The organism is Pseudoduganella flava (assembly GCF_007830495.1).
GTDB lineage: Bacteria > Pseudomonadota > Gammaproteobacteria > Burkholderiales > Burkholderiaceae_D > Rugamonas > Rugamonas flava.
Genome location: NZ_VLKW01000001.1, coordinates 1 through 112,774, shown reverse-complemented (window position 1 = coordinate 112,774; position 112,774 = coordinate 1). Strand labels below are relative to the sequence as shown.

111 protein-coding genes and 1 riboswitch (1 of these 112 cut by a window edge) are annotated in these 112,774 nt (G+C 65.5%); of the genes, 40 read left to right on the top strand and 71 right to left on the bottom strand.

Going from position 1 to position 112,774, the window contains the following annotated elements; genetic code table 11:
* The 6 genes from IP92_RS00550 to thiC form a co-directional block, all read right to left on the bottom strand.
* Positions 1–619, bottom strand: the 5' portion of a protein-coding gene (locus IP92_RS00550) for an ANTAR domain-containing response regulator (RefSeq protein ID WP_145872585.1). Its footprint begins 11 nt before the window's first position; 619 of the gene's 630 nt are visible here — the first part of the coding sequence; it begins with the start codon at positions 617–619; its stop codon lies off the left edge, out of view.
* A 119-nt stretch (positions 620–738) separates the two neighbouring features.
* Positions 739–1,362: a thiamine phosphate synthase gene (gene thiE / locus IP92_RS00545; protein ID WP_145872584.1), complete on the bottom strand. Its 624-nt coding sequence runs from the start codon at positions 1,360–1,362 to the stop codon at positions 739–741.
* A 2-nt stretch (positions 1,363–1,364) separates the two neighbouring features.
* Positions 1,365–2,183: a bifunctional hydroxymethylpyrimidine kinase/phosphomethylpyrimidine kinase gene (thiD, locus tag IP92_RS00540; RefSeq protein ID WP_145872583.1), complete on the bottom strand. Its 819-nt coding sequence runs from the start codon at positions 2,181–2,183 to the stop codon at positions 1,365–1,367.
* On the bottom strand, positions 2,180–2,971 hold the full coding sequence (locus tag IP92_RS00535) for a thiazole synthase (protein ID WP_145872582.1): 792 nt from the start codon (positions 2,969–2,971) through the stop codon (positions 2,180–2,182). The genes thiD and IP92_RS00535 overlap by 4 nt, the downstream gene beginning before the upstream one ends.
* Before the next feature lie 13 nt (positions 2,972–2,984).
* Positions 2,985–3,185, bottom strand: a complete 201-nt coding sequence (thiS, locus tag IP92_RS00530) for a sulfur carrier protein ThiS (RefSeq protein ID WP_145872581.1) — start codon at positions 3,183–3,185, stop codon at positions 2,985–2,987.
* Between the two features lie 236 nt (positions 3,186–3,421).
* Positions 3,422–5,302 (bottom strand): phosphomethylpyrimidine synthase ThiC, encoded by a 1,881-nt coding sequence (gene thiC, locus IP92_RS00525; RefSeq protein ID WP_145872580.1) that lies wholly within the window; start codon positions 5,300–5,302, stop codon positions 3,422–3,424.
* A 64-nt stretch (positions 5,303–5,366) separates the two neighbouring features.
* Positions 5,367–5,473, bottom strand: a riboswitch (TPP riboswitch).
* A gap of 101 nt (positions 5,474–5,574) precedes the next feature.
* Here thiC and IP92_RS00520 point away from each other — a divergent pair.
* A complete protein-coding gene (locus IP92_RS00520) occupies positions 5,575–6,234 on the top strand; it encodes a hypothetical protein (protein ID WP_145872579.1) in 660 nt (219 codons plus the stop codon).
* A gap of 36 nt (positions 6,235–6,270) precedes the next feature.
* Here IP92_RS00520 and IP92_RS00515 read toward each other — a convergent pair whose 3' ends face one another.
* Complete coding sequence (locus tag IP92_RS00515; protein WP_145872578.1) at positions 6,271–6,831, bottom strand: hypothetical protein; 561 nt, start codon at positions 6,829–6,831, stop codon at positions 6,271–6,273.
* Positions 6,832–6,841: 10 nt separating this feature from the next.
* A complete protein-coding gene (locus tag IP92_RS00510) occupies positions 6,842–7,663 on the bottom strand; it encodes a hypothetical protein (RefSeq protein WP_145872577.1) in 822 nt (273 codons plus the stop codon).
* Between the two features lie 200 nt (positions 7,664–7,863).
* Between IP92_RS00510 and IP92_RS00505 the strand changes: the two genes are divergently transcribed.
* The 3 genes from IP92_RS00505 (at position 7,864) to IP92_RS00495 (ending at position 12,195) form a co-directional block, all read left to right on the top strand.
* The gene (locus tag IP92_RS00505) at positions 7,864–10,665 is read left to right on the top strand and encodes a valine--tRNA ligase (protein ID WP_145872576.1); all 2,802 of its coding nucleotides are present in this window, start codon (positions 7,864–7,866) and stop codon (positions 10,663–10,665) included.
* A gap of 98 nt (positions 10,666–10,763) precedes the next feature.
* Positions 10,764–11,201 (top strand): DUF2147 domain-containing protein, encoded by a 438-nt coding sequence (locus IP92_RS00500; protein ID WP_145872575.1) that lies wholly within the window; start codon positions 10,764–10,766, stop codon positions 11,199–11,201.
* 562 nt (positions 11,202–11,763) lie between these two features.
* Positions 11,764–12,195, top strand: coding sequence for a hypothetical protein (locus IP92_RS00495; RefSeq protein WP_145872574.1), 432 nt, complete (start codon positions 11,764–11,766; stop codon positions 12,193–12,195).
* Positions 12,196–12,221: 26 nt separating this feature from the next.
* Here the strand turns inward: IP92_RS00495 and IP92_RS00490 are convergent, their stop codons facing one another.
* The 8 genes from IP92_RS00490 to dusB form a co-directional block, all read right to left on the bottom strand.
* Positions 12,222–12,983 carry a glutaminyl-peptide cyclotransferase gene (locus IP92_RS00490; RefSeq protein ID WP_145872573.1) on the bottom strand — a complete coding sequence of 254 codons (762 nt, stop codon included), beginning with the start codon at positions 12,981–12,983 and terminating at the stop codon, positions 12,222–12,224.
* Between the two features lie 28 nt (positions 12,984–13,011).
* Positions 13,012–13,464 (bottom strand): YaiI/YqxD family protein, encoded by a 453-nt coding sequence (locus IP92_RS00485; protein WP_145872572.1) that lies wholly within the window; start codon positions 13,462–13,464, stop codon positions 13,012–13,014.
* Complete coding sequence (gene ruvB, locus IP92_RS00480) at positions 13,464–14,513, bottom strand: Holliday junction branch migration DNA helicase RuvB (protein WP_145872571.1); 1,050 nt, start codon at positions 14,511–14,513, stop codon at positions 13,464–13,466. The genes IP92_RS00485 and ruvB overlap by 1 nt, the downstream gene beginning before the upstream one ends.
* A 3-nt stretch (positions 14,514–14,516) precedes the next feature.
* On the bottom strand, positions 14,517–15,098 hold the full coding sequence (gene ruvA / locus IP92_RS00475) for a Holliday junction branch migration protein RuvA (RefSeq protein ID WP_145872570.1): 582 nt from the start codon (positions 15,096–15,098) through the stop codon (positions 14,517–14,519).
* A gap of 33 nt (positions 15,099–15,131) precedes the next feature.
* Positions 15,132–15,662: a crossover junction endodeoxyribonuclease RuvC gene (ruvC, locus tag IP92_RS00470; protein WP_145872569.1), complete on the bottom strand. Its 531-nt coding sequence runs from the start codon at positions 15,660–15,662 to the stop codon at positions 15,132–15,134.
* A gap of 191 nt (positions 15,663–15,853) precedes the next feature.
* Positions 15,854–17,440 (bottom strand): bifunctional phosphoribosylaminoimidazolecarboxamide formyltransferase/IMP cyclohydrolase, encoded by a 1,587-nt coding sequence (purH, locus tag IP92_RS00465; protein WP_145872568.1) that lies wholly within the window; start codon positions 17,438–17,440, stop codon positions 15,854–15,856.
* A gap of 95 nt (positions 17,441–17,535) precedes the next feature.
* Complete coding sequence (locus IP92_RS00460; RefSeq protein ID WP_145872567.1) at positions 17,536–17,769, bottom strand: helix-turn-helix domain-containing protein; 234 nt, start codon at positions 17,767–17,769, stop codon at positions 17,536–17,538.
* A gap of 40 nt (positions 17,770–17,809) precedes the next feature.
* Positions 17,810–18,826 carry a tRNA dihydrouridine synthase DusB gene (gene dusB, locus IP92_RS00455; RefSeq protein ID WP_145872566.1) on the bottom strand — a complete coding sequence of 339 codons (1,017 nt, stop codon included), beginning with the start codon at positions 18,824–18,826 and terminating at the stop codon, positions 17,810–17,812.
* A 278-nt stretch (positions 18,827–19,104) separates the two neighbouring features.
* Here dusB and IP92_RS00450 point away from each other — a divergent pair, with 278 nt between their 5' ends.
* Positions 19,105–21,465 carry a glycoside hydrolase family 31 protein gene (locus IP92_RS00450; protein ID WP_145872565.1) on the top strand — a complete coding sequence of 787 codons (2,361 nt, stop codon included), beginning with the start codon at positions 19,105–19,107 and terminating at the stop codon, positions 21,463–21,465.
* Between the two features lie 33 nt (positions 21,466–21,498).
* Here the strand turns inward: IP92_RS00450 and IP92_RS00445 are convergent, their stop codons facing one another.
* Genes IP92_RS00445 through tyrS form a run of 4 tightly spaced genes read right to left on the bottom strand, consistent with a single transcriptional unit; the run spans position 21,499 to position 24,526 of the window.
* Complete coding sequence (locus IP92_RS00445; protein WP_145872564.1) at positions 21,499–22,140, bottom strand: histidine phosphatase family protein; 642 nt, start codon at positions 22,138–22,140, stop codon at positions 21,499–21,501.
* 3 nt (positions 22,141–22,143) lie between these two features.
* A complete protein-coding gene (locus tag IP92_RS00440) occupies positions 22,144–22,776 on the bottom strand; it encodes a YbhB/YbcL family Raf kinase inhibitor-like protein (protein ID WP_145872563.1) in 633 nt (210 codons plus the stop codon).
* Between the two features lie 23 nt (positions 22,777–22,799).
* A complete protein-coding gene (gene dtd, locus IP92_RS00435; RefSeq protein WP_145872562.1) occupies positions 22,800–23,249 on the bottom strand; it encodes a D-aminoacyl-tRNA deacylase in 450 nt (149 codons plus the stop codon).
* Positions 23,246–24,526 carry a tyrosine--tRNA ligase gene (gene tyrS, locus IP92_RS00430; protein WP_145872561.1) on the bottom strand — a complete coding sequence of 427 codons (1,281 nt, stop codon included), beginning with the start codon at positions 24,524–24,526 and terminating at the stop codon, positions 23,246–23,248. Before tyrS ends, dtd begins: the two co-directional genes overlap by 4 nt.
* A gap of 156 nt (positions 24,527–24,682) precedes the next feature.
* Here tyrS and IP92_RS00425 point away from each other — a divergent pair, with 156 nt between their 5' ends.
* Positions 24,683–26,068 carry a M23 family metallopeptidase gene (locus tag IP92_RS00425; RefSeq protein WP_145872560.1) on the top strand — a complete coding sequence of 462 codons (1,386 nt, stop codon included), beginning with the start codon at positions 24,683–24,685 and terminating at the stop codon, positions 26,066–26,068.
* Positions 26,069–26,240: 172 nt separating this feature from the next.
* Positions 26,241–27,338 (top strand): anhydro-N-acetylmuramic acid kinase, encoded by a 1,098-nt coding sequence (locus IP92_RS00420; protein ID WP_145872559.1) that lies wholly within the window; start codon positions 26,241–26,243, stop codon positions 27,336–27,338.
* A gap of 14 nt (positions 27,339–27,352) precedes the next feature.
* Here the strand turns inward: IP92_RS00420 and IP92_RS00415 are convergent, their stop codons facing one another.
* Positions 27,353–27,559, bottom strand: coding sequence for a DUF4287 domain-containing protein (locus IP92_RS00415; RefSeq protein WP_145872558.1), 207 nt, complete (start codon positions 27,557–27,559; stop codon positions 27,353–27,355).
* A 164-nt stretch (positions 27,560–27,723) separates the two neighbouring features.
* Here IP92_RS00415 and IP92_RS00410 point away from each other — a divergent pair, with 164 nt between their 5' ends.
* A complete protein-coding gene (locus IP92_RS00410; protein WP_145872557.1) occupies positions 27,724–28,134 on the top strand; it encodes a DUF2061 domain-containing protein in 411 nt (136 codons plus the stop codon).
* A gap of 28 nt (positions 28,135–28,162) precedes the next feature.
* On the opposite strand, the gene IP92_RS00405 is transcribed toward IP92_RS00410, so the two are convergent.
* The 6 genes from IP92_RS00405 to rplM form a co-directional block, all read right to left on the bottom strand.
* Positions 28,163–28,948: a PEP-CTERM sorting domain-containing protein gene (locus IP92_RS00405; protein ID WP_145872556.1), complete on the bottom strand. Its 786-nt coding sequence runs from the start codon at positions 28,946–28,948 to the stop codon at positions 28,163–28,165.
* Positions 28,949–28,976: 28 nt separating this feature from the next.
* Positions 28,977–29,810 carry a PEP-CTERM sorting domain-containing protein gene (locus tag IP92_RS30075; protein WP_199271801.1) on the bottom strand — a complete coding sequence of 278 codons (834 nt, stop codon included), beginning with the start codon at positions 29,808–29,810 and terminating at the stop codon, positions 28,977–28,979.
* A gap of 223 nt (positions 29,811–30,033) precedes the next feature.
* Complete coding sequence (gene erpA, locus IP92_RS00395; RefSeq protein WP_145872555.1) at positions 30,034–30,396, bottom strand: iron-sulfur cluster insertion protein ErpA; 363 nt, start codon at positions 30,394–30,396, stop codon at positions 30,034–30,036.
* A gap of 129 nt (positions 30,397–30,525) precedes the next feature.
* Positions 30,526–31,563: an N-acetyl-gamma-glutamyl-phosphate reductase gene (gene argC / locus IP92_RS00390; protein WP_145872554.1), complete on the bottom strand. Its 1,038-nt coding sequence runs from the start codon at positions 31,561–31,563 to the stop codon at positions 30,526–30,528.
* Between the two features lie 148 nt (positions 31,564–31,711).
* Positions 31,712–32,104 (bottom strand): 30S ribosomal protein S9, encoded by a 393-nt coding sequence (gene rpsI, locus IP92_RS00385; protein ID WP_107140763.1) that lies wholly within the window; start codon positions 32,102–32,104, stop codon positions 31,712–31,714.
* A 9-nt stretch (positions 32,105–32,113) separates the two neighbouring features.
* Complete coding sequence (rplM, locus tag IP92_RS00380) at positions 32,114–32,542, bottom strand: 50S ribosomal protein L13 (protein WP_107140762.1); 429 nt, start codon at positions 32,540–32,542, stop codon at positions 32,114–32,116.
* A 236-nt stretch (positions 32,543–32,778) separates the two neighbouring features.
* On the opposite strand from rplM, the gene IP92_RS00375 reads away from it, so the two are divergent.
* Genes IP92_RS00375 through IP92_RS00355 form a run of 5 tightly spaced genes read left to right on the top strand, consistent with a single transcriptional unit; the run spans position 32,779 to position 37,227 of the window.
* Complete coding sequence (locus IP92_RS00375) at positions 32,779–34,197, top strand: alpha/beta fold hydrolase (protein WP_145872553.1); 1,419 nt, start codon at positions 32,779–32,781, stop codon at positions 34,195–34,197.
* A 17-nt stretch (positions 34,198–34,214) separates the two neighbouring features.
* Positions 34,215–34,949 carry an ABC transporter ATP-binding protein gene (locus IP92_RS00370; RefSeq protein ID WP_145872552.1) on the top strand — a complete coding sequence of 245 codons (735 nt, stop codon included), beginning with the start codon at positions 34,215–34,217 and terminating at the stop codon, positions 34,947–34,949.
* On the top strand, positions 34,946–36,130 hold the full coding sequence (locus tag IP92_RS00365) for an ABC transporter permease (protein ID WP_145872551.1): 1,185 nt from the start codon (positions 34,946–34,948) through the stop codon (positions 36,128–36,130). Before IP92_RS00370 ends, IP92_RS00365 begins: the two co-directional genes overlap by 4 nt.
* A gap of 54 nt (positions 36,131–36,184) precedes the next feature.
* Positions 36,185–36,607, top strand: coding sequence for an OsmC family protein (locus tag IP92_RS00360; protein ID WP_145872550.1), 423 nt, complete (start codon positions 36,185–36,187; stop codon positions 36,605–36,607).
* On the top strand, positions 36,604–37,227 hold the full coding sequence (locus tag IP92_RS00355) for a hypothetical protein (RefSeq protein ID WP_145872549.1): 624 nt from the start codon (positions 36,604–36,606) through the stop codon (positions 37,225–37,227). The genes IP92_RS00360 and IP92_RS00355 overlap by 4 nt, the downstream gene beginning before the upstream one ends.
* Positions 37,228–37,231: 4 nt before the next feature.
* Here the strand turns inward: IP92_RS00355 and ypfJ are convergent, their stop codons facing one another.
* From ypfJ to IP92_RS00340, 3 genes are all read right to left on the bottom strand, one after another.
* Complete coding sequence (ypfJ, locus tag IP92_RS00350) at positions 37,232–38,098, bottom strand: KPN_02809 family neutral zinc metallopeptidase (RefSeq protein WP_145872548.1); 867 nt, start codon at positions 38,096–38,098, stop codon at positions 37,232–37,234.
* 79 nt (positions 38,099–38,177) lie between these two features.
* A complete protein-coding gene (gene coq7, locus IP92_RS00345; protein WP_145872547.1) occupies positions 38,178–38,825 on the bottom strand; it encodes a 2-polyprenyl-3-methyl-6-methoxy-1,4-benzoquinone monooxygenase in 648 nt (215 codons plus the stop codon).
* Positions 38,826–38,919: 94 nt separating this feature from the next.
* Positions 38,920–39,366, bottom strand: a complete 447-nt coding sequence (locus tag IP92_RS00340) for a hypothetical protein (protein WP_145872546.1) — start codon at positions 39,364–39,366, stop codon at positions 38,920–38,922.
* Positions 39,367–39,622: 256 nt separating this feature from the next.
* On the opposite strand from IP92_RS00340, the gene IP92_RS00335 reads away from it, so the two are divergent.
* The 4 genes from IP92_RS00335 (at position 39,623) to IP92_RS00320 (ending at position 45,168) form a co-directional block, all read left to right on the top strand.
* Positions 39,623–40,513 carry an ABC transporter ATP-binding protein gene (locus IP92_RS00335; protein WP_145872545.1) on the top strand — a complete coding sequence of 297 codons (891 nt, stop codon included), beginning with the start codon at positions 39,623–39,625 and terminating at the stop codon, positions 40,511–40,513.
* Positions 40,514–44,104 (top strand): ABC transporter permease/M1 family aminopeptidase, encoded by a 3,591-nt coding sequence (locus tag IP92_RS00330; protein WP_307724830.1) that lies wholly within the window; start codon positions 40,514–40,516, stop codon positions 44,102–44,104. It abuts the gene before it with no gap.
* A 96-nt stretch (positions 44,105–44,200) separates the two neighbouring features.
* A complete protein-coding gene (locus tag IP92_RS00325) occupies positions 44,201–44,704 on the top strand; it encodes a hypothetical protein (RefSeq protein ID WP_145872544.1) in 504 nt (167 codons plus the stop codon).
* 26 nt (positions 44,705–44,730) lie between these two features.
* Positions 44,731–45,168: a DUF3597 domain-containing protein gene (locus tag IP92_RS00320; RefSeq protein WP_145872543.1), complete on the top strand. Its 438-nt coding sequence runs from the start codon at positions 44,731–44,733 to the stop codon at positions 45,166–45,168.
* A gap of 217 nt (positions 45,169–45,385) precedes the next feature.
* Here IP92_RS00320 and IP92_RS00315 read toward each other — a convergent pair whose 3' ends face one another.
* From IP92_RS00315 to IP92_RS00295, 5 genes are all read right to left on the bottom strand, one after another.
* Entirely contained in the window at positions 45,386–46,978 is a 1,593-nt protein-coding gene (locus tag IP92_RS00315) for a methyl-accepting chemotaxis protein (RefSeq protein ID WP_145872542.1), read from the bottom strand.
* 277 nt (positions 46,979–47,255) lie between these two features.
* Positions 47,256–49,937, bottom strand: coding sequence for a DNA topoisomerase III (locus IP92_RS00310; RefSeq protein ID WP_145872541.1), 2,682 nt, complete (start codon positions 49,935–49,937; stop codon positions 47,256–47,258).
* A gap of 338 nt (positions 49,938–50,275) precedes the next feature.
* Positions 50,276–50,740, bottom strand: coding sequence for a Smg family protein (locus IP92_RS00305; RefSeq protein WP_145872540.1), 465 nt, complete (start codon positions 50,738–50,740; stop codon positions 50,276–50,278).
* 54 nt (positions 50,741–50,794) lie between these two features.
* Complete coding sequence (gene dprA / locus IP92_RS00300) at positions 50,795–51,907, bottom strand: DNA-processing protein DprA (RefSeq protein ID WP_145872539.1); 1,113 nt, start codon at positions 51,905–51,907, stop codon at positions 50,795–50,797.
* An 8-nt stretch (positions 51,908–51,915) separates the two neighbouring features.
* Complete coding sequence (locus IP92_RS00295) at positions 51,916–53,058, bottom strand: LysM peptidoglycan-binding domain-containing protein (protein WP_145872538.1); 1,143 nt, start codon at positions 53,056–53,058, stop codon at positions 51,916–51,918.
* A gap of 256 nt (positions 53,059–53,314) precedes the next feature.
* On the opposite strand from IP92_RS00295, the gene def reads away from it, so the two are divergent.
* The 4 genes from def (at position 53,315) to IP92_RS00275 (ending at position 56,620) form a co-directional block, all read left to right on the top strand.
* Complete coding sequence (gene def, locus IP92_RS00290) at positions 53,315–53,854, top strand: peptide deformylase (protein ID WP_145872537.1); 540 nt, start codon at positions 53,315–53,317, stop codon at positions 53,852–53,854.
* Positions 53,855–53,857: 3 nt separating this feature from the next.
* The gene (gene fmt, locus IP92_RS00285; RefSeq protein WP_145872536.1) at positions 53,858–54,814 is read left to right on the top strand and encodes a methionyl-tRNA formyltransferase; all 957 of its coding nucleotides are present in this window, start codon (positions 53,858–53,860) and stop codon (positions 54,812–54,814) included.
* A 118-nt stretch (positions 54,815–54,932) separates the two neighbouring features.
* Positions 54,933–55,829, top strand: coding sequence for a LysR family transcriptional regulator (locus tag IP92_RS00280; RefSeq protein ID WP_145872535.1), 897 nt, complete (start codon positions 54,933–54,935; stop codon positions 55,827–55,829).
* 191 nt (positions 55,830–56,020) lie between these two features.
* Complete coding sequence (locus IP92_RS00275; protein WP_145872534.1) at positions 56,021–56,620, top strand: PEP-CTERM sorting domain-containing protein; 600 nt, start codon at positions 56,021–56,023, stop codon at positions 56,618–56,620.
* Positions 56,621–56,628: 8 nt separating this feature from the next.
* Here the strand turns inward: IP92_RS00275 and IP92_RS00270 are convergent, their stop codons facing one another.
* Entirely contained in the window at positions 56,629–57,030 is a 402-nt protein-coding gene (locus IP92_RS00270; protein WP_145872533.1) for a tautomerase family protein, read from the bottom strand.
* Between the two features lie 216 nt (positions 57,031–57,246).
* On the opposite strand from IP92_RS00270, the gene metH reads away from it, so the two are divergent.
* Positions 57,247–61,017 (top strand): methionine synthase, encoded by a 3,771-nt coding sequence (gene metH, locus IP92_RS00265; protein WP_145872532.1) that lies wholly within the window; start codon positions 57,247–57,249, stop codon positions 61,015–61,017.
* A 62-nt stretch (positions 61,018–61,079) separates the two neighbouring features.
* Positions 61,080–61,472 carry an SPW repeat protein gene (locus tag IP92_RS00260; RefSeq protein ID WP_145872531.1) on the top strand — a complete coding sequence of 131 codons (393 nt, stop codon included), beginning with the start codon at positions 61,080–61,082 and terminating at the stop codon, positions 61,470–61,472.
* 66 nt (positions 61,473–61,538) lie between these two features.
* Here IP92_RS00260 and IP92_RS00255 read toward each other — a convergent pair whose 3' ends face one another.
* From IP92_RS00255 to rsmB, 8 genes are all read right to left on the bottom strand, one after another.
* Entirely contained in the window at positions 61,539–62,807 is a 1,269-nt protein-coding gene (locus IP92_RS00255) for an EAL and HDOD domain-containing protein (RefSeq protein WP_145872530.1), read from the bottom strand.
* 23 nt (positions 62,808–62,830) lie between these two features.
* The gene (locus IP92_RS00250) at positions 62,831–63,637 is read right to left on the bottom strand and encodes a class II glutamine amidotransferase (protein WP_145872529.1); all 807 of its coding nucleotides are present in this window, start codon (positions 63,635–63,637) and stop codon (positions 62,831–62,833) included.
* Between the two features lie 106 nt (positions 63,638–63,743).
* The gene (locus IP92_RS00245; protein ID WP_145872528.1) at positions 63,744–64,001 is read right to left on the bottom strand and encodes a BTH_I0359 family protein; all 258 of its coding nucleotides are present in this window, start codon (positions 63,999–64,001) and stop codon (positions 63,744–63,746) included.
* Positions 64,002–64,144: 143 nt separating this feature from the next.
* Positions 64,145–64,489, bottom strand: a complete 345-nt coding sequence (locus tag IP92_RS00240) for a GTPase (RefSeq protein WP_229418551.1) — start codon at positions 64,487–64,489, stop codon at positions 64,145–64,147.
* 43 nt (positions 64,490–64,532) lie between these two features.
* Positions 64,533–65,255, bottom strand: coding sequence for a response regulator (locus tag IP92_RS00235; RefSeq protein WP_145872527.1), 723 nt, complete (start codon positions 65,253–65,255; stop codon positions 64,533–64,535).
* A 96-nt stretch (positions 65,256–65,351) separates the two neighbouring features.
* Entirely contained in the window at positions 65,352–67,643 is a 2,292-nt protein-coding gene (locus IP92_RS00230) for a sensor histidine kinase (protein WP_145872526.1), read from the bottom strand.
* The gene (locus tag IP92_RS00225; protein ID WP_229418550.1) at positions 67,644–68,222 is read right to left on the bottom strand and encodes a DUF4390 domain-containing protein; all 579 of its coding nucleotides are present in this window, start codon (positions 68,220–68,222) and stop codon (positions 67,644–67,646) included.
* Positions 68,223–68,283: 61 nt separating this feature from the next.
* Complete coding sequence (gene rsmB / locus IP92_RS00220; protein WP_229418614.1) at positions 68,284–69,633, bottom strand: 16S rRNA (cytosine(967)-C(5))-methyltransferase RsmB; 1,350 nt, start codon at positions 69,631–69,633, stop codon at positions 68,284–68,286.
* 533 nt (positions 69,634–70,166) lie between these two features.
* On the opposite strand from rsmB, the gene argS reads away from it, so the two are divergent.
* From argS to IP92_RS00185, 7 genes are read left to right on the top strand one after another with little or no spacing between them, the layout of a single operon-like run.
* Positions 70,167–71,879 carry an arginine--tRNA ligase gene (gene argS / locus IP92_RS00215; protein ID WP_145872524.1) on the top strand — a complete coding sequence of 571 codons (1,713 nt, stop codon included), beginning with the start codon at positions 70,167–70,169 and terminating at the stop codon, positions 71,877–71,879.
* Between the two features lie 28 nt (positions 71,880–71,907).
* Positions 71,908–72,585, top strand: coding sequence for an SPOR domain-containing protein (locus IP92_RS00210; protein WP_145872523.1), 678 nt, complete (start codon positions 71,908–71,910; stop codon positions 72,583–72,585).
* Between the two features lie 16 nt (positions 72,586–72,601).
* On the top strand, positions 72,602–73,270 hold the full coding sequence (locus IP92_RS00205) for a thiol:disulfide interchange protein DsbA/DsbL (protein ID WP_307724828.1): 669 nt from the start codon (positions 72,602–72,604) through the stop codon (positions 73,268–73,270).
* Positions 73,270–74,043, top strand: a complete 774-nt coding sequence (locus IP92_RS00200) for an SDR family oxidoreductase (protein ID WP_145872522.1) — start codon at positions 73,270–73,272, stop codon at positions 74,041–74,043. The genes IP92_RS00205 and IP92_RS00200 overlap by 1 nt, the downstream gene beginning before the upstream one ends.
* Positions 74,040–74,837, top strand: a complete 798-nt coding sequence (locus IP92_RS00195; RefSeq protein ID WP_145872521.1) for a biotin--[acetyl-CoA-carboxylase] ligase — start codon at positions 74,040–74,042, stop codon at positions 74,835–74,837. The genes IP92_RS00200 and IP92_RS00195 overlap by 4 nt, the downstream gene beginning before the upstream one ends.
* Positions 74,834–75,613, top strand: coding sequence for a type III pantothenate kinase (locus IP92_RS00190; RefSeq protein WP_229418549.1), 780 nt, complete (start codon positions 74,834–74,836; stop codon positions 75,611–75,613). Before IP92_RS00195 ends, IP92_RS00190 begins: the two co-directional genes overlap by 4 nt.
* A complete protein-coding gene (locus IP92_RS00185; protein WP_145872520.1) occupies positions 75,607–76,290 on the top strand; it encodes an SPOR domain-containing protein in 684 nt (227 codons plus the stop codon). The genes IP92_RS00190 and IP92_RS00185 overlap by 7 nt, the downstream gene beginning before the upstream one ends.
* Positions 76,291–76,546: 256 nt before the next feature.
* Here IP92_RS00185 and IP92_RS00180 read toward each other — a convergent pair whose 3' ends face one another.
* The 6 genes from IP92_RS00180 to IP92_RS00155 form a co-directional block, all read right to left on the bottom strand.
* Complete coding sequence (locus IP92_RS00180) at positions 76,547–77,596, bottom strand: septal ring lytic transglycosylase RlpA family protein (RefSeq protein WP_145872519.1); 1,050 nt, start codon at positions 77,594–77,596, stop codon at positions 76,547–76,549.
* A complete protein-coding gene (gene rodA / locus IP92_RS00175; protein ID WP_145872518.1) occupies positions 77,596–78,714 on the bottom strand; it encodes a rod shape-determining protein RodA in 1,119 nt (372 codons plus the stop codon). The genes IP92_RS00180 and rodA overlap by 1 nt, the downstream gene beginning before the upstream one ends.
* A gap of 7 nt (positions 78,715–78,721) precedes the next feature.
* Positions 78,722–80,941 (bottom strand): penicillin-binding protein 2, encoded by a 2,220-nt coding sequence (gene mrdA / locus IP92_RS00170; RefSeq protein WP_145872517.1) that lies wholly within the window; start codon positions 80,939–80,941, stop codon positions 78,722–78,724.
* Between the two features lie 10 nt (positions 80,942–80,951).
* Entirely contained in the window at positions 80,952–81,464 is a 513-nt protein-coding gene (gene mreD, locus IP92_RS00165; protein ID WP_145872516.1) for a rod shape-determining protein MreD, read from the bottom strand.
* Positions 81,461–82,564 carry a rod shape-determining protein MreC gene (gene mreC / locus IP92_RS00160; protein ID WP_145872515.1) on the bottom strand — a complete coding sequence of 368 codons (1,104 nt, stop codon included), beginning with the start codon at positions 82,562–82,564 and terminating at the stop codon, positions 81,461–81,463. The genes mreD and mreC overlap by 4 nt, the downstream gene beginning before the upstream one ends.
* A gap of 66 nt (positions 82,565–82,630) precedes the next feature.
* Positions 82,631–83,674, bottom strand: a complete 1,044-nt coding sequence (locus tag IP92_RS00155) for a rod shape-determining protein (protein WP_050409489.1) — start codon at positions 83,672–83,674, stop codon at positions 82,631–82,633.
* Between the two features lie 285 nt (positions 83,675–83,959).
* Here IP92_RS00155 and gatC point away from each other — a divergent pair, with 285 nt between their 5' ends.
* The 4 genes from gatC to IP92_RS00135 all read left to right on the top strand — a co-directional run bounded on the left by gatC (position 83,960) and on the right by IP92_RS00135 (position 88,434).
* Complete coding sequence (gene gatC, locus IP92_RS00150; RefSeq protein WP_145872514.1) at positions 83,960–84,259, top strand: Asp-tRNA(Asn)/Glu-tRNA(Gln) amidotransferase subunit GatC; 300 nt, start codon at positions 83,960–83,962, stop codon at positions 84,257–84,259.
* Between the two features lie 43 nt (positions 84,260–84,302).
* Complete coding sequence (gatA, locus tag IP92_RS00145) at positions 84,303–85,787, top strand: Asp-tRNA(Asn)/Glu-tRNA(Gln) amidotransferase subunit GatA (RefSeq protein ID WP_145873245.1); 1,485 nt, start codon at positions 84,303–84,305, stop codon at positions 85,785–85,787.
* Positions 85,788–85,809: 22 nt separating this feature from the next.
* Positions 85,810–87,270, top strand: a complete 1,461-nt coding sequence (gatB, locus tag IP92_RS00140) for an Asp-tRNA(Asn)/Glu-tRNA(Gln) amidotransferase subunit GatB (protein WP_145872513.1) — start codon at positions 85,810–85,812, stop codon at positions 87,268–87,270.
* Between the two features lie 135 nt (positions 87,271–87,405).
* Positions 87,406–88,434, top strand: coding sequence for a DUF1176 domain-containing protein (locus IP92_RS00135; RefSeq protein ID WP_145872512.1), 1,029 nt, complete (start codon positions 87,406–87,408; stop codon positions 88,432–88,434).
* A 31-nt stretch (positions 88,435–88,465) separates the two neighbouring features.
* Here the strand turns inward: IP92_RS00135 and IP92_RS00130 are convergent, their stop codons facing one another.
* From IP92_RS00130 to pyrE, 8 genes are all read right to left on the bottom strand, one after another.
* Entirely contained in the window at positions 88,466–88,987 is a 522-nt protein-coding gene (locus IP92_RS00130; protein ID WP_145872511.1) for a pyridoxamine 5'-phosphate oxidase family protein, read from the bottom strand.
* Positions 88,988–89,059: 72 nt separating this feature from the next.
* Positions 89,060–89,941 carry an alpha/beta fold hydrolase gene (locus tag IP92_RS00125; protein WP_229418548.1) on the bottom strand — a complete coding sequence of 294 codons (882 nt, stop codon included), beginning with the start codon at positions 89,939–89,941 and terminating at the stop codon, positions 89,060–89,062.
* Complete coding sequence (locus IP92_RS00120) at positions 89,938–91,395, bottom strand: radical SAM protein (protein WP_145872510.1); 1,458 nt, start codon at positions 91,393–91,395, stop codon at positions 89,938–89,940. The genes IP92_RS00125 and IP92_RS00120 overlap by 4 nt, the downstream gene beginning before the upstream one ends.
* On the bottom strand, positions 91,392–92,174 hold the full coding sequence (locus IP92_RS00115; RefSeq protein WP_145872509.1) for an SEL1-like repeat protein: 783 nt from the start codon (positions 92,172–92,174) through the stop codon (positions 91,392–91,394). Before IP92_RS00115 ends, IP92_RS00120 begins: the two co-directional genes overlap by 4 nt.
* Positions 92,171–92,923, bottom strand: coding sequence for a prolipoprotein diacylglyceryl transferase family protein (locus IP92_RS00110; RefSeq protein ID WP_145872508.1), 753 nt, complete (start codon positions 92,921–92,923; stop codon positions 92,171–92,173). Before IP92_RS00110 ends, IP92_RS00115 begins: the two co-directional genes overlap by 4 nt.
* The gene (locus tag IP92_RS00105; RefSeq protein ID WP_145872507.1) at positions 92,920–93,141 is read right to left on the bottom strand and encodes a hypothetical protein; all 222 of its coding nucleotides are present in this window, start codon (positions 93,139–93,141) and stop codon (positions 92,920–92,922) included. The genes IP92_RS00110 and IP92_RS00105 overlap by 4 nt, the downstream gene beginning before the upstream one ends.
* Positions 93,141–93,506, bottom strand: coding sequence for a hypothetical protein (locus IP92_RS00100; RefSeq protein ID WP_145872506.1), 366 nt, complete (start codon positions 93,504–93,506; stop codon positions 93,141–93,143). The genes IP92_RS00105 and IP92_RS00100 overlap by 1 nt, the downstream gene beginning before the upstream one ends.
* A 39-nt stretch (positions 93,507–93,545) precedes the next feature.
* Positions 93,546–94,205: an orotate phosphoribosyltransferase gene (gene pyrE, locus IP92_RS00095; RefSeq protein WP_145872505.1), complete on the bottom strand. Its 660-nt coding sequence runs from the start codon at positions 94,203–94,205 to the stop codon at positions 93,546–93,548.
* Positions 94,206–94,243: 38 nt separating this feature from the next.
* Here pyrE and IP92_RS00090 point away from each other — a divergent pair, with 38 nt between their 5' ends.
* Positions 94,244–95,014 (top strand): exodeoxyribonuclease III, encoded by a 771-nt coding sequence (locus IP92_RS00090; protein ID WP_145872504.1) that lies wholly within the window; start codon positions 94,244–94,246, stop codon positions 95,012–95,014.
* A gap of 156 nt (positions 95,015–95,170) precedes the next feature.
* Complete coding sequence (locus IP92_RS00085) at positions 95,171–97,951, top strand: Ig-like domain-containing protein (protein ID WP_145872503.1); 2,781 nt, start codon at positions 95,171–95,173, stop codon at positions 97,949–97,951.
* Between the two features lies 1 nt (position 97,952).
* Here the strand turns inward: IP92_RS00085 and IP92_RS00080 are convergent, their stop codons facing one another.
* The 12 genes from IP92_RS00080 to IP92_RS00025 form a co-directional block, all read right to left on the bottom strand.
* A complete protein-coding gene (locus IP92_RS00080; RefSeq protein ID WP_229418547.1) occupies positions 97,953–98,861 on the bottom strand; it encodes a pseudouridine synthase in 909 nt (302 codons plus the stop codon).
* Complete coding sequence (locus tag IP92_RS00075) at positions 98,861–99,748, bottom strand: M48 family metallopeptidase (protein ID WP_145872502.1); 888 nt, start codon at positions 99,746–99,748, stop codon at positions 98,861–98,863. Before IP92_RS00075 ends, IP92_RS00080 begins: the two co-directional genes overlap by 1 nt.
* 74 nt (positions 99,749–99,822) lie before the next feature.
* Positions 99,823–100,458: a methionine biosynthesis protein MetW gene (gene metW / locus IP92_RS00070; RefSeq protein ID WP_145872501.1), complete on the bottom strand. Its 636-nt coding sequence runs from the start codon at positions 100,456–100,458 to the stop codon at positions 99,823–99,825.
* The gene (gene metX / locus IP92_RS00065; RefSeq protein WP_229418613.1) at positions 100,455–101,576 is read right to left on the bottom strand and encodes a homoserine O-succinyltransferase MetX; all 1,122 of its coding nucleotides are present in this window, start codon (positions 101,574–101,576) and stop codon (positions 100,455–100,457) included. Before metX ends, metW begins: the two co-directional genes overlap by 4 nt.
* A gap of 134 nt (positions 101,577–101,710) precedes the next feature.
* A complete protein-coding gene (gene ptsP / locus IP92_RS00060; protein WP_145872499.1) occupies positions 101,711–103,459 on the bottom strand; it encodes a phosphoenolpyruvate--protein phosphotransferase in 1,749 nt (582 codons plus the stop codon).
* A 24-nt stretch (positions 103,460–103,483) separates the two neighbouring features.
* On the bottom strand, positions 103,484–103,753 hold the full coding sequence (locus tag IP92_RS00055) for an HPr family phosphocarrier protein (protein WP_145872498.1): 270 nt from the start codon (positions 103,751–103,753) through the stop codon (positions 103,484–103,486).
* A 103-nt stretch (positions 103,754–103,856) separates the two neighbouring features.
* Positions 103,857–104,258 carry a PTS sugar transporter subunit IIA gene (locus tag IP92_RS00050; protein ID WP_145872497.1) on the bottom strand — a complete coding sequence of 134 codons (402 nt, stop codon included), beginning with the start codon at positions 104,256–104,258 and terminating at the stop codon, positions 103,857–103,859.
* A 12-nt stretch (positions 104,259–104,270) separates the two neighbouring features.
* Positions 104,271–105,221: a glutathione synthase gene (gshB, locus tag IP92_RS00045; RefSeq protein WP_145872496.1), complete on the bottom strand. Its 951-nt coding sequence runs from the start codon at positions 105,219–105,221 to the stop codon at positions 104,271–104,273.
* 87 nt (positions 105,222–105,308) lie between these two features.
* Positions 105,309–106,607, bottom strand: a complete 1,299-nt coding sequence (gshA, locus tag IP92_RS00040; RefSeq protein WP_145872495.1) for a glutamate--cysteine ligase — start codon at positions 106,605–106,607, stop codon at positions 105,309–105,311.
* Between the two features lie 151 nt (positions 106,608–106,758).
* Positions 106,759–108,309: an ammonium transporter gene (locus IP92_RS00035; protein WP_145872494.1), complete on the bottom strand. Its 1,551-nt coding sequence runs from the start codon at positions 108,307–108,309 to the stop codon at positions 106,759–106,761.
* 10 nt (positions 108,310–108,319) lie between these two features.
* Positions 108,320–108,658, bottom strand: coding sequence for a P-II family nitrogen regulator (locus IP92_RS00030; RefSeq protein WP_130186246.1), 339 nt, complete (start codon positions 108,656–108,658; stop codon positions 108,320–108,322).
* A 17-nt stretch (positions 108,659–108,675) separates the two neighbouring features.
* Positions 108,676–109,434 carry a TorF family putative porin gene (locus IP92_RS00025; RefSeq protein ID WP_145872493.1) on the bottom strand — a complete coding sequence of 253 codons (759 nt, stop codon included), beginning with the start codon at positions 109,432–109,434 and terminating at the stop codon, positions 108,676–108,678.
* Between the two features lie 200 nt (positions 109,435–109,634).
* Between IP92_RS00025 and IP92_RS00020 the strand changes: the two genes are divergently transcribed.
* The 4 genes from IP92_RS00020 to IP92_RS00005 all read left to right on the top strand — a co-directional run bounded on the left by IP92_RS00020 (position 109,635) and on the right by IP92_RS00005 (position 112,465).
* Positions 109,635–109,889: an accessory factor UbiK family protein gene (locus tag IP92_RS00020; protein ID WP_145872492.1), complete on the top strand. Its 255-nt coding sequence runs from the start codon at positions 109,635–109,637 to the stop codon at positions 109,887–109,889.
* 84 nt (positions 109,890–109,973) lie between these two features.
* Positions 109,974–111,485, top strand: a complete 1,512-nt coding sequence (locus tag IP92_RS00015) for a YifB family Mg chelatase-like AAA ATPase (RefSeq protein ID WP_145872491.1) — start codon at positions 109,974–109,976, stop codon at positions 111,483–111,485.
* A 39-nt stretch (positions 111,486–111,524) separates the two neighbouring features.
* The gene (locus tag IP92_RS00010) at positions 111,525–112,037 is read left to right on the top strand and encodes a hypothetical protein (RefSeq protein ID WP_145872490.1); all 513 of its coding nucleotides are present in this window, start codon (positions 111,525–111,527) and stop codon (positions 112,035–112,037) included.
* A 77-nt stretch (positions 112,038–112,114) separates the two neighbouring features.
* On the top strand, positions 112,115–112,465 hold the full coding sequence (locus IP92_RS00005) for a DUF1840 domain-containing protein (RefSeq protein ID WP_145872489.1): 351 nt from the start codon (positions 112,115–112,117) through the stop codon (positions 112,463–112,465).
* A 39-nt stretch (positions 112,466–112,504) separates the two neighbouring features.
* Here the strand turns inward: IP92_RS00005 and IP92_RS30325 are convergent.
* Positions 112,505–112,774: hypothetical protein (locus tag IP92_RS30325; protein ID WP_206752511.1), on the bottom strand; the 270-nt coding region annotated here is incomplete at its 5' end.

Here is a 112,774-nt window from a genome sequence, read left to right as displayed (position 1 = left end):
ACCGTGCATTAAAAGCCGCATGCAGGCCGTTCAATATTTCTTCGGCAGCAAGCAACTGGTCGGCCACCTCGTTGACCTTGCGGCGGCTGGAACGGGCGTGGTCGCGCAGCACTTCAAAGGCCGTGTTGCGGTCCGTCTGGAATTTGCACATCAACAGGCCCACGGCCAGGCTCGTCTCACGGCCCGCCTGCAGCGCCGCGTTCAGGTTCAGTTCCGTGCGGCGCAGCTGGCGGATCTCGTCCGCGCGCGCCAGCCCCGCTTCGAACGCCGGCATCAGCTGCTTCTCGTCGACCGGCTTGACGAGGAAGCCGACGGCACCGTGCGCGGCGGCCTGCTTGCCCGCGTCCGCGTCGCCGCGGCCGGACAGGAACATGAACGGCACCGACGTCTCGCGGTTCAGCTGCTTGGCCAGCTCCAGGCCCGACATGCCGGGCATGTGGATGTCGAGCAGCGCCATGTCCGGTTCGCGCTCGGCGACCAGCCGCAACGCCTGGTCGGCCGAATGCGCCTGCACCGTGTCGTAGCCGGCGCTACGCAGGATCACGCTGAGGAATTCGGCCAGCAACTGGTCGTCGTCGACGATCAGGATCAGGCGTTTCGCGGCGGCTTGTGGACTCATGACAGGTATCGGCTCGTTGGTCGTGAAACGATTATACGGACCTTTAACAGGCCGGCAAGGGCGATTCACGGTTACACAACAGCAGCGATGGTTGGGTACCACAGCCCCCGCGATGGCACTCAGCCGTGGCCGAACAGGCGGACGAATTCACGCGCCGCCGCGGCCGCGCCGGCGGGGTCCGCGGCGCCGTAGACGCTGCTGATCGCGGCCACCATGTCCGCCCCTTGCGCCACCAGCGGCGCGGCGTTCGCCGGCGTCATGCCGCCGATGACGATACGCGGCAGCGCCACTTGCGCGCGCGCCTCCGCCAGGATCGCCGGCTGCGTCGTCACTTCGTAGCGTTTTACGCGGGACGGATAAAAACCGCCGAACGCCACGTAGCTCGCGCCCGCACGTGCGGCGTCGATCGCCAGCTCCAGCTGGCCGTAGCACGATGCGCCGACGATGCGGCCCGGTCCGACCTGCGCGCGCGCCTCGGCCACCGATGCGTCGGTGCCGCCGACGTGCACGCCGTCCGCGCCGATGTCGCAGGCCAGCTGCACGTGATCATTGACGATGAAGGGCACGCCGTGGCGCCGGCACAGCGCCAGCAGCGCCTCGGCCTGTTCGCGCCGCTGCGCGTCGCCGGCCGTCTTGTGCCGGTATTGCAGCAGGCGCGCCCCCGCGTCGAGTGCCGCGTCGGTGTAGGCCAGCAGCGCCGCAGTGTCGTCCCAGTCCGGCGTGACGAGATAAAGTCCTTGCATGATCAGTCTCCTTTGCTGCGCTGGCGCAGCGGTATGCGCTGGCCGGGCGCGATCGCATACGCGCCCTCCAGCGTGCGATGGGTGTAGGCCTGCGCGCGGGCCAGCGCTTGAGCGATGGGGCACTGCTGCGCCAGCAGCGCGGCCAGCGCCGCCGCCAGCGTGCAGCCGCTGCCATGGAACTCGCCCGGCAGGCGTGGCCACTGCCACTGCTGGCGGCGGTCCGGCCCGAGCCAGCGGTTGACCACTTCGTCGCCCTTGCCGTGGCCGCCCGTGACCAGCACGTGCGCGCAGCCGAGCGCCCGCAGCACGTGGGCATGCGCCAGCTCCGCGTCCGCATCCGCCGGTGCTGTGATGTGCGGGTGCACCTGCGCCAGCGCGGCCGCCTCGGGGCCGTTCGGCGTGACGACGGTGGCCAGCGCCAGCAGAGGCGCCAGCGCGGCGATCGCGTCGCCGCGCGCAAGGCTGTCGCCATGGCCGCTTGCCAGCACGGGGTCCAGCACGACGGGCAGCGCGGGATCCTGAGCCCGCAGGTGGGCGATCACGTGCGCGATCGCCTGTGCATTCGCGGCGCTGCCGGGGATGCCGATCTTCACCGCGCCGATGCGGCAGGTGGCGGCGACGGCGAGCGCCTGCCGGGACACGACGTCCGGCTCGACCGGCAGCACCTCGTGCACGCGGTTGTTGTCCTGCACCGTCAGTGCCGTGATCACCGGCAGCGCGTGCGCATCCAGCGCGGCGATCGCGCCGATGTCGGCCGCGATGCCGGCACCGCCGGACGGGTCGACGCCGGCAAACACCAGCACGCAGGCCCTTGTCGTCATGCGACCCGGCCGGCCATCGGCGAGGACGGCGACGCGGCAAAGCGGCGCGGCATACGGCCCGCCAGATAAGCATCGCGGCCCGCCTCGACAGCCAGGCGCATCGCCCGCGCCATCCGCACCGGATCGCGCGCCGCGGCGATCGCGGTGTTCATCAACACGCCGTCGCAACCGAGCTCCATCGCGATGGCCGCGTCGGACGCGGTGCCGACACCGGCATCGACCAGCACCGGCACATTGGCCTGCTCGATGATCAGCGACAGGTTCCACGGGTTCAGGATGCCCATGCCGGAACCGATCAACGACGCGAGCGGCATCACGGCGACGCAGCCGATGTCCTCCAGCATGCGCGCCTGGATCGGATCGTCGCTGCAGTAGACCATCACGTCGAAGCCGTCCTTCACGAGCTCCTTCGCGGCGACGAGCGTCTCGGGCATATTCGGGAACAGCGTCTTCTCGTCACCGAGCACCTCGAGCTTGACGAGCTTGTGGCCGTTCAGCAGCTCGCGCGCCAGCTGCAGCGTGTAGACGGCATCCTGCGCCGTGTAGCAGCCCGCGGTGTTCGGCAGGATCGTGAATTCTGACGGCGGCACCACGTCCAACAGGTTCGGCGCGTGCGGGTCCTGGCCGATGTTGACGCGGCGGATCGCCACCGTGATGATCTGCGCACCGGCGGCCAGCGTCGCCGCGCGGGTCTGTTCGAGGTCCTTGTACTTGCCGCTGCCGACCAGCAGCCGCGATGCGTATTGCTTGCCTGCGATGGTCAGCAGGTCTTCGTTCATGTGATTCATCTGTTGTTCTCCTTTAGCCGCCGCCGATGGCGCGGACGATGTCGACGCGGTCCTGCGCACTGAGCGCCACGTCGCCCCAACGCTGGCGCGGCACGACGCTGCGATTGACCGCCAGCGCCAGCGCCTGCCCCTCCAGCTCCAACGCTGCCACGAGCTCGCGCAGCGTCTGCCCCTGCGGCACCTGGCGCGGCTCGCCATTCAGTACGATGTCCATTCCTGTCCCCAATGTTTCCAAAATCGGGGGACTGTCCCTCGTTTCAGGAAATATTTCCCAAATTCGGGGACAGTCCCTCGTGGCTGCTGCGCCACAAAACGTCGTGAATGCGCAACGACCAGCCGGGCTTTCCCCATGAAAGCCGCCGCTGCGGTTGCGGTCCAGCCCGCTGGGGACTGTCCCTCGTTTTTGGAAATATTTCCACAATCGAGGGACAGTCCCCTGTTGTTGGGGCGCTACGCTTTGCTGTACAGCTGGCTGCCCTGTTTGACGAATTCGACGGCCTTTTCCTGCATGCCGGAGGCGGCGTATTCGCGTACTTCCTGCGTGATCTTCATCGAGCAGAAGTGCGGGCCGCACATCGAGCAGAAGTGGGCGACCTTCGACGATTCCTTCGGCAGCGTCTCGTCGTGGAAGGCGCGGGCGCGGTCCGGGTCGAGGCCCAGGTTGAACTGGTCTTCCCAGCGGAATTCGAAGCGGGCCTTCGACAGCGCGTTGTCGCGGATCTGCGCGCCCGGGTGGCCCTTGGCCAGGTCGGCGGCGTGGGCCGCGATCTTGTACGTGATGATGCCTTCCTTGACGTCGTCCTTGTCCGGCAGGCCCAGGTGCTCCTTCGGCGTCACGTAGCACAGCATCGCGGTGCCGTACCAGCCGATCTGCGCGGCGCCGATGCCGGACGTGATGTGGTCGTAGCCCGGCGCGATGTCCGTCGTCAGGGGCCCCAACGTGTAGAACGGCGCCTCGCTGCACTGCTCCAGCTGCAGGTCCATGTTCTCCTTGATGAGCTGCATCGGCACGTGGCCGGGCCCTTCGATCATCACCTGCACGTCGTGCTTCCAGGCGATCTGCGTCAGCTCGCCGAGCGTCTTCAGTTCGCCCAGCTGGGCGTCATCGTTGGCGTCGTAGATCGATCCGGGCCGCAGGCCGTCGCCCAGGCTGAACGACACGTCGTAGGCCTTCATGATCTGGCAGATGTCTTCGAAGTGCGTGTACAGGAAGTTCTCCTGGTGATGCGCCAGGCACCACTTGGCCATGATCGAGCCGCCGCGCGAGACGATGCCCGTCAGCCGGTTCGCCGTCAGCGGCACGTAGCGCAGCAGCACGCCGGCGTGGATCGTGAAGTAGTCGACGCCCTGCTCCGCCTGTTCGATCAGCGTGTCGCGGAAGATCTCCCACGTCAGGTCTTCGGCCTTGCCGTTCACCTTCTCCAGCGCCTGGTAGATCGGCACGGTGCCGATCGGCACGGGGCTGTTCCGCACGATCCATTCGCGCGTCTCGTGGATATGCTTGCCCGTCGACAGATCCATCACCGTGTCGCCGCCCCAGCGGATCGCCCACGTCATCTTCTCGACTTCCTCGCCGATCGACGACGTGACGGCCGAGTTGCCGATGTTCGCATTGACCTTCACGAGGAAGTTGCGGCCGATGATCATCGGCTCCAGTTCCGGGTGGTTGATGTTGGCCGGGATGATCGCGCGGCCGCGGGCGATCTCGTCGCGCACGAATTCCGGCGTGATCTCCTCCGGAATGGAAGCGCCGAACGATGCGCCCCGATGCTGCCGGCCCAGCACCTCCGCCATCTTCGCCCCCGTCGGGCCGGCCGCCTGCAGCGCCGCGACATATTCGCGCCGGCGCAGGTTCTCGCGGATCGCGACGAACTCCATCTCGGGCGTGACGATGCCGCGCCGCGCGTAATGCATCTGCGTCACGCAACCGCCCGCCTTCGCGCAGCGCGGGTTGCGGTGCAGGTTGAAGCGCAGCGCATCCAGCGACGCATCGGCGAGCCGCGCCTTGCCGTAATCGGACGTCGGGCCGGGCAGCTCCTCCGTGTCGTCCCGCTCGGCGATCCAGCCGGCGCGCAGCGGCGCGAGGCCGGCGCGGATGTCGATGGTCGTCGTCGGATCGGTATAGGGACCGGACGTGTCGTACACGGTGACAGGAGGATTGGGCTCGTGGCCGAACGACGCGGACGTATCGGCCTGCGTGATTTCACGCATCGGCACGCGGATGTCGGACCGACTGCCGGTCACGTAGATCTTGCGGGAGTTGGGCAGCGGCGCGATCGCGGCGCTGTCGACCTCGGCCGTGCTGGCGAGGAATTTCTGTGGTGCGTTCATATGGCTCCTTTGCGTGCAGGAGCCAGCAAAGGAGGTCGGGATGGGCACGCCCCGGGTACGGTGCGGCAGAATCCTTGTGCTTCCCTTCGCTGGCATTATCCAGATCAGGTTCGGAGGGTATTTCTCACCCGCGCAAAGCTTTCGCCGCACGCAGGACCCCTAGCGTTTGCCGCCTTCACTTTCATGAAAGACAGCGGCGCCATTATACGCACGAACGGTGCCACGAAGGCAAGCACTAATGCCTATAATCGTGGTCCTCACGTGAAAGGACGATGATGCGGAAATGGATGGCCGCCACGCTCGCGGCGCTGCCCGTCGTGGCGCAAGCAGCGGAAGAACCCCGTACGGCGACGCCGGCGGAGCAGGCGTCGTTCTTCGACTGGTACAACGCGACCCACACGGCCACCGGCCTGCTGCGCCCGCAGTTCAGCGTAACCAGCACCGGCAAGGGCAAGCGCACCGTCAGCGCCACGGTGGACGGTCCTGCGCAGCGCCTCGTGCTGCCGCTGTGCCGCCAGCCGCGCGCCGTGTTCGACTACGATCCCCGTGCGCCGAAGGAGCGGCGCTGGAGCGAACGCACGCCCGCGCAGACGCTCGTGTGGTTCCACCCCCAGCAGCAATGCGGCGCCCAGCCCGATACGCCGGTGCGCCTGCTCCAGCCGCTGCCCGAGATGGACACGCTGCTGCTGCTCCAGCAGCACCCGACGATCCTCGCCAACGCGCGCCTGCTGATGGCCGGGAACACGAGCTGCTCGCCGAGCCGCTCGCGGGGCTATCGCCTGACTGGGCTCGATCGGGGCAAGGACGGCCTGCCGGTGCTGGTGTTCGAGAACGACATCGCGGGTGCGGCGCGTGTCACGGTCAAGCGCTCGCGCAATGAGCTGCTGCCGTGGGCGGTGGCGTGCGAGGGGCCGGGCAGCGGACGAAAATAATGCAGCCGACCGTAAAAAGCACGGTTCGGTCCGTACTCACGCGGCGGGGACACCTGGGCATACTTGGCTGAGCGCCTTCGCAAGATCGTCGACGACGCCGTCCGCGGCCCCGTTCAGCGCGGCCACGTGGTTTGCCGCCCCACCCCAGTTGCGCCACGGCCGCAACTTGGCCCCGCGTATCTTTACCGGCGTGGCTCGGCCAGGCACCGCTACCTCCAGCGCCAGCATGCCGCCCAGGTGTCCCGGGACGTAGAACGTGTAGGCACGGGTGAGCCTGACTTCGACGTTCACGCCACCGCCGCCTGGCGCGCCATGCACCACCGTATAGCCATACGCGCTCAAGCGGTCCACGACGGCGCCCAGCCACGGCAACATGTCGCCCGCCACCACCGACTCGGTGATGTCGATCCTGCCGATCGTGTCGCGATTGGTGCGGCCGTCGCTGAGCGCGACGTTGATGGCACAGTTCTGCACCAACGGCTTTGGCGTCGTCTCCGCATCGGGGCGGTAGGTCATCTCCGCCACCTCGACGGCGGACGCGGCATTCAGCGCCGCGAACAGCGGCAACACAAGCGCGGCCTGTCGAATCGTCGTCATCACGTTCTCCTCAGCGCGCAAATGAATACAGGCCGCCCGCATCGGCACGCAATACGATGCGGCCTGGCCGCTGCCGCAGCACGGTGCCGGTGACGTCGGGAGTCCGCGTGCTGCCGTTGGCCAGGGCAAGCGTCATCTTCTTCGCTGCGGCTGGAACCGTGTTGGCCTGTGCGACATCGAGAGCAATCATTCGGGCGATCTCGGCCACCCCTTCGGCCACCGCGCGCCGGTAAGGTGCACCATTGTTCCCCGCCCATAGGATCGTGGCGCTGGTGCTGCCGGCAACCGGCTCGGACTGATAGTAGAACTTGTTCGCGTAAACGGGATCGCCGCGGCCGGCAACGTACATCTCGGCGGTCGAGTGCATTTCCAGGCGCAGCGAGTTGACCGATAGCTCGTATTCGGTCTTCACTTCCATGAAGGCGCCCCCCGGCTGCAGCGCCGCACGCATGCGCTCCCGGTCGGCCCTTTCGGGCACGCGCGCCGTCGTGGTCACGCGTACTCGCCCCGGCGCCATCGCTTCGCCCAGGCCGCGGCCCAGTGCATCCTCAAGCTGACGGCGCACGTCGACATCGTCGATCACGGGCAACAGCGCCCTGATTGCATGCCGCACGTCCATCCAGCGATAGTAATTCTCGCGCGCCGTCGCGACGCCGTTGGCGAACACCCGGTTCGCCGGCGCGAAGTCAAGCTCGTCCTGCCACACGATGTTGCGTACCTCGACGTCGCGCAGCGCCGCGATATCGGACGCGCTGACCGGCAGCGTTTGCGGCCCCGTTGCGCAGCCGGCCAGCAGCCCGGCCACAGTGGCGATAACCAGTCGTTTCAACATGATCCCATCAGTCGTGACGAAAACTCCAGCTTAGCGTCAGAAGTTTCCATTGTCCAAATAAAAATTCATTTGTGCAATATTTGGTGAGAATTGCCGGGGCCGGCAATGCCTTGGCAACAGCTTTCCCCATCGCCGGCAGGGCCGGCCGCAGCAGCCTCCCTTATAATGGTCGTTTTCGCCAAATTCACACCACCCCAATCATGGAATTAGCCAAGTCTTTCGAGCCTGCCGACATTGAACAGTTCTGGCGCAGCGAATGGGAAAAGCGCGGTTACTACGCCGCGTCGATGGACCTTTCCAAGCCCTCCTTCAGCATCCAGCTGCCGCCGCCGAACGTGACGGGCACGCTGCACATGGGCCACGCGTTCAACCAGACGATCATGGACGGCCTGACCCGCTACCACCGCATGCTGGGCCATAACACTGCATGGATCCCGGGTACGGACCATGCCGGCATCGCGACGCAGATCGTGGTGGAGCGCCAGCTCGATGCGCAAAAAATCTCGCGCCATGACCTGGGCCGCGAGAAGTTCGTCGAGAAGGTGTGGGAGTGGAAGGAAAAATCCGGTTCCACGATCACGGGGCAGATGCGCCGCCTGGGCGCGTCGCCGGACTGGAACCGCGAATACTTCACGATGGACGAGCCGCGCTCGAAGGTCGTCGCGGAAGTCTTCGTGCGCCTGTTCGAACAGGGCCTGATCTACCGCGGCAAGCGCCTGGTGAACTGGGACCCGGTGCTGGGCACCGCCGTCTCCGACCTGGAAGTGGTGTCGGAAGAGGAAGACGGCTCGATGTGGTACATCAAGTACCCGCTGGCCGACGGCAGCGGTTCGCTGACGGTGGCGACCACGCGTCCCGAGACGATGCTGGGCGACGTGGCAGTGGCCGTCGACCCGACCGACGAGCGCTATGAGGCGCTCGTCGGCAAGATGCTCAAGCTGCCGCTGGTCGGCCGCGAAATCCCGATCATCGCCGACTCGTACGTCGACAAGGCATTCGGCACCGGCTGCGTGAAGATCACGCCGGCACACGACTTCAACGACTACGCGGTGGGCCAGCGCCACAAGCTGGACATGCCGTCGATCCTCACCCTTGACGCGAAGATCGTCGACACGGCGCCGGAAGCCTACCGCGGCCTGGATCGCTTCGCGGCGCGCAAGCAGATCGTCGCCGACCTGGACGCACAGGGCCTGCTCGAACAAGTCAAGCCGCACAAGCTGATGGTGCCGCGCGGCGACCGCACCGGCGTCGTCATCGAACCGATGCTGACAGACCAGTGGTTCGTCGCGATGAGCAAGCCGGCGCCGGAAGGCACGTTCAATCCGGGCAAGTCGATCACCGACGTGGCGCTGGAAAAGGTCGCCAACGGCGAGATCAAGTTCGTGCCGGAGAACTGGACGACGACGTACAACCAGTGGCTGAACAACATCCAGGACTGGTGCATCTCGCGCCAGCTGTGGTGGGGCCACCAGATCCCGGCGTGGTACGACGAAGCGGGCAACATCTTTGTCGCGCGCACCGAGGAAGAGGCACAGGCCAAGGCGAAAGCCGCGGGCAGTACCGGCGCATTGCGCCGCGACGCCGACGTGCTGGACACGTGGTTCTCGTCCGCGCTGGTGCCGTTCTCCACGCTGGGCTGGCCTCAAGAAACGCCCGACTTGAAAGCGTTCCTGCCGTCGTCCGTGCTCGTGACGGGCTTCGACATCATCTTCTTCTGGGTCGCCCGGATGGTGATCATGACGGCGCACTTCACCGGCAACGTGCCTTTCGAGACGGTATATGTGCATGGCCTGGTGCGTGATTCTCAGGGACGCAAGATGTCGAAGTCGGTCGGCAATACACTGGATCCGATCGACCTGATTGATGGCATCGATTTGGAAGCGCTCGTCACTAAGCGCACAACTGGCCTCATGAAGCCGCAGGATGCGCCGAAGATCGAGAAAGCGACCCGCAAGGAATTCCCGGAAGGGATCGCGGCCTACGGCACGGACGCCGTGCGCTTCACGATGGCCAGCTATGCCTCGCTGGGCCGCAACATCAACTTCGACCTGGGCCGCTGCGAAGGCTACCGCAACTTCTGCAACAAGCTGTGGAACGCGACCCGCTTCGTGCTGATGAACACGGAAGGCAAGGATTGCAGCGCCAGCGATGCCGACCTGTCGCAGGCCGACAAGTGGATCATCTCGCTCCTCAATCGCACCGAGCAGGAAGTGGCGAAGGGCTTTGCGGACTACCGCTTCGACAACATCGCCAGCGCGATCTACAAGTTCGTGTGGGACGAGTACTGCGACTGGTACCTGGAACTGGCGAAGGTGCAAGTCCAGCAAGGCACGGAAGGCCAGCAGCGCGCCACGCGCAACACGCTGCTGCGCGTGCTGGAAGTGGTGCTGCGCCTGGCGCACCCGATCATCCCGTTCGTCACCGAACAGCTGTGGCAGACGGTTGCGCCGCTGGCTGGCAAGGGCGAGACCGAAGGCAAGTCGATCATGACGCAGCCCTATCCGATCGCCAACGCAGCGGCGATCGACGAGGCGGCGGAAGCGTGGATCGCCGAGCTGAAAGGCTTTACGGATTCGACGCGTAACCTGCGCGGCGAGATGAAGCTGGCGCCGTCCGTGCGCGTGCCTCTGATCGTCGAAGCGACCGGCGCGGACAAAGACAAGATCGCCGCGTTCGCACCCTATGTGCAGATGCTGGGCAAGCTGTCCGAAGTGCAGATCGTCGACGTGCTGCCGGAATCGCCGGCCGCCGTATCGGTGGTGGGCACGACGAAGCTGATGCTGAAGGTGGAGATCGACGTGAAGGCCGAACGCGAGCGCCTGTCGAAGGAAATCGCCCGCATCGAAGGCGAGATCGCGAAGGCTTCCGGCAAGCTGTCGTCGGAAAGCTTTGTCGCCCGTGCCCCGGCTGCCGTCGTGGCGCAGGAAAAAGAGCGGGTGGCGACGTTCTCGGCCACGCTCGACAAGCTGCGCGAGCAATTCGCCAAGCTGCCGCCGGCCTAAGCGCCGCCGCGCCAGCACAGACGCCGGACCGGGTAACGCCCGCTCCGGCGTTTTCATTTGCGCTACACTCCGGCGATCAAACAATAAAGGAGACCCCGATGCGCAAACTGCTTCCCCTCGTTTTGCTGGCCTGCGCCGGCGCCGCGTTCGCGGACACCACGTCGCCCGTCGGCCTGTGGAAGAACATCGACGACAAGAGCGGCAAGCCGAAGGCCGAGATCCGCATCAGCGAATCGAACGGCACGCTGCAAGGCCGCATCGAGAAGCTGTACCGGCCGGCCGACCAGGACCAGAATCCCATCTGCGACAAATGCGAGGGCGGCGACAAGGGCAAGCCGATCGTCGGCCTGTCGATCATCAACAGCATGAGGAAGGACGGCGACGAGTATGCCGGCGGCACCATCCTCGATCCCGAGAACGGCAAGGTTTACAAGAGCAAGATGAAGCTTGTCGACGGCGGCAAGAAGCTCGAGGTGCGCGGCTATATCGGCTTGCCGATGCTGGGCCGGTCGCAGACGTGGATGCGGATGGAGTAAAAAAGTGGGGGCCGCAGCCCCCCAAAGTTACAACACTTCCTGCCACTTGGCTCTGGCGGAACAGCCCCCTTCCACTGGCATTACAGCCTTCGCCCGGACGCGACTTGTGCGCGTTGCCCCGGCGTCCAGTGGTACTGCTTGCAGGAGAACTCCCCTGTCCGGTGTGCGCAGGCCAGCGATTCTGTCGCCGCCCCGCGGTCATTCATTGATGCTGCGGCCTGCACCGCCGCGGATAGCACGGCCGCGGATGCAGCCAGTGGTGCGACCGGCTGCGGTAGCGGCTCGTTCGGTTGCCTGGGCTTGTACACCTGTGGTCACGGCGCCCGCGCCGCAGCACACAGCAGGGCAAGCAGGCCGATGTTCTTCATGCGTCGACTGCAATGCGTTTTGCTTGCCCCCATTATGCCGACGGACTCCGTGCGGGGGTTCAGTAAGATTGCGCGAAATTTGTAAGCGCCCCGCGACAATTCCCACGCCGGCTTTACCCGTCTTTACACCGCTTTACATCGGCCTCGGTCACACTGCTGCGCAGCCGCCGACAGCGCGGCCAACGGAGCCAACGATGATATCGACCACCACTCCCGCACTCTGGCAGGCGATGCGCACGCTGCCGCTGGCCTGCCGCTTCGGTGCCGCGCCGCCGGAGCTGCGCGCCCTGCACCGAACGGCCGTCACGGAGTGCGCCGACGATGGCGCACGCTTTCTCGGCGAATTGCATGCGGCGCTGGCCGCGCTGCCCGCTGCGCTGAAGGCGCGCGTCGACCCGCTGCTGCTGGGCGTGTTCTACCTGGATGGATTGGGTACGTGTGTCGTGACGGACGTGGTGTCGGGCGGCGACGGCGGCCTGGTCGGCACCCTCGTCGCGATCGACACGGCGGCGCTGCGCGACGTCGACTGCAACCGGCCCGCGATGCGCGCGGCCGCGATGCGCTATCTGCTGGAGGAAGCGTTCGACAGCGTGGCCGCGGGACGGCGCGGCGCCGTCGCCCGCTGAATCACGCGGCCCGTGGGGACCCCGCTTTACGGGCGCTTCTTCAATTCGATCTCGAACAGCTTCGGCCACAGCTTGCCGGTGACGAACAGGCGCTTCTTCGCGCTGTCGTAGGCGATGCCGTTCGGGACGTTGTCCGAGCCGCGCTCGATGCCCGCCAGCTTGTCCAGCCCTGTCAGGTCGATCCAGCCCAGCACGCGGCCGGAAAACGGATCGATGCGGGCGATGCGGTCGGTCTGCCACACGTTCGCGTAGATCTCCCCTTCCACCCATTCAAGCTCGTTGAGTTGCGTGACGGGCTGCGCATCGGCCGTCACGTGAATGCGCCGCAGCACGCGCATCGTGTTCGGATCGAGCACGCGGAGGTAGGCGCTGCCGTCGCTCATGTAGAGGCGCGTGCCGTCGCTCGTCAACGCCCAGCCTTCGCCCTGGTACGGAAAGATGCCTTGCGGCTGCAGCGTTTCCATGTCGAAGATGAAGCCGATCTGGTTCGTCCACGTGAGGCTGACGATGCGGTTGCCGGCGGGGGCGATCCCTTCGCCGAAATACGCGGCGGGGATCGCGCGGTTCAGCAGCACCTTGCCCGTTTCCAGTTCCACCTTGCGCACCGACGAGCGGCCGTTCAGGCCCGTGCTTTCGTACAGCAGGCCGTCTTGGTAGAACAGCCCTTGCGTGAATGCGCCGGGATCGTGCGGATAGGTGTGTTTGACAACGTAGCCGTAGACGGGAACGGCGCCCTGCGCGGCGGATGCGGCGAGGGCCAGTGTGGCGATGGCGGTTTTGATCAGCATGCCGGGAGCATACCGCAACTTGCCCGATTCAGCCCAGGCCGGCCTGGCGCAGATGGCGGTCGAGCGCATTGGCGAAACGCTGGCGGTCCGCCTGGTTGAATGCGGCCGGGCCGCCCGTGTCGACGCCACTGCCGCGCAGCTCGTCGAGGAAGGCGCGCATCGTCAGCTGCTGGGCGATATTGTCCGGCGTGTAGAACTCGCCGCGCGGATTGAGCGCATGGCCGCCCTTCTCCAGCACGTCCGCGGCCAGCGGGATGTCGCCGGTGATCACGAGGTCGCCCGGTTCCGTCAGGCGCACGATCTCGCGGTCCGCCACGTCGAAACCGGCCGGCACCTGCACGGCGCGCACGTACTTCGACGGCGGCACGCGCAGCAGCTGGTTCGCGACCAGCGTGACGTCGATCTGCACCCGTTCGGCGACGCGGTACAGGATGTCCTTGATCACCGCGGGGCAAGCGTCCGCGTCGACCCAGATCCGCATCACCACAATTCGCCGGTGAGGTTGCCGCGCGGCGGCTTCAGGCCGAAGTGCTCGTAGGCCGCCGCGGTAGCGACACGCCCGCGCGGCGTGCGCTGCAGGTAGCCCTGCTGGATCAGGTAGGGTTCCAGCACGTCCTCGATCGTGTCGGCGGCCTCGCCGATCGCCGCCGCCAGGTTGCCGATGCCGACGGGGCCGCCGCCGAATTTATGCAGCACCGCTTCGAGCAGCTTGCGGTCCATGACGTCGAAGCCGACGGTGTCGACATCCAGCATCACGAGCGCGGCGTCGGCCACGGCCTTCGTGATGTCGCCATTGCTCTTCACTTCCGCGTAGTCCCGCACGCGGCGCAGCAGCCGGTTGGCGATTCGCGGCGTGCCGCGCGCGCGGCGGGCGATTTCCAGCGCGCCCGAGTCGTCGATGTTCGCTTTCAGCAGCGCGGCACTGCGCGTGACGATCTTCGCCAGCTCCTCGGTCGTGTAGAACTCGAGGCGGGCGACGATGCCGAAGCGGTCGCGCAGCGGATTGGTCAGCATGCCGGCGCGGGTGGTCGCGCCGACGAGCGTGAACGGCTGCAGGTCCAGCTTCACGGAACGCGCGGCCGGGCCTTCGCCGATCATGATGTCGATCTGGTAGTCCTCCAGCGCCGGGTACAGGATCTCCTCGACGACGGGCGACAGGCGGTGGATCTCGTCGATGAACAGCACGTCGTTCGCTTCCAGGTTCGTCAGCAGCGCGGCCAGGTCGCCGGGGCGCTCCAGCACGGGGCCGGACGTCTGGCGCAGGTTCACGCCCATCTCGCGGGCGATGATGTTGGCGAGCGTCGTCTTGCCCAGGCCCGGAGGGCCGAACAGCAAGGTGTGATCGAGCGCCTCGCTGCGCTTTCTTGCCGCGGAGATGAAGATCTCGAGCTGGTCGCGGATCTTCTGCTGGCCGACGTATTCGTCCAGCAGCTTCGGGCGCAACGCGCGCTCGATCGCCTCCTCGTTCGGCGACGCGGGCGCCGCATCGATGATGCGTGCTTCGGAAAAACTATCGGTCTGGATGCTCATTCATCAACCTTTGGACAGCGCCTTCAGTGCCTGCTTGATGCCGTCCGAGACGGAGGCTCCGGCGGGCACGGTCTTCAGCGCCAGCAGCGCCTCCTTGTCAGAATACCCCAATGCGAGCAGCGCGTTCAGGATGTCCGTTTGCGCGTCGGGCACGACGGCCACGCCGCCGACGCTGCCGAGGTCCGCGCCCAGCTTGCCCTTCAGCTCCAGCAGCAGGCGCTCGGCCGTCTTCTTGCCGATGCCGGGCACCTTGACGAGGCGGCCCGCTTCCTGCCGCGTGACGGCCTGCGACAGGTCGGCGATCGACATGCCGGACAGGATCGACAGCGCGGTGCGCGCGCCGATGCCGCTGATCTTGATCAGCTGGCGGAACACGGCGCGCTCCTCGGCGTTGCCGAAGCCGTACAGCAGGTGCGCATCCTCGCGCACGGTCAGGTGCGTGAACAGCACGACGCGCTCGCCCGTGTGCGGCAGGTTGTAGAACGTGCTCATCGGCACGTCGACCTCGTAGGCGACCCCGCCGACGTCGACCAGCAGTTGCGGCGGATTTTTTTCAAGCAGAACACCGGAGAGACGTCCGATCATGGCAAGCCCGTAAATGAAGTGATGAGGTGAAGTTTAGCCGACGAGGCGGCCGCGCTTCATGTGCAGACCGGACAACCCTGTCGCGGCGATGGCGTTCAACGTGTCGTGCGAATTGGCGTGGCAGATGGCGACGCCGAGCGCGTCGGCGGCATCCGTGCCGGGCAGGCCGGGCAGCGCCAGCAGGCGCGCCACCATCTGCTGCATCTGTTCCTTGACGGCCCGGCCGCTGCCGGTGACGGCCTGCTTGATCTGCGTGGGCGAATACTCGGCGACGGACAACGCGGCACTGACCAGCCCGCAGATGGCCGCACCACGGGCTTGGCCGAGCAGCAAGGTCGATTGCGGATTGACGTTGACGTACACCTGCTCGATCGCGGCGCAATCGGGCTGGTAGGTGGCCGCCAGTTCGCTGACGCCGTCGAGGATGACTTTCAGGCGCGCCGGCAACCCCCCATCGCCGCTCTTGATGGTTCCGGAGGCGATGTAACGCAGCTTCGTACCCTGCTTGTGAATGACGCCAAAGCCGGTCGTACGGAGGCCGGGGTCGATGCCGAGAATGATCATCGGGTGATTGTATGCAGTAAAGAAAGCGCGGGCAAGTTGCTCATCGCGAATAGTGCGCAAAGAACAGTCGAGCCCGTGTCCCCTGGTGCCAGGCACCAGAAGACACGGGCTCGACCGTAATATCCGTTGAGCTCGTGTCCCTTCGTGCCTGGCACCAGGGGACACGAGCTGAGCCGTTGTTCGATGGCGGCTTAGTGGCGGAAGTGGCGGGTGCCGGTGTACAGCATCACGACGCCGCGTTCGTCGGCTGCGTCGATCACTTCCTGGTCGCGCATCGAGCCGCCTGGGTGGATCACGCACGTTGCGCCGGCGTCGACGACCACGTCCAGGCCGTCACGGAACGGGAAGAACGCGTCCGATGCCACGGTCGAGCCAGCCAGCGACAGGCCGGCGTTCTGTGCCTTGATCGAGGCGATCCGCGCGGAGTCGATGCGGCTCATCTGGCCGGCGCCGACGCCCAAGGTCATATTGCCGCCGCAGAAGACGATCGCGTTCGACTTGACGTACTTGGCCACCTTCCACGCGAACATCGCGTCGGCCAGCTGCTGCGGCGTCGGCTGCTTCTTCGTCACGACGCGCAGGTCCGCCTGCAGCACGTTCTTCGCATCGGCCGACTGCACCAGCAGGCCGCCGCCCACGCGCTTGAAGTCCATCGCGTTGACACCATCGCCCAACGGGATTTCCAGCAGGCGGACGTTCTGCTTGGCCGACATGATCCGCTTCGCTTCGTCGCTGAAGGATGGGGCGATCAGCACTTCGACGAACAGCTTGGCCAGCTCGGTCGCGGCAGTGGCGTCCACTTCCACGTTGAAGGCGATGATGCCGCCGAATGCGGAGGTCGGGTCCGTCTGCAGTGCGCGGGTGTACGCTTCGACGGCCGAGCCGCCCAGCGCCACGCCGCACGGATTCGCGTGCTTGACGATCACGCATGCGGCCGGCTGGTCCATGCCGCCGAAGCTCTTCACGCATTCCCATGCCGCATCGGCATCGGCGATGTTGTTGAACGACAGTTCCTTGCCCTGCAGCTGGCGGTAGTTCGCCAGTGCGCCGGGAACAAGCCGAGTTTCGCGGTAGAACGCAGCCGACTGGTGCGGGTTTTCGCCGTAGCGCATGTCCTGCACTTTTTCAAACGCGACGTTCAGCGTCTGCGGGTACGCACCGCGGTTCGCGTGCGAGCGGTCCGGGCCCAGGCTCGTCAGGTAATTCGTGATCGCGCCGTCGTAGGCGGCCGTGTGCGCGTACACCTTCTTGGCCAGGTTGAAGCGGGTTTCATAGCTGATGTAGCCGGGCGAGTTGTCCGTCGTCTTCATCTCGGCCAGGATCAGGCCGTAGTCGGACGGGTCGCAGATCACGACGACGTCCTTGTGATTCTTCGCCGCCGAGCGCAGCATCGCCGGGCCGCCGATGTCGATGTTCTCGATCGCGTCATCCAGCGTGCAGTTGTCCTTCGCCACCGTTGCCTGGAACGGGTACAGGTTGACGACGACCATGTCGATCGTCGGGATCTGGTGTTCGTCCAGCTTCGCCATGTGCTCCGGGAAATCGCGGCGGGCAAGGATGCCGCCGTGCACTTTCGGGTGCAGCGTCTTCACGCGGCCGTCCAGCATTTCCGGGAAGCCCGTGTAATCGGCGACTTCGGTGACGGTCAGGCCGTTATCCTGCAGCAGCTTGGCGGTACCGCCCGTGGACAGGATGTTGACGCCCATCGCCGACAGCGCCCGGGCGAAATCCAGAACGCCGGTCTTGTCGGAAACGGAGATGAGAGCTTGTTTGATCATGGCTGTGGTCCAGGTTTGAAAAATTCTTGTATCGAGCGGCCCGCCGGCACAAGCGGCCGGTCGCAGCCACTTCGAACCGGGCCGGACAGAAAGCCTTACAGCAGGCCGTGCTCCTGCAGTTTCTTGCGCAGCGTGTTGCGGTTGATACCCAGCATCTGCGCGGCGTGCGACTGGTTGCCGTCGGCACGGTTCATTACCACTTGCAGGATCGGCTTCTCGACGGTCATGACGACCATGTCGTAGATGTTCGATGGTTGCTGCTCGCCCAGGTCGTTGAAATACTCTTCAAGGCTCTTCGTGACAACTTCCTGGATACTTTCTTTGCTCATGTTCTTCTATTTACGTGAATTATTTGCCGATCTGGCGCCATCAGGCAGCCAGCATGTCTTCGGCGAGGCGGTATTGTAACCGCTCGCCATGCTTCCATTGGGACTCAAAGAACGAATCCACGGCACGCAGCTGCTCATCGGTGGACTCGAGGCGGTTCATCTCCTTGCGGAACTCCTCCCCGCCCGGGAGGTCGCGCACATACCAGCCGATATGCTTGCGCGCGGTGCGCACGCCCAGGTACTCGCCGTAGAAGGCGTAGTGGGCACGCAGGTGTTCGTCCATCAGCTTGCGCACCTCCGCCACCAGCGGCGGCGGCAGGTGCGTGCCGGTACGCAGGAAGTGATCGATTTCGCGGAAGATCCACGGCCGGCCCTGGGCGGCGCGGCCGATCATCACGGCATCCGCACCCGTTTTATTGAGCACGTAGCGGGCCTTTTCCGGCGTCGTGATGTCGCCGTTGGCAACCACGGGGATCTTCACCGACGCCTTCACGGCGGCGATCGTGTCGTATTCCGCGTCGCCGGAATAGCCGTCCGCACGGGTGCGGCCATGCAACGTCAGCATGCGGATCCCCGCCTCCTCGGCGATGCGGGCGATCCTCAACGCGTTCTTGTTCTCGCGGTTCCAGCCGGTACGGAACTTCAACGTGACGGGTACCGGCACTGCCTGCACGACGGCATGCAGGATGCTCTCGACCAGGTCCTCGAACTGCAGCAGCGCGGAACCGCACCAGTTGTTGCAGACCTTCTTCACGGGGCAGCCCATGTTGATGTCGATGATCTGGGCGCCCTTGTCGACATTGAACTTCGCGCAATCGGCCAGTTCCTGCGGATCGGAACCCGCGATCTGCACGGCTTTCGGTTCCATCTCGCCGGCGTGGTCGGTGCGGCGGGCGCTCTTTTCGCTTGCCCACACGCGCGGGTTCGCCGCAGCCATTTCTGAGACGGCGTAGCCCGCGCCCAGCTCCTTGCACAGTTGCCGGAACGGACGGTCGGTGACGCCCGCCATCGGGGCGACAAACACGTTATTGCGCAGTTGATAAGGACCGATTTGCACTTGGGTATCGATGAGAACTTGCTGGAGGAACCTGCAATTCTAACCCAAGCACTGCTCAATTAATAAGCACTATTTTGTATAGAAACAGCAAGTGTGCGGCTTTCCGGTTATGAAACAGTGAGTTACGTGAGGAAATTATTCGGACGCGCGTGCGACGTTCCCGGCATTCCCGGTGCTTCACAGGAATAGTTGACTTCAAACCAACCCTGTCCGATCATGCGGTAGCGCTAACAATATCTGCGTCCAGAAACAAGGGCGCAACCATAAAGGAGATCCGCATGCCGTTCCATTCCGCCGCGCCGTCCCGCCCGACGCTCACCTTGCTGGCCGCCGCACTTACCTCCGTCTTCCTGCTGCCCGCCGCCGCCGCCCCGCTTGCCACGCTGGACCGCAACGGTGCCTATGTCGCCGTCGAGGCCTATGGCCCGAACATCGTGCACGTGACGATCGCCGTGGACAAGAACGAAGTGCTGAAGGGACCCGGCCACGGCATCCTGCCCGCGCCTGCGGACAACAAGCCGTTCCGCCACCAGGCCGGAGCGGATGGCGACACCTTCACGTCCAGCGGCATGACGCTGCACGTGAACCCGGCGCCGGCGCCGCGCGTGCCGAGCCAGGGCGAGAAATACTTCGCGCCCGCGCTGGCGCCCGTCGGCCTGCAGGTGCGCAACGCGCAGGGCCAGGAAGTGCTTAAGATGACGGGCTGGGAAATGTCGCCGCAGACGGTGAACGGCGAAAAGACCTACCAGGTGGGCGCCACCTTCGCCGCGCCAGCCGACGAGCATTACTACGGCATGGGCCAGAACCAGGAATCGCTGTCCGGCCTCGACCTGCGTGGCCGCGTGCTCGATTGCAAGCATTGGTACGACGCGCCCGGTGGCGAATCCGTCTGCGTGCCGTTCATGGTGTCGTCGAAAGGCTATGGCATCGTGTGGGACAACCCGGCGGCCACGCGGTTTGCGCCGGCGATCCTCGGCGACACGAAGTTCCAGTCGAACGTCGGCGAACGGGTCAGCTTCTTCGTCATCACGGGCCGCAACGTCGAGGAACTGTATGCTGGCTACGCGCGCCTGACGGGCCGCACGCCGATCCCGCCGAAGGCCGCGTTCGGCCTGATCCAGTCGAAGGCGCGCTACGACAGCCAGCAGGAAGTGCTGCGCGTGGCGAACACCTACCGGCAGAAGCGCTATCCGCTGGACATCATGGTGGTGGACTGGTTCTATTGGACGCGGATGGGCCAGCTCGACATCGATCCGGCGCAGTACCCCGACCCGGACGGCATGAACAAACAGCTGCATGCGCTGGGCATGCAGTCGATCGTGTCGATCTGGCCCCGCTTCGAGACGTCCGGCCGCTACTTCAACGAGCTCGATGCGAAGGGCTACTTCCTGAAGGACAAGGACGGCAAGACGCAGGACGGCTTGCCGTTCCGCGCCGACCGCGCCGGCGCGCTGATCGACTCCACCAACCCGGCGGCCCGCAAATGGTTCTTCGAGAAAGTACGCGATAACGTGCTGGCGCGCGGCTTCGACTATCCGTGGCTGGACGAAACGGAACCGGACCTGGTGCCCGACGGCTTCCAGTACTCGATCGGTTCCGGCGACCGTTACCGCAATCTGTTCCCGCTCGTGCACACGGAAGGTTTTGCCGAAGGCATGCGGGCATGGAAGCCGAACCGCCGCGTGCTGATCCTGTCGCGCGCCGCCTACCTGGGCTCGCAGCGCACGGGTGCGCTGTTCTGGTCGTCCGACATCAAGCCCACGTGGGAAGCGCTGGCGCGCCAGATCCCGGCCGGCCTGAACATGACTGCATCCGGCATCGCTTACTGGGGCAACGACATCGGTGGCTGGCAGCACCTGCCGCCGGCCACGCAAGCCACCAAGGCGCCGCTGCTCGATCCATCGGATGCCCGCTCCGTCGTCGGCCAGTACCACGACTACCCGGAGCTGCACACGCGCTGGTTCCAGTACGGCACGTTCACGCCGACGCTGCGGCTGCACGGCTCGCGCAAGGAAGCGGAACTGTGGTCGTTCGGTAGGCAGGCTGAAGGTGTGATGGCGAAGTTCGACGCGCTGCGCTACCAGCTGATCCCGTACATCTACAGCCAGGCGAAGATCACTTACGACACGGGCATGCCATTCATGCGGCCGTTGTGGATGGACTTCGGCACCGATCCGAACGTCGCCAACATCGGCACGCAATACATGTTCGGCCCCGCGTTCCTCGTGGCACCGGTGACGGAACAGGGCCAGACGGAAAAGGACGTCTACCTGCCGGCCGGCAGCGACTGGTACGACTTCTGGACCAACGAGAAATTCACGGGCGGCCGCTGGGTGAAAGCGGCGGCGCCGATCGACCGGATTCCCGTGTTCGTCCGCGCCGGCTCGATCGTGCCGCTGGGCGCGGCGATCCAATCGACCGCCGAGAAGCAGGCGATCGAACAGATCCTCGTCTACCCTGGCAACGGCGACGCCGAATTCACGCTGTACGACGACGATGGGCTGACGTACGACTACGAGAAAGGCAAGAACGTGGTGACGAGCAAGCTGCGCTGGAAAGACGGCAAGCTGACGGCGGACGGCGGCTCGGCGGGCTTTGCCGCATCGGCACCGAAGCTGGTAAAGGTGATCGGCCGCTGAAAAACCGGTGTCTGACACCGGTTTTCCGGGTTGTCAGACGATGTCGTCCAGCGCCTGCGCCAGGTGGTCGACATCGCCCCACTGCGTCAGCGCCAGCTTGCCGTCAGCCCACGTGAAGCGGTTGATGCTGGCGTTGCGGACCTGGAAGTCGCGCGGGCTTTCCAGTGCCATGTCGTTGGCGGCCCGGTAGGCGCATTCGAGCACGCCGCCGTGGGCGACAAGCGCCAGCTTGCGGCCGTCGTACTGGCCAGCCCAGCGGCCGATCGCGGCGATGCAGCGCTCATAGAAGTGGCGGAAGCTCTCGGCATGGCGCTCGCCGTGCGGCATCACCGCGTCGACATGGCGCGCTTGCCAGGCGGCGAAATGGTCCGGGTAGCGCGCTTCGATCTCCGTGTACAGCAAGCCTTCGAAGACGCCATAGCCCCGCTCGCGCAGCGCGTGGTCCGTGTGGAACGGCACGTGGTGGTACGCCGCCACGGCCTCGGCCGTGTGCATCGCCCGTTGCAGGTCGCTGGAGACGATCGCGGCCAGCGGCTCGGCAGCCAGCGCCCGGGCGAGCGCGGCCGCCTGGCGCCGCCCGGCGTCGTTCAGGCCGATGTCCAGGTGCCCCTGCAGCCGGCGCACCGCGTTCCACGCCGTTTCGCCATGACGGATCAATAACAGCTCGGTCGCCATGCGTCAGCGCGCCGTCCGCAACGTATACGTGCCGATGATCTGCGCCTCGTCCAGGATGTGGCCGTGCAAGGCGTGCAGCACCTGCGCCGCCGTGAACTCGCCCTCGACGGGCAGTTGCGGCACGTCCACCGCGTACAGCCGGAAGATGTAGTGATGCACCCGCTCATCGTTCCACGGCGGACATGGGCCGTCGTAGCCGAAGTAGCGGCCCGCCATCTCCGGGTCGCTCGCGAACCAGCCCGTGTAATCGTTCAGGCCATGGCGCAGGTGCGTGCCACCGTTCGCGATCGCCGGCCCCGGCTTGCCATGCGGCGTGACGCCGCTCGATTGCGAACCGGCGGGCAGGCTCGTCATCGTTGGCGGGATGTCGACCAGGGCCCAGTGATAGAAATCGCCGCGCGGCAGGTCGACGGGCAAGGTCTTGTCGTCCTGGTTGACGTCCGTGCCGACGGTCGGTGCGTCGCCGTCGATGCACAGCAGCACCAGCGACGCGGTACCGGCGGGGATGTCATCCCAGGCCAGGTGCGGGTTGCGGTTGTCCGCGAAACGCACGCGCGTTTCGGGATCCGGCACGGCGAACGCGAATTCGCCCGGAATGGCGGCGCCATTGTCAAATGAATCGCTCCACAGTTTCATCGCTGTGTCCTTTAAGTTCGTTATTACCTGCTTGGACCTGTCTGAAGCCAGAACGTTACCGGACCATCGTTGGTCAGCGTGACTTTCATGTCGGCGCCGAACTGTCCGGTCGCAACGATCGCATGGCGCGCGCGTGCCTGGCGCACGAAATGGTCGAACAGCCGTTTGCCTTCGTCCGGCGGGGCGGCCGGCGAGAACGATGGGCGGGTGCCGGAACGCGTGTCAGCGGCCAGCGTGAATTGCGGAACGAGGAGCAGGCCACCGGCGACGTCGGTGACGCTGCGGTTCATCTTGCCGGCATCGTCGCCGAACACGCGGTAGGACAGCAGCTTGCCCAACAGCGCATCCGCTTCCTTTTCCGTGTCGCCCTTCTCCGCGCAAACGAGCACCATCAGGCCCGCATCGATCGCGCCGATGACGGCGCCGTCGACGACGACCTGCGCCGCCGACACCCGCTGGATCAATCCGATCATGCCGTCAGCGTAACGCGCGCGAACTTGCGCTTGCCCACCTGCAGCACGAACGTACCTGCCTCGGCCTTCAATGCCTTGTCGCTGATGACGGTGCCATCCAGGCGCACGCCGCCCTGGTCGATCATCCGCATCGCTTCCGACGTCGATGCGCACAGCCCCGTTTGCTTGAGCAGTTGCGCCAGGCCCAGCGGCGCGCCGGCCACCGTGACTTCCGGAATATCGTCCGGAATGCCGCCCTTCGAACGGTTGACGAAGTCCGCCAGCGCATCCTCGGCCGCCTGCTGCGAGTGGAAGCGGGCCACGATTTCCTGGGCGATCGCCACCTTCGCGTCGCGCGGGTTGGCGCCGCCTTCGATCTGCTTCTTCAGCGCGGCGATGTCGTCCAGCGAACGCCACGACAGCAGCTCGTAATAGCGCCACATCATCGTGTCGGAGATGCTCATCACCTTGGCGAACATCGTGTTGGCCGGCTCGGTGATACCGATGTAGTTGTTCTTCGACTTCGACATCTTCTCGACGCCGTCCAGGCCTTCCAGCAGCGGCATCGTCAGGATGCACTGCGGCTCCTGGCCCCAATCCTTCTGCAGTTCGCGGCCCACCAGCAGGTTGAACTTCTGGTCCGTGCCGCCCAGCTCGAGATCGCTCTTCAGTGCGACGGAATCGTAGCCCTGCATCAGCGGATAAAGGAACTCGTGGACCGAAATCGGTGTCCCATTCTTGTAGCGCTTGGCGAAGTCATCGCGTTCCATCATCCGCGCCACCGTGTAACGGGAGGCGAGCTGGATCATGCCGCGGGCGCCCAGCTGGTCGCACCATTCGGAGTTGTAGCGGATTTCCGTCTTTTCCGGGTCGAGCACCAGCGAAGCCTGCTTGAAGTACGTTTGCGCGTTCAGCTCGATCTGCTCGCGGGTCAGCGGCGGGCGCGTGACGTTGCGGCCGGAAGGGTCGCCGATCATCGACGTGAAGTCGCCGATCAGGAAGATCACCTGGTGGCCCAGGTTCTGCAGCTGGCGCATCTTGTTCAGCACCACCGTGTGGCCGAGGTGCAGGTCGGGGGCCGTCGGGTCCAGGCCCAGCTTGATGCGCAGCGGGACGCCGGTCTGTTCGGAACGTGCCAGCTTCTGTGCGAATTCGGATTCGATCAGCAGTTCATCGACGCCGCGTTTGGCGATGGCAAGCGCTTCTTGTACAGTATCACTCAGCGGCAGGGTGGCAACTGGCTTAGCGGCGGGGGCGGCAGCGGTCGCAGGAGTCTGCGCCGGGGAATGTGTATCCATTTATCCGGAAATTTTCTCAAAGTGTTGGCGTAGCGCAGGAGTTTGCTATAATGCCCGATCCCGTCAATCTTGCCCAACGAAAACGATACAAATCAACAAGTTAGAACAAAAAAGCAAAAATCCACAAAGTTCAAGCGGCAAATTTTAACTGATTGCATGAACCCTATAAACAAGTTCACAAGCTCGCGCTTGTATCATCTGCTAGGTTCGACCCGCAAGGCGCGCATCATCAGCGCTTCCGCTGTGGCGCTTGCCGTGTGCACCTTCGGTGCCGCCGGTGTCGCTCCTCTCGCGCCGGATGCCAGCGACCTGCCGGTTAAAACGATCTCGCAAGATCTCGCTTCCCCGAACCTCTCTTCCCAGATCACCGCACTCGAGCAACAGGACGGCACGGAAAAATACGTGCGCGAAGAGCGCATCCGCGCCGGCGACACGCTCGCCACCCTGCTGCACCGCCTGGGCGTCGACGACGATGCCGCGGAAACCTTCATCAAGAAGGACAAGACCGCAAAAGCCATCATGCAGCTGCGTACCGGTAAACGTGTACTGGCCCAGACGGACGACAACGGCAACCTGCTATGGCTGCGCGCGAACGTCGTCGATGGCTCGGACAATCCGGTCAAGACGGTATCGGTGACGAAGAAGGGCGACGGTTTCGTTGCCGAGGAAGCCCCGGCCAAGCTGGAGCGCCGCGTCGAGATGCACGCGCGCGAGATCACGACGACGCTGTTCGCGGCCACCGACTCCGATGCGGACGGTTCGCGTCTACCGGACACGATCGTGCGTCAGATCGTCGAGATGTTCTCGACCAATATCGACTTCCGCTCCGACCTGAAGCGTGGCGACCGGTTCAACGTGGTGTATGAGACGTTCTGGCAGGACGGCGAGTTCGTCCGCGCAGGCCGCATCCTCGCCGGCGAGTTCACGAACCGCGGCACGACGTATCAATCCGTGTGGTTCGAAGATCCGGCAAGCAGGCAGGGCGGCGGCTATTACAGCTTCGACGGCAAGGCGCTGAAGAAAGCGTTCCTGAAGTCGCCGCTGGAATTTACCCGTATCTCGTCCGGCTTCTCGATGCGCGTGCATCCGATTTCCGGCAACTGGAAGGCGCACAAGGGCATCGACTTTGCAGCGCCGACGGGCACGCCGATCCGCGCCGCCGGCGATGGCGTCGTCGATTTCGCGGGCACGCAGAACGGCTACGGCAACGTCGTCGTGCTGAAGCACTGGAACAACTACAGCACCGCGTATGCGCACATGAGCCGCTTCGCTTCTGGCCTGAAGAAGGGCCAGAAGGTCAGCCAGGGCGACCTGATCGGCTACGTCGGCACGACCGGCTGGTCCACCGGCGCCCACCTGCACTACGAGTTCCGCGTGGCAGGTGAAGCGAAGGACCCGACCAAGCTGAACGTCACCGCGCAGGCACCGCTGACGGCCGCCGAACTGTCGCGCTTCAAGATGGTCTCTGGCGACATGATCCACCGCTTCGCCCTGCTGCGCCCGCAAGGCTCGGCCAAGACCGACACGCTGGCACAGAAGTAAGCATCGGCGTTCGCTTGAGAAAGACGGCGACCCGCGTGAGCAGGGCGCCGTTTTTCCTTTCCTCCCTCACTGTGATTCCAGTGTAGGGTTGCTTCATGGTTGGCACCGTTCGCTGGCTAACATATCCATAAATCGTGCACAATCTGCCCATGTTGACTGCATGGGTAGGTGTATGAGCTTGTTTATTGGTTTGATGTCCGGCACCAGCCTGGATGGCGTCGACGGCGTGCTGGTCGATTTCTGGGCCGGCGCCGCGCGCACGATGGCGTCCCACCATGTGCCCTACCCGCCCGCGCTGCTGGACGAATTGCGCGCGCTGCAGGCCGCCAGCGACAACGAGCTGGAACGCGAAGCGCTGGCCGGCAACGGCATCGCCGAAGTGTACGCGCAATGCGTGGCAGCCCTCCTTGAACAATCCGGCATGCAGGCCGCGGATGTGCGGGCGATCGGCGCACACGGGCAGACGATCCGCCACCGCCCTGAACTGGGTTTCACGCGCCAGACGATCAACGGCGCGCTGCTGGCGGAGCTGACCGGCATCGACGCGATCGTCGACTTCCGCTCGCGCGACGTGGCGGCCGGCGGCCAGGGCGCGCCGCTCGTGCCGGCGGCCCACCTGGCGCTGTTCGGCGAGCACGGCAAGACGCGCGTGCTGGCCAATATCGGCGGCATCGCCAACATCAGCGTGCTGCAGGCGAATGGCCACGTGACGGGCTTCGATACGGGCCCGGGCAATGTGCTGATCGACGAATGGACGCGCGCCCACCTCGGCAAGCCATATGACGACGGCGGCGCGTGGGCCGCATCCGGCCGCCTCCTGCCGGACCTGCTGGCCGCGCTGCTCGCGGAACCCTACTTCGCGCTGCCGCCGCCGAAAAGCACGGGGCGCGACCTGTTTCACGCCGACTGGCTGCGCGCCCGGCTAGCCGGCTTCGGCAGCGCGGCGCCGGCCGACGTGGCGGCCACGCTGACGCGCCTGACCGCACAGACGCTGGCGGCCGGCATCCACACGCATGCGGCAGGTGCGGATGCGCTGTACGTGTGCGGCGGCGGCGCCTACAACGACACGCTGCTGCGCATGCTGGCGGAAGAACTGGGCGCCGGCGTGAAGGTGCAGACGACGCAGGCGCTGGGCGCCGATCCGTCCCACGTCGAAGCACTGTGCTGGGCCTGGCTGGCGTGGCGCTTCGACGACCGCAAGTCCGGCAACCTGCCCTCGGTCACTGGCGCGCGCGGCGAGCGCGTGCTGGGGGCGCTGTATCCCCGCTAATGCCCTGCCTTGCCCTACTTTGTCTGGGCGAGATGATAGGCCACGAGCGCATTGGCGTGGCCGTGGCCCAAGCCGTGTTCGGTCTTGAGCCAGTTCACCAGCTCCATGTGCTTCAGCCCGCTCTGCTTGCCAAGCAACGTCAGCCAGTGCGCGACGGGCTGGCCGTATTTCTGCTCGATCGAGGGGAAGTAGGACGCCGGGCCTTTGACTTTGTCGTTCATGCGTGACTCCTGTTGATGGATGTATGAGCACGACGTGCGGAGCCGCTGGAAATCGACGGGCACATCATTGATATTACCAATCGCATCCCTAGGAACAATCAATTTTTCCTAATAAACGAGAATCGTTATCATCTGCCTCAACGGTAATCCACTCAGAGGCAAACATGATCATCGCAGCGAAAAAAGTCAGCCAGGTCACGGCCCACATGACCCTTGCGTTCGGCCTGATGTACGTGTTGACGGGCTCGGTGGCATTCGGCGGCCTGGCGGCCGTGATCGAGCCCATCATCAACGTCGCGCTGCTGCCGCTGCATGAAGGCTTCTGGAAACGGCTGCGCGAGCGCTCGGCCACGCGTACAGCGACGCTCGTGGCTGCCGAAAAAATCAGCCAGACGGCCTTCCACTTCGTCATCGCAGTCGCCGTGATGTACTGGGCCACCGGCTCGCTGGCGCTGGGCGGCCTGGCCGCGGTGCTCGAGCCGATCCTGAACGTGATCGTGCTGCCTTACCACGACCGGGCCTGGGAACGGCTCGAGGAGCGTCAAGCCCGTCACGTCAGCCTTGCCGCCAGCTGAGCTGGCGGCAAGGCCGCGGCAGCGCGTGTTACGCCGTTGCCTTGCGGCGAGCGCGCAGCCCCAGCAGCGTCAGGCCGGCAGCCATCATGCCCCACGTCGCTGGTTCGGGGACTTCGGCAACGACGAATCGCGTGTAGACGTCCGCCTCCGACGAGAATTTCACGAACTGCTCACTGACGACATCGCTGTCGTTCGTCAACTGGAACGTGAACTCGCGCTCCGTGCTGAAGTAGAAGTCTTCGGATGCGACCCACTGTCCGGCGGTGTGCAGAGACAGCGTCATGCTGGTGTCAAGGTAGATGTGGCCCCCCTCCGCAGGAACCCAGGTCGTTCCCCAGGTGCGGTTGAAGGCGTAGCTGCCACTGAAAGTCAGCGTCGTATGCGGCTGCAGCACGAAGTACTGCGTGGCTTCGAAGCTCATGTCCAGGAAATGGCCGGTAGGACGGTTGAGGATATCGTCCGGCGCCACCATGCCGACCGAGAAGCCGCCCAAGCGGCCGTCGGCGGCAATGGCACCTTGCACGCCGTTGAACGACGCCATGGCGTCCATCGGTACGATCGCCGGGGTATCGACGGCAAAGGATTCCTTGTCCTTCACGCCGAACCCGTCGGTGGTGAACGCGGTCGAAACGCCCGATTGTTTCAGGTTTCGAGCGCTGTACCCCGCGGTGATGCCGTCGTCGAGGTCGGTATCGGTGACCGAGACCGTCAGCGCGGTCGAGGTCAGGTTCAACGTGTTTGCCGCGGCTGCTGGCAGCGAGTAGGCGGCCAGGGCCGGAAGGGCCAGGCAGGCAATTGCAGTGATCTTCTTCATCAAAACTCCGATTCGTGTAGTGGTCGGTTCAGCACTGGCGCGCGCGGCGGCGGGACAGGGCCAGCATCACGAGCGGCAGGCCGCCCAGCAGCATGCCCAGCGTTTCCGGCTCAGGCACCGGCGCCGGTGCCGACAGCTCGGGCCCCGTATAGATGTCCATGCCCGTCATGCTGACGTACGCGTTGCTGGAAAACGCAAAGCCGACGTCCTGGTCATAGGGATTCTCCAGGCGCAGCGTCACCGTGTCGGCCGAACTGCCGGCGCCGTTTTTCCAGTTCATCACCGTATAGCCGCTGCTGCCGCTGTACCAGAACGTCACGCCGCCACTTAACATCAGCTGGTGCGACACGCCGCCATCGACTTCCGGATTCAGCTCGCCATCGTACGACCACACGTGCTCGTAGCTCACCGATATCGTCAGCGCGCTGTGCGCACTCAGCGTCAGCTGCTCCGAGATCTTGGACGATGCGGAGATGCCTACCCAGCCCGGGTGGTCGGCCATGTCGAGCGTCATGACGGCGGACAGCGACCGGTTGCCGGTGCCGTCGTTCGACGCCGCAGCCCCGATCCCATACAGGTCGAAGCTGGCGCCGAGCGGCTTAGGACGGAACGTCGTCACGTCGAGGGTCGACTTGTACGATTGATCCGAAATCGTGCTCTCGGCCGACACGCCGTGGCCGTGCTGGTAGAGGTTGTAGCTGGCGGTGATGCCGTCGTTGGCATCCAGGTCCTCCAGCGTGTAGGTGAGCCCGGAGACGTTGAGCGACTGCGTATAGGTGCCCGCCGAAGCGCACGTTGCCGCGCCCAGCAGCAAGGCCAGGGCCGCGGCGCGGCCGGCCGAAAGCCGAAACTTTCGTAACATGAAATTCCCCTTTTGATGGTATCGATGCGGAGTGCCGGACGGACCGGACTTGGTGACTTGCAAAAAGAAAGATATATTTTTTGCAATATCACGGGATCATACTTGACGCATTGACAAATCTCAACTGAGTTACGCAGGTTTCGGTGGGAACTTCGGCTTCAAAATGCACAACGGCGGGCAGCTTGCGCTGCCCGCCGTCGCGGGGTAATGCTGGAAGTGAGGCTTACGCGGAGAACGACGAGCCGCAGCCGCAGGTGGACTGGGCGTTCGGGTTCTTGATCACGAATTGCGCGCCTTCCAGGTCGTCCTTGTAGTCGATCTCGGCGCCCACCAGGTACTGGTAGCTCATCGAATCGATCAGCAGCTGGACGCCATTCTTGACCATCGTGGTGTCGTCTTCGTTGACGATTTCATCGAACGTGAAGCCGTACTGGAAACCGGAGCAGCCGCCACCCTGCACGAATACGCGCAGTTTCAGGTCGGGGTTGCCCTCTTCCTCGATCAGCTGAGCCACTTTATCGGCCGCGGCATCGGTGAAGTTGATCGGTGCCGGGATCACGTCTTGCGCTTCGGCGACTGCATTCATTGGTTACTCCCACTAAAAATCGTTGGGCCCATTATAGACCTTTGCGCGAACCCATGCTTCGGGACGCCCCATTTCCCTAGAGATAGCAAGGGATATGAGGCAAGCCCGCATCACTTCAATGGCAAATGGTTACGGCAGCAGCGCGATCGTGTTCAGGCCCATGTCTTCCGGCAGGCCGAACATCAGATTCATGCACTGCACGGCCTGGCCGGACGCGCCTTTCACCAGGTTGTCCTGCACCACCAGCACGATGACGGTATTGCCGTTGTCCGGGCGGTGCACCGCCAGGCGCAACATGTTCGAACCCTTCGTCGTGCGGGTTTCAGGATGCGAGCCGAACGGCATCACGTCGACGAACGGCTCGTTCGCGTAGGCGTCCTCGAAGAGCTTTTGCAGTTCCTCGTTCGAGATGTCCTTCGTCAGCTTGCCGTACAGCGTAGAGTGCATGCCGCGGATCATCGGCACCAAATGCGGCGTGAAGATCAGCGACACCTTGTCGTTCGTGAAACGCTGCAGCTGCGCCGACGTTTCCGGCGTGTGGCGGTGGCCCGAAACGCCATAGGCCTTGAAGCTGTCGGAAGCTTCCGAGAACAGGATGCCGATCTCCGCCTTGCGGCCCGCGCCCGATACGCCGGATTTGCAGTCGGCGATCAGGTTGCCCGCGTCGATCACGCCGGCCTTCAGCAGCGGCGCAAAGCCCAGCTGCATCGTCGTCGGGTAGCAGCCCGGGTTGGCGATCAGGTTCGCCTTCTTGATCTCTTCACGGTTCAGTTCGACGAGACCATACACGGCCTGCTCCAGCAGCTCCGGCGCGGTGTGGTCGATCTTGTACGTCTTCTCGAACACGGCGCGGTCCTTGATGCGGAAGTCCGCCGCCAGGTCGATCACCTTGACGCCCTTGGCCAGCAGCTCCGGCGCCTGCGCCATCGCCACGCCGTGCGGGGTGGCGAAGAACACGACGTCGCACTGCGTCAGGTCGGCCTTGTCCGGCGCCGAAAACGCCAGGTCCACGCGGCCGCGCAGCGACGGATACATGTCGGCCACGGGCAGGCCATCTTCCTTGCGCGACGTGATTGCCGTCAGCTGCGCTTCGGGGTGGACTGCCAACAATCGCAGCAGTTCCACGCCGGTGTAACCGGTGCCGCCGACGATGCCAACTTTGATCATGTTCTTGTTCCTTGCATAAGTAAGTAGGTGGATACGGATTTTAGCAGCGTCTCGTGACGGCCGCTTTACCTATCTCCAATGCAAAAAGCCGCTGGAGACCAGCGGCTTTTCCGTACCAGCCCGGCGCACCGGGCATGGAACCAAGCGATTAACGCTTCGAGAACTGCTTTGCGCGACGTGCTTTACGCAGACCGACTTTCTTACGCTCGACTTCACGGGCGTCACGGGTAACGAAGCCGGCACGTGCCAGATCGCCCTTCAGGCCTGCGTCGTAGTCGATCAGTGCACGGGTGATACCGTGGCGCACTGCACCTGCCTGGCCGGACTCGCCGCCGCCATGCACGTTGACCTTGATGTCGAAACGCTCGACGTTGCCGGTCAGTTCCAGCGGCTGACGGATGACCATCAGGCCGGTTTCGCGGGAGAAGTACTCCGATGCGGGCTTGCCGTTCACGATGATCTGGCCGGTGCCGACCTTGATGAACACGCGGGCCACTGCACTCTTGCGACGGCCGGTGCCGTAGTTGTAGTTACCGATCATGTCAGTTCCTTAGAATTCGAGTGCTTTAGGTTGCTGAGCAGCGTGCGGGTGCGAACCTTCGGCATACACTTTCAGCTTCTTGATCATTGCGTAGCCCAGCGGGCCCTTCGGCAGCATGCCTTTGACGGCCTTTTCCAGAGCACGACCCGGGAAACGCTGTTGCATTTTCAGGAAGTTCGTCTCGTAGATACCGCCCGGGTAGCCCGAGTGACGGTAGTAGGTCTTCTCGGTTGCCTTCGTGCCGGTCACGCGCAGTTTGCCTGCGTTGATGACGACGATGAAGTCGCCCGTGTCGACGTGAGGGGTAAATTCTGGCTTATGCTTGCCGCGCAGTCGGCGTGCCACTTCGCTGGCAACACGGCCGAGGACTTTGTCCGTCGCGTCAATCACGAACCAGTCGCGCTGGACTTCATGGCCCTTAGCGGAAAAAGTTTTCATGTTTGACTTCCTAATAGAAGATAAATAAACGCTCAATTACGGTGGTTCCGCCCAGTTTGCCAACCTCGGCAACAGCGGACGCAGCCTTCTTATGACTTTTCCTGAGCGAACGGAAAGCTGGCGATTATAGCGTGCCTTGCGATGCCGGGTCAAGCCGGCAATGGCCGTGCAAATGACGTTGCCTCGACGGCAAGCCGACGTTAGTATTGCCTGAAAGACAAAGCGAAAGGATACTCGTGCGTTTCCGCTTCTTCATTGCCGTATCGCTGCTGCTGGCCGCGCGGGTGGCCGTGGCCGCGCCACCCGGGCGCAGCTGCCACCTGCCCGGCGCCGAGGAAGCGCTGCGCTGCGTGACGGTCCAGGTGCCTCTCGACTATGCCCATCCCGGCAAAAGCATCGCCATCCACGCGACGGTCGCCGCGGCCTACCGCGAAGCGGCCAGGCCTGACCCGCTGTTCGTGCTGGCCGGCGGTCCGGGCCAGGCCGGCAGCGACATCCTGCCGATCGTGCAGGCCGCGTTTCGCCGTGTGCGCGCCACCCGCGACATCGTGTTGATCGACCAGCGGGGCACGGGCCTGTCCGGCAAGCTCGATTGCAAGACGCCGCCCGACATCGACACGATGACGGAAGAACAGGCCGACGCCTATACGCTGCGCTGCCTGAAGGCGCTCGATGCGCCCTACGTCCACTACACAACGGATGCCGCCGCGCGCGACATCGAACGCGTGCGCCAAGCGCTCGGCTACCGCCAGATCAACCTGTGGGGCGGCTCATACGGTACCCGCCTCGCGCAGCACTATGCGCGCCTGTATCCGGCCAACGTGCGCGCGCTGATCCTCGACGGCGTCGCCGCGCCGGACCAGGTGATCGCCGCCGGCGGCGCCGATGCGCAGGCCGCGCTGGACGCCACGTTGCGCCGCTGCGAACAGGCACCCGCCTGCGCCCGCACCTTCCCCGCGTTGCGCACCGAATTCGCGGCACTCGCCGCCAAGCTCGCGCAAGGCCCCGTCACCGTGACGATGGCCGATCCGCGCACTGCCGCGCTGCGGCCTGTGACGATCAGCCTGCGCCGCTTCGTCGCCACCGTGCACCGCAGCCTGTACGCGCAGGCCGACGCGCACACGCTGCCCTTCCTGATTCACAGCGCCTACAACGGCCGCTGGGAGCCGTTTGTCGCGCAGAGCAATCGCGACACCGATTTTTCGACGGATGGAGCGATGTCCGGCCCGCTGTACCTGGCCGTCGTCTGCGCCGAGGACTATCCAAAGCTGTCGCCGCAGCTGGCGGCCGACGACGCGCGCGGCTCGTTCCTCGGCTCCGCGCTCGTCACGCAACTGGGTACGCTGTGCCCCGTCATCAATGCCAAGCCGGTGAACTATACGGCGGCGGCGCCGATCACCGCGCCGGTGCTGCTGCTGTCCGGTGCGCAGGACCCGGTGACGCCGCCGCGCCGTGCCGAAGCGGCGGCCCGCCTGATGAAGGCGCCGCGCCACCTCGTCGTGAAGAACGGCGGTCATATCGTGTCGACGCTCGGCTGTGTGCCGCGGCTGATGCGCGAGTTCCTCGACCAGCCCGGCGGGAAGCTTGCCGCGGCTTGCCTCGACGAGATCCCCGCGCCCACATTCCAGCTCGACAGCGCCGGCCCGCAACCCTGACACGAAAAGACCCATCGATGATCGAAGTCCACGACGTCACAAAACATTTCGGCAAGGTACATGCGCTGGCCGGCGCCAGCTTCACGGCGCGCGACGGTCAGGTCACCGCGCTGCTCGGGCCGAACGGCGCCGGCAAGACGACCTTGCTGCGCATGCTGGTCGGCCTGCTGCGGCGCGACAGCGGCACCATCGCCGTCGACGGTGTCGATCCCGGCGCCGATCCGCTGACCGTGCGCCGCAATATCGGCTTCCTGACCGACCAGTTCGGGCTGTACGAACGCCTGACCACCCGCGAATACCTGCGCTACTTCGGGCAATTGAACCGGATGGAGCGCCGAGCGATCGAGCAGCGTATCGACGAGGTGACGGCCCTGCTCGCGCTGGAGGACATCCTCGATCGCCGCGCGAAAGGCTTCTCGCAAGGCCAGCGCATCAAGGTGGCGCTGGCCCGCACCCTGCTGCACCGCCCGCGCAACCTGCTGCTCGATGAGCCGAGCCGGGGCCTGGACGTGATGAGCACGCGCGCTCTGCGCCGTGCGCTGGCCGCGCTGCGCGCCGACGGCTGCTGCGTGATCATGGCCACCCACGTGATGCAGGAAGTGACCAACTCGTGCGACGACGTGATCGTCATCGCGAACGGCGTCACGGTGGCGCAGGGCACGCCGCAATCGCTGTGCGAACGCACCGGCATCGCCAGCCTGGAAGACGCGTTCGTGAAGCTGGTCGGCACCGACGAAGGAATTTCCGCATGAAGCCCATGTTCCTGGTCGTGATGCTGAAGGAGCTTCGCGAAACGCTGCGCGACCGCCGCGCGCTGTTCATGCTGCTGCTGTTCGTGCTGATGTATCCGGCGCTCGTCGGCGGCGTCCTGCAGCAGCAGATCAACCGCGCCACGCAACCGGAAAAGGAAGGCATCGAGCTGACCGTCATCGGCGCACGGATGGCGCCCACGTTGATGACGCAGTTGAAGCAGAAGAACGTCAACGTGCATGAGGCGGGGCCGATGACGCAGGAAGCCATCGCCGCGCTGCTGCGCACCCGCAAGGTGGCCGCCGTGCTGCGCGTGTCCGACAGCTATGGGGAAGACTATCGCGCGATGCGGCCGGCGCGCATCGAGCTGTGGTACGACTCGGCCGACGACAATGGCCGCAAGCGCTACGACGTCGAGGACGTGCTGCGCAACTACAGCAATACGATCGCGGGCGCGCGGCTGCTGGCGCACGGCGTCTCGCCGGCCACGCTGTTCCCCGTGCACGTGCAGAAGTACGATACCGGCACCAGCGCATCCCGCTCGGCCAGCGTGATCGGCACAATGCTGGGCATGTTCTTCATCCCCGCGTTCTTCTTCGCGCTGGCCACCGCGGTCGACAGCACGGCGGGCGAGCGCGAACGCCGTTCGCTGGAAGTGCTGCTGGCGCAGCCGGCCAGCACGCTCGATCTCGTCGCCGGCAAGTGGCTCGCCGCGGCGCTGCTGTCGCTGGCGGGCCTGACCTTGGAGCTGTGCTTCGCGCACGGCATCCTGAAATGGCTGCCGCTGGAGGAGATTGGCATGTCGTGGCGGCTGTCGTGGGCGGACCTCGCGCTCGTGTGCCTCGTCTCCGTGTCGCTGCCGCTGTGCGCCGCCGCACTGGAGATCGCGCTGGCCATCAACGCGAAAACGTTCAAGGAGGCGCAGACGACGGCCAGCCTGGCGATCTTCGTGCCGATGGTGCCCGTGATCGTCGTGCCGATGCTGGACCTGACCACGCAGACGTGGATGTACGCCGTGCCGATGCTGGCGCACCAGACGCTGCTGCGCGAGCTGGCCAAGGGGCAGGCCGTCGGCGCGCTGCCGTTCGTGCTGACGTTCGCCAGCAGCCTGGCGATCGCGCTGCTGGCGCTCTGGTTCACGGTGCGGCGCATGAAGAGCGAGCGCTACATGATCGGCATTTAGCGGCCTGGCCGCACCTCCCTTACAATGCCATCAACATCAATAATGGAGTCAGTCATGGAAGTCAAAGTCAGCTGGAACGGCCCGTCGGGCATGAGTTTTCGCGCGCAGACGGGGTCCGGCCACATGGTCGTGATGGACGGCGCACCGGAAGGCGGCGGCCACAATCTGGCGCCGCGCCCGATGGAGATGGTGCTGCTGGGGACGGGTGGCTGCACGGCCTACGACGTGGTGCTGATCCTGAAGCGCAGCCGTGCCGACGTGCGCGGCTGCGACGTGACCTTGCAGGCCGAGCGCGCCGAGACGGATCCGAAGGTGTTCACGAAGATTAACTTCCACTTCGTCGTCACGGGCCGCGAGCTGAAGCCGGAACTGGTGGAACGGGCGATCAACCTGTCGCACGACAAATACTGCTCGGCCAGCATCATGATGGCGAAGACGGCCGAGATGACGCACTCGTTCGAGATCGTCGAAGCTTGAGAGACCCAACGCCGCTGTTTGCCGAATCCCGCCGGGTGCCGGCGGCTGCGGCGATCGTCGCGCTGCATGCGGCGGTGCTGGTGCTGCTGCTGCGCGAGACGGTGCCGCACCAGCCTGCGCCCGGCCCGGTCGTCTATGCCGACCTGCTGTTCCTGCCGGCGCCCCGCCCCATCGCACTGCCGCCCAAGCCGGCCGAGCCAGCGCGGCAAGCGGCAACCGCCACTCGTACGCGGCCCGTTCCTCCACCGGAACGGATCGCGCCCGTCGCACCATCCGCCCCCACCGCCGCCGCTGCCGACAGCATCGCAGCGGCGCCAGCGGCCACGTCCCAACCGGCCAATCCCGCCGACGCGGCGCAAGCACCGCCGGGCAAGATCGATGTCGGCGCGCTCGTCGCCGCAGCCGGCGAGAACGAACGTCGCCGCCGCAAGGAACCGCTCGAACGATTGCAGGACAGCCAGCGGGTGCGCGCAAAGGACGACAGCGACGTCGCCCGCGCCATGAGCAAAGCCGGCCGGGCCGACTGCACGAAGAAGTACGCGGGCGGTCCGAACCTCGATCCGCTGAAGCTGATTCCGCTGTTGTACGACACCCTGACGGATACGGGGTGCAGATGGTGAGGGCTTACAGGCGCCGCGCCTCGAACGTATCGCACTGCGCGACGTCGCCGCTGTCGAGCCCCGTGCGGAACCAGCGCACGCGCTGGGCTGACGTGCCGTGCGTGAACGAATCCGGCACGACGTAGCCTTGCGCCTGGCGCTGCAACGCGTCGTCGCCGATCGCGGTGGCGGCCGACAGCGCCGTCTCCACGTCGCCCTGCTCGAGGATGTGGCGGGACCGGTTCGCGTGGAATGCCCACACGCCGGCGAAGCAGTCCGCTTGCAGCTCCAGCCGCACCGACAGCGCATTGGCCTGCGTTTCATCCATCCGCTGCTGCAGGCCGTGCACCTTGTCCGACAGCCCCATCAGGTTCTGCACGTGGTGCCCCACTTCGTGCGCGATCACGTACGCTTGCGCGAACTCGCCGGAAACGCGGAAGCGCTCCTGCATCAGGCGGTAGAAATCGAGGTCGATGTAGACCTTGCGGTCCGCCGGGCAGTAGAACGGGCCCGTGGCCGACTGGCCCGTGCCGCAGGCGGTCGACGTGCGGCCTGTGAAGAGCACGAGCTTTGGCGGTTGATACGTGGCGCCCTGGGCCTGGAACAGCGCCGACCAGGTGTCTTCCGTATCGGCCAGCACCACGCGCATGAACTTCGCCTCGGTGTCGTTGGCCGGCGTCTGGCGCACCGGTGCCTGCTGCTGCACCGAACCGCCGCTCATCCCGCCCAGCAACGTGAGCGGATTGATGCCGAAGATGAAGGACACGATCAGCGCGATGATCACGCCGCCGATGCTGAGCGAGCCGCCGCCGAAACTGAAGCCGCCACCGCCGCCGCCATCGCCGCGGCGGTCCTCCACGTTATCGCTTTCCCGATTGCCTTCCCAGCGCATATGCTTACTCCGTCATCGTCCTGGCCGCACTATACGTGAGCGGTGCCGGCCGTGGCGCAAGATAGCAACCGGCAAGTCGTCAGATGTAGTAGGTGGTGCCCGTCATCAGCTTCGACATCGCCTGCATCGCCACCTTCACGGGCGCCGGCGTATCGGCGGCGCCCAGGTCCTGGGCGGCCTTGCCGTGGGCGATCTCGTCGATGCGCATCTGGTCGACGATCGCGCGCGATTTCGCATCGCCTGCCGGCAGGCTGTCCAGGTGGCTCTCCAGGTGCCGCTCGACCTGGCGCTCCGTCTCGACGACGAAGCCCAGGCTGTGCGCATCGCCCATCTTCGCGGCCACCGTGCCGAGCGCATACGCGCCCGCGTAGAACAGTGGCGCCAGCACGCTGGTCTGCGAGTTGAGCTCCTTCAGGCGTTGCGCTGTCCAGGCCAGGTGGTCCTCTTCCTCGCGGCTGGCCTGCTCGAATTTTTCGCGCAGCGCGTCGCTCCGCGCGAAGCGGGCCTGCGAGTTGTACAGCGCCTGCGCCATCACCTCGCCCACGTGGTCCACGCGGATCAGGCCCGCGCTGTGCTTGCGTTCCTTGTCGGTCAGCTCGGCATCGTCGACGTGCGCGGCCGGCGTGGGGCGCGACGCGGAAGCGACGCCCGCCAGCACCCGCAGCGCCTTGTCCGCGCTGCAGATGAAACGGTCCAGGGGGGTGTGGTAGTGGAATCGGGAGCTCATGGTGTTTCTGTCCAACTTGTTCGGTTAGCCAGAATTATAAGCCCGGGACATCGGCCGCCGCCGCACGGCCGGTGGCACTACGTCCTTTGGCCAGTTACTCGCCTTCGCGCAGGATGCGCTGGCGCTCGATCCAGTCGGCCACCGGGCCGCGCACGTCGAGGCCGGAGAAGTCCTTTGCCACGCCCAGGTTCAGCCCGAGCAGGAACGGAATCGATTCGGGTGGGATCTGGCTCATGTACTCGCCGAACGCGCGCATGAAGCGCTTCGAGTCGAGCACCTCGACGACGCCTTCGCCACTCATCCACTGCAGGATGCTGGTGATGCTGTGGCCCGGCCCGATCGAGCGGTAGATGAAGCGGTTGAATTCCTTGTCCAGCTTCTTGAAGTCGAGCGTTTCCTTCGTCATCAAGGTGGCCAGGTAGACCAGGCCGAGGGACAGGCGGAAGAAGCCGGTGGATTCCCTGGTGGAGAGGCCGCAGCGGGTCACCGTCAGGATCTGCTCCTGCAACGCGGGGGTGAGTTTGCTGTTTTGCTGGCTCATGGGCAACACTATATAACATGCCGCTTGATTTCGTCCCCTTGCAACGCACTGATGCGCTTGCTACCCTTGGCCTCTTTTCAACCCGACAGTTCCTGATGCCCCGTTCCGTTCCCCCTTTTGCGCACTCTGGCGCCCGGAAATCCCCGACTGTCGCAAGCCGGCAATCGTTATGTCGTGGTTTCAATACAATGCCATCATGTGAAAGAGGGACGGCAGGCAGCCCACCATGCTGCACCGCACCAACCCAGGAGTGAGCATGGAATTACGCATCCGCAATCTGTCGAAGACTTATGCCAATGGCGTCGTCGCCCTGAATGACATCTCGCTGACGATCCCCACGGGCATGTTCGGCCTGCTCGGCCCGAACGGTGCCGGCAAGTCGACGCTGATGCGGATCCTGGCCACCTTGCAGGAATGCGACCGCGGTTCCGTGTTCTTCGGCGATCTCGACGTGCTGGACGACAAGGACGAGGTGCGCCGCCTGCTCGGCTACCTGCCGCAGGACTTCGGCCTGTATCCGAAGGTCACGGCCTACGAGATGCTGGACCACTTCGCCGTGCTGAAGGGCCTGTCGCACCGGGCGCGGCGCCGTGAGGTCATCGACGGGCTGCTGCAGCAAACCAACCTGTTCGACGTGCGCAACCAGAAGCTGGGCACGTTCTCCGGCGGCATGCGCCAGCGCTTCGGCATCGCCCAGGCGCTGCTCGGCGACCCGCGCCTGATCATCGTCGACGAACCCACGGCCGGCCTCGACCCGCAGGAGCGCGTGCGCTTCCACAACCTGCTGTCCGACATCGGCGACGAGCGCACCGTGATCCTGTCCACGCACATCGTCAGCGACGTGGCGGACCTGTGCTCGAACATGGCCATCATCAACAAGGGCGAGCTGCTGCTGACGGGCGCCACGCAGCAGCTGATCGACGACATCAGCTGCAAGATCTGGGCACGCTTCATCGACAAGCGCGAGCTGTCCTACTTCCAGCAGCGCCACACGATCATCTCGACGCGGCTGCTGTCCGGCCGCACCCTGATCCACGCATACAGCGACAACGATCCGGGCGACGGCTTCGAGGAAGCCATCGGCGACCTGGAGGACGTGTACTTCGCCACGATCGCCGGCCGCCACGTGGCCGAGGCCTGCGACTGAATGAACGCCATGTTTGCGATCGCGTGGTTCGAAGCCCGGCAGCGGCTGCGGCTGCTGTCGACCTGGGTGTACTTCCTGCTGTTCCTCGCGCTGGCGATGCTGGCGATGGCCGCCGCCGGCGGTGCGCTGAAGGGCGCCGTCGTCAGCTTCGGCGGCAAGGTGCTGATCAACGCGCCCCGCTCGATCATGCTGGCCGGCAGCGGCATCGGCAGCCTGGCGATCATCATCGTGGCCGCCGTGATGGGCCGCGCGGTGCAGCAGGACTTCGAGTACGACATGCACCACTTCTTCTTCTCGGCGCCGATCCGCAAGTGGCAGTACATGTTCGGCCGCTTCATCGGCGCCTGGCTCGTGCTGGCGGTGATCTTCGCCTCGATCCCGCTGGGTAACCTGTTCGGCACGTGGCTGCCGGGCGTCGACCCGGAGCGGCTGGGGCGCTTCATCCCGGAAGCCTACCTGCTGACCTACCTGATCACGCTGCTGCCGAACCTCCTGATCTTCGGTGCGATCTTCTACGTGCTGGCGGCGCTGACGCGGCGCATGCTGCCGGTGTACATCAGCAGCGTCGTCATGCTGATCGGGTACATCGTTGCGCCGGGCCTCGCGCGCGACCTCGATTACAAGACGCTGGCCGCGCTGATCGACCCGTTCGGCACCGCCGCGCTGATCCGCCTGACGGAATACTGGCCGATCGCCGAGCGCAACAGCCGCCTCGTGCTGCCGGAAGGCGTGTACCTGCTCAATCGCGCGATCTGGTGCTCATTCGGCCTGGTGGCCCTGGTGCTCGGATACTGGCGCTTCCACTTCGTCAGCACGCTCGATGGCGGCAGCGCCGCCGCGCGCGGCGAAGGCGACGTGCCGCTGCGGATCACTTCCGTGGCCGCGCACACCAGCGAACGTCCCGACTTCAAGTCGCGCAGCGTGACCCTGCTGCTGTTCCAGTTCAGCTGGCTGAACCTGCGCGAGACGATCAAGAACGTGTACTTCGCGGTGCTGGTGCTGGCCGGCGTGCTGCTGGCCTTCGCCAGCACGATCGACCTGGGCGCGATGTGGGGCACGGTCACCTACCCCGTCACGTACATGGTGCTCGAGTCGATGTCGCATACCTATGCGCTGATCATGCTGGTCATCACGACGTTCTATGCGGGCGAGCTCGTATGGCGCGAGCGCGAGCACCGGATGGCGCTGATGCTGGACGCGCTGCCCGTGCCGGGCTGGCTGCCGCTGGCGTCGAAGCTGATCGCGCTCGTCGCACTGCAGGCGATCCTGCTGTTCGTGCTGATGCTGTGCGGGATGTCCGTGCAGGTGTTCCACGGCTACTTCCATCTCGAGCCAAGCCTGTACCTGCGCCATCTGTTCACGATGCAGCTGCCTTACTACGCGCTGCTGGCCGTGCTGGCGCTGGCCGCGCAAGTGCTGATCGGCCACAAGTTCGTCGCCTTCTGCGTGATGATCGTCTATCACGTGGCGTCGATCGCGCTGCCGGCGCTGGGCTTCACGCACCCGATGGTGCTGTACGCGTGGACGCCGGACATCGTCTACTCCGACATCAACGGCTTCGGCCACTACCTGCATCGTGAGCACTGGTACCAGCTGTACTGGGCCGGCAGCGCGGTGATGCTGGCGATGCTGACGCGCGTGTTCTGGCCGCGCGGCGCGAACGACGAATGGCGCACGCGCCTGCAACTGGCGCGACACGCACTGAGCCTGCCGGTGCTGGCCGGTTTCGGTGCCGGCCTCGCGCTGACGCTCGTCACCGGGTCCATCCTGTTCTACAACCTGAACGTGGCGAACGAGTTCCAGTCCGCGTACCGGCGCGATGCGAACCGCGCCGAGTACGAACGCAAGTACAAGGCCACGGCGGCGCTGGCGCAGCCGCGCATCGTCGACGTGAAAATGAACGTGGAGATCATGCCGGCCGAGCGCCGCCTCGTCGTCAAGGGCCGCTACGTGCTGGAGAACCGCGGCAGCACGCCGATCACCACGGTCTACGTCAGCACCGACCCGCAGGCCGACCTGCGCCCGCTGCGCTTCGGCGTGGCAAGCCGCGTGACGCTGGCCGACCGCGCAGTGGGCTACTACAGCTATGCGCTGGCGACGCCGCTGGCACCGGGCGCGCAACTGCCGCTGGAATTCGACGTGTCGTACGACCCGAAAGGCATCCTCGGCCTCGGCAAGGATACCCCGGTGGTGGCGAACGGCACCTTCTTCAACAACACGATCCTGCCCCATATCGGCTACCAGCGCGACAGCGAGCTGCGCGATCCGCGCGACCGCAAGCGCCATGGCCTGCCGGCGCAGGAGCGCGAGCTGCCGCGCGACGATCCGAAGGGCCTGGCCAACAACGTGCTGGGCAGCGATGCGGACTGGGTGACGTTCGACGCCGTCGTCGGCACCAGTGCCGACCAGACGGCCGTCGCGCCGGGCATGCTGGTGCGCGAGTGGACGAAGAACGGCCGCCGCTACTTCCACTACCGGATGGACAAGCCGATCCTGAACTTCTACTCGTTCCAGTCGGCGCGCTACGTGGTCAAGCACGACTGGTGGCAGGACGTGGGCATCGAGATCTACTACCACCCCGGCCACGAGTTCAACCTGGACCGCATGATGAAGGGCGTCAAGGACGGCCTGGACTACTACACGCGCAACTTCGGGCCGTACCAGCACAAGGTGGTGCGGATCGTCGAGTTCCCCCGCTACCAGCAATTCGCGCAGTCGTATCCGAACACGATCCCGTTCTCGGAAAGCATGGGCTTCATCGCCAAGGTCGACGAGCGCAATCCGAAGGACATCGACTACCCGTACTACGTGACGGCGCACGAGCTGGCGCACCAGTGGTGGGGCCATCAGCTGGTCGGGGGTGCGACGCGCGGCGCCACCGTGCTGTCCGAGACGCTGTCGGAGTACTCGGCGCTGATGGTGATGAAGCGCGCGTTCGGCGCCGACCGGATGCGCCGCTTCCTGCGCTACGACCTGGACACGTACCTGCATGGCCGCGCACTGGAGAACAAAAAGGAACTGCCGCTGGCGGACAACGAGAACCAGCACTACATCCACTACCGCAAGGGCAGCCTGGCGATGTACCAGCTGCAGGACATCATCGGCGAAGACCGCATCAACGCCGTGCTGCGCGGCCTGCTGAAGGACCACGCGTACCGTGCCGGCCCATACCCGAGCGTGACGGTGCTGGTCGACGCGCTACGCGCCGTGGTGCCGGCCCGGCAGGCCTACCTGGTCGACGACCTGTTCAACGCCATCGTCCTGTACGACAACCGCGCGCTGTCGGCCACGGCGCAGCGCCGGCCGGATGGACGCTACGAGGTGCAGCTGACGGTGCATGCGGCGAAGCTCCGCTCGGACGAACTGGGCGCCGAGAAGGATGCGCCCCTTGCCGACCTGATCGACATCGGCATCGACGACAGCGACGGCAAGCCGCTGCTGCGCGAGCGCCGTCTCATCGACCGCCGCGAGAACACGTACACGCTGGTCGTGCCAAGGCGCCCGGCACGGGCCGGCATCGACCCGGACAACAAGCTGATCGACCGGAACCCGGACGACAACCTGATCGCCGTGGAGAGCACGGCCCGCTGACCCAGCCGATGCTCGCGGCTTATCGTTAAACCGCGAACAGACCCGCTCCGCCGCCGGCATTATGCTGGCGGCTGTTCTCAACGACAGGAGCCGGCAATGGGATTCGATCTCGGTAATCTGTTACAGCAATACCTCGGCGGGGCAGCCGACCCCGCCCGCGCGGAACAGGACTTCCCGCAAGCGGCACAGCTTGCGCCGCAAGGCGCGCTGGCGCAAGGCGTCACGGAAGCGCTGCGTTCCGACCAGACCCCGCCTTTCGCGCAGATGGTCAGCCAGCTGTTCGGCCGCAGCGATGGGCAGCAACGCGCCGGCATGCTGAACCAGTTGCTGTCCAACGTCAGCCCGGCAATGCTGTCGGCGCTGGCGGGCAATGTGGGCAACCTCTTCGGGCAGAACGGCCAGCCGCAGGTGACGCCTGAGCAGGCCGAACAGATCACACCGCAGCAGGTGCAGGAAATCGCGACGACGGCCGAACAGCACAACCCCGGCATCGTCGACCGCATCGGCGACTTCTATGCCCAGCACCCGCAGCTCGTGCAGGCCCTTGGCGGCGCGGCGCTGGCGATCGTGCTCGGCAAGATCGCCCAGGCGCACCGCTGATTCGACCAACCATCAGGAGGCATCACATGGGTATCCTCAGCAACATCTTCCACAAGATCTTCCCGCCGTCCCACCCGGCCGTGCAGCAGCAGGCGCCATCGGCCGGCGCGACGCAAACGACGACGCCAACCGCTTCATCGGCCACCCCGGCATCGCCCGCCACCGCACCGGCAGCGCAATCGCCGGCCGCACCGGCCGCACTGTCCGACGTGGACGTGGAAGCGATCCTGAACGCGAAGGCGCAGCAGGCCGGCCAGCCGCTGAACTGGCGCACGTCGATCGTCGACCTGCTGAAACTGCTGGACCTGGACAGCAGCCTGCAGTCCCGCAAGGAGCTGGCGGAGGAGCTGCACTACACGGGCGACACCGGCGATTCGGCCACGATGAACGTGTGGCTGCACCGGCAGGTGATGAACAAGCTGGCCGCCAACGGCGGGAAGGTACCGGCGGATCTGAAAGACTAACGCCCCGCAGTGCGGGGCGTTGGAAGACGATGCTGCAAAGGAGCCGCTGTCGGAACTAAAACCAACGGCGTAAATCTGGGGTCGGACCCGGCGGGGCTTTGCCGGGGTTTCAAGGAGCATTGCTCCTTGCCGGCAAAGCGGCACTGGCTTACCCGCCAGTACTCCTCCCTGACCCCGGCTTCTGCCTCTGGTTAAAAGACTGTCGGCGGCGCGCTACTTAGTTGGCCAACGCCACCGCGCGCGATGCGCCCATGCGTGGCGCACCGGCCATTTCATGCAGCTTGAACACGGCCACTACGTTGGCCAGCGCCTCGGCCTGCTCGCGCATCGATGCGGCGGCGGCGGCGGCTTCCTCGACGAGCGCGGCGTTCTGCTGCGTCACGCCATCCATGTCCGCGATCGCCTGGTTCACCTGCTCGATGCCGGCACTTTGCTCCACGCTGGCCGTCGTGATCTCGCCCATGATGTCGGTCACGCGGTGGATGCTTTGCACGACTTCGGTCATCGTCTCGCCGGCCTGGGCGACCAGCTTGCTGCCGGTGTCGACCTTGCCGACGGAGTCGCCGATCAGTTCCTTGATTTCCTTGGCCGCGGCGGCCGAGCGCTGGGCCAGGCTGCGCACCTCGCTGGCGACGACCGCGAAACCGCGGCCCTGCTCGCCGGCACGGGCCGCTTCCACCGCGGCGTTCAGCGCGAGGATATTGGTCTGGAACGCGATGCCGTCGATGACGGAGATGATGTCGACGATCTTCTTCGACGACGCGTTGATCGACTCCATCGTGTCGACGACCTGGCTGACCACTTCACCGCCGCGCACCGCCACTTCGGACGCGCTGACGGCCAGCTGGTTGGCCTGGCGCGCGTTGTCGGCGTTCTGCTTCACGGTCGACGTCAGTTCTTCCATCGACGATGCCGTTTCCTCCAGCGCGCTGGCCTGCTGCTCGGTGCGCGCCGACAGGTCCATATTGCCGGCGGCGATTTCGCCCGAGGCGCTCGTCATGTGTTCCGTGCCAGTGCGGACCTTGCTGACGATCGCAGCCAGGCCTTCATTCATCTGCTTCAGGGCGCCCAGCAGGCGGCCCGTTTCGTCCTGCGTCGTCACGACGATGTCGCTGCGCAGGTCGTTGTTGGCCACGCTGCACGCGATGTCCACGGCCTGGTGCAGCGGCACGACGATGCCGCGCGTCAGCCACCACGAGCAGAACGCGCCGAATGCGATGACGAGCGCACCGCAGATGATCAGGAACCGCGTATTGGACTGCGACACGTCATCGATGTGGCTCGCCTCGGCGTCGATCGCCTTGCGCTGCAGTTGCAGCAGGTCGTTCAGCGAGTCCTGGTAGGCTTTCGCGTCCGGCAGGAAGTCTTTCGTCAGCACCGCCTCCGCCTCCTCCAGCTTGCCATCCTTCTTCAACGCGGTGATCGCGTCGCGCGACTTGATGTAGCGCTTGCGTGCTTCGCCGATGCGTTCGAACGCCTGTTTTTCCTCGGGCGTCGTCAACAAGGCTTCGATATTCTTCTGCAGCTCGTTGATCTCTTTCGTCGAGTTGGCCAGGTCTTCCTTGAAGAAGCCGGCGAGCGACGCGTCGGTACTTTTCGAGATGGCGGACGTGCGGCGCACGCTGGTATGGATCAGCCGGTACCAGTCGCTGGCCATGCGTTCCTTCGCCAGCGGCTCGTGCATCATCGCGCGCGTTGCATCGGCCTGCGAGCGCATGTGCGAAACGCCGAAAATGATCATCAGGATGGTCAGAGCCAATACGAGGGCGAAGCCCGCGGCAAGGCGCGTGCCGATAGAGAAATTCTTCATGGAGTTGGGCGGGAGGTTTGCCTAAAGAAGCGGCAAGTCTACCACAAAGTAAATTTCCTGACAGAAAACCAGCATGCCATGTCGCAACCAAACCATACTGATTTTTAGTCAGTTGAATGCAAGTTAATTACAAATGCCTACGCTTTAGGAAAAGTAATGACGAGTTTGCCTAGGTGAAGGATTGGCGCAAATGTAAAATGGGCCCGCAGGCCCATTGAAAGATCTGTCCAAATGTTAAACGGGCCCGCAGGCCCGTTTCTCATTCACACCTTCTCGATCACTCCGTTTCCATCGCTTTCTTCGCGGCGGTTTTCTTTGCCGCCGGCTTCTTGGCGGCCGCCGTTTTCGTGGCCGCCGTTTTCGTTGCGGTGGTCTTCGTTGCCGCCGCTTTCTTCGCCGGCGCCTTCTTTGCCGCGGGCGCTTCCGCCGCCGCATCGCCGGCCGGCGCCGCATCCACTGCCGCCGCCTTGCCCTTCGCGGCCGGCTTCTCCTTGCGCGGCTCGAATTCGAAGCTGATCTTGCCGTCCTTGCCGCGGACGAGGAAGGCCTTGAACGGCCGGCGCGTGCGTTGCGAAACAAAGCCCGGCAGCAGGTCGGTCTTGCCCTCGTTCAGCAGCTTGGCCATCTGCTCCGGCAGGATCTCCTGCTGCAGGATGATGCGGCCGCTGCGGAAGTCGCACGTCTTCGGCTTCGCCACGCTGTGCTCGCACACATAGGCCAGGCCCATCTCGTAGACGCCGCCATTGCACTTCGGGCACGGGCCCAGCGCGGTCTGGCCGGTGAAGTCGACGCCTTCGCCGTCCTCGCCCTCCTCGTCGTTCTGGCCGAAGTCGAATTCGAGCTTGAAGTTGTTGATGTCCTCATCCCGCACGATGCGCAGGATCGCCGCGAACGGCCGGCCCATCTTCGAGCGGAAGCCCTGCAGCGGGCCGATCGTGCGGTTCTTCAGCAGCTCTTCAACTTCGGCGATCTCGAACTGGCGGCTGCCCGGAGTCTTCGACATCGAGAAGTCGCACTTCGTGCAGGCGAAGCGGCGGTAGTTTTCCTTGACGACGCCGGCGCAGTTCGGGCACGGCGTCGTCAGCGTCGCGTACTCGCCGGGAATCGTGTCGTTGTCGTATTCCTTCGCGCGCTTGACGATAATCTGCGTCATCTGCGCGATCTCGCGCATGAACTCCTCGCGCGAGATGCGGCCCTTCTCCATCTGCGCCAGCTTGTATTCCCACTCGCCGGTCAATTCGGGTGCCGTCAGTTCGTTGACGCCCAGGCCGCGCAACAGCGTCATCAGCTGCGATGCCTTCGCCGTCGGGATCAGTTCGCGGCCTTCGCGGATCAGGTATTTCTCCGTCAGCAGGCCTTCGATGATCGCGGCGCGCGTGGCCGGCGTGCCGAGGCCCTTGCCTGCCATCGCGTCGCGCAGCTCGTCGGAGTCGACCAGCTTGCCGGCGCCTTCCATGGCGGACAACAGCGTCGCTTCCGTGTAGCGCGCGGGCGGCTTCGTCACGAGGCCGTTTGCATTGACCTTGTCGGTGTGGACCTTCTCGCCCTTCGCCACCGGCACCAGGTTGCCGCCACCTTCCTTGTCGTCGGTGGTGTCCTTGCCGTACACGGCGAGCCAGCCGGGGTTCGTCATGACCTTGCCTTCGGTCTTGAACTGGTGGCCCGACACTTCCGTGTAGCGCGTCGTCACCTGGAATTCAGCGGCCGGGAAGAACACGGCCATGAAGCGGCGGGTGACGAGGTCGTACAGCTTCTGCTCCGGCTCGGACAAGCCCTTCGGCGCGATGCCGGTCGGGATGATCGCGAAGTGATCGGAGATCTTCGTGTTGTCGAAGATGCGCTTGTTCGGCTTGACCCAGCCCTTGTCCAGGATCTGCTTGGCGAACTGGTGGTAGTTCGGGTTCTGCTTGACGACTTCCAGCGTGGAGTGCACGGTGGCCAGGTAGTCTTCCGGCAGGTGGCGCGAATCGGTACGCGGATACGTCAGCACCTTGTGCTTCTCATACAGCGCCTGCGCCAGGCCCAGCGTGTTCTTCGCGGAGAAGCCGAAGCGGCCGTTGGCTTCACGCTGCAGGCTCGTGAGGTCGAACAGCGCGGGCGCCATCGACGTCGTCGGCTTCGATTCCTCGGTCACGACGCCCGGCTTGCCCTTGCAGGCCAGCGCGATCGAATCGGCGGCGGCCTTGCTCCACAGGCGCTCGGCGCGCTTCTCCGGGTCCGTCTCGTCCTTCTTGAAATTCGTGTCGAGCCAGCGGCCTTCGTACACGCCGGCGGCGCAGACGAATTCGGCGCGCACTTCCCAATAGTCGCGCGGCACGAACTTCTTGATCTTCTCTTCGCGCTCGACGACGATCGACAACGTCGGCGTCTGCACGCGGCCCACCGTCGTCAGGTAGAAGCCGCCCTCTTTCGAATTGAAGGCCGTCATCGCGCGGGTGCCGTTGATGCCGATCAGCCAGTCCGCTTCGGAGCGGCAACGGGCGGCATCGGCCAGCGGCATCATCTCGTCGTCGCTACGCAGGTGCGCGAAGCCGTCGCGGATCGCGTTCGGCGTCATCGACTGCAGCCACAGGCGCTTGACGGGCTTGTTCACCTTCGCGTTCTGCGCGATCAGGCGGAAGATCAGTTCACCTTCGCGGCCCGCGTCGCATGCGTTGATCAGGGCCGTCACGTCCTTGCGCTTGATCAGCTTCGTCAATACCTTCAGCCGGCTTTCCGTCTTGGCGATCGGGTTCAGCGCGAAGTACGGCGGGATCATCGGCAGGTGCGCGAAACTCCACTTGCCGCGCTTGACGTCGTACTCTTCCGGCACGGCGATTTCCAGCAGGTGGCCAACGGCCGACGACAGCACGTATTCGTCGGATTCGAAATACTCATCGTGCTTGGTGAAGCCGCCAAGCGACTTCGCGATGTCGTTCGCGACAGATGGCTTCTCGGCGATGATGAGGGTTTTACTCATGTTTGTTGTTCTCGATTTGCTTTGCTCGGTTGCGTCAGGGAAGGCTTCGCGCCAGGCGCGGCATGCCGATTTCCCTGGGGTGCGGCAGGCGCATGATACATGGGCATTGCGCTTCTTGCCGATTTTTCGTGAATGTTATAGTTGCCAAAGGGCCAATCATAAGCGCGTTGCGAAGAAAACCGCAAGCGTGGCCCGGCCGAATGCAAGCCGGCCGCAAAGGCGGCCGGCACGAACGATACTATTTATTATGGATGGCGGGCACGGTCCCGCTTTTGGCCTGGTTATGGCCTGTTTCTGGCCTGATTCCGGCCTGCCTTTGCCCTGCTCTTGCTTGCGAGTCAGTGCAACAGGCGCGGCGCCTGTTCCTCGTCCGAACCGAACAGGTCGTCGAACATCAGCGCGTCCGGCTCCTTGCCCTGGCTCCACAGCAGCATCAGCACGATGATCTTCAGCTTGCCCAGGTTGACGGGCGACTCTTCGAGCGCCAGCGCGCGCTCGATGACGATCTCACGCTGCAGCGGCGACAGCACGCGCGCGCTTTCCAGGAACGCGATGAAGCCGATGGCCTGCGTGCCCAGCGCGTCCTGTTCCTCGTCCACATAGAAGCGCGTGCCGGTCGATGCGGCCGTTTGCGCCTGTTCGACGCCTGCCATTTCGGTCAGGTCGTTGAGCCAGACCAGCGCCTCGGAGATCTCCACATCGTCGAAACCGACAGCGGAAAGCTTCTTCGCCAACGCTGCCGGTTCGGGGCACGCGTCGGGGCGATAATAGGTCTCGTAGAGGTAAACAAGGATGTCGAACATGGCGCTACTCTATCAGCATAAATCGGCGCGGCACAAGCCCCACACCCCTGCTTTTCACCGTTTCAGCCGGCAAAACGCGCCGCCGGGCAGCCGTTCCACAACACCTGCTAACTCTAGTGCAAGCAAACTTGCCTGGGTGTCAGCCGCATCGAGTTTAAGGCGCGCCGCGAGCGTATCGGCGGGTACCGGATCGTAGCCTAGCGCATCGAGCAACAGCCTTGCGGATTGCGTCAATTGTTCCAGCAACACCTCTTCGCGGCACACCTCTTGCGCAGGCGTATCGCGATGGCCGAAGGCGCCGAGAATGTCGCTTGCCGTATCGACCAGCAGCGCCCCTTGCCGTATCAGATGGTGACAGCCCTTGGCGAGCGCCGAGTGGATCGAACCGGGGATCGCGAACACATCGCGGCCCTGCTCCGCCGCGACACCGGCCGTGACCAGCGAGCCGGATTTCTCGGCCGCCTCGACGACCAGCACGCCGCGCGACAGGCCGCTGATGATGCGATTACGTATCGGAAAATGGCCTTGCCGCGGCGGCGTGCCCAACACGAACTCGCTGACGATGCAGCCGTCCGCGCGGATGCGCGCCGCAAGCCGCTCGTGCGCGGCGGGATAGACGATGTCGATGCCCGTGCCGACGACGGCCACCGTCGATCCGGTGCCGGCCAGCCCGCCATCGTGGGCCGCCGCATCGATGCCGCGCGCCAGGCCCGAGACGATCGTGTAGCCTGCGTCGGCCAATGTGCGGGCAAAGCGCTGCGCGTTGGCGACGCCCTGCGCCGTCGCATTGCGGCTGCCGACGATGGCGATCGCATCACGGCGCAGCAGCGCGGGATCCCCCTGCACGTGCAGCAGCAATGGCGGGTCGGGAATTTGCCGCAGCAGCGGCGGGTAGTCGTCGTCGCATAGCGTCAGCAGGCGGTTGCCAGGGCGCGCGGCCCAGGCCTGCGTGGCATCGGCCAGCGCGTGCAGCGAGGCTGCGAACGGCTTGCGCAGCGCGGCCGACAAGGCAGGCGAAAGATCGCCGGCCTTGCCGGCATGCGCCGCCTCGAACAGCGCCTGCGGCGTGCCGAACGTGCGCACCAGCTGCGGCGGCTCATGGCGCCGCAGGCCCGGCAACGTCGCCAGGCGCAGCCAGCATGCTAGTGGGGAGTCCGTGTCCTGCACGGCGGGGGTTACTCCGGAGTCTTGGCGACGTCGCCCACCACCACCGGTTCCGTCACCTGCATGATCAGGCCATACGAAATATGCTTGAACACGCGGAAGATAAACAAGCTGCCGATTTGCTCGTCCGGCAGCTTGACCTGCGGATTGCCGAGATTGTGCCAGCCCTTGCTGGCACTCTTGTCGGCCACCGTCTGCCCGACATGGTACAGCTGGAGCACGGCGCCGACATCGAGCCCGTCAAGCTTTCCGCGGTTGACGGAAACGACCTGATTCTGGCCCGCGTGCGTGACGCCGTTGTAGATCGCCAGGATGCGCGCATCGACCTTGCCGGCCGGCGGATGCGGCACGTAGTTCTGCATCGGCGTGGGCGGCATCTGCATCAGCTGGTCGCCGATGCCCATCTCTTCCTTCGCGCTGGCGACGACGAACGTGTGCACGTCGCTGCCGGCACCCGCTTCCTTTTGCAGCTTCAAGGTGCCGAGGTAATAGGCCTCCTGCCCGACGACCTTCTGCGTGACGGGGTCGCGCAGCGGCTTGCCGGGACGGAATGCCTGGAACGACGTGCCGCCCTTCAGGTTGCCGCGCACATAGGCCTTGTCGTCCTTGCCGATGATCACGCGGTTGCCCGCCGTGGCGACGATGCGCGGCGCGTCCTTGAGCTCGTCCGCTTCGACGATCAGCGGCTGCGTCAGGAACGGTTCGATGGCGCCCGGCGGAATCGCCGGAATGGCGTCCTTGCCCAGCGCCTCGGTGCGCAACTGCGGCGACAGCTTCACGGTGCCCGGCTCGCTGTCGGCACCGGCGACGGCGATCTTGTTGGCAAGGCGCAGCCGGCCGGCGGCGCGGTCGAACAGGATCACCTGGCCGGGATAGATCCAGTGCGGGTTGGCGATCTCGGCGCGGTTCATGCCCCACACCTGCGGCCAGCACCATGGCTGCTCGAGGAACTTGCCGGAAATGTCCCACAGCGTGTCGCCGCGCACGACGGTGTGCTGGTCGGGCGCGTTGGCCTTGAAGGCGCAGTGCAGGTCCTGCGCGTGGACGGACACGGCCGCGCCGGCGGAAAACAGGGCGGCGGCGATCAGCTGGACTGCAAGGTGGGCTGCAGGGTGGCCTGCAGCCCGCACGCCGACTGTGCTAAAATTTTTCATTGAATACGTCCGTGGAACTGGCAAATTCGCGGCAGAAATCTCGCGGTGGAAATCTCAAGCTGCCGGCAACGAAGACTTGCCGAAGGGAATCACAAAGTGAATCCGATTCTGCCCAACTTACCTTGATCTAGCAAGCCAAACCGCGCCGAGGCCACTGCCCGGCGGGGTATTGTGCGTTGCGTTTTTGCCGGGCCCGTTGCCCGCTGTTGCCTTTTTCAGCACTCCCTTTGTCGGTATCCCAATTATCAAGTCACCAATGTCGAAACTGAACATCCTCCGCTATCCCGATCCGCGCCTGCACAAGGTCGCCAAGCCCGTCACCGTGTTCGACGAGCGCATTGCCCGCCTCGTTGCCGACATGGCCGAGACGATGTACGACGCGCCCGGCATCGGCTTGGCCGCCACGCAGGTGGACGTGCACGAGCGCGTGATCGTCATCGACATCAGCGAGACGAAGGATCAGCTGACCGTCTTTATCAATCCGGAGATCCTGTGGGCCAGCGACGAGAAGCAGGTCTACGACGAGGGCTGCCTGTCCGTGCCCGGCATCTACGACGACGTGGAGCGCCCGGCCAAGGTGAAGGTGCGCGCACAGGACGAGAAAGGCGAGTTCTTCGAGGTGGACGCCGATGGCCTGCTGGCCGTCTGCATCCAGCACGAGATGGACCACCTGATGGGCAAGGTGTTCGTCGAATACCTGTCGCCGCTGAAGCGCAACCGCATCAAGACCAAGCTGCAGAAGGAAGAGCGCGGCATGGAACGCGAGCGCCAGCTGCGCACCGCAGGCCGCCGGTAAACCATGAAAGTCGTCTTTGCCGGCACCCCCGAGTTCGCAGCCGTCGCGCTGCGGGCAATCCACGAGGCGGGCTTCGAGATTCCGCTGGTGCTGACGCAGCCCGACCGTCCGGCCGGCCGCGGCCTGCACCTGCAGCCTTCGGCCGTCAAGCAGTACGCGGTGGCGCACGGCATTCCCGTCGCGCAGCCGCTGTCGCTGCGGATGGATGCGAAGGATCCGCAGCGCGCGCAGGAAGCACAGGAAGCGCACGCGCTGCTGACGTCGACCGACTACGACGCAATGGTGGTCGCGGCCTATGGCCTGATCCTGCCGCGCAGCACGCTCGACATCAAACCCTGCATCAACATCCACGGTTCGCTGCTGCCCCGCTGGCGTGGCGCCGCGCCGATCCATCGCGCGATCGAGGCAGGCGATGCCGAGACGGGCGTGACCATCATGCAAATGGAGGAAGGCCTGGACACGGGCCCGATGCTGCTGATCGAGCGCACGCCGATCGGCCCGCACGACACCACCGCCACGCTGCACGACCGCCTCGCCGCGCTGGGTGCGGAGATGGTCGTCAAGGTGTTGCGCAAGATGGAGCATGGCGTCGTCGAAGCGGTACCGCAACCGGAGGTGGGTGTCACCTACGCGGCCAAGATCGCCAAGGAAGAAGCGGCGCTGGACTTCACGCAGCCCGCCCGCGAGATCGGCCGCAAGATCCGCGCCTTCAATCCCTTCCCCGGCGCGCACGCGACGGTGGGCGGCACCGTCATCAAGCTGTGGGGCGCCGAGCTGCTCGATTCAGGCAGCGCCGCCCCGGCCGGCCAGGTGCTGGCGGCCGATGCGCAGCATGGCATCGTCGTGGCCTGCGGCAGCGGCGCATTGCGCCTGACGGAGCTGCAAAAGCCCGGCGGCAAGCGCCTGCCCGCGGCGGAGTTCATCAAGGGCTTCCCGCTCGACGGCCTGCGCTTCGACTGAACCGGCATGGCCGGACGGGCCGCACGCCGCGGCCCGCTCTTCCTCTCACCATCCCTCCCGATTGCCGCACTGCCGCCGAGCAGGTAAGCTGGCCGCCTCACGACAGCGGGAGCGGCATATGGATCAACTGGCGGCGCTGCGCGCATTGCGGCGCGTGGTGGAACTGGGCAGCTTCACGGCGGCGGGCGATGCGCTCGGCATCTCGCACACGGTGGTCTCCCGCCAGGTCCGGCAACTGGAAAACCACCTCGGCGCCCAGCTGCTGAACCGCACCACGCGCCGCTTCGCGCTGACCGACGCCGGCCGCGATTACTACGAAGCCTGCCGCCAGATCCTCGATGCGCTCGACGACGCCGACCGTGCCGTCGGCCGCCACCAGGCGCAGCCGACCGGCACATTGCGCATCAATGCGCCGATGGCGTTCGGCACGCTGGAGCTGGCGCAGTGGCTGCCCCGCTTTGCCGCCCGCTATCCCCAGCTGCACGTCGACCTCGTCTGCAACGACCGTATCGTCGACCTGATCGAGGAAGGGTTCGACGTCGCCCTGCGCCTGACGCGCGACCTGCCCGATTCGACCCTGGTGGCGCGCCGCCTGGCCGACAGCGCCGTCGTGCTGGTCGCCAGCCCCGACTACCTGCGCCGCCACGGCACGCCCGCCTTGCCGGACGACCTGGTCCGCCACAACTGCCTGTGCTACACGCTCGACGAGCGGCCGTTCGAATGGACCTTCGTGCAGCCCGACGGCACCACCCGGGCCGTGCAGGTACGCGGCACGCTGCAAGCCAATACGGGTGTCGCGCTGCGCAGCGCGGCCGTCGCCGGGCTGGGGATCGCCGCCAGCGCGTCGTTCATCGTCGATGAATACTTGCGGCGCGGCGAACTGGTGCCCCTGCTGCCCGGCTATCCGCTGCGGCCGCGCGCGCTGTACGCGATGTATCCGCAAAACCGTCACCTCGCTCCGAAAGTGCGGGCGTTCGTGGATTTCGCGGCAGAAATATACGGCGGACGCGGCTGATTTTATGGAAGGCCAGCAACATTAAATTTCAATCTGCAACCCTATTCGCCACAATATATTTATTTTGATTATCTTGATAAGTGCTCGATAATATTTGCGTTGTATTCGCACAAACCAGCACGGTATTTGTTTCCCCGCAAAGCCCAGCCGGTTAATATGTTTACTCCTCTTCACCTTTGTTGAGAATCATCATGTTCAAGACTGTCGCCTTTGCCGGTTTACTGGCTGCCAGCTGCGTAGCGAACGCGGCTACGAGTACCTGGAACTTCGCGTTCACGGGCTTCTTCGACGATCGCACGGGAGCTTTCGACCAGGACTATAAAATGTCCGGGAGTTTCACCGGCAGCGATGCGAACGGCGACGGCGTGATCGGGATGGAAGAGATCAGCAACCTGTTCGTTAATGGTACTGACTATCTGGGCTGCGCCGGCTCCAGCACGTCGTATTATCAATGTGGCACGCAGAGTTTCGCGTACCGCCTCGGCGGCGACCTGAGCTTCGTGGCCGGCGTGACCGGCACGGATCCGGAAGGCTACACGGGCGGTGCACATTATTTCCAGACGGGCGATCGGGAATGGTCGTATCGCTATACGCCGTCGTCCTATACCGAAACGTCGTACCGGTGGACCGCGGATACGAAGTTCGCGATTTCGTCCGGCATCACGTCCGGCGCCGAAGTGCCGGCCGTCCCGGAACCGGGCACGTGGGCGATGCTGGCGACGGGCCTGCTGCTGGTCTCCGCTGCCGGCGCCCGCGCGCGCCGCAACGGCGCGACGCGCATCTGCGGCTGACCGCCGCTTTACATCAGCACCTTCTTCACCGCCCTCACCTGCTGCGTCACCCCGCCCCAGCCCCATGCGGCTGGGCGGGCATCGTCGATGTGGACGTAGCTCACCTCGTGCAAGTCCCCCAGTAATGCCGCCATGTCGCGGTAAATCGCCTCGATGTAGGCGGCCTTCTCCGCGGCGGTGTTGGTCTCGTCGCTGATCTTGATGTCCAGGAAGAAGCTGGCCTTGCCAAGCGCGGCCAGCGAATCCGGGCCCACGTACCAATGGGCGGGGTCGCGATAGCCGATCGCGATGGCGGTCAGAGGTGCGGCCTTGTGCAGGATCTCCCCCGTATGACGCAGCAGCATGGCGGCCACCTGCGATGCAGGGACGGTCTCGGGCGTGCCGGTAACGGTGATGTTCAGGATGGGCATGATGGACTCCTCGATGGTGGGTTGGGCAGCGATCACGCTGCGGTAGTGCCATCGTAGGAGGAGGCCGGCAGCACGGGTAGCCGTCGGGCGCCACATCATTTGTGCACATTTAGCACAAATCGCTGGAAATGGCGGCGACGACGGGCCCATGGTCGGGCGGAAATGCTGCTTTGCCGTATAATCTCAAGCCCCTCCTCGTATCCCGACCGACCTGCCATGAACCAGACCGCGACCCGCCCCGCCGCCAACACCGAAGCACAGCTGCGCGACATCCTGACGCACCGCATCATGTTCCTCGACGGCGCGATGGGCACGATCATCCAGCAGTACAAGCTCGACGAGGCGGCTTACCGCGGCGAGCGATTCGCCACGTTCGCAGCCCCCGCCGGCAGCGGCGATCGCGAGCTGTTCGTCAAGGGGAACAACGAGCTGCTGAACCTGACCCAGCCGCACGTGATCCAGGAGATCCACGAGCGCTACCTGGCAGCCGGCGCCGACCTGATCGAGACGAACACGTTCGGCGCGACCAGCATCGCGCAGGACGACTATCACATGGCGCACCTGGTGCGTGAAATGAACCTGCAGGCGGCCAAGCTGGCGCGCGCGGCCGTCGACAAGTACAGCACGGCGGACAAGCCGCGCTTCGTCGCGGGCGCCCTCGGCCCGACGCCGAAGACGGCATCCATTTCGCCGGACGTGAACGATCCGGCGGCCCGCAACGTGACCTTCGACCAGCTGGTCACCGCGTACTACGACCAGGTGGGCGCGCTGGTGGAAGGCGGCGTGCATGTGCTGCTCGTCGAGACGATCTTCGACACGCTGAACTGCAAGGCCGCGCTGTTCGCGATCGACCAGTACTTCGACGACCACCCCGGGCTGGAACGTTTGCCGCTGATGATCTCCGGCACCGTCACCGATGCATCCGGCCGCATCCTGTCCGGCCAGACCGTGTCGGCATTCTGGAACTCGGTGCGCCACGCGAAACCGCTGACGATCGGCCTGAACTGCGCGCTGGGCGCTGCGCTGATGCGCCCCTATGCGGAAGAGCTGTCGCAGATCGCCGATACGTTCGTCTGCATCTATCCGAACGCAGGCCTGCCCAACCCGATGAGCGACACGGGCTTCGACGAGCTGCCGGCCGACACGTCCGCGCTGCTGCGCGAATTCGCCGACGCCGGCTTCATCAACGTCGCCGGCGGCTGCTGCGGCACGACGCCGGACCACATCGCCGCGATCGCCAACCTGCTGAAGGAAGCCAAGCCGCGCGCCGTGCCGCACGTGCCGGTGGCGCAGCGCCTGTCCGGCCTGGAGCCGTTCACGATCGACGACGATTCGCTGTTCGTCAACGTGGGCGAGCGCACCAACGTGACGGGCTCGAAGGCGTTCGCGCGGATGATCCTGAACGAGCAGTACGACGAGGCGCTGTCGGTGGCGCGCCAGCAGGTGGAGAACGGCGCACAGGTCATCGACATCAATATGGACGAGGCGATGCTCGACTCGCAGGCCGCGATGACGCGCTTCCTGAACCTGATCGCTTCCGAGCCGGACATCTCGCGCGTGCCGATCATGATCGACTCGTCGAAGTGGTCCGTCATCGAAGCGGGCCTGAAGTGCGTGCAGGGCAAATCGATCGTCAACTCGATCTCGCTGAAGGAAGGCGAAGAGGAGTTCGTACGGCAGGCCAAGCTGTGCCACCGCTACGGCGCCGCCGTCATCGTGATGGCGTTCGACGAGCAGGGCCAGGCCGACACGTACGAGCGCAAGATCGAGATCTGCGCCCGCGCCTACAAGGTGCTGACGGAGACGGTGGGCTTCCCGCCCGAGGACATCATCTTCGACCCGAACATCTTCGCGATCGCCACCGGCATCGAGGAGCACAACAACTACGCGGTGGACTTCATCAACGCGACGCGCTGGATCAAGGATAACCTCCCCCACGCGAAGATCAGCGGCGGCGTATCGAACGTGTCGTTCTCGTTCCGCGGCAACGACCCGGCGCGCGAGGCGATCCACACGGTGTTCCTGTACCACGCGATCAAGGCCGGCATGACGATGGGCATCGTCAACGCGGGCATGGTCGGCGTCTACGACGACCTGGCGCCGGAACTGCGCGAGCGCGTGGAAGACGTGGTGCTGAACCGCCGCGCCGACGCGACCGAGCGGATGATCGACATCGCCGGCACGCTGAAGGCCGGCGGCAAGCAGCAGGAAGCGAACCTCGAATGGCGCGAGGCGCCCGTGGAAAAGCGGCTGGCGCACGCACTGGTGCACGGCATCACGCAATGGATCACGGAAGACACCGAGGAAATGCGGCAGAAGGTGTTCGACAGCGGCGGCCGCCCGATCAATGTGATCGAAGGCCCGCTGATGGACGGCATGAACATCGTCGGCGACCTGTTCGGCCAGGGCAAGATGTTCCTGCCGCAGGTGGTGAAGTCGGCTCGCGTGATGAAGCAGGCCGTCGCGCACCTGATCCCGTTCATCGAGGAAGAAAAGAAGGAAGAGGAACGCCGCACCGGCATCGTCGCGAAACCGAAGGGCAAGATCGTCATCGCCACCGTCAAGGGCGACGTGCACGACATCGGCAAGAACATCGTCTCGGTGGTCCTGCAATGCAATAACTTCGAGGTCGTGAACATGGGCGTGATGGTGCCCGCCTCCGAGATCCTCGCCCGCGCCAAGCTGGAGAACGCCGACATCATCGGCCTGTCCGGCCTGATCACGCCGTCGCTCGAGGAGATGGCCCACGTGGCGAAGGAAATGCAGCGCGACGAGCACTTCCGCATGCTGAAGATTCCGCTGCTGATCGGCGGCGCGACGACGAGCCGCGCCCACACGGCCGTGAAGATCGCCCACAACTACGAGGGCCCCGTCGTGTACGTGCCGGATGCGTCGCGTTCCGTGTCGGTGGCGCAGTCGCTGCTGACGCCCGAAGCACGTGCCAAGTACATCGAGGAGATCGAGACCGACTACGCGCGCATCCGCGAGCAGCACGCCAACAAGAAGGCGCTGCCGACGGTGACGTTGGCCGCCGCGCGCGCGAACAAGGCCAGGCTGGAGTTCGCACCGGTGAAACCGAAGTTCATCGGCCGCCGGCTGTTCCGCAACGTCGACTTGGCGCAGTTGGCGCAGTACATCGACTGGGGCCCGTTCTTCCAGACGTGGGACCTGGCCGGCCCGTTCCCCGCGATCCTGACGGACGAGGTGGTGGGCGAAGCCGCGTCGAAAGTGTACGAGGAAGGCCAGGCGCTGTTGAAGCGCATCATCGAAGGCCGCTGGCTGACGGCCAACGGCGCGGTCGCGCTGCTGCCGGCGAACAGCGTCAACGACGACGACATCGAGGTCTACACGGACGACACGCGCAGCGAAGTCGCGTTCACGTACTACGGCCTGCGCCAGCAGGGCGTGAAGCCAGTCATCGAAGGCGTGCAGCGCCCGAACCAGTGCCTGGCCGACTTCATCGCGCCGAAGGAGTCCGGCATCAAGGACTACATCGGCATGTTCGCGGTGACGTCCGGCCTGGGCATCGAGAAGTACGAGAAGCGCTTCGAGGACGCGCATGACGATTACTCGTCGATCATGCTGAAGGCCCTGGCCGACCGCCTGGCCGAGGCGTTCGCCGAATACCTGCACGAGCGCGTGCGCAAGGACCTGTGGGGCTATGCGGCCGACGAGCACCTGACGAACGCGCAGCTGATCGGCGAAGCGTATGCGGGCATCCGCCCGGCGCCGGGCTACCCGGCCTGCCCGGAGCACACGGTCAAGCGCGACCTGTTCCGCGTGCTGAATGCGGAAGAGATCGGCATGGAGCTGACGGAATCGTTCGCGATGTTCCCTGGCGCGGCCGTGGCCGGCTTCTACTTCGCCCATCCGCAATCGAAGTACTTCACGGTCGGCAAGATCAACGACGACCAGCTGGAAGACATGGTCAAGCGCCGCGGCGTGCCGAAGGCCGAGCTGGAGCGCTGGCTGGCGCCGAACCTGTAACGGGAACCTTGCCCCTCCGGCGCGGTCTAATGGACAAACGCTGGAACGAACCGGAGGGCATCATGGCAACGAATCTCTCGCTGAACTCGGTATTAAAACGCTGGCAGGATCGGCTGATCCTGCTGCTCGGCGTTTGGCTGTTCATCACGCCGTGGATCTTTGCGTACGCGATCCCGTCGCCGCACTCGCTGAACGCGTTCCTGTGCGGCGCCGTCCTCGCGATCCTCGCACTGTTCGACCTGTACAAGACGTATGTATGGGCCGTCGTCGTCAACCTGGCGATCGGCATCTGGGTCGCGGTGTCGCCGTGGGTGCTGCAGGCCGACTACGGCCAGGGCAACATCCTGTTGAACAACCTGCTCGTCGGCGCCGCCGTCGCGATTCTCGCCGCATGGGAACTGACGACGGATCCCGACCTGCACAAGCAACTGCCGGGGGCCGGCGCGGCCACGTGAAGCCATCGCCCGGCAAGGAAAAACGGCACCGCTCGCGGTGCCGTTTTTTTCAAGCTCGCCCGCGGATCACATCGCGTAGCGCACGACGTTGTCGCTCCACTCGAACGCGGCCATCTCCAGTTCCACCAGTTCTTCGGTGGACATCTCCAGGTCGCGCAACGTCGGCATGATCTGCCCTTCCATGTCCTCGATGCGCTCGATGCATTCGGCCAGCTTCAGCAGCTCGCCGAAGAACCCGGTCCGGTACACCAGCGCGTCGGCCACTTCGTCGCCGACGGCGATCTGCGTCAGCAGCTCGGCCATCGGGATCGAGAACAGCGTATCCATCAGCGACATGATGCCGACCGTGAACGCGATGTCGTGCACGTGGCGGTGCGCCGGACGCAGCTTGTGCGCCAGCAGTTCCAGCAGGCGGCCGCGCGTCGTCGCCAGCATCAGCAGCGGGGTCGACGTGCCGGCGCCCCGGCCGGGCTCCGCGTACAGCATGATCTGCAGCCAGCGCTGCAGCTGGCGGCGGCCGAGGATCGTCACGGCCTGGGACAGCGAATCAATGCGTTGGCGCGCGCCGACGGCCGGCGTGTTCACGAGGCGCAGCAGGTTGATTGCCAGCGACGCGTCGCGCTTGATGGCGCGCTCGATTTCGATGTTCTCCGCGTCCGACGTCACCAGCGCCATCAGTTCCATCAGCGCCAGCTGCGACGGCGACAGCTTCTTGCCGCTCATGATCACGGGCTTGGCGAAGTAGTAGCCCTGGAAGTAGTGGAAGCCCAGGTCCAGGCATGCCGCGAATTCCTCGCGCGTCTCGACCTTTGCCGCGATCAGCTTCTTGCTGCCCTGCTTCAGGCGCGCGACCGTCTCGGCCAGCGCTTCCGGCTGCGCGCCGCGCATGCTCATCTTCACGTAGGCTGCCATCGGCAGCATCGCCGGGGGCGCCGTGACGGCGTCCAGCGCGAACTGGAAGCCATGGCTGGCCAGTTCGGTCAGCCGCGCCAGCACGTCGGGCGATGCCGGCGTCGCTTCAACGATTTCCAGCACGATTTTTTCGCGCGGCAGGAAGCCGAAGATATCGCTCATCAGCGCATGCTCGTCGACGTTGACGAAGCCGAGCGCATCGCCGATCACCTTCTCGACACCCAATTGCGACGCGTGCGAGATCACCGCCGCGGTGGCGGACAGTTCGCTCGTGTCGATCTTGGCTGGGCCGATGGGGCCGTTGCGGAACAGCAGCTCGTAGCCGAACAGCGCCTGCTTGCGATCGAGAATGGGCTGGCGGCCCAGGTAGAACTCCCGCACGCGCAAACCGCGTGAAGAGTCGTTGCCGGAAAGGTCAATCATGGGGGAAACTTCCTGTTTTCCTGCTATTTTGACATTTCTGAAGGGACAGCAGTTGAAAATATATTTTTCTGAGGTAATCCATCCACAAAACACAGCATTTCGCCTGTCGCACACGCTGTCCAGCGCTCATTGGTCGTCAACGGCTGCGTGACGATGATCGCCACGCGGTCATTCGGCGTCGTCACTTGCGAGAAGTCGACGCGCATGTCCTCGTCGGACAGGATGGCGGTATCGAACGGATGCTGGCGCACCAGCCAGTAGAGATTGGTCGAGCAATGGGCGAACAATGCCGAGCCATCGGACAGCATCATGTTGAACGTGCCGTGGGCGGCGATCTGGGGCACCAGCTCCGCCAGCGCGGCCGCCAGGTCTGGCAGCGCCGGGCGGACGTCGCCGAAGCGGCGGCGCAGCTCCTGCAGCAGCCAGCAGAACGCCTGCTCGCTGTCGGTGTTGCCGACCGGACGGAATGGGCCATCGAGCGCGGGGTGGAAGTCCTTCAGGTCGCCGTTATGGGCGAACACCCAGTAGCGCCCCCACAGCTCGCGCATGAATGGATGGCAGTTTTCCAGCGCCACCTCGCCCTGTGTGGCCTTGCGGATGTGGGCGATGACGTTGCGGGACTTGATCGGATAGGTCTTGATCAGCGTGGCGACGGGTGAATGCACGGCCGGCTGATGGTCGACGAAGTGGCGCACGCCGGCGCCTTCGAAGAATGCGATGCCCCAGCCGTCGTGATGGGTGTCGGTGCGGCCGCCGCGCATCGCGAAACCTGTGAAACTGAACACAATGTCGGTCGGCACATTGCAATTCATTCCCAGAAGCTGGCACATGATGCGAGAGGTTATCGAGGTAAGGTGGAGCCGGCCGTCACCTTACCACACGTGCCCTGGGGTCAGTGCGGCAATACCAATGCAGCAATCATCAGTGAAGCAATCATCAGTGCAACAGTACTGGCTGACTCATCAGTGAGTCGTAACTTCCAAGAAACTCGTCGATTTCCTCCATCGTCGGCTCATTGGCGATGAGCTGGTTCACGTCGCGCCGGAAATTCTGTGCCAGCACGCCGGCGATGAAGATTTCGCGCTTGCCGCCCTTGTCGACGATTTCGTAGCCGCCGAAACGCAGGGCTTCCAGCTCACGATCGGGCCCGAATTCGACGACGCTGTATTGCTCGCTGTTGTAGATGAGGTTCATATCGCTTCCTTCTCTCAGTGGGCGGAACCGGTAACACGCCGGATCCTCGTGCATTGATGCGTGCATTGATACTGTCGTATGAATACTCGTTCAGTATCGAAGTGGGGCTGTGGCAGGCCATTTCAAGAGGCTTGCCGGCAGAGTCAGGAAGCGGTGGCGGGTGCCGCGACGTCGTCGCAGAGGGACAGCAGCGTATCGTAGGGCGGCGCCGACAATATGGCGCGCAACTGTCCGACATGGGTGGCATCAGCCAGGCTGATAAAGAGCTGCGCCGGCGGGCGCCGCAAGAGACGATTCAATGTAACACGCAACACGAGATTACCGGCGCAACATAGGCAACCGGGCGCGATGCGGATCAAGCGGGGATGGTCGGCAAGGAGGGAAGTCGGGTCCGCCAGGCCCTCGGCGATGATGGCGGTGTCCGTGAGGTCGGGCGGCAGCAGCGCCGCGATCGCCGTGTCGCGATCGCGGGCGCGTGCGCCGGTCACCAGTGTCGTGACGACTGTGGGAAGCCCGGCGGCAGGCAACCGGTCAGACCTGCTGGTTTTTCTTCGCAAGCTTGCCGGGCTCGACGCCCAGCTGCTTCAGCTTGCGGTACAGGTGGGTGCGTTCCAGGCCCGTCTTCTCGGCCACGCGGGTCATGCTGCCCCCTTCGCGCCCCAGGTGGTGCTCGAAATACATGCGCTCGAATGCATCGCGGGCCTCGCGCAGCGGCAGGTCGAACGACAGGCTGAACATGTGGCCTTCGCCACCGCCGCCACGGGCGACGGCAATGCCGTGCGCGCCCTGCGGCGCGGCGGGCTGGACGCCGAAGCTGGGCGGCGCTGCTTCCTCGGCGGGCGGCAATGCCGCGGGGCGCTGCGCCATCACGGGCGCACGCACCACTTCCTGGCCGCGCGCGAGACCGGCCTGCACGGCCTTCAGCAGCTTCTGCATCGCAATCGGCTTCTCGAGGAAGTTCAACGCGCCGATCCGGGTGGCTTCGACCGCCGTATCGATCGTCGCGTGGCCGGACATCATGATGACCGGCATCGTCAGCAAGCCGTCGCGCTGCCATTCCTTCAACAGCGTCACGCCGTCCGTATCCGGCATCCAGATGTCGAGCAGGACCAGGTCGGGCGCCCCGGCCGCGCGGGCCTGGCGCGCCTGCTGGGCGTTTTCCGCCAGCGTCACCGCGTGCCCTTCGTCTCCGAGGATTTCCGAGAGCAGCTCCCGGATACCCATTTCATCATCAACTACGAGAATGTTTGCCATCTATCCCTGCCCTTCTGTTCTGTTCTTATCGCCCGGCCGGGTAGCCCCGCCCGAACCTGTGCTGGTCCTGACAATGATTTTATTAGTCCTTCAATATTATGCCAACTGCACCGGTGCCAACTTTAACAGCAAAATCAGTACCGAAGCGCCACATCCGTCCGCATGATTCTGAATGTCGATGCGGCCTCCATGCTCGTCGATGATCTTCTTGACCATCGCCAGGCCGAGGCCCGTGCCGCGCACTTTCGACGTCACATAGGGTTCGAACGCGCGCGCCAGGATCTTCGGCGCGAAACCGGGGCCATTGTCCGAGATCGACAGCCGCACGGCGATGCGCGTGCCGCCGTCCGGGCTCTGGTAATGGATCGCTTCGGTGACCAGGTCGATCCGCGGTTCGCGGCTGCCCGCGGGTACGTCGGCCAGCGCATCCTGGGCGTTCTGCAGCAGGTTATGTATGACCTGGCGCAGCTGGGTCTCGTCGCCCATCACCATCGGCAGGTAGGGTGCCAGATGCGGGTGGATGATGTCGCTGCCGTCGCCGGACACGTACAGGTGCAGGATTTCCTCGACCAGCGAGTTCAGGTCCAGTGGCCCCAGCTGCGCCGGCGGCGTGCGCGCGTAGTCGCGGAAATCGTCGACCATCCGCTTCATCGCCGCGACCTGGTTGACGATCGTGCCGGCGCTCTTGTTCAGCAGCTCGACGTCGGCCGGCCCCAGCTTGCTTTCCAGCTTCATCTGCAAGCGTTCGGCCGACAGCTGAATCGGCGTCAGCGGGTTCTTGATCTCGTGCGCCAGCCGGCGCGCCACCTCGCCCCACGCGATCGAGCGCTGCGCCGAGATCACGTCGGTGATGTCGTCGAACACGACGATGTAGCCGCCGCCGCCTTCGAGCGGCAGGCGCGAGCCCCGCGTCAACAGGATCAGTTCATTGTCGTCCGGGCTGCCGCCGGGGCGCGCGATCTCGATCTGGCGCTGCCAGTGCAGGCGCTGGACGTTGCGGCCGGCGGCCGACTGCGCGCTCTGCGCCGAGAACGCGGCGATCACGGCGGCGGCGAATTCGTGCATGCCGTCGACGTCCGACAGCGGCTTGCCGATCAGCGTCACGCCCGCCTTCTGCAGGATGCGCTCGACCGAGTCGTTGCACGTGACGAGGCGGAATTCCTGGTCCAGCACCATCACGCCGGCGGACATGTTCGCCAGCACCGATTCCAGGTGGGCCTTGGCGTTCTGCAGCGCGATGCGGTTGCGCTCCACGGCGCTCCGGGCTTCGGCCAGCTGGCGCGTCATCGTGTTGAAGCTCTGGGTCAGCGTGCCCAGTTCGTCCGAGCTGGCGACGATCGGGCGGGGCGACAGGTCGCCTTCCGCGACGGCGCGCGTGCCCTCGGCCAGCAGCAGCAGCGGCTGGGCCAGGTCGTTGGCGATCAGGAACGCGCCGGCGATCGCGCCGAACACGGCCAGCAGCAACGTCAACGTCAGCGTCTCGATGTACATGCGGCGCAGGCCCACGCGCGCCACGTAGCGTTCCTTGTATTCGCTGTAGGCCGTGCGCAGCATCTCGCCATCGTTGGCCAGTTGCGGAGAGACGGCCTGGATCACCTGCAGGTAGCGCGGCGCCAGCCGCACGCCGGACGGGCGCGCCGGATCCGGCACCGGCATCAGCACGCGCAGCCGCAACGCGGTGTTCGGGTCCGGCGGCGCGACCGTCGCGCCAGCCCGTTCGTCGCGCACTTCGCCGCCCCCTTCCGGCGCCGCATACGGCGGCTCGGTCTGGGCCTTGGCCATCATCGCCGCGGTCGGCAGGTCGGCCGACAGGTTGGCGCGGCGCTCGCCCATCGCCGACACGATCAGGCCGCCGTCGGCATCGACGATGATCGCGCTCTGGATGCGCGGATGATCCTTGACGAAGCGCGACAGCGCCGACGGCGCGGAGTAGAACGGCAGCACGGCCAGTTCCTGCGCCGTCTTGTCGGCCTCGCCCTTCAGCTCCAGCAGCGACGAATCCAGCGCCGAGCGCCCCAGGTCCAGGCCCGCTTCCAGCGCCTCCTCGACGCGCACGTTGAACCACGACTCGATCGAATGCGACACGAACTGCACGGAGACAAGGAACACGACGAGGCCCGGCAGCACGCCGATGGCGGCGAACAGCATCACCAGCCGCGTCATCAGGCGCGAGCCGAACTTGCCGCTCTTGTAGCGGGAGTAGAGACGGAACAGCGATGCGCCGACCAGCAGCAGCAGCGCGACGGCGACGGCGGCGTTCAGGCCGAGGAGCCAGAAATAGTAACGGTCGATGAACCCGGAGTTGTCGGACGCGGACGCGAGCAGGAACAGCAGGATGCTGCAGACGGCGGCTGCGACAATGAACAGATACCGCAAAGTCTGGGTCACTTACTCTGCCCTGTACTGGAAGGTTCTCTTCTGGGACGACAAGGTCCAGTCGCGGTTGTTGAAGGCGTTGACCTGGATCGGTTTGGGCAGGAAATCGCGGTCCATGCCCATGCTGAGGGTGACGTTATAGACTTCGCCGACCTTCAGCGCGCCGCGCGGCGCCACCACCCAGCGCGTCGGCCGGCGGATGAAGAACAGCGCGTCGTCGAGCGATTCAAAGGTTTGCTGCACGCTGCCGACGATCTGGACGTGGTACTGGCGCGTGAGCACATTGTACCAAAGCTTGTGCGTGCGCTTGGCGGTCACGGCCTTCTCGTCGAACCAGTACCAGCGCGGCCGGGTGAAGGCGATCTCGGTCGTGAAATTGACGGCCACGCCATACTGCAGCGCGTCCTCGACGCCGTGATTCAGGTCGAACGAATAGGCGGCGTTCAGGCGATAGCCCTCCTCCGCCGCTTCGATGTAGGCACGCGTGATCTCCACGGTTCCTTCGGCGGCAGCGTGCGCGGCCTGCGGCAGGGCGCAGGCCAGCATCAGCAGCAGTTGCCAACAGAGGAAACGAACGAATCGGAAGGTCACGTGCGCCAAAAATGGTGGTTAAAAAGCCAAGACAGAGCCAAATCCGACCCTCTACGCATCCTCACGCATCCTTCTGGAACAACGCGTAGAACAGGCCGTCGTGATCCTGTTCGGCACCGCCCACCGGCAGCAGCTGACCGGGCGCATCGAGTCGCGTGGCGCGATTGCGCACCGCGAAAGCGGCCGCCTGCGCCTCGGATTCCTGCGGCCACAACGAACATGTCACGAACAGCAATTTACCATTGGGCCGTAGCATCTGCCAAAGATTGTCGAGAATTTGGGCAGAAAGTGTTGCAAGTTGGAGCGTATCGGACTTGCGGCGCAGCCAGCGGATATCCGGGTGGCGCCGCACGATGCCGGACGCCGTGCAAGGCACGTCCGCCAGGATGCGGTCGAACGGCTGGCCGTCCCACCAGTCGCGCGCCTGCGCCTCGGCCGGCCGCAACGTCGCGGACAGCCCCAGCCGGTCCAGGTTTTCGCCGACGCGGGCCAGGCGCTGCGGATCGGCATCGAGCGCCGTCAGGTCCACGTCCGCCAGTTCCAGCAGGTGGCCCGTCTTGCCGCCCGGCGCCGCGCAGGCGTCCAGGACACGCATGCCGTCCCGTACGTCGAGCAGCGGCGCGGCGAGCTGGGCACTGGCATCCTGCACCGACACGCGCCCGTCCGTGAAGCCCGGAATCTGATGCACGCCGACCGGTTTGTCCAGCCTGACCGCCTGCGGGCCCACCTGGCGCGCGCCGATGTTCGCCTCGGCCAGGGTGCGCAGATAATCTTCCACGGTGCCCTTGCGGGTATTCACGCGCAACGTCAGCGGCGGCGCCCGGTTACCCGCCGTCAGGACGGCCTGCCAGTCCTGCGGGTAAGCGGTGATCGCCGCGTCGATCCACCATTGCGGGTAGTTCCAGCGTGCCGGCGGCTGCTGGCACACCGATTCGAGCAGCGTGTCGCGCTCGCGCAGGAAGCGGCGCAGCAGCGCGTTGACCATGCCCTTCGCGCGCACCGTGTCCGGATGCGAAGCGGCCGCCGTGACGGCCTGGTCGACGACGGTGAACGCCTCGTACGGCGCCGGGCCGTCCTCGCCGGCCTGCATCAGCGGCAGCGCGGCGGCCAGCAGCGCGGCGACCAGCGGATCGGGCGCTTTCGGCGCCATCGCCGCCACCAGTGCCTCGCTGCGGCCCAGCTGGCGCATCGCACGGTAAGCCACGTCCTGAATCGCGCCGCGCGCCTGCGGCGTGGCGCCGGTGCTCGTGAACACGCCGGCCAGCGCCTGCGGCAGCGCCATGCCGCCGCGCACCTGGACGACGGCCGTGGCGGCACCCAACAGCGCGAACGCGAGCGAATCGGACTTCAGTTCGGCCTGGAATTCCGTCTGCACGCGCGGCTTCAGGTCACGATGGTGGCTGCCGCGCAGGCCCTGTCCCGCCTCGGGGCGGGCCGAGCGCTGTTCAGGCACGGGCGCCGCGGCCCTGACCCGGCCGGCGTCCCACGGGCCGCGCTCCGGTGCGCCCGCGGCAGGTGCCGGGCGCGCCTGCGGCGCAGCGTTTGGGGCCGACTTCGGGGCCGACTTCGGGGCCGCCTGGGCACCCGTCTTCCGCGGCCCTTTCTGTGCCGGTGCCGCTTTCGGGCCGGCTTGCGGCGCGGCCGCGGGCCGCTGGGCCGGCGTGGCCTTCGGGCCGGCCTTCGGGCTGGCTTTCGGCGCCGCCGGGTTCGCGCCCGCCGGCTTGCGCGCGGCGTTTTTTTTCGTGGCCGGGGCTGGCTTGGACTTCAGAGTCAGCGTCGGACGCTTGTTCATCGTAATCTTTCCTGATGCTTGGGAGGGCGGGATTGTAGCAGCCGCTCAGCCGGCTCCTTATTGCCGCGAGGCGCAAACCGGTATAATGTCCGATCTTTCAGACGCGTGTAGCGCGTTCTTTACATCGATTTACCTCCCGTCGAATCTAGCCCATGCTCGCCCAACAAAAACAACAGATCGCCGCCCTGTTCCAGGCCGCCCTGGCCCCCCTGCTGGCCGGCGCCGAAGTGACCGCCAACGTGGTTCTGGAGCGCCCGCGCGATCCCGCCCACGGCGATTGCGCCTGCAACATCGCCATGCAACTGGCCAAGCAGCTGAAGATGAACCCGCGCGAACTGGCGCAGAAGATCGTCACCGCGCTGCTGGACAATCCCGAAGGGAAGGCGCTGGTCGCGTCGGCCGACATCGCGGGCCCCGGCTTCATCAACCTGCGCGTCACCGATGCCGCCAAGCAGTCCGTCGTCAAGACCGTGCTGGCCCAGGGTGCCGAATACGGCCGCACCGACGCCGGCGCCGGCAAGCGCGTGATCATCGAATTCGTGTCCGCCAACCCGACCGGCCCGCTGCACGTGGGCCATGGCCGCCAGGCCGCGCTGGGCGATGCGCTGTCGTCGCTGTTCGAAGCGCAGGGCTATGACGTGACGCGCGAGTTCTATTACAACGACGCGGGCGTGCAGATCCACACGCTGGCCGTCTCCGTGCAGGCGCGCGCCCGCGGCTTCAAGCCGGGCGACGCCGAGTGGCCCGAATCGGCCTACAACGGCGACTACATCGCCGATATCGCGGCCGACTTCCTCGCCAAGAAGACCGTGTCGGCCAGCGACGGCGCGCCCGTCACCGGTTCCGGCAATGTGGACGACCTCGAATCGATCCGTGCCTTCGCCGTAACGTACTTGCGCAACGAACAGGACATCGACCTGCAGGCCTTTGGCGTGAAGTTCGACAATTACTACCTGGAGTCGTCGCTGTACAAGGACGGCAAGGTGGAAGCGGCCGTGCAGGCGCTGATCGCCAACGGCCACACGTACGAGGAAGGCGGCGCGCTGTGGCTGCGCACGACCGACTACGGCGACGACAAGGACCGCGTGATGAAGAAGACCGACGGCACCTACACGTACTTCGTGCCGGACGTCGCCTACCACATCGTCAAGTTCCAGCGCGGCTACGGCCAGGCGATCAACGTGCAGGGCTCGGACCACCACGGCACGATCGCCCGCGTGCGCGCCGGCCTGCAGGCCGTCGGCCTGGGCATCCCGCAGGGCTTCCCCGACTACGTGCTGCACAAGATGGTCACCGTGATGAAGGATGGCGCCGAGGTGAAGATCTCCAAGCGTGCCGGCTCCTACGTGACGGTGCGCGACCTGATCGAATGGTCCGGCGGCGGCGACGTCACGAAGGGCCGCGACGCGGTGCGCTTCTTCCTCATCTCGCGCAAGGCCGATACGGAATTCGTGTTCGACGTGGACGTGGCGCTGGCGACCAACGACGAGAACCCCGTCTACTACGTGCAGTACGCGCATGCGCGGATCTGCTCGGCCCTTGCGAACTGGGGCGGCGACGAGGCGCAGCTGGCCGGCGTCGACCTGGCGCCGTTGACGACGCCGCATGAAGCGAGCCTGCTGGCCAAGCTGGCCGCGTATCCGGAAATCCTGCAGCGCGCCCAGTCCGAACTGGGCCCGCACCAGATCGCGTTCTACCTGCGCGAACTGGCCGGCGAACTGCACAGCTACTACTTCGCGCACAAGTGGCTGCTGGACGACAACGAGCCGCTGAAGCTCGCGCGCCTCGCGCTCGTGGTGGCGACGCGGCAGGTGCTGCGCAACGGCCTGGCGCTGATCGGCGTGTCCGCGCCGCAGCAAATGTAACAACGTTCTGAAAGGACTTCGACGCACAATGGCTTTCCGTTCCTCGTTGCGACAACAGGGCAGCACACTGGTAGGCATCATCATCGGCCTCGTCATCGGCCTCGTGATCGCGGTGATCGTGGCGCTGATGATCACGAAGGGGCAATCCCCGTTCACCGAACGGGCGGCGCGCACCGCGAAGCCAGCCGAATCGTCGGGCCAGATCGCCGATCCGAACAAGCCGATGTACGGCAACCGCGAGGCGGTGCGCAGCGCGAACCGCGAATTCGAACGCGATTCGACGGGCGCCGCGCCGGCACCGGCCCGTCCGGCGCCCGCACCCGCCGCCCCGGCCCCGGATCCGCTGCAGGCCGTGGTCGACCGCATCCAGGGCCAGCCGGAACCGAAAGCCACGCCGCCCGCGCCGCTGAACACGGCCGCGCCGCCGGCCCAGGCGGCCGCCCCGGCCCCATCGGCTGCCGGCGAAGACAAGTGGGTTTATTATCTGCAGGCCGGCGCCTACCGCGAGACGTCCGACGCCGAAGCCGTGCGCGCCAAGCTGGCGCTGCTGGGCTTCGAGGCCAGCGTGTCCGATCGCAGCACCGATTCCGGCGTGCTGCATCGCGTGCGCGTGGGACCGTTCACGCAGGTCGAGGCGATGAACAAGGTGCGCAGCAAGCTGTCCGAAAACGGCGTCGACGTGGCCGTTGTCCGCAACCAGAAATGATGGAGAGACGATACACATGCTGAAGAAGATCCTGTTTGCCGCCTGCGCCACGCTGGCCTTCACCGCCGCTGCCGTGGCATCGCCCGCCGCGCCGAAGGAAGGCGCCGAGTACCAGGCCTTGCCGACGCCGCAGCCGACCGACTCCGGCAAGAAGGTGGAAGTGATCGAGTTCTTCGCTTACTGGTGCCCGCACTGCAATACGTTCGACCCGCTGCTGACCGCCTGGGTGAAGAAACAGGGCGACAACATCGTCTTCAAGCGCGTGCACGTGCCGTACAACGAGCGCATGGCGCCGCAGCAGAAGCTGTACTACACGCTCGAATCGATGGGCCTCGCGGACCAGTTCCAGGGCAAGGTGCTGCACGCGCTGCACGAGGAACGCCAGGACTTCACGCGTGACGAGGCGGTGTTCGACTGGGTGGCGAAGAACGGTATCGACAAGCAGAAATTCATCGATACCTACCGTTCGTTCGGCGTGGCCGGCAAGGTGCGCCGCGCCGGCGCGATGATGGATGCCTACAAGATCGAGTACTGGCCGCTGATCGTCGTCGACGGCCGCTGGCAGGCTTCGCCCAGCCTGACGGGCCAGGCCAACAAGGACCTGGACACGGAAGCGAAACAGCAACAGGCCACCACGCAGGTGCTCGACTACCTGGTCGCCAAGGCCAAGGCCGAGAAGAAGTAATGCCCGCGGGGCCGCGCGTCTTCATCACGGGCGCTTCCAGCGGCATCGGCGCCGCGCTCGCGGCCCGCTACGCAAGCGAAGGCGCGACACTCGGCCTGTTCGCCCGCCGGGCTGACGCGCTGGGCGAGCTGGCCGCCGCCCTGCCCTGCCCCACCCACATCTACGCCGGCGACGTGTGCGACCATGCCGCGCTGGCCGATGCCGCACAGGACTTCATCGCCCGCGCCGGCGGCATCGACATCGTCATTGCCAGCGCCGGCATCTCGCACGGCACGCTGACCGAGCGGCCGGAAGACCTGCCCGTGTTCGAATCGATCATCGCCACCAACGTCACGGCGACCGTCGCCACGTTCGCACCGTTCATCGATGCGATGCGCGAGCAGGGTTCCGGCACGCTGGTGGGCATCGCCAGCGTGGCCGGCGTGCGCGGCCTGCCCGGCGGTGGCGGCTACAGCGCATCGAAGGCGGCCGTCGTCACGTATTGCGAATCGCTGCGGCTGGAGATGCGCCGGCACGGCATTCGCGTCGTGACGATCGCGCCGGGCTATATCGACACGCCGATGACGCGCCATAACAAGTACCACATGCCGTTCCTGATGACACCCGAGGCGTTCGCCGAACGGGCCGTGCGCACGATCGCGCGCGGCGCGCGCTACCGCGTGATCCCGTGGCAGATGGGCGTCGTCGCGAAGCTGCTGCGGATGCTGCCGGACGCGCTGTATGATCTCGCCTTTGCCCGCGCGCCGCGCAAGGCCAGGAAGCACGCACCATGACTGAACCGACCACCGCGCCCGATGCCGCCGCGATCCACGCGCGCTGCGCCGCCGGCGCCGCCCACGTGACCATCGAAGCCGTCGCCGAGACGGGATCGACGAACGCCGACCTGCTGGCGCGCGCCGCCGCCGGCACGTTGCGCGGCGCCGTGTTCCGCATCGCCGAACGGCAGACGGCGGGCCGCGGCCGCGCCGGCCGCAGCTGGCTGTCCGCGCCGGGCGCCGCGCTGACGTTCTCGCTGGCGTGGCCGTTGCGCGGTCCGTTGCATCGTCTCGCGGGACTGCCGCTGGCGGTCGGCGTCGCGTTGGCCGAGACGGTTTCCGCACTCGGGGTGCCGGTGCAGCTGAAGTGGCCGAACGACCTGATGAAGGACGGCGCGAAGCTGGCCGGCATTCTCGTCGAGACGCATGCCGCGGCGGACGGCACGATCTGGGCCGTGGTCGGCTGCGGTTTGAACCTCATCATGCCGGACGAACTCGAGGCCGCCATCGGCCGCCAGGTCGCGGCGGCGCCGTGGCTGGCGCGGATGGACCGCAACGAACTCGTGGCCCGGCTGCTGACCCGCCTTGCCGCCGTGCTGGCCGAGTTCGACGACACGGGCTTCGCACCGTTCTGTGAGCGCTGGAACGCGCTGCAGGCATGGCGCGGCGAGCAGGTCAACATCCTCGACAACGGCAACGTGGTGCAGCAAGGCCGCGCGGCCGGCGTCGACGAGCATGGCCGCCTGCTGCTCGATACGCCGCAGGGCCGCGTGGCCGTGCTGTCCGGCGATGTGTCGTTGAGGCTTGCATGAGTGGGGCATCGATGCGCTGGCTGCTGATCGACGCGGGCAATACCCGCGTCAAGTGGGCGCTGGCCGATGCGGCCGCGGCGCCGGGACAATGGCTGGCGCAAGGCGCCGTGCCGCATGCGGACCTGCCGGCGCTGGCGGCGCAATGGCGCCAGGCCGGCGGCGAGCCGCAACGGGTGCTGGTGGCGAACGTGGCCGGTGCCGGTGTGCAGGATGCGCTGGCCGTGCTGCTGGCGGAGTGGGCACCAGCCGCAGTGGTCGAATGGTTCGCTTCCGTGCCCGCGCGGGCGGGCCTGGTCAACGGCTATCGTCAGCCGACACAACTGGGCTGCGACCGTTTCGCTGCGGCGATCGGCGCGCGAGCGCTGGTGCCTGGGAGCGCGGTCGTCGTTGCCAATTGCGGCACCGCGACGACGGTGGATGCGGTGACGGCGGATGGTGTCTTCATCGGCGGCATGATCCTGCCGGGCCTCGCGCTGATGGCCGGCTCGCTGGCGCGCAACACGGCGCAGCTGCCGCAGATCGCACCCGGCGCCGCAGTGCCGCCCGTGTTCGCGGACAATACCGATGACGCGATCCTGTCCGGCTGCCTGTCGGCGCAGGCCGGCGCGATTGAACGGGCGCTTGCCGCGCACGCCGGCGCCGCATGTATCATTTCCGGCGGCGCCGCCGCCTGGGTGATGCCGGCCCTCGCCGTGCCGGCGCGGCACGTGGACAATATCGTGATGATCGGCCTGCACGCGGCGCTGCGGGCGGACCGGATGGACGGGTTATGCTGAAATTTTCCTTCTTCCTGCTGCTGGCCGCGAATGCCGTCGTATTTGCCGTCGGCCAGGGGTATGTCGGCAATCTCGCGGATGGCGAGCGCGAACCCGCGCGGCTGAACAAGCAGCTGAACGCGCAGTACCTGAAGGTGATTCCGGCCGCACAGGCCACCGCCGCAGCGGCAGCCGCCGCGCCCCCGCCGCCCGCGCCGAAGGATGAAGCGGTGACGGTCGCGTGCCTGGAGGTCGGCAACTTCGTGCTGGCCGACGCGCGACGCTTCGAAACGCAGCTCGAGGCGCTGGAGCTGGGCGACCGCCAGTCGCGCCGCAACGTGCCGGGGCAGGAAGTGTCGAGCTACATCGTCAACATCCCGCCGCTGGCGAGCCGGGAAGCGGCCAACCGCAAGGCCGCCGAACTGCGCGCGAAAGGCATCGAGAACCTGTACGTCATCCCGGACAACCAACCGCTGCGCCTGGCCATCTCGCTGGGCGTGTTCAAGCAGGAAGCGGCCGCGCAGGCGCAGCTGGCGGCGCTCGTGAAGCAAGGCGTCACCGGCGCCCGCATCACGCCGCGCTACGCGCCATCGAAGCAGATCGTCTTCCAGTTCCGCGACATCGGCAGCGAGACCCGCAGCCGCATCGAAGCGCTCGTCGCCAAGCTCGACGGCAAAGAACTCCGCAAGTGCCAATAGCGCGCCAATCAGCGTAGCGAAAACACCACAAAAACCGTTGCACTTCCGATGGGGACTGTCCCTCGATTCAGGAAATATTTCCAAATTCGAGGGACAGTCCCCTTTCGTCTTGCGGCGCCGAAGCCTTTGCTTCACAAGCCTTCGATAAGCAAACCGTGGCGCCGTGGCCACAAAAAGCGGCGGATGGGCGACAGGGACTGTCCCTCGATTCAGGAAATATTTCCAAATTCGAGGGACAGTCCCTCGAATTTGGAAATTAGTTGATTTCGCGCTGGACGATCAGCGGCTTCAGGCGCAGGGCTGTCGGCAGGCGGGCGGCGGCGGCGGCCGCTTCTTCGCGGGAGCCGAACGGGCCGCCGTACAGGCGGTACAGGGAGCCCGCCTGCACCACTTCGAAGTCGCTGCCGCGCGTGGCGCCGGCGAGGCGGTCGCGCATCGCGGCCGCGCTGGTCTCTTTCGAGTACGCGCCCAGCTGCAGGTAATAGCCGCCTGCGGACGGGGCCTGCGCGTCCGGTGCGGTGGCGCGCGTCAGGATGAAGCTTTCCAGCTCGTCAGGGCCGGCCGATGCCAGAAGCGGTGCGCCCGGCTGCAGCGCGGAGACGGGCACGCCTTCGACGGCTGCGATCACGACGCCGGCCTTGCGCGCGGCGGCCATGCGCTCGATCTCGTCCGGCATGATGCGGGTGACTTCCAGCTGGCTGCTGCCGTTCGCCAGCAAGCCCAGTTTCAGCGCCGCCGTGTACGACACGTCGATCACGCGCGACGAATGGAACGGCCCGCGGTCGTTCACGCGCACCACCACCGACTTCCCGTTCGACAGGTTCGTCACCCGCGCATACGACGGGATCGGCAGCACCGGGTGCGCCGCCGTCATCTTGTACATGTCGTACAGTTCGCCGGACGACGTGCGCTGGCCGTGGAACTTCTTGCCATACCACGTGCCCATGCCGCGCTGCGTGTACGGCTTGTCGTTCGCGATCGGTTCGTAGGTCGTGCCGAGCACCGTGTACGGGCGGTTGGCGCGCGCGATCGGCGGGTCGTTGCGTACCTCGGCATCCGGCACCTGCATCAGGTTCGGCGGCGGGTCGTCGCCGGGGCCGTCGTCCTTGTAGTAGCCGCCCCGGCCCGAGCCGGCCGGCGGCAGGTCGGGCACGCCTGGCTCGCGGTGCTTCGGCTTGACCTTCGGCGCGCCCGGCAAGTGGCTGATGATGTCGGGACCGCTGCAGCCGGCCAGCGCCAACAGCGCGGCAAGCAATGCGCAGGTGGGAACGCGTCCGAGACGCTGTGCGATCGTCGGCCCCGCCATCAGGTCTGCACCAGCTTACGGTGGCGCTGCACGCTCATCAGGATGCCGGACGCAATCCCCAGCGTCAGCAGCGCGGTGCCGCCATAGCTCATGAACGGCAGCGGCACGCCGACGACCGGCAGGATGCCGCTCACCATGCCCATGTTGACGAAGGCATAGGTGAAGAAGATCATCGTCGTGGCGCCCGCCAGCAGGCGGGTGAAGAAGTTCGGCGCGTTCGCGCAGATCATCAGGCCGCGGCCGATCAGCAGCAGGTACAGCAGCATCAGGAACAGGTTGCCGGCCAGGCCGAACTCCTCGGAATACACGGCGAAGATGAAGTCGGTCGTGCGCTCCGGGATGAATTCCAGGTGCGCCTGGGTACCCTTGGTCCAGCCCTTGCCCGTGATGCCGCCGGAACCCACGGCGATCGTCGACTGAATGATGTGGAAGCCCTTGCCCAGCGGGTCGGACGTCGGGTCGATCAGCGTCATCACGCGCTCGCGCTGGTAGTCGTGCATCATCGACCAGGCGATCGGCATCATGCACGCGCCTGCGACGATCAACGCGGCAATCGCCTTCCACGGCAGGCCTGCCAGGTAAATCACGCAAAAGCCCGCGGCCACCACGAGCAGCGCCGTACCCAGGTCCGGCTGCCGCGCGATCAGTCCCACCGGCAACAGCAACAGCAACGCGCCCAACGCATACGAATGCCAGCGCAGATGGCCCTGCTGGTGCTGGAAGAACCACGCCAGCATCAGCGGCACGGCCAGTTTGGCCAGCTCGGAAGGCTGGATGTCGATGACGCCGATGTGCAGCCAGCGCCGCGCGCCCAGCTTGATCGTGCCGACCAGCGCCACGGCGACCAGCAGCAGCATCGTCACCACGTAGGCAGGCACGGCGATCCGCATCATGTTCTGCGGGGAGATGTTGGCCGCCACCCACATCACGAAGAACGACATCGCGATATTGCGCAGCTGGTCCTCGATCTTGCCCGGAATACCGATGCTGGCCGAGTACAGCGTGACCAGGCTTGTCGTCAGCAGCAATACCAGCACCGTCAGCAGCGGCGGGTCGAACACCGCCACATACGGACGCAGCCGCCGCCACAGCGATCGTCGTTCGTTAATCCTCGTCATTGTTCACTCACTGTCTCTGCGCCGGCGGCAGCGCGGCCGGGGGTTGCGTGGGCCGCGGCGGCACTGGCGCGGGGCCGCGCGTTGGTGCAGGTGCCGGCTTGACCTTGGGCCGCTCCGGCATCAGGCCAGGAGCCGCCTGGGCCGCGGGTGCCGCCGGGACGCCCGGCTTGCGTGCCGGGGCCTGCGTACTGACCTGAGAACCTGCCTGAGAACCGGCCGGTGCGCCGGTTGCCGCCGAGGGTTCGTCGGCCTGCTGCGCGGCGCGCTGTTCGAGCGCCAGCGCCGCCTCTTCCTCGGCCGCCGGGCCTTCGACGGGCGCCAGCACCTCGGCATCCTCCTTCGGCACCGGGGTCGTGTTCTTTTCCGTCGGCCGCTTGCCGAGGATCCAGTAGTCGAGCACCTTGCGGGCGATCGGCGCGGCGACCTGGCCGCCGAAGCCCGCGTTCTCGACCACCATCGCCAGCACGATCTTCGGCTTGTCCGCCGGCGCGAACGCGGTGAACAGCGCGTTGTCGCGCAGCCGCTCGGCCAGCGTGTTGGCGTTGTACTTCTCGTTGGCCCTGATGCCGACGACCTGCGCGGTACCGGTCTTGCCGCCCACCGTGTAGCCGGCATTCAGGAACGCATTGTAGGCGGTGGCGCCCGGCTCGGTCGTCACGCCCACCATCGCGTCCTTGATGAAGTCGATGTTCTGCTGCTTCAGCGGGATGCGGTAGCTTTCCTTCGGCACTGTCAGCGTGCGCGCCTTGGTCGAGCCGTCCTCGATGATCTTCACGAGGTGGGGTTTCATCACGATGCCGTTGTTGGCCAGGTTCGCCACCGCGTGGGCGATCTGCAGCGGCGTGTACGAGTTGTAGCCGGAGCCGTTCGATACCGAGATCGTGTCGCCGCCAACCCACTTGCCGGCCGCCGGGTTCTTCTTGTAGCGGGCCCGCTTCCATTCGGGCGACGGCAGCACGCCCGTCTTTTCGCTCTCCAGGTCGATGCCGGTCTTCTGGCCGAAGCCGAACGGCTTCATGAAGTCGTGGATCGCGTCGATGCCCATGTCGCGGCCCAGCTGGTAGTAGTACGTGTTGCACGAGACGACGATCGACTTGCGCATGTCCACCATGCCGTGGCCGCCCGGCTTATCGTCGCGGAACTTGTGATTGCCGAGGTACATATAGCCCGGGTCCGAGATCGCCTGGCCCGGCGTGCGCTTGCCCAGCTCCAGCGCGGCCAGCGCCATGAACGGCTTGAACGTGGAACCCGGTGCATAGGTGCCGGACAGCGGCCGGTTCACCATCGGCCGGTCCAGCGACGTGTTCAATTCGTTCCAGCTCTGCGCGTCGATGCCGTCGACGAACAGGTTCGGGTCGTAGCCGGGGCGCGACACATAGGCCAGCACGTCGCCGGTGGACGGTTCGATCGCCACCAGCGCGCCGCGATATTCGCCGAACGCTTCCTCGGCGATCTTCTGCAGCTCGATGTCGATCGACAGGATCAGGTTGCTGCCGGACGTCGGCGGCGTGCGCGACAGCGTGCGGATCGCCCGGCCGCCGGCCGACACTTCCACTTCCTCGTAGCCGGTAATGCCGTGCAGGTGCTTCTCGTAGCTCTTCTCCAGGCCTTCCTTGCCGATGTAGTCGGTACCGTTGTAGTTCGCGGCATCCTCGTGCTGCTCGATCGCTTTCGCCTCGCTCGCGTTGATGCGGCCGATGTAGCCGATCACGTGCGAGGCCGTCTCGCCCAGCGGGTAATTGCGGAACAGGCGGGCCTGCACCTCGACGCCGGGGAAGCGGTAGCGGTTCGCCGTGAAGCGTGCCACCTCCTCGTCGGACAGGCGGGTACGCAGCGGCACGCTGGCGAAGTTCTTCGACTCTTCCATCAGCTTCTTGAAGCGGCGCCGGTCCTTCGGCGTCACCTCGACCACGGTGGCCAGCTGGTCGATCATCTCTTCCAATGGAATGCGCAGCTTCGATGGCGTGATCTCGAGCGTATAGGCCGAGTAGTTGCGCGCCAGGACGACGCCGTTGCGGTCGAGGATCAGGCCGCGGTTCGGCTGCACCGGCACGACGGCGATGCGGTTGTCCTCCGCCTGCGCCATGTAATCGTTGTGCTTGACCACCTGCAGCCAGACGAAGCGGGCCAGCAGCAGACCGAAGCAGATGAACACGAGCACGCCAAGCACGGACAGCCGCACCCGGAACAGATACAACTCGCGTTCGTTGTTCTTCAGCTCAGTCATCGATTCCCCGTCAGATCGGGCGGGTATGGTCTTTGTCGACGGCGCGGCGCTGCGGCGCCAGCAGGATTATCGTCACGACGGGCCACAGCAGCGCCGAGATGAAGCTCTCGGTGAAGTACAGCCAGCCGGGGAACTTGCCGGACACGATGAAGCGCACCAGCAGCTGCACGGCCTGCGCCAGCAACAGCAGCGGCAGCACGTGCATCGCCTGCACGGACAGGCGGAACCACAGCACGCGCCGGTGCATCATGATCGCGCAATAGGACAGCAACGTATACGCCAGCGCGTTCTCGCCCAGCAGCGTGGCGTCGTGCACGTCCATCAACAGGCCCAGGAAGAACGCGGTGCCGATGCCGACCTTGCGCGGCTGGTGCACGCCCCAGAACACGAGCACCAGCGCGACGAAGTCCGGCGCGGCGACGAAGCGCCCCCACGGCAACAGGTTCAGCAGGAACGCCGCGAACAGGCTGATCGCGATGAAGATCGGGCTGACGGGCAGCAGGATGTACTGGGGACGGTTCATCGGGTTTCCTTCGGCGCCGCCGGCGCGGGTGCCGGGGTGGCAGGTGCGGCGGGCGCAGGCGCCGTCGGACGCAGGCCCGGTGCAGCGGTGGCGGTTGCCGGTGCCGTTGCGCCGGCAACCGCCGGTGCAACCGCCGCGGGGGCTGCCGTGGTGGGCGAAGCGGCGGAGCCGGCCGGTGCGGCGGCGGTGCCTGCGGCGGCAGCGTCCTTGTCCTTTTTCTTCTTGACCGGTTTCGTCACTTCCTCTTCCGGAGGGCGCGGCGGCATCTCCGGCAGCGACATCAGGATCAGCAGCTGGGTATGCCGCTCGATGCCCGCCAGCGGCTGGCACACGACGCGGCCGAACATGCCGTTCGCGCTGTTCTCGACTTGCGTGACGCGGGCCACCGCGAGGCCGGCCGGATAGATGCCGTCGATGCCGGACGTGATCAGGATGTCGCCGACGACGACGTCCGCGTTCGGCGCCATGAAGCGCAGGTCGAGGTTGCCGGACTGGCCGCGGCCATAAGCCACGCTGCGCAAGCCGTTGCGCAGCACCTGCACGGGAATGGCCTGCTCCTTGTCGGTCAGCAGCGTCACTTCGGAAGTAAATGGGAACACGCGCGTCACCTGGCCGACGACGCCCTGGTTGTCGATCACCGGCAAGCCGGGACGCACACCCTGCTGGGTGCCGCGGTTCAGGATGACCTTGCGGGTGAAGACGTCGCGCGCGTCGTACAGGATCTCGGCCAGCATCGTCTTGGCCGGCACTTTCTCACGCGCTTCCAGCAGGCGGCGCAGCTGCGCGTTCTCGACCTGCGTGAGCTGGGCCTGCTGCAGCGTCTGCGCCGTGGCGATCTGCTGCGTCTTCAGGTCGCGCACCTGCTTCTCGAGCGCCGACAGCGTGGAAAAATAACTGCCCATGCCGACCAGCGCATCGCGCGGGAGCATCGCCACGACCTGCAGCGGATACAGCGCGGTGCCGACGGCCTGGCGCACGACCGCCAGCGCGCCCACGCGCGAGTCGGCCAGCAGCAACGCAATCGAAATGCACGCGCAGATCATCATCTTGGCGCGGGCGGACGCCCCTTGCTTGAAGAGTGGCGGCGGACTGTATTCCATAAATCCTGGTCGGGCGGAAGCGCCGCTGCTCGAATGGCCGGCGGCGCTTCTTCGTTGCGAACGCTTTTACTCGTAAGAGAAGATGGAACCCAGCTGGTCCATGCGCTCCAGCGCCATGCCCGAGCCACGCACCACGCAGGTCAGCGGATCTTCCGCCACTAGGACCGGCAGGCCGGTTTCTTCCATCAGCAGGCGATCCAGGTCGCGCAGCAGCGCACCGCCGCCCGTCAGCATCATGCCTTTTTCCGCGATGTCCGCGCCCAGTTCCGGCGGGGTCTGTTCGAGCGCGTTCTTGACGGCGGAAACGATGTTGTTCAGCGGGTCAGTCAGCGCTTCCAGGATCTCGTTCGACGAGATCGTGAACGAACGCGGAATGCCTTCGGACAGGTTGCGGCCCTTGACTTCCATTTCCTTCACTTCGGAGCCCGGGAACGCGGAACCGATCGCCTTCTTGATCGCCTCGGCCGTCTGTTCGCCGATCAGCATGCCGTAGTTACGGCGGATGTAGTTGACGATCGCCTCATCGAACTTGTCGCCACCCACGCGTACGGAGCCTTTGTAGACCATGCCGCCCAGCGAGATGATGCCCACTTCGGTGGTGCCGCCGCCGATGTCGACGACCATCGAACCGGTCGCGTCGGAGACCGGCAGGCCGGCGCCGATCGCCGCGGCCATCGGTTCTTCGATCAGGTACACCTGCGAGGCGCCGGCGCCCAGCGCCGATTCGCGGATCGCGCGGCGTTCCACCTGCGTGGAACCGCACGGCACGCAGATGATGATGCGCGGCGACGGGCGGAAGAATTTCGAATCGTGCACCATGCGGATGAACTGCTTGAGCATCTGCTCGGTGACGGTGAAGTCGGCGATCACGCCATCCTTCATCGGGCGGATCGCCTCGATGTTGCCGGGTACTTTACCCAGCATCTGTTTCGCTTCCTTGCCTACTGCCTGGATGGTCTTTTTGCCGTTCGGGCCGCCTTCCTGACGGATCGCCACCACCGAAGGCTCGTCGAGCACGATGCCCGAACCACGTACATAAATAAGGGTATTTGCCGTGCCGAGGTCAATGGCCAGATCGGACGAGATGTACCTGCGTAAAAAACCAAACATGAGTATCCTGTAGCGCTATGCCCGCGCGTGGGCAGTTGTCAAATAAACCGGTACACGGCGTGCCGTACCACGGTTCGTCATAGGCGGCGGCAAGCCCCAAGGCGCCGTCAACGCATCAACCCGCCATTCTACCTTATAATTCACAGGCTATTTACCTCGGATCACGCGAAATGTGCGGCCCTACAACCATGTTTTTGCACGGGGTTGCCGGTGCTTTAACGCCGAGATAGCCGATGTTACAAAAGTCTTGACGATTCAATAATTAAACACTCCGCGCCCCCGATCATGTCCCTGACACTCACCGACGTAAAACGCATCGCCAATCTGGCCCAATTGGAAATGGACGAGCAGCAGTCCGCGGCGATGCTGGAAAAGCTGAACGGTATTTTCGCGCTGGCCGAGCAGATGCAGGCCGTCGATACCGAAGGCGTCGCTCCGCTGGCCCATCCGCTGGCGGCCCATATGCAGGTGGCGCTGCGCCTGCGCGAAGACGTACCGCTAGAACCAAACCGCCGCGATGATTATCAGCAGGTGGCGCCGAAAACCGAAGACGGCCTGTACCTGGTGCCGAAAGTGATCGACTGACGCCTATCGACCGATAACCGCGCCGACTCCGAACAAGACCATGATCCATACGAAGACCCTCAAAGAACTGTCCGCGCTGCTGCAGTCGAAAGAGATTTCCGCCACCGAACTGGCGACGCACTACCTCGACCGCATCGAAGCCTCGGACCTGAACGCCTTCCTGCACGTGGACCGCGCATTGACGCTGGCCCAGGCCGCCGATGCGGACGCCCGCATCGCCGCCGGCAATGCCCACCCGCTGACGGGTGTGCCGATCGCGCACAAGGATATTTTCGTCACGCGCGGCTGGCGCTCGACGGCCGGCTCGAAAATGCTGGCCGACTACGTCAGCCCGTTCGACGCCACCGTCGTCGAGAAGTTGCATGCGGCCGGCATGGTCCACCTGGGCAAACTGAACTGCGACGAATTCGCGATGGGCTCGTCCAACGAGAATTCCGCGTTCGGCGCCGTGAAAAACCCGTGGGACACGGCGGCAGTACCGGGCGGCTCGTCCGGCGGTTCGGCAGCGGCTGTCGCCGCGCGCCTGGCGCCGGCCGTGACCGGCACCGACACGGGCGGCTCGATCCGCCAGCCGGCCTCGTTCTGCGGCATCACCGGCATCAAGCCGACCTATGGCCGCGTGTCGCGCTTCGGCATGATCGCGTTCGCGTCGTCGCTCGACCAGGGCGGCCCGATGGCGCAGACGGCCGAGGATTGCGCCCTGCTGCTGTCCGCCATGGCCGGCTTCGACGAGCGCGACTCGACGAGCCTGACGCCGGAACAGGGCGGCGTCCACGAGGACTTCAGCCGCAACCTGAACGAGCCGCTCACCGGCCTGCGCATCGGCGTGCCGAAGGAATACTTCGGCGCCGGCCTGGCCACCGACGTCGAGCAGGCCGTGCGCGCCGCGCTCGATCAGTTCGTCAAGCTGGGCGCCACGCTGGTCGACATCTCGCTGCCGAATACGGCGCTGTCGATCCCGGCGTATTACATGATCGCGCCGGCGGAAGCCTCGTCGAACCTGTCGCGCTTCGACGGCGTGCGCTACGGCTTCCGCGCCGAGGGCTACAAGGACCTGCAGGACATGTACAAGAAGACGCGCGCGCAAGGCTTCGGCCCGGAAGTGAAGCGCCGCATCATGGTCGGCACCTACGTGCTGTGCCACGGCTATTACGACGCTTACTACGTCAAGGCGCAGAAGATCCGCCGCCTGATCGCCGACGATTTCGCGAAGGTGCTGTCCGGTCCCGATGCCGTCTGCGACGTGATCATGGGCCCGGTCGCACCGACCGTCGCCTGGGACCTGGGTTCGAAGGCGGACGATCCGGTGGCCAACTACCTGGCCGACATCTTCACGCTGTCCACCAGCCTGGCCGGCCTGCCCGGCATGTCGATCCCGGTCGGCTTCGGCCAGGGCGACAAGAACGCGAACCGTCCGGTGGGCCTGCAAATCATCGGCAATTACTTCGCCGAGGCGAAGCTGCTGAACGTCGCCCACCAGTACCAGCAAGCGACCGACTGGCACAAGCGCGCACCCGCCGGCATCTGAGAGATCACAAGGAAGAACAACTATGGAATGGGAAGTCGTCATCGGTCTCGAAAACCACGTGCAGCTCACGACCGATTCGAAAATCTTCAGCGGCTCGCCGACGGCGTTCGGCGCGGAACCGAACACGCAGGCCAGCGCGATCGACCTGGCCCTGCCGGGCGTGCTGCCCGTGATGAACAAGCAGGCCGTGGACCGGGCGATCCGCTTCGGCCTCGCGGTGGGCGCGAAGATCGCGCCGCAATCCATCTTCGCGCGCAAGAACTACTTCTATCCTGACCTGCCGAAGGGCTACCAGATCAGCCAGATGGACGACCCGGTCGTGCAGGGCGGCTCGCTGACGTTCGGCTACGAGAAGGACGGCAAGTTCGTCACGAAGACCGTCAACCTGACGCGCGCTCACCTGGAAGAGGATGCCGGTAAATCGCTGCACGAGGATTACCACGGCATGTCCGGCATCGACCTGAATCGCGCCGGCACGCCGCTGCTCGAGATCGTGTCGGAACCGGAGATCCGCTCGGCGCAGGAAGCCGTGGCATATGCGAAGGCGCTGCATGGCCTCGTCGTGTGGCTGGGCGTCTGCGACGGCAATATGCAGGAAGGCTCGTTCCGCTGCGACGTCAACGTGTCCGTGCGGCCGAAGGGCCAGAAGGAATTCGGCACGCGTTGCGAGATCAAGAACCTGAACTCGTTCCGCTTCATCGAGGAAGCCGTCAACGTCGAAGTGCGCCGCCAGATCGAACTGATCGAGGACGGCGGCAAGGTCGTGCAGGCGACGCGCCTGTACGATCCGGACAAGAAGGAAACGCGCGAGATGCGCAGCAAGGAAGACGCGCAGGATTATCGCTACTTCCCGGACCCGGACCTGCCGCCGCTGGCGATCTCGCCGGACTGGATCGAGCGCGTGAAGGCCGCGATGCCGGAACTGCCGGCCGTGATGCGCGAGCGCTTCGTCAATCAGTACAAGTTGCCCGAGTACGACTCGCTGGTGCTGACCGCGTCGAAGGCGATGGCGACCTACTTCGAAGCCGTGGTGGCGAAAGCCGGCCAGGAAAACGCCAAGGCGGCGGCGAACTGGCTGATGGGCGACGTTTCGTCCACGCTGAACCGCAACGACGTCGACATCGCCGACGCCCCCGTCAAGCCGGCGCAGCTGGCGCTGATGTTGAAGCGGATCGCCGACGGCACGATCTCGAACAAGGCCGCCAAGGAAGTGTTCCAGGCGCTGTGGGAAGCCAATGCGGATGACGAGGCGCTCGTCGACCAGATCATCAAGGACAAGGACCTGGGCCAGGTATCCGACGCCGGCGCCCTGGTGGCGATCGTCGACGAAGTCATCGCCAACAACGCCAAGTCCGTCGAGCAGTACCGCGCCGGCAAGGAAGCGGCGATCAACGCGCTGATCGGCCAAGCGATGAAGGCATCGAAGGGCAAGGCCAATCCGGCGCAGCTGACGGAACTGCTGAAGCAGAAGCTGGCCGGCTGATCGGCCCGTGCCTGAAGAAAGGACGCCGCCGGCGTCCTTTTTTTTGTCGTTGTCATCCGCAAGTATCGGCTGCGTGCCGTGCCCGCGGCCGTGCCAGGTGCTATCGTGGCACTTTGCGCAACGACGGGAGAAACGATGACGAAGACGACCTTCCTTGCAACCCTGCTTTCCGTGGCCGGTGCCGCCCTGGCCGGCGAGCCGGCCGGCATCCACTTCACCCATCACGACTGGGAAGTCGCCTGCGACAACACCCGCACCTGCCGCGCCGCCGGCTACCAGCAGGACGATGCGCGCGGACCGGCCGCCTCCGTGCTGCTGGAACGCCGCGCGGGACCGCGCGAACCCGTGCAGGCGCAACTGCGCCTCGGCAGCTACGACGAGGAAGCGCCCGTCCCTGCCGGCGACGTGGTGACGATGTCGATCGACCGCCGTCCGCTCGGCGACGTGCGGATCGACCGCAAGACGTTGACGGGCACGCTCACCACCGCGCAAGCCGATGCACTGGTCACCGCATTGGCGCACACCGGCGTGCCCCAGTGGACGGACGGGAAGCACGTGTGGACGGTCTCCGGCAAAGGTGCCGCGGCCGTGCTGCTGAAGATCGACGAGTTCCAGGGCCGCCTGGGCACGGCCGGCGCGCTGCTGCGCAAGGGCCCGCAGCACGAGGATGCGGTGCGGCCCGCGCTGCCGCTGCCGGAAGTCATTCCCGCCGCGGCCGGCGAGACGGAGCTGACGCTGGCACCGCAAGAGCGCGCCGCACTGTTGCGCGAGCTGCGCGCCAATCTCGGCGGCGAAGACTGCAATGCGTGGGCACCGGACCAACTCACCGTGCTGCGGCTGGCAAAGGACAAGCTGCTGGCCACATTGCCCTGCTGGACGGGTGCCTACAATGAAGGCAGCGCGTACTGGGTCACGAACAAGGCGGCCCCGTATGCACCGGTACTGGTCACGACGAAAGGCACATCGTTCGCGGCAGGCACCCTTGCCGCCGAACAGAAGGGCCGCGGGCTCGGCGACTGCTGGGCCAGGGAGGAATGGACGTGGGATGGCCGCCGCTTCGTGCTGACGGAAGCGGCGACAACGGGCATGTGCCGCCTCGTCGCCGCCGGCGGGGCCTGGAAGCTGCCTACCTACGTGGCGCGGGTCAAGCGCGGCCCCCGCTGACAGCCGCCATGGCGCGACGCGCCACCCGATGCTACGGCGCGACCCGGCCTTCGATCGAATCGTCGAGCGTCTTGCCGACGGCCGCGCCGACCATGATCTTCAAGCCGGACACGAAGTTGCCGTGCTTGTTGTCCCAGTAATAGCCCTCGGTGGGCACCACGCGGATCAGCGTGATCCGCGGGTCGTCCTCGCCCTCGGTGAACCACGTCTTCAGTTCCGGGCTCCACAGCTGGTGGATGCGGGCGCGATCGCGCGACAGTGTCGCGATACCGTCCAGGTACAGGAAGCCGGAATGCGCCGTCGCCTGGAAATACAGGCGTACCTTCGGGTCGGCCTCGACTTCGGCGTTCTTCGTGCTGTCGGCGGAGCTCATGAACCACAGGCTGCCGGCGTCGTCGATGTCGAGCACGGACATCGGCCGCACGTCGTTGCCGCCGCTGATGAAGAAGCAGCTCTTCGCGGCGTCGACGATGTGTTTGATGCGCTTGACGGCGTCGCGGCCCGTCAGGTCTTCGTGGTTGTGTTCCGGCTGGTTGCGGTTGATCGAATCCATGCTGTCCTCCCATTCCTGGCGTATGCGATGCGCCCATGCTAAGGGCGTTCGGGAGAACGGTATGTGGGGTGCCTAACGCACTGGCGCCGCCGACGGCAACGCCAGTCGTGCGTCGATCCAGCGGACGATGTCGGCCACGATCGCCTCCCGGTTCACCTCGTTGAAATTCTCGTGATAGTTGCCCGGCTCGACGCGGCAGGTCAGCAGCTCGGCGGGCACGTCGCGGAGCAGCTCCAGGCTCGCGCGCGTATCGGCCAACCGGTCCTGCCCCGCCAGCACGACATACAGCGGATGACGCCAACCCTCCAGCGACAAGCCCTGCTGCGCCTGCTGCAGCGCGTGGCCGAAGCGCACCGATACCTCGGTGGCGCGCACGCCGTCCGCCTCGTCGCGGTGGTGGCGGTCGGTGATGTCCGGATCGTGCGTCAGCACGTCCGTCAGCGACGCCAGCGGCACCTTCATCTTCGGTACCAGCCATGCCAGCACGGCGGACAGCTTGCGCAGCGGCGCCGCCACGGGAATCGCGTTGACGTAGTACGGCGAGGACAGAATGAAGCCGGCAATGCCGTCCACGCCGGCGAGGCCCCAGCGCGTGGCGATCAGGCCTCCCATCGAATGGCCGATGACGAATACTGGCAGGCCCGCGTAGCGCCGCCGCACCCAGTCGTGGAATAGCGTCGTCTCTTCGAGGAACACGTCGAAGCCGGGAATGTCCACGCGCCGGCCCTGGGCGTGGCCGCACAGGTCGTACGCGGCGGTGGCGATGCCGTGGCTGCGGAAGAGCCGTGCCACCGCCACCCAATCGCCCGCGTGGGCCATGCCGCCATGCAGCGCCAACAGCACGGCACGCGGTGCGGGCGGTTCCCACACGTGCACGGTGCGCGGCGCTCCCGCGCGGCCGTCGAACGACGCGAGCGCATCCTCGCCGAAGCGCATCCCCGGCGCGACCGTCATGCCGGCACCAGCGGGATCGAGCGGCGCCGCTGCGCGAATTGCGTGGCGATGCTGTCGCGGATCGCAGCGAGTCGCGTGCCGTCGCGGTACAGCAGGTTGTAGCTTTCGAACGGCACCATCTTCCCGTCCGGCAGCGCGAAGTGAATGCACGATTTCTTCAGCGCGCGCACGTCCAGCGAGTACGCGTCCATGAACTGCACGATCAGCACGCGGAACACGTTATCGTAGCGCAGCGCGGCCGGTGCGCTGACGAGCGGCAGGCAGCACATCAGCTCGGAGAGGCAGTTGGCCTGCGATTCGGGCGAGTGGTTCGTCGAGAACAGCTTGAAGACCTGGTCGCGCACGGCGACCTTCAGCGCTTCGTCGCGCTCGAACACGATCGTGTTGCCGCCGCCTTCGACGAGCGTTTGCGGGTCGAGGTAGCGCGTCAGCGGCACCGTGCGCTCGTCCGTCTTGATCGCGTAGGCCATCGCCAGCGTGTCCGGGTTGCACGGCACGGGGACGATGTCCTCCAGCGTGAACAGCGCGCTTTGCTCGGCGATGCGGCGGCGCACTTCCGAGACCGTCAGCCGGTGCAGCTTCGGATCGTAATCGCGCACGCGGCCCGCATCCTGGATCGGCTGCAAGGTCACGCCGCGCACGCACGGCTGGCGCAGCGCGAAGTCGATGATGGCGCCGATCTCGCCGTCGTTGACGCCCTTCTTCAACGTGACGACAAGGGTCGTCGACAGCCCCGCCTCGTTCAGGTGTTCCAGCGCCTGCATGCGGATCCGCGTCAGGTCCGCACCGCGCAGTTCGCGGTGCACCTCGGCGCGCAGCGAATCGAACTGCAGGTAGACTTCCACGCCCGGCGCGTAGCCGGCCAGCCGCTGCACGAATGCCTTGTCCTGCGCCAGCACGATGCCGTTCGTGTTGATCATCGCGTGGCGGATCGGGCGCGCCTTCACGGCGTCGAGGATGTCCCAGAACTGCGGGTGCACGGTCGGCTCGCCCCCGGACAACTGCAGCACGTCCGCTTCACCCTCGTTGGCGACGACGGTGTCGAGCATCCGTTCCACCTCCGCCAGCGAGCGGTGGCGCTCGCGGTGCGTGCCGCTCTCCGCATAGCACACGGGGCAGTTCAGGTTGCAGTTGTCGGTGATCTCGACGACCGACAGGCACGAGTGCTGCATGTGATCCGGGCACAGGCCGCAGTCGTACGGACAGCCGTATTCCATCTTCGTGTTGAACAGCTGCGGCATCTCGGGATGCTTGACGAAGACTTCGCGGCACAGCCGGTAATAGGCGACGTCGTCGCTGACCAGCACGCGTTCGCTGCCGTGCGCACCGCACCATTTGTCCATATAGACCTTGTCGTCCTTGAACACGATCTTGGCTTCGACGGGGTGCAGGCATTGCGAGCAGACGGAAGTCGTCGTGTCGTAGAACAGGTAGGGGCGGGATTTGCGGCTCATCGGATTTTCTCGCGGGGTGGTGCCGGATAGCGTTGTTCGGATTCGGCGACGAGGCGGCGCAGGTCCGCCGCTTCGCGCTCGCCGGCTGCGATGTCGGCGGCATTCATCTTCGTCTTCATCGTGCCGATGCGCGCCTCATCCTTGGTCAGCAGCAGCCACGCCAGCGCCATCGCATCCGGGCGGGCGGGAGAGGCCAATGCGTCGGGGCTCGGCAGTCCACAGTGCAGGATGCTGCGGGCGCGCCATAGTTTCCACGGTCCCGGTTCGTTGTGATCCGCCAGCACGACACTGAGCCGGTAGGCCGGCGCCACGTGGTGCTGCATACGCCGGTCCGGCAACGGCGTGAGGAAGGTGCATGCCCGGGTGGCGGCCTGGCTCAACAACTCGATACCGCGCGCCCGGTCCCGCTGGGTGGGCGGCAGCACGGTACCGATGCCGAAGCTGGACCGTCCTGTCGCCAGCAGTTCGCCAAGGATCGCCTGCGCCGGCCCATAGCCGTGAGCAGCAGCGTCAGACAGCAGCGCGACGGCGCGGGAAGGGTCGCGCTGCTCGGCATTCGCAGCGGACAACAGATCGCCGGCCTGCGCCACCATTGCCGCCGGGTCCCCTGCCTGCACGGCGGATTCGCGTTGCGCAATGCGCTGCTGGCGGCTTTCCTCCATCTGGCGCACCTCCCGCTGCTGACGCACCTCCGACATCACGGACATCGTGATGCAGCCGGTCCCACCGACCAGGGCGAGGGCGACGAGCACGAAGCCCGCCCGAGCGTTCCTGTTCATGTCGCTTGTACCTCCTTCACGTTACGGTAGACAGCCGGCAGGTATGCCGCCAGCGCCAGCAGGCAGACGAGCTGGATGCCCGACAAGCCCAGGCCATAATCGAACGGCAGCGGTTTGATGCCGTCGACCAGCAGCCGCCACGCCAGGTAGGACGAGAGATAAAGCTTGAACGCCAGCCCGCTGTGCCGGGCCAGTGCCGCGCGCGAGCGCCACAGCAGCAGGCCCACGACGAGCACGAACAGCATGTCGTACAGCTGCGTCGGATGACGCGCGATGCCGTCGCCGAAGTCGACACCCCACGGCAGCGCCGTCGGGGTGCCATACGTACCGTCGTGCAGGCCGGCGAGAAAACAGCCGATCCGCCCGACGACGGTGCCGGCGACGAGCGGCAGGATGAACTGGTCGCCCGTCGAGCGCGTGATGCCGGTGAGCTTCTTCGCGATTTCCACGCCGATCAGCCCGCCCAGCAGGCCGCCGACGATCGACTGGCCCGAGGCGATCAGGCGCCAGTCCTTCGCCGCTGCGGCCCACAGGTGCGGCATCTCGATCCAGAATACGAGCTTGTTGCCGATCGCCGCGCCGAGGATGCAGCCGACGACGACGGCAAAGGAGCCCGGCTGCAGCATGGCCGGCTGGCCGGCGCGCCGGCGCTGCCAGCGGTACAGCTGCACGCCGGTGGCCAGCGCCAGCCATTCGAACAGCAGATGCGTGTAGCGGGCGGCGTCCGCCGTCAGCAGCGGCGCCGTCATGCTTCCGGCGCACGGCGGTTGCGCCAGATGGAAACGACGACGGAAGCGATGAAGACGGCAATGAGGATGCCCGCCACGCCGAGCATGACGAACATGGCGCCGCCGCTTTGCTGCATGCCGACCGATATGCCGACCAGGCCGCAGGCACCGAAGCCGACCAGCAGCACGGCCAGCAACAGCGTGAGGAGGATGCGCCCTGCCAGCGCCAGGCGCCCCATCAGGCCGTGATACTGAGCGTGATACCCATATTGACGAGCAGCGTCAGGTCGGCAATCGAGAAATCGAGCGACTCTTGCGGCGCCATGCCCACGACAGTGATACGCAGCTCGGCGGCCAGCGGCGGCACGTCGAACGTGATGCCGCGTGCCTCGCATTCATGCAGCCACGCGCGCAGGTGGCGCAGCAGCGCATCCGGGTTCTCGTCCTGCCCCAGGTCCACGTAGAAGCCGGCATCGATGCGCACGCGGCCATCCGGCCGCACGTCGCCCTTCTGCCAGCTGCCCTCCGGCTCGCTGGGCAGGCCGTCGCGCACGTCCGCGACGGCAGCCTCGTCTCCATAGACTTTCAGGGATGCTTTGTTCATAGTGGCTCCATCGTTGTTGTTGCCACTATTTAAGCACAATCAGGCGACGCCGTAACGGTTGCGGTATTCGGCCACCGCGTCCTTGTACTGCGCCAGCGCGGGATCGGCGGACAGGTAGCCGAACAGGTCGGCCAGGTTGCCGATCGAGATCACGGGGATGCCGTAGTTCTCGCTGACCTCCTGCACCGCGGACAGCGCCGACAGCTGTCCTTCCTTGCCGCCCCGTTCCATCCGGTCCAGCGCGATCAGCACGGCGCACGGCTCCGCGCCGGCGTTGCGGATCATCTCGACCGATTCGCGCACCGAGGTGCCGGCGGAGATCACGTCGTCGACGATGACGACCTTACCGGCCAGCTTCGCGCCGACCAGCGTGCCGCCTTCGCCGTGGCCCTTGGCTTCCTTGCGGTTGTAGGCGAACGACGTGTTGCGGCCCTTGCCGGCCAGCGCCATCGCCGTTGCCGCGGCCAAGGTGATGCCCTTGTAGGCGGGGCCGAACAGCATGTCGAACTGCACGCCGGAGTCGAGCAGCGTCTGCGCGTAGAAGTCCGCCAGTTTCGCCAGCGTGGCGCCATCGTGGAACAGGCCAGCGTTGAAGAAATAGGGCGACAAGCGCCCTGCTTTGGTCGTGAATTCGCCGAATTTCAGCACTCCCGCCTCGACGGAAAACGCGATAAACTCTTGCCTCAAATTACTGTTCATATGCCTGCCCCGTTTAAAAAGTGCCGGTATTTTAATCCATGCCCAAGATCATCTCCGCCAACCTGAATGGCATCCGCTCCGCCGCCAAGAAAGGCTTTTTCAACTGGATGGGGTCCCAATCCGCCGATTTTATCTGCGTGCAGGAACTCAAGTGCCAGGCCAGCGACATGACGGAGGAATTCCTCAATCCGCATGGCTACCATGGCCACTTCCACTACGCCGAGAAGAAGGGTTACTCCGGTACGGGCGTCTACAGCAAGATCGCTCCCGATGCCGTGAAGATCGGCTTCGGCAGCCCCGAATTCGATGCCGAGGGCCGCTACGTGCGCTGCGATTTCGGCGACCTGACCGTGATTTCCGTGTACTGCCCGTCCGGCTCGTCGTCGCCGGAGCGGCAGGAAGCGAAATTCCGCTTCATGGAGCTGTTCCTGCCCCACCTGGTGGAACTGCGCGCGGAAGGCCGCGAGGTCGTCATCTGCGGCGACTGGAACATCGCCCACAAGGAAATCGACCTGAAGAACTGGAAGGGCAACGTCAAGAATTCCGGCTTCCTGCCGGAGGAACGGGCATGGCTGACGCGCGTGTTCGACGAATGCGGCTACGTGGACGTGCACCGCGGCCTCGACCCGCGCCCGGAACAGTACACGTGGTGGAGCAACCGCGGCCAGGCATACGCGAAGAACGTCGGGTGGCGCATCGACTACCACGTGGCGACGCCCGGCATCGCGCAGTGCGCTCAGACGGTGTCCGTCTACAAGGACGAGAAGTTTTCCGATCACGCGCCGCTGATCATCGAATACGCGCGCTGATCCCTCTCGCGCCCCTTCTGGAACGGCCGGCTCCCGCCGGCCGTTTGCTTTGGTGGCTCGAATACAACTACGCGACACACGGTTACATTTCCACAAGGAAAAATGTGTGTCCCCTTGTTATGATACCGTCCTCACCTTGCATCCCCCGGAGTCGCCATGCCCACCGATAAAACCCGCCCGCTCCTCACGTCCGCGACGCCGGCGGACGACAGCGGCGCCGTTGCCGTTGGCGCGGACATCGTGCTGACGTTCAGCGAGGCGGTCAAGGCTGGCAGCGGCAAGATCTTCGTCTCGAACGGCGCGACGCAGACGTACCTGGGAGCGGACGGCCAGCTGCACACACGCATCGTCAACGCGACCGATACGCGCGCGATCGACATCGCCGACACGAGCCAGGTGACGATCGCCGGCAACAAGCTCACGCTGAACCTGGCCGCCGACCTGCGCGGCGGCACCGGCTACAGCGTGATCATGGAGGGTGGCGTCGTCACGGACCTGGCAGGCAACAGCTACGCCGGCCTGACGGACGGCACTCGCCTGAATTTCGTGACCCACGCGTCGGACCAGATCAAGCCGACGGTCGCCGCGCTGACCTTGTCGGACTACTACCTCGAGACGGGCGAGCATGCGACGTTGACCTTGACGATGAGCGAGCGGGTCACCGGCATCACGGCCGCCGATTTCGACGTTGTCGGCGCGTGGATCGACGGCCCGCTGACGTCCGCCGACGGCATCACGTGGACGGCCACCGTGGTGCCCAATACCGACCAGACGGGTGACGGCAGGATCACGTTCCACGCCGGGCACGCCGTCGACATGGCCGGCAACCAGGCCACGGGCACGACGACGTCGCTTGAATTCGGCATCCACACGCCGAACGGCTTGTCGTTCCGGCTGTCCGAAGACACGGGCGCATACGACGACGACTTCGTGACGAACGTCGCCACGGGCCAGCAAATCGAGATCAGCTACGAACTGGCGCTCGCGGCGGGCGACAGGGTGCAGGTGTCGCTGGACGGCACGCATTACACGGATGCGAACCTGGTGGCCAGCGACGGCGGCAGTTTCTGGACGCTGTCCGGCGTCGACCTGCCGGGCGCTTCCGGCACCATCACCGTACGCGTGCTCGACGTGACCGGTGCGGTGAAAACGAGCCTGTCGCGCGACTACACGGTCGACACGACCGCTTCCGCGCCATCGGCCGAGTCGGCGACGGTCACGCTGGACGCGGCCAGCAATTCCGGCAGCACGTACGACACCGTCACGAACGCCACCACGCCATGGGTCGCCGTGCACCTGGCCGGCGCCGCCGGCTACCACGTGGGCGACGTGATCGAGGTGTGGGAAGACGGCGCGGAAGGCTCCCCTGCAGGCCGCACGGTGCTGCAGGCAACCGACTTCGACGCGGCCGGCAACCTGTTGTCGACCAGCGTGAAGGTGCTGGTCGACGGGTCGCTGCTGGGCGGCACCGAGGGCACGCACGACCTGAAGGCGCGCGTGACGGATGCCGCCGGCAACGGCAGCTACGGCTCGGCACTGCTGCACCTGCAGATCGACACGACCGGCCCTGCGCTGGTCGACAGCGCACCGGATGAAGGCGAAGTCGTCTCCGGCGTCCTGCCGACGATCACGCTGCGGTTCTCCGAGGACGTGGAGATCAATGCGCAGACCACGTTCGTCCTGGCGAGCGACAAGGGCGACCGGCAGGAATTCGTCGGCGAGCAAGTCGGCGCGCTGTCGTACGACGCCGCGACCCATACGCTGACGGTGACGCTGGACCACGCCAAACTGGACGGCGGCGCGCACTACAGCTTCACCACGTCGAACAACCTGTACGACGAGGCGGGCAACCTGGGCTGGTATGCGGAACACGCGCTGCTGGAGTTCACCACGCAGGCCGACGGCACCATCGTGCCCGTCACGCCCACGCTGGCGCTGCGCGCGGATACGGCCAGCCGTTCCGGCGGCGCGGACGAGGCGAGGGACGGCATCACGAACGACCGCCAGATCGACGTGGCCGGCCTGCAGGCCGGCGGCTCGTGGGAATACAGCATCGACGGCGGCAGCACGTGGCAGGACGGCGACGGCGGTGCGATCCTGCTGCCCAATGCGTCGGCCAGCTACGCCGCCGGCAAGATCCTCGTGAAGCAGTACGACGCACCCGGCCAGACGGGCCACGTCAGCGCCATCGGCAGCATGGACGCGGTGACGATCGACGTGACGAAGCCCCAATCGGCGATCGACTACAAGTCGTTCGACTTCTTCGGCATCGGCAGCGCGATCAGCTTCTACGGCAGCATCGCCCGGGCCGGCGCGGGCGACGACATCGTCGAATATACGGTGGACGGCGGCGCGACGTGGCAGCGCGCGGCATCGAACGGCAGCGCCGTCATCGACATCGCCAATGCCAATGTGCCGCGCGGCGGCGCGATCGGCGTGCAGGTGTCCGACATCGCGGGCAACCTGGCCACCAACGTCACCGGTGCCAGCAGCGTGTACGTGGGCGACGGCTACGGCGGCACATTCACCGTCACCGCCGGCACGGCCCTGTTCGCGCAGCGCGGCGACGACACGATCCAGATCGGCGGCACGGGCTTCGCGCTGATCGACGGCGGCACCGGCAACGACACGCTGCGCTTCACGTCCGGCCTTGACATGCGGCTCGATGCCTACACCAGCAAGCTGGCCAACATCGAAATCATCGACCTGAACGCCGGCACCGGCACGGCCAGCACGCTGCGGCTGACCAAGGACGCCATCGAGCACGTGACGGCCGCCCACACGCTGACGGTCACGGGCGATGCGAGCGACAAGGTGGTGTTCATCGAGGATGGCTGGTCGCTGGCCGGCACGTCCGGCGGCTACGCCAACTGGGTGAACGACGGCGTGACGGTGCTGGTCGGCGTGAACGTCGTCGCAGGGTCGCTGACCACCTGAGCTACAGGCTGCGCCGGCTTTCAAAGTAGCGCCACTCCCCCGTCAGCGGATCGGGAAAGCCGATCGCCCGCGCCAGCAGTTTCAACGGCGCGGACACGTCGTCCTGTTTGCATGGCAGGGCGACCGGGTAGAACGCGTCGTTGACGATCGGGATGCCCAGCGCGGCCAGGTGCACGCGCAGCTGGTGCTGCCGGCCCGTGTGGGGCCACAGCCGGTACAGCACGTGCTCGCCGCGGCGTTCGACGACGTCGATCATCGTCTCCGAATTCGGCTCGCCCGGCTCTTCCTTCATCGTGAAGAACTTGTCGCCCTGGACCATCCGGCTGCTGTAGCTGAACGGGAACTCGCGGCCCTCCAGCGCCGGGGCCAGCGCCTCGTACTCCTTCTGCACGAGGCGCTTCTGGAACAGCGACTGGTAAGCGCCACGCGTGTCCAGGTTGCACGAGAAGACGACGACGCCGGCCGTCTCGCGGTCCAGCCGGTGGATCGGCACCAGGTCTTCGATCCCAAGGCGGGCGCGCAGGCGCACCAGCAAGGTCTCCTTCAGGAAGCGGCCGGTCGGGATCGTCGGCAGGAAGTGCGGCTTGTCGGCCACGATGATGTGCTCGTCCTGGTACAGGATCTCTTCGGCGAACGGGATCGGCGTCTCGTGTTCCAGCTCGCGGTAGTAGAAGATGCGCAGGTTGCGCTGGTACGGCGAGTCGGGGCGCAGCGGCCGGCCTGCGGCATCGACAACGTCGCCGCGTGCCATCCGCTCGCGCCACTGCGGCTCCGTGACGGCCGGGTAGTTCGCCACCATGAAGCTGATCAGGTCCGGCCAATCGCCTTCCGGCAGCCACAGATAGCTGGGCGTGACGCCGTCGCGCATCGGCAGCGGCGCCTTGCCATGCAACTTCACGGTGGAGGACATCAGGACTTCGGCAGCGGCGTGGTCCGGTAAGGCGGCAATGCGGCAACCGTGGTGCCGCGCGTGCGCGCGTACACCGGCAGCACCAGCGGCATGTTCTTGTTCATCTCGGCGATGCGGGTATCGCCGCTCGGGTGCGTGGACAGGAATTCGATCGGCGCGCGCGCATTGACGGCGCCCATCTTCTGCCACAGCGCGATGCCGGCGCGGGGATCGTAACCGGCGCGGGCCGCCAGGTCGATGCCGACCAGGTCCGCCTCCGTTTCCTCGCCGCGCGAGAACTTCAGCACGGCCGCCTGTGCCGCGACGCGGCCGCCCAGGTCCGTGATGTTCGGGTCGATGCCGAACAGCGCGGAAGCGGCGATGCCACCAAGCTTGCCGGCGATCGCGGCCAGCTGCGATTCGCCCTGGCGCTTGCGGGCATGCTCGCGCAGCGCGTGGGCGATCTCGTGGCCCATCACCATCGCCACTTCGTCATCCGTCATGTTCAGCTTCGTCAGGATGCCGGAGAAGAATGCGATGCGGCCGCCCGGCATGCAGAACGCGTTTACCTGGTTCGAGTTCAGCAGATTCACTTCCCAGTTCCAGTTCGACGCTTCCGGGTTCCAGCGCCCCACGTGCGGGATGATCCGCTTGGCGATCGCGCGCAGGCGTTGCACCTGCGGGTGATTGTCGGGGAACAGCGCGTTCTTCTGGTCCGCCTCCTTCAGCAGCGAGTCGTACTGCAGTTTCGACTGCTGGTTGACGGCCTGCTCGTCGGACAGCACGCGCAGGCGCGACAGGCGCGTGACGGGGATCCCGTCGCCCTGCGGCTCGGGTGGCTGGGCCGGCGCCAGCTGCATGCTGGCGGCCAGGGCGACAAAGGCGAAGGTATGTTTCAGGCGTTTCATGTCAGGTCTTTTCGGGCGGCGGTAGACATTTTGGCAAATTCCACCGCCGCGCGCCACACGTTATTGATCCGGCATTAACGCGCGACGGCGCCGCTGCGTGCACCGCTGCGCTTCCTGAGCCGGAACACGGCCAGTTCGCCCCGCAGGTTCGGCAGGAATTCGACGATCTTTCCTTCGGCGAGCGCCACGTATTCGATCACCTCGACACCCACTTCGGCGGCCAGCGCGCGGAAGTCTTCGATCGTGGCGCAACGCACGTTCGGCGTATCGTACCACTGGTACGGCAGCGTCTTCGACACGGGCATCCGGCCGCGCAGCAGCGCCACGCGGTGCGGCCAGTACGCGAAGTTCGGGAACGAGACGATCGCTTCGATGCCGACGCGGACGATGTCACGCAGCAGCGCTTCCACGTGCTGCATCATCTGCAGCGCGGACAGGCACAGCACCGTGTCGAACGTGTCGTCGCCGAAGAGGGCCAGGCGGCCCTTCTCGAAATCCTGCTGGATCACGCGCACGCCGCGCTCGGTGCTGGCAAGCACCTGCTCGTCCGCCAGCTCAAGGCCGTAACCGGTGCAGCCCTTGTCGGTCTGCAGGTAATCCATCATCACGCCATCGCCGCAGCCCACGTCCAGCACGTGCGCGCCGGGCTTGATCCAGTGGGCGATGAACGCCAGGTCGGGGCGCGCGGTTTTCAGGTCGTCGAACGTCATGCGAGCTCCTTCGCGATCTGGCCGAAATAGGCGCGGACCATGCTCATGTATTTTGGATCCTCCAGCAGGAAGGCGTCGTGGCCGTGCGGCGCATCGATCTCGGCATAGGTGACTTCACGGCGGTTCGCCAGCAGTGCCTGCACGATCTCGCGCGAGCGCTCCGGCGCGAAGCGCCAGTCGGTGGTGAAAGACGCGAGGAAGAATTTGGCCTTCGTCTTCGCCAGCGTGCGCGCCAGGTCACCGTCGTGCACGCGGGCCGGGTCGAAGTAATCGAGCGCCTTCGTGATCAAGAGATAGGTGTTGGCGTCGAAGTATTCGGAGAATTTGTCGCCCTGGTAGCGCAGGTACGATTCGATCTCGAAGTCGATGCCATAGCCGAACTTGTAGCCGGCCGTCTCGGCACCGCCCTTCTCGGCGATGCTGCGCAGCTTGCGGCCGAACTTCTCGGCCATGTCGTCGTCGGACAGGTAGGTGATGTGGCCGATCATGCGCGCCACCTTCAGGCCGTTCTTCGGTACCACGCCGTGCTCGTAGAAATCGCCGCCATGGTAGTCCGGGTCGGACAGGATGGCCTGCCGCGCCACGTCGTTGAATGCGATGTTCTGCGCCGACAGCTTCGGCGTGGAGGCAATGACGACGCAGTGGCCCAGCCGGTCGGGGTACATGATGCTCCACGCGAGCGCCTGCATGCCGCCCAGCGAGCCGCCCATCACGGCCGCGAACCGGTCGATGCCGAGCCGGTCGGCCAGGCGGGCCTGCGCGGCCACCCAGTCCTCCACCGTCACGACGGGGAACGCGGCGCCGTACGGCTTGCCGGTGGCGGGGTTGGCATGCATCGGGCCCGTCGAACCGAAGCACGAGCCCAGGTTGTTGATGCCGATGACGAAGAAGCGGTTGGTGTCGACGGGCTTGCCGGGACCGACCATATTGTCCCACCAGCCCACGTTCTTCGGGTCGTCGGCATACCAGCCGGCGACGTGGTGCGAAGCGTTCAGCGCATGGCAGATCAGCACCGCGTTCGACTTGTCGGCATTTAAGGTACCGTACGTTTCATACATCAGCGTGTAGCCGGCGATCGTTGCGCCGCTTTGCAGCTGCAACGGTTCCGCGAACGCCATCGTTTGCGGAGAGACGATTCCTATCGAGGACATGTTGTTTTTACAAACTGCGGCCCCGCGGGCCAGTGATGGTGGCGGCGCCCGAATGGGGGCGCCGCTGGTGCTTGTTACGGCTGGTGCTCGTACTACAGCGTCTACAGCGTCTGGAGCGCCTGCACGGCATCCGCGATGACGTCAGGGTCCATCGAGCGCAATATCTTGCGCGTCTGCGGGCCGATCGCCGACATGTCGCTGTTCAGGATCTCCTGCTTCACCGACAGCAGCTGCGCCGGGTGCATCGAGAACTCGCGCAGCCCCATGCCGAGCAGGAGACGGGTCAGCTTCACGTCGCCGGCCATCTCGCCGCACACGGCAACGTCGATACCGGCCTTCTGGCCGGCGGCTATGGTCATCGAAATCAGTTGCAGTACGGCGGGATGCAGGGGATTGTAAAGGTGTGCCACCTCATAATCAACCCGGTCGATGGCCAGCGTGTACTGAATCAGGTCGTTCGTGCCGATCGACAGGAAGTGCATTTTTTTCACGAACATCGGCAGCGCCAGCGCGGCGGCCGGGATCTCGATCATCGCGCCCACTTCCACGTTCGGGTCGTACTTCACGTTCGCTTCGCGCAGCTCCGCCTTGGCCAGTTCGATCATCGCCAGCGACTGGTCGATCTCGTGCGCATGCGCCAGCATCGGGATCAGGATGCGCACCTTGCCGAACGCCGAGGCGCGCAGGATCGCGCGCAGCTGGGCCAGGAAGATCTGCGGCTCGGACAGGCAGTAGCGGATCGCGCGCAGGCCCAGCGCGGGGTTCAAGGCCGTGTGCTCGGTGGGGTCGAGCGGCTTGTCGGCGCCGATATCGAGCGTGCGGATCGTCACCGGCCGGCCCTTCATCGCCACGACGGCGCGCCGGTACTGCTCGAACTGCTCGTCCTCGGACGGCATGTCGCTGGCGCGGCCCATGAACAGGAACTCGGAGCGGAACAGGCCGACGCCGACGGCGCCCGCTTCCAGCGCCGGACCGCAATCGTCCGGCAGCTCGATGTTGGCCAGCAGCGTGATCGGCGTGCCGTCTTTCGTGACGGCCGGCGTCTTCTTCAACTTCGACAGCTTCTTGCGGGCGCGCTGCGCCGCCAGCTGGCGTTCGCGGTACTGCTCCAGCACGAGCGCACTGGGGCTGACGATGACCACGCCGGCATCGCCGTCGATGATGACCCAGTCGTCCTGCTCGATCAGCGTGGAAGCTTGCGACACGCCGACGGCGGCCGGGATGTCGAGGGAGCGGGCGACGATGGCCGTGTGCGAGTTCTGGCCGCCCACGTCGGTGACGAAGCCGATGAACGAGCGGTCGCGGAACTTCAGCATGTCGGCCGGCGAGATGTCGTGCGCCACGACGACCATCTGCGCCATGAATTCATCATCGTCCGGCTGCGTCTGCGGTGCCGGCAGCGGCTCGCTGCCCATCAACACCTTCAGCACGCGCTCGGCCACCTGCTGGATGTCGACCTTGCGCTCGCGGAGATACGGGTCCTCGATCTCGTCGAACTGCGCCGACAGCTCCTCGATCTGCGTGACGAGGGCCCATTCGGCGTTGTAGTGGCGGCTGCGGATGATGTCCAGCGGCGCCTCGGAGATCATCGGGTCGGACAGGATGAGGGCGTGGACGTCGATGAACGCGCCCAGCTCCGTCGGCGCGTCCTTCGGCAGTTCGTTCCACAAGGTCTGCAGCTCGCGGTGCACGGTGGCCAGCGCCGTCTGCAGGCGCACCACCTCGGCCTCGACGTGCTCCTCGGGCACCAGGTAATGCTTGACGTCGAGCGCCGCCGGCGCGAGCCGGTGGGCGCGGCCGATGGCGATGCCGCGCGAGACCGGTATGCCGTGCAGTGTGAACGATGCCATCGCAACTCCCCGGTCAAACGGCATTTACTCGCCTTCGCCGAACTTGTCGTTGACGAGCGCCGTCAGCGCCGCGATGCAGTCCTGTTCATCGGGGCCGTCGGCCTCCAGCGTCACCTTGGCGCCCTTGCCGGCGGCGAGCATCATGACGCCCATGATCGATTTCGCGTTGATGCGGCGGCCGTTGCGGGCCAGCCAGACGTCGCTCTGGAACTTCGCTGCCAATTGGGTGAACTTGGCGGATGCGCGCGCATGCAGGCCTAATTTATTGATAATCTCGAGTTCTTGCTGAATCATGTGTATGTCTTGTTATGCGTTGCCGGCGCGCGGGCCGGACTATGATGTCTTCATGCCATTCAGGCACCGCCTTGCATCTTCAACGGCGGCGCTTAAAAACTCTTTAATTCACCCTGATCCGGTTATCGACCCGCACCGCACCGCTCTGCGCGCCGGCCAGCGCCATCTCCACCACCACGTCCAGCGTATCGGTGCGATAGGTGATCGCGCGCAGCAGCATCGGCAGGCTGATGCCGGCGATGACTTCCACGTGCCCGGCGTCGGCCAGCTTGTTACAGCAGTTGGCCGGCGTGCCGCCCTTCACATCCGTGATCACCAGCACGCCGGAGCCGTCGTCGAGCCGCTTGATCGCCGCCGCCGCCAATGCCTGCACGTCGGAGAGGTCCTGGTCCGCCACCACGTCGATCGCCTCCAGGTGATCGACCTTGCCGCGAAAAACGTGCGCCACCGCCGCCAGGAAGGCTTCCCCCAGCGGGGCGTGCGTCATCAATAAAATCCCAACCATGTTCCGATCCCGTTATGCCGCCCGCGCCTGCGCTTCCAGCGCGTCGATGAACATGGCGGCGACCTGGAAGCCCGTCTGCTGCGTGATCTCCTGGAAGCAGGTCGGGCTCGTGACGTTCACCTCGGTGAGGTAATCGCCGATCACATCCAATCCTACCAGCAATAGGCCGCGCTTAGCCAATACCGGACCGATTGCCTCGGCAATGGCGCGATCGTTCTCGGTGAGCGGCTGCGCGACGCCGGTGCCGCCGGCGGCCAGGTTGCCCCGCACCTCGCCGGCCTGAGGAATGCGCGCCAGCGAGAACGGCACCGGCTTGCCGCCGATGACGAGGATGCGCTTGTCGCCCTTGACGATCTCCGGGATGTAGCGCTGCGCCATGATCGTGCGGCGGCCGTTGTCCGTCAGCGTCTCGACGATCGAACCGAGGTTCAAGCCGTCGGCCTTGACGCGGAAGATGCCGGCGCCGCCCATGCCGTCCAGCGGCTTGAAGATCACGTCGCCATGCTCGGCGTGGAAGGCACGCAGGCGCATCTCGTCGGACGTGACGAGCGTGGGCGACGTGAATTCGGGGAACTGGGCGATCGCCAGTTTTTCGTTGTGGTCGCGGATCGCCTGCGGGCTGTTGAACACGCGTGCGCCGTGGCGCTCGGCCTGCTGCAGCAGATAGGTGCCGTACACGTATTCCATGTCGAACGGCGGATCCTTGCGCTCGACGATCGCGTCGAATTCGGACAGCGACACGTCTTCCGACGGCGCGGCCTCGTACCAGTCTTCCTGGCCGCCGCCCGTCATCGTGATGCGCGATACGTACGCGCGCACCAGACCGTTCTCCAGCGCCATGTGACGCTGCTGGAACGCGTACACCTCGTGGCCGCGCTTGGCGGCCTCGGCCATCATGGCGTACGTGGAGTCCTTGTAGATCTTGAATGTCGACAGCGGGTCGGCAAGGAAAGCGATTTTCATGGGTGCATCCAATCGAAATGATGACTGATTTTAGCCGAGTTTCCCCGCAGCCATCGGCCGGTACGCTTTCGCCCGCAACCTTCCCGCTCAGTACACTTCGGGATTCGGATCGGTGCGCTCCATCTCCAGCGACGCGGCCAGCAGCGCCAGCCGGGCGACGACGCCGTACACGTAGAACCGGTTCGGCGCCGCCGTGCCCGGCTTGGCCTTCAGGTCCGGCACCGCGTGCTGCTGGGCAAACGCGAGCGGCACGAACTGCGAGCCGGGCGCGTTCAGGTTCTGGTCCACGCCGCGCTCGCCATGCACACGATAGAAACCGCCGACGACGTAGCGGTCGATCATGTAGACGACCGGCTCGGCCACGGCATCCTTGATGCTCTCGAACGTGGGCACGCCTTCCTGGATGTTCAGGTCGCTGACGACCTTGCCGTCCTTGATCACCGACATCTTCTCGCGCTGGGCCGGCGACAGGTCCTTCAGCTCGGCCGCATCGCGGATGCTGATGATGCCCTTGCCATACGTGCCAGCGTCCGGCTTGATGATGACGAACGGTTTTTCCTTGATGCCGTATTCCTTGTATTTCTTGCGCATCTTCGCCAGCACGGCATCGACGTTACCGGCTAGGCAATCCTGCCCTTCACCGCTCTGCAGGTCGACTTCGCCGCACTTCGCATGGAACGGATTGACCATCCACGGGTCCACGCCGATCAGCTTGCCGAACTTCTTGGCCACCTCGTCGTACGCCGTGAAATGGTTGTGCTTGCGGCGCAGTGCCCAGCCCGCGTGCAGCGGCGGCAGCAGGCTTTGCTCGTGGATGTTCTCCAGGATGTCCGGGATGCCGGCCGACAGGTCGTTGTTCAGCAGGATCGTGCACGGATCGAAATCCTTCAGGCCCACGCGCCGGCCGTTCGGCGAGCGCACCAGCGGTTCGATGACGAGCATATTGCCGTCCGGCAGAGCGAGCGGCGTCGGCTGCGTGATCTCGGGGTTCAGGGTGCCGAGGCGCACGTGCAGGCCCGTCTGGCGGAAGATCTGCATCAGCCGTGCGACGTTTTCCAGGTACGTCGGGTGGCGGTTATGGCTTTCCGGGATCAGCAGCAGGTTGCGCGCGTCCGGGCAATACTTGTCGATCGCCGCCATCGCCGCCTGCACGGACAGCGGCAGCATTTCGCTGGCCAGGTAGTGGAAACCGCCGGGGAACAGGTTCGTGTCCACCGGCGCCAGCTTGTAACCGGCGTTGCGCAAGTCGACGGAGCAATAGAACGGCGGCGTGTGCTCCTGCCATTCCAGGCGGAACCAGCGCTCGATGGCGGGCGTGGCGGCCAGGATTTTCTCTTCGAGGTCGAGCAGCGGTCCGGTCAGGGCCGTGACGAGGTGGGGAACCATGCTTTACATCCTTGTAATGATTATGCAACTGCATTGCGAACTGCGCAGGCGGACTTGCGAGTTCACCAAATCGGGGCAAAAGTTGCATTTTAAAGGTGTAGAAAGCAAAAAAGCGCCCCGCAGGGCGCTATTTTCCGTGAAAAACCCGGTTTTACGAGTGATAGGCGGATTCGCCGTGGCTCGTGATGTCCAGGCCTTCGCGCTCCTGCTCTTCCGGCACGCGCAGGCCGATGACCATGTCGATCAGCTTGTACGCGACGACCGACACGATGCCCGACCACAGGATCGTGATGCCGACGGCGGTCAGCTGCGTGACAACCTGGCCGCCGATCGAGAAGTCCGGCGAACCCTTGTTGGCGACATAGTCCCAGATGCCCTGGCCGCCCAGCGAAGGCGCGGCGAAGACACCCGTCAGCACGGCACCGAGGATACCGCCGACACCGTGCACGCCGAACACGTCCAGCGAGTCGTCAGCGCCCAGCATACGCTTCAGGCCGTTCACGCCCCACAGGCACACGACGCCGGCCAGCAGGCCGATCACGAGGCCGCCCATCGGACCGACGTAGCCGGCAGCCGGCGTGATCGCAACGAGGCCGGCGACGGCGCCCGATGCGGCACCCAGCATCGACGGTTTGCCTTTGACGATCCACTCCGCGAACAGCCAGGAAATGGCGGCAGCGGCGGTTGCCAGCAGCGTGTTGATGAACGCCAGCGCGGCAACGTCGCCCGCTTCCAGCGCGGAGCCGGCATTGAAGCCGAACCAGCCCACCCACAGCAGCGAAGCGCCAACCATCGTCAACGTCAGCGAGTGCGGTGCCATCGATTCGCGGCCATAGCCCACGCGCTTGCCCATCATGAAGGCGCCGACCAGGCCTGCCACCGCGGCATTGATGTGCACGACGGTGCCGCCGGCGAAGTCCAGTGCGCCCTTCTGCCAGATGTAGCCGGCTTTCGCGGTTTCGGTGGCCAGCGTTTCAGCGTTGGTGATCGCGTCCGGGCCCGTCCAGAACCAGACCATGTGCGCCATCGGCAGGTAGGCGAACGTGAACCAGATCACGATGAACGCCAGCACGGCGGAGAACTTCGCGCGCTCGGCGAACGCGCCGACGATCAGGCCGCAGGTGATCGCGGCAAACGTGCCCTGGAAGGCCACATAGATGAATTCGGGGATCACGACGCCCTTGCTGAACGTGGCGGCATACGCGAATGCGCCGGCAGCGGGGTCATAGATGCCTTTCAGGAAGGCGCGATCGAACGAACCGAGGATCGACGTGCCGCCTTGCGTGAACGCGAGCGAATAACCGTAGATGCACCACAGCACGATGATCAGCGAGAAGATCGTGAAGACCTGCATCAGCACGGACAGCATGTTTTTCGTACGAACGAGGCCGCCGTAGAACAGCGCCAGGCCGGGGATCGTCATCAGGATGACCAGCAAGGTCGCGACGAACATCCAGGCGGTATCGCCCTTCTGCGGCGTCGGTGCCGGCGCGGCGGCGGGTGCCGCAGGTGCCGCGGCAGCCGGAGCGGCGGCGGGAGTGGCTGCATCAGTCGCTGCGGGCGTGGCCGCCGCCGGCGCGGCGGTGGTGGCTGCGGCGGCCGGCGCATCGGCCGGCTTCGCATCCTGCGCCCACGCCGGCATGCCGGCGAAGGCCATCAGCATGGCTGCCCCAGCCAGCCACTTCGTTATCGTTTTTTTCATTGCTTCCCCCTTAAAGAGCGTCGTTGCCGGTTTCGCCGGTCCGGATACGGATTACCTGTTCCAGGTTATATACGAAAATCTTGCCGTCACCGATTTTGCCGGTGCGGGCTGCCGTTTCGATGGCTTCGATGGCCTGCTCGACGATGGCGTCGTCCACTGCCGCCTCGATCTTGGTCTTGGGGAGGAAATCGACCACATATTCGGCGCCGCGGTACAGCTCCGTATGGCCTTTCTGGCGACCGAAGCCTTTTACTTCGGTCACGGTTATCCCTTGCACGTTGATGGCGGACAGGGCTTCACGCACCTCGTCCAGCTTGAACGGCTTGATGATGGCGGTAATCATTTTCATGGCAGGCCTCGTTGATTTCAGAAGGTTTTGGACACGGTGAGTACGGCGCCCGAACGGCCCAGGTTCTTGCCGTTCGGAGCGAAATACGCCTCGGTATTGGTATCGATATAGGCCAGCGCCACGGTGGCGACACCGAAGTCCTTCGTGATGCCGACCTTCCAGTCCGTGTAGCTGGATGCGTTGTTATGTTTGACTTTCTGCCGGCCCACGTGCAGGTTCAGGATGAAGCCCTGGGCGATTTCCTGGTTCACCGCGGCGTCCCAGTACTGGCTGTTCTTGCTGTCGGCAAAGCCGAACAGGTTCGTCAACGAGTGCGAATACTTCAGCGTGGCAGGGCCGTAGCCCACCTGGCCATACAGCTCGAACGTGTTGGCGCTCGTCGGCAGCGAGTTCGACGGGTAGATATAACCGAGGCCGCCGACGTCGTAGGTGATGCCGGGCGCGATCTCGCCGCGCTTGCCCGCATAGACGTCCCATTCGATGCTGCCGTCGCCGCCCCCGTCCTTGACCCATTTGATCGTGGATGCCCAGGTGCCGGCGTAGAAACCTGTCGGGTTGTTGACCCAGTCGGCGCCGCCCTGCAGCGCGGGTTTCAGTCGAGATTGCGAAATGCCGCGGTAACGGTAATCGCTGGTGACGGCCGCATTAAAGCTGATCTCGTTGTCCGGTTTCGCCTCGGGTGCCGCGGCGGCTTCCTGTGCCTGGGCCTGGCCTGCTGCGAAACATGCGAACAGGACGGCGGCGGACAGGGCGGAGCGCTTGCTCGGGTAGGTCATGGCGATTTCCTTTTGAGTGAACTTTTATTGCGGTTTAAAATTCGTTTAATCGTCCCCATCTCTTTAGCAGAATGCGTGCCAGCAAAAGTTGCTGTGTCGATAGCTGGCAAAGTGACCAGGACACCTCTTTCGCACCAAATAATCTTCGGAGCCGCACCAGCGTGGTGCGGTGGCGCGACAAATCTCACCGGGAGCCCATCGTGGACATGAACACCTTCTTCAACGACCTGCAAAACAAGATCAATCACGTGATCGAGAATTCGCCCGCGAAGGACATCGAGCGCAACGTGAAGGCAATGATGACGCAGGGCTTTGCCCGCCTCGACCTCGTCACGCGCGAAGAGTTCGATATCCAGGCCCAGGTGCTGGCGAAGACCCGTGCACGTCTGGAACTGCTGGAAACCCGCCTGGCCGAGCTGGAAGCGAAGGTCGCCGCGGAGAAAACGCCGCTGTAACGCTTTTCCCCCTTGTGGCCGCTCAAGGCCGCGCCCGCTGCGCCGCTCTACGATGGAAAATCGCCATGCCGCAGCGGGGAATCGATGAGTCTGGCCGTGCTGAAAAGCCGCGCACTGTGCGGTATCGAAGCGCCTGAAGTGGGCGTCGAAGTACATCTCGCCAACGGCTTGCCGGCGTTTCACATCGTTGGGCTGGCCGAAACGGAAGTCAAGGAAGCGCGCGAGCGCGTGCGCGCCGCGATCATCAATGCCGGGTTCGACATGCCGGCGCACCGCATCACCGTCAGCCTTGCCCCTGCCGACCTGCCGAAGGAATCCGGGCGGTTCGACCTGCCGATCGCACTCGGCATCCTGGCCGCCTCCGGCCAGATTCCCGCTCCCGCACTGAAACGCTATGAATTTGCCGGCGAATTGTCGCTGACGGGCGAGCTGCGCCCGATCCGTGGCGCGCTCGCGATGACGTTCGCCATGCAGCGCTGTCACAATCCACGCTCGTTTGTGCTGCCGCGCGCGAACGCTGACGAAGCGGCGCTCGTCAATGGCGCAGCGATCTACCCGGCCGGCACGCTGCTGGAGGTGTGCAACCACTTTCGCGCAGCGGACGAAACCGCGCGGCTGTCCCGTCACAGTCCTGCCCTGCTCGCCGCGCCAGACAATCTGCCGGATTTCGCGGAAGTAAAGGGGCAGCAGAGTGCAAAGCGGGCGCTTGAAATCGCGGCGGCCGGATCACACAGCATCCTGCTCATCGGCCCACCCGGCGCAGGCAAGACGATGCTTGCCACCCGTTTCCCAGGATTGCTGCCGCCGATGACGGATGAAGAGGCGCTGGAGGCGGCCGCCGTCCAATCGTTGACGGGAACGTTCTCGGCCGCGAACTGGAAGCGGCGTCCGTTCCGCTCGCCGCACCATACATCGTCCGGCGTCGCGCTGGTCGGCGGCGGCAGCGTGCCTCGCCCCGGGGAGATCTCGCTGGCACACTGCGGTGTACTGTTTCTCGACGAACTGCCCGAATTCGACCGCCGCGTCCTGGAAGTGCTGCGCGAACCACTGGAATCCGGCCGGGTGACGATTTCGCGCGCCGCCCGCCAGGCGGAATTTCCGGCGCGCTTCCAGCTCGTGGCCGCGATGAATCCGTGCCCGTGCGGCTACTTGGGCCAGCCGGCCGGCCAGTGCCGCTGCACGCCGGATACGGTGCTGCGCTACCAGGGGCGCATCTCGGGCCCGTTGTACGACCGGATCGACATGCAGATCGAGGTCGGGCCCGTGCCGACCGACACTTTGCTGGCGGACGAGCACGCCGAACCATCCAGCGCGGTCGCTGCCCGGGTACAGGCCGCGCACCAGCGGCAGCTGGAACGACAACACAAGAGCAACCGTCTTTTGAGCGCACGCGAGGTCGACCGCCACTGCAAACCCGACCGTGCCGGCCAAGGTGCGCTCCAGAACGCAATGCTGCAATTCCATTGGTCGGCACGCGCATACCACCGCGTGCTGCGCGTCGCGCGGACCATCGCCGATCTGCGCGGCTCGCCGGCGATCAAGGAACGCGATGTCCTCGAGGCCGTGCAGTACCGGCGTGCGTTGCGGCAGCCGTGAGCGGTGGCGCGGGCAATCCGGCGCTGCTACCATCGCTGCATGAAGACTCCACTTGCAATTGCCGCCTTCGCCCTGGCGACGGGCTTGACGACTGCCCTGAGCGGCTGCAGCCCGAAGTTCGACTGGCGCGATTACCGCAGTGCGGACGCGCCCTATTCCATCCTGTTCCCGGGCAAGCCGGCGACCCACACCCGCACAGTGAACCTGGACGGGCAGCAAACGTCGATGACGATGGCCGCCGCGGATGTCGACGGCACGATGTTCGCCGTCGGCAGCACCGAACTGGTGAGCCCGGCCGCGGCCCAGCAGGCTGCCCAGGCGATGAAGACAGCCATGCTGCGCAATATCTCCGGCATACCCACCAAAGAGGGCAGCAAGAACGGTGGAGTTGCGCTCGAGGCACACGGCACGAACGGCGGCCGGGCCATCGCCTTGCATGGCCGCTTTGTCGCCCGCGGCAACAGGGCATACCAGGCGATCGTCGTCGGTCCCGACAAGGCAGTGGATAGGGAGGCGATTGAGACTTTCCTAACTTCATTTAAGCCGGACTGAAACGCCGCGTGTGCGCCAGTGGGTAGCGGCAAGTCGTGATATCGTTAAACCACTAAAACAACAGATCAGGAAGCGCCATGTTGATCACATTCAAATCCCAGACTTCGCCCGAGGTCACGATGTACCAGGAGCACGCGCAACGGATCCTCGATGTGCTGAACAAGAACCTGACGCGCGGCGTCATCACAGCGGCGGAAGCGGCCAGGGCGGTCGAACTGCTCGAGCAAGAAGTCGCTCTGAGCAAGCTGCACCCGGAAGTGGACGCAGAGCACGCCTCGCATACACACGCCCATCATCTGCTCGACGAAGACGAGACGCCCGAGATGGCCGAGAAGAATCACATCGGCTTCGCGCAGCGCGCCTACCCGTTCCTGGAAATGCTGCGCGCGGCACGCGACGGCGGCGACAACGTCATGTGGGGCGTTTGACCTGGCAAATTCCCGGGCGCAGCCTTGAGCCTCCGCCCATCATCCCCTTCCCAACATTCCCCACACCGGGGTCGGACCCCGTTTTTCGGAAATGTTTCCCGAAAAATGGTGACAGACCCCATTTTCCAAGCAACGTTTGAAGCGGAAATGAAAAAAGCCCACCAGGCGAAGCCAGGCAAACCTGGCTGAGCGGTGGGCTTCATGTGTAGGGCACAAATGAAAAAAGCCCGCTACGATCACGTAGCGGGCTCTCTTCGGTATAACAGCCTGACGATAACCTACTTTCACACTGGTTGCAGCACTATCATC

Excerpts from the sequence above, each read along its gene's own strand:
- IP92_RS00295 (WP_145872538.1), bottom strand. The coding sequence starts at position 53,058 with ATGAAAAATTTTAGCACAGTCGGCGTGCGGGCTGCAGGCCACCCTGCA.
- IP92_RS00185 (WP_145872520.1), top strand. The coding sequence starts at position 75,607 with ATGCTGAAATTTTCCTTCTTCCTGCTGCTGGCCGCGAATGCCGTCGTA.
- thiS (WP_145872581.1), bottom strand. The coding sequence starts at position 3,185 with ATGGACATCGTACTGAATGGCGAGCCGCGCCAGGTGCCGCAGGGGCAG.
- purH (WP_145872568.1), bottom strand. The coding sequence starts at position 17,440 with ATGATCAAACAAGCTCTCATCTCCGTTTCCGACAAGACCGGCGTTCTG.
- rodA (WP_145872518.1), bottom strand. The coding sequence starts at position 78,714 with ATGACGAGGATTAACGAACGACGATCGCTGTGGCGGCGGCTGCGTCCG.
- IP92_RS30075 (WP_199271801.1), bottom strand. The coding sequence starts at position 29,810 with ATGTTACGAAAGTTTCGGCTTTCGGCCGGCCGCGCCGCGGCCCTGGCC.
- IP92_RS00445 (WP_145872564.1), bottom strand. The coding sequence starts at position 22,140 with ATGGCGACCGAGCTGTTATTGATCCGTCATGGCGAAACGGCGTGGAAC.
- IP92_RS00105 (WP_145872507.1), bottom strand. The coding sequence starts at position 93,141 with ATGGGGCGCCTGGCGCTGGCAGGGCGCATCCTCCTCACGCTGTTGCTG.
- IP92_RS00520 (WP_145872579.1), top strand. The coding sequence starts at position 5,575 with ATGATGCGGAAATGGATGGCCGCCACGCTCGCGGCGCTGCCCGTCGTG.
- IP92_RS00245 (WP_145872528.1), bottom strand. The coding sequence starts at position 64,001 with ATGAACCTCATCTACAACAGCGAGCAATACAGCGTCGTCGAATTCGGG.
- IP92_RS00330 (WP_307724830.1), top strand. The coding sequence starts at position 40,514 with ATGAACGCCATGTTTGCGATCGCGTGGTTCGAAGCCCGGCAGCGGCTG.
- IP92_RS00515 (WP_145872578.1), bottom strand. The coding sequence starts at position 6,831 with ATGACGACGATTCGACAGGCCGCGCTTGTGTTGCCGCTGTTCGCGGCG.
- IP92_RS00050 (WP_145872497.1), bottom strand. The coding sequence starts at position 104,258 with ATGGTTGGGATTTTATTGATGACGCACGCCCCGCTGGGGGAAGCCTTC.
- ruvC (WP_145872569.1), bottom strand. The coding sequence starts at position 15,662 with ATGATCATTCTCGGCATCGACCCCGGCCTCCGTACGACCGGCTTTGGC.
- IP92_RS00310 (WP_145872541.1), bottom strand. The coding sequence starts at position 49,937 with ATGAGTAAAACCCTCATCATCGCCGAGAAGCCATCTGTCGCGAACGAC.
- IP92_RS00090 (WP_145872504.1), top strand. The coding sequence starts at position 94,244 with ATGCCCAAGATCATCTCCGCCAACCTGAATGGCATCCGCTCCGCCGCC.
- gshB (WP_145872496.1), bottom strand. The coding sequence starts at position 105,221 with ATGAAAATCGCTTTCCTTGCCGACCCGCTGTCGACATTCAAGATCTAC.
- IP92_RS00130 (WP_145872511.1), bottom strand. The coding sequence starts at position 88,987 with ATGGATTCGATCAACCGCAACCAGCCGGAACACAACCACGAAGACCTG.
- IP92_RS00035 (WP_145872494.1), bottom strand. The coding sequence starts at position 108,309 with ATGAAAAAAACGATAACGAAGTGGCTGGCTGGGGCAGCCATGCTGATG.
- IP92_RS00205 (WP_307724828.1), top strand. The coding sequence starts at position 72,602 with ATGCTGAAGAAGATCCTGTTTGCCGCCTGCGCCACGCTGGCCTTCACC.
- IP92_RS00275 (WP_145872534.1), top strand. The coding sequence starts at position 56,021 with ATGTTCAAGACTGTCGCCTTTGCCGGTTTACTGGCTGCCAGCTGCGTA.
- IP92_RS00025 (WP_145872493.1), bottom strand. The coding sequence starts at position 109,434 with ATGACCTACCCGAGCAAGCGCTCCGCCCTGTCCGCCGCCGTCCTGTTC.
- mreC (WP_145872515.1), bottom strand. The coding sequence starts at position 82,564 with ATGGAATACAGTCCGCCGCCACTCTTCAAGCAAGGGGCGTCCGCCCGC.
- IP92_RS00235 (WP_145872527.1), bottom strand. The coding sequence starts at position 65,255 with ATGGCAAACATTCTCGTAGTTGATGATGAAATGGGTATCCGGGAGCTG.
- coq7 (WP_145872547.1), bottom strand. The coding sequence starts at position 38,825 with ATGAGCTCCCGATTCCACTACCACACCCCCCTGGACCGTTTCATCTGC.
- IP92_RS00280 (WP_145872535.1), top strand. The coding sequence starts at position 54,933 with ATGGATCAACTGGCGGCGCTGCGCGCATTGCGGCGCGTGGTGGAACTG.
- IP92_RS00155 (WP_050409489.1), bottom strand. The coding sequence starts at position 83,674 with ATGTTTGGTTTTTTACGCAGGTACATCTCGTCCGATCTGGCCATTGAC.
- metX (WP_229418613.1), bottom strand. The coding sequence starts at position 101,576 with ATGGCGTTCGCGGAACCGTTGCAGCTGCAAAGCGGCGCAACGATCGCC.
- IP92_RS00030 (WP_130186246.1), bottom strand. The coding sequence starts at position 108,658 with ATGAAAATGATTACCGCCATCATCAAGCCGTTCAAGCTGGACGAGGTG.
- IP92_RS00305 (WP_145872540.1), bottom strand. The coding sequence starts at position 50,740 with ATGTTCGACATCCTTGTTTACCTCTACGAGACCTATTATCGCCCCGAC.
- IP92_RS00270 (WP_145872533.1), bottom strand. The coding sequence starts at position 57,030 with ATGCCCATCCTGAACATCACCGTTACCGGCACGCCCGAGACCGTCCCT.
- IP92_RS00325 (WP_145872544.1), top strand. The coding sequence starts at position 44,201 with ATGGGATTCGATCTCGGTAATCTGTTACAGCAATACCTCGGCGGGGCA.
- IP92_RS00535 (WP_145872582.1), bottom strand. The coding sequence starts at position 2,971 with ATGAATCACATGAACGAAGACCTGCTGACCATCGCAGGCAAGCAATAC.
- IP92_RS00315 (WP_145872542.1), bottom strand. The coding sequence starts at position 46,978 with ATGAAGAATTTCTCTATCGGCACGCGCCTTGCCGCGGGCTTCGCCCTC.
- IP92_RS00460 (WP_145872567.1), bottom strand. The coding sequence starts at position 17,769 with ATGAGCAAAGAAAGTATCCAGGAAGTTGTCACGAAGAGCCTTGAAGAG.
- IP92_RS00505 (WP_145872576.1), top strand. The coding sequence starts at position 7,864 with ATGGAATTAGCCAAGTCTTTCGAGCCTGCCGACATTGAACAGTTCTGG.
- argC (WP_145872554.1), bottom strand. The coding sequence starts at position 31,563 with ATGATCAAAGTTGGCATCGTCGGCGGCACCGGTTACACCGGCGTGGAA.
- gshA (WP_145872495.1), bottom strand. The coding sequence starts at position 106,607 with ATGGTTCCCCACCTCGTCACGGCCCTGACCGGACCGCTGCTCGACCTC.
- IP92_RS00410 (WP_145872557.1), top strand. The coding sequence starts at position 27,724 with ATGATCATCGCAGCGAAAAAAGTCAGCCAGGTCACGGCCCACATGACC.
- IP92_RS00260 (WP_145872531.1), top strand. The coding sequence starts at position 61,080 with ATGGCAACGAATCTCTCGCTGAACTCGGTATTAAAACGCTGGCAGGAT.
- metH (WP_145872532.1), top strand. The coding sequence starts at position 57,247 with ATGAACCAGACCGCGACCCGCCCCGCCGCCAACACCGAAGCACAGCTG.
- IP92_RS00425 (WP_145872560.1), top strand. The coding sequence starts at position 24,683 with ATGAACCCTATAAACAAGTTCACAAGCTCGCGCTTGTATCATCTGCTA.
- IP92_RS00080 (WP_229418547.1), bottom strand. The coding sequence starts at position 98,861 with ATGTCCTCCACCGTGAAGTTGCATGGCAAGGCGCCGCTGCCGATGCGC.
- IP92_RS00075 (WP_145872502.1), bottom strand. The coding sequence starts at position 99,748 with ATGAAACGCCTGAAACATACCTTCGCCTTTGTCGCCCTGGCCGCCAGC.
- IP92_RS00005 (WP_145872489.1), top strand. The coding sequence starts at position 112,115 with ATGTTGATCACATTCAAATCCCAGACTTCGCCCGAGGTCACGATGTAC.
- gatC (WP_145872514.1), top strand. The coding sequence starts at position 83,960 with ATGTCCCTGACACTCACCGACGTAAAACGCATCGCCAATCTGGCCCAA.
- gatB (WP_145872513.1), top strand. The coding sequence starts at position 85,810 with ATGGAATGGGAAGTCGTCATCGGTCTCGAAAACCACGTGCAGCTCACG.
- IP92_RS00255 (WP_145872530.1), bottom strand. The coding sequence starts at position 62,807 with ATGATTGACCTTTCCGGCAACGACTCTTCACGCGGTTTGCGCGTGCGG.
- IP92_RS00370 (WP_145872552.1), top strand. The coding sequence starts at position 34,215 with ATGATCGAAGTCCACGACGTCACAAAACATTTCGGCAAGGTACATGCG.
- IP92_RS00250 (WP_145872529.1), bottom strand. The coding sequence starts at position 63,637 with ATGTGCCAGCTTCTGGGAATGAATTGCAATGTGCCGACCGACATTGTG.
- IP92_RS00085 (WP_145872503.1), top strand. The coding sequence starts at position 95,171 with ATGCCCACCGATAAAACCCGCCCGCTCCTCACGTCCGCGACGCCGGCG.
- IP92_RS00335 (WP_145872545.1), top strand. The coding sequence starts at position 39,623 with ATGGAATTACGCATCCGCAATCTGTCGAAGACTTATGCCAATGGCGTC.
- mreD (WP_145872516.1), bottom strand. The coding sequence starts at position 81,464 with ATGAACCGTCCCCAGTACATCCTGCTGCCCGTCAGCCCGATCTTCATC.
- IP92_RS00365 (WP_145872551.1), top strand. The coding sequence starts at position 34,946 with ATGAAGCCCATGTTCCTGGTCGTGATGCTGAAGGAGCTTCGCGAAACG.
- ptsP (WP_145872499.1), bottom strand. The coding sequence starts at position 103,459 with ATGGCATCGTTCACACTGCACGGCATACCGGTCTCGCGCGGCATCGCC.
- IP92_RS00200 (WP_145872522.1), top strand. The coding sequence starts at position 73,270 with ATGCCCGCGGGGCCGCGCGTCTTCATCACGGGCGCTTCCAGCGGCATC.
- pyrE (WP_145872505.1), bottom strand. The coding sequence starts at position 94,205 with ATGAACAGTAATTTGAGGCAAGAGTTTATCGCGTTTTCCGTCGAGGCG.
- IP92_RS00360 (WP_145872550.1), top strand. The coding sequence starts at position 36,185 with ATGGAAGTCAAAGTCAGCTGGAACGGCCCGTCGGGCATGAGTTTTCGC.
- IP92_RS00015 (WP_145872491.1), top strand. The coding sequence starts at position 109,974 with ATGAGTCTGGCCGTGCTGAAAAGCCGCGCACTGTGCGGTATCGAAGCG.
- IP92_RS00405 (WP_145872556.1), bottom strand. The coding sequence starts at position 28,948 with ATGAAGAAGATCACTGCAATTGCCTGCCTGGCCCTTCCGGCCCTGGCC.
- IP92_RS00440 (WP_145872563.1), bottom strand. The coding sequence starts at position 22,776 with ATGAAACTGTGGAGCGATTCATTTGACAATGGCGCCGCCATTCCGGGC.
- IP92_RS00340 (WP_145872546.1), bottom strand. The coding sequence starts at position 39,366 with ATGAGCCAGCAAAACAGCAAACTCACCCCCGCGTTGCAGGAGCAGATC.
- metW (WP_145872501.1), bottom strand. The coding sequence starts at position 100,458 with ATGACGTTCGACGACCTGAAAACCGCGCGCCCCGACCTGGCGTTCATC.
- thiD (WP_145872583.1), bottom strand. The coding sequence starts at position 2,183 with ATGACGACAAGGGCCTGCGTGCTGGTGTTTGCCGGCGTCGACCCGTCC.
- IP92_RS00190 (WP_229418549.1), top strand. The coding sequence starts at position 74,834 with ATGAGTGGGGCATCGATGCGCTGGCTGCTGATCGACGCGGGCAATACC.
- IP92_RS00120 (WP_145872510.1), bottom strand. The coding sequence starts at position 91,395 with ATGAGCCGCAAATCCCGCCCCTACCTGTTCTACGACACGACGACTTCC.
- IP92_RS00485 (WP_145872572.1), bottom strand. The coding sequence starts at position 13,464 with ATGCGGATCTGGGTCGACGCGGACGCTTGCCCCGCGGTGATCAAGGAC.
- IP92_RS00055 (WP_145872498.1), bottom strand. The coding sequence starts at position 103,753 with ATGATTCAGCAAGAACTCGAGATTATCAATAAATTAGGCCTGCATGCG.
- rpsI (WP_107140763.1), bottom strand. The coding sequence starts at position 32,104 with ATGATCGGTAACTACAACTACGGCACCGGCCGTCGCAAGAGTGCAGTG.
- IP92_RS00195 (WP_145872521.1), top strand. The coding sequence starts at position 74,040 with ATGACTGAACCGACCACCGCGCCCGATGCCGCCGCGATCCACGCGCGC.
- fmt (WP_145872536.1), top strand. The coding sequence starts at position 53,858 with ATGAAAGTCGTCTTTGCCGGCACCCCCGAGTTCGCAGCCGTCGCGCTG.
- IP92_RS00110 (WP_145872508.1), bottom strand. The coding sequence starts at position 92,923 with ATGACGGCGCCGCTGCTGACGGCGGACGCCGCCCGCTACACGCATCTG.
- ruvA (WP_145872570.1), bottom strand. The coding sequence starts at position 15,098 with ATGATCGGACGTCTCTCCGGTGTTCTGCTTGAAAAAAATCCGCCGCAA.
- IP92_RS00510 (WP_145872577.1), bottom strand. The coding sequence starts at position 7,663 with ATGTTGAAACGACTGGTTATCGCCACTGTGGCCGGGCTGCTGGCCGGC.
- IP92_RS00490 (WP_145872573.1), bottom strand. The coding sequence starts at position 12,983 with ATGCTGATCAAAACCGCCATCGCCACACTGGCCCTCGCCGCATCCGCC.
- IP92_RS00495 (WP_145872574.1), top strand. The coding sequence starts at position 11,764 with ATGATATCGACCACCACTCCCGCACTCTGGCAGGCGATGCGCACGCTG.
- IP92_RS00320 (WP_145872543.1), top strand. The coding sequence starts at position 44,731 with ATGGGTATCCTCAGCAACATCTTCCACAAGATCTTCCCGCCGTCCCAC.
- ypfJ (WP_145872548.1), bottom strand. The coding sequence starts at position 38,098 with ATGCGCTGGGAAGGCAATCGGGAAAGCGATAACGTGGAGGACCGCCGC.
- tyrS (WP_145872561.1), bottom strand. The coding sequence starts at position 24,526 with ATGGATACACATTCCCCGGCGCAGACTCCTGCGACCGCTGCCGCCCCC.
- IP92_RS00450 (WP_145872565.1), top strand. The coding sequence starts at position 19,105 with ATGCCGTTCCATTCCGCCGCGCCGTCCCGCCCGACGCTCACCTTGCTG.
- thiC (WP_145872580.1), bottom strand. The coding sequence starts at position 5,302 with ATGAACGCACCACAGAAATTCCTCGCCAGCACGGCCGAGGTCGACAGC.
- IP92_RS00420 (WP_145872559.1), top strand. The coding sequence starts at position 26,241 with ATGAGCTTGTTTATTGGTTTGATGTCCGGCACCAGCCTGGATGGCGTC.
- IP92_RS00010 (WP_145872490.1), top strand. The coding sequence starts at position 111,525 with ATGAAGACTCCACTTGCAATTGCCGCCTTCGCCCTGGCGACGGGCTTG.
- thiE (WP_145872584.1), bottom strand. The coding sequence starts at position 1,362 with ATGCAAGGACTTTATCTCGTCACGCCGGACTGGGACGACACTGCGGCG.
- IP92_RS00180 (WP_145872519.1), bottom strand. The coding sequence starts at position 77,596 with ATGGCGGGGCCGACGATCGCACAGCGTCTCGGACGCGTTCCCACCTGC.
- mrdA (WP_145872517.1), bottom strand. The coding sequence starts at position 80,941 with ATGACTGAGCTGAAGAACAACGAACGCGAGTTGTATCTGTTCCGGGTG.
- def (WP_145872537.1), top strand. The coding sequence starts at position 53,315 with ATGTCGAAACTGAACATCCTCCGCTATCCCGATCCGCGCCTGCACAAG.
- IP92_RS00210 (WP_145872523.1), top strand. The coding sequence starts at position 71,908 with ATGGCTTTCCGTTCCTCGTTGCGACAACAGGGCAGCACACTGGTAGGC.
- dtd (WP_145872562.1), bottom strand. The coding sequence starts at position 23,249 with ATGATCGGATTGATCCAGCGGGTGTCGGCGGCGCAGGTCGTCGTCGAC.
- IP92_RS00125 (WP_229418548.1), bottom strand. The coding sequence starts at position 89,941 with ATGACGGTCGCGCCGGGGATGCGCTTCGGCGAGGATGCGCTCGCGTCG.
- erpA (WP_145872555.1), bottom strand. The coding sequence starts at position 30,396 with ATGAATGCAGTCGCCGAAGCGCAAGACGTGATCCCGGCACCGATCAAC.
- ruvB (WP_145872571.1), bottom strand. The coding sequence starts at position 14,513 with ATGAGCATCCAGACCGATAGTTTTTCCGAAGCACGCATCATCGATGCG.
- IP92_RS00100 (WP_145872506.1), bottom strand. The coding sequence starts at position 93,506 with ATGAACAAAGCATCCCTGAAAGTCTATGGAGACGAGGCTGCCGTCGCG.
- IP92_RS00415 (WP_145872558.1), bottom strand. The coding sequence starts at position 27,559 with ATGAACGACAAAGTCAAAGGCCCGGCGTCCTACTTCCCCTCGATCGAG.
- argS (WP_145872524.1), top strand. The coding sequence starts at position 70,167 with ATGCTCGCCCAACAAAAACAACAGATCGCCGCCCTGTTCCAGGCCGCC.
- IP92_RS00115 (WP_145872509.1), bottom strand. The coding sequence starts at position 92,174 with ATGAACAGGAACGCTCGGGCGGGCTTCGTGCTCGTCGCCCTCGCCCTG.
- IP92_RS00135 (WP_145872512.1), top strand. The coding sequence starts at position 87,406 with ATGACGAAGACGACCTTCCTTGCAACCCTGCTTTCCGTGGCCGGTGCC.
- rplM (WP_107140762.1), bottom strand. The coding sequence starts at position 32,542 with ATGAAAACTTTTTCCGCTAAGGGCCATGAAGTCCAGCGCGACTGGTTC.
- IP92_RS00500 (WP_145872575.1), top strand. The coding sequence starts at position 10,764 with ATGCGCAAACTGCTTCCCCTCGTTTTGCTGGCCTGCGCCGGCGCCGCG.